Here is a 111,816-nt window from a genome sequence, read left to right on the forward strand (position 1 = left end):
CTGCCGTCGAAAACCCGGCCATGAAAAGCAGGTTATCGATCTCGGCATCGGTCATCTTGGCATCTGGCGCAACCAGGCCCTGACTGACCGCCTTTTCGAGGACGCGCTTGCGATTGAGCCCGGCACCGTCATCGGAGATCTCGATCAGCACATCGCCAGAACTATGCGCCGCCGAGAGCTTGATCGTACCCTGCGCCGGCTTTCCCGCAGCCATGCGTTTCTCGGGGCTCTCGATGCCATGGTCCACCGCGTTGCGGATCATGTGCGTCAACGGTTCGGCCAGACGTTCGACCAGGGTTTTGTCGACTTCGGTCGACTCGCCTTCGGAGACCAGCGCGACGTCCTTGCCCAGGCCATAGGCCGCCTCGCGCACGATACGCTGCATCCGCTGGAACAAGGGCTTCACCGGTTGGGCCCGGATCGCCATCACCCCTTCCTGAAGTTCGCGCGCAAGATACTGGTAGTCGTCGAGATCGCTCATGATATCCGAATTGGACGCCATCCCGGAGGCCAGGAGCTTCTGCGTGATCACGGCCTGGTTGATGATGAGCTCGCCCACGGTGTTGATCAGCCGGTCGACCCGTTCCGGGTCGACGCGAAGAGTCGTCTGGGGCACCGACGCCGCGGGCTTTGCCGCTTTGGATTTCTCGGCCGCAGCCGGCTCGGACGTCACAGACGCCGCGTTGGCCGGTTCTGCCGCAGCTTCTTCAGCTGCGACCTGCGGAAGGGAAGGGTTTTCAGGCGCGCCGACGCTCATTGGACTTTCCTCGGCTTGAGCCCCGGGAAGCTCGTCCCCCAAAGCGGCCGATCCGCCGGAAACCTGCTCGATGTCGCAAATATCGTCGAGGAAGACGAAGGCGTCGCGGATGCTGGCCTCGGTCATCGTTCCGGTAAGCGTCAGCTCCCAGCACAGATAGCAACGATCCGGATCGAACGCGTCGGCGTCAGGCAGGGCCGAGGCATCGCAGGAGACTTCGAGCTGACCCAGTGCGACCAGTTCGGAGAAGAGAAGTAAAGGATCATGGCCATTGCGGAAGAGCTCGGCAATCGCGGGGACGCGGATCTTGTAGACGTCCTCGGGCTCCTCCTCGGGGCCGTCGAAGGACATCGGCATGAAGGCGACAGGCGCGAACTCGAACGCCTCGTCGGGTTCGGGCCCCGAGGAACCGTCTTCCTCCGACCCCGAAAGCCCCACAAGGCTTTCGATAAGCTCGGCCATCTGCGGCGGTTCCTCGTCGCTTTCGGCCTGTGCCAGCTCGACCAGCTCGGCCAGCATGTCGCCCGAGCGCAGGATGACCTGCAAGGCGTCCGGATCGAGGACCAGCGCCCCGGAGCGCAAGCGGTCGAGAACCGTTTCGAGGCGGTGTGCGAACTTGACCAGCGTGTCGAGAGCGAAAGCCCCCGCCGCGCCCTTGATCGAATGGACCGCCCGGAAGATGGCGTGAACCGTCTCTTCGGAGGCGGTTCCGGCCTCCAGCTCGCCGGTGCCTTCCGAAAGCTGGTCCAGAAGATCTTCGCACTCGGCGAAGAATGTGGCCTTGAGATCGTCGCGGGACATGGCTCAGCGCGCTCCCGTGACCCGGCGGACCACGCTGATCAGACCCTCGTCCTGGAACGGCTTGACGATCCAGCCGGTCGCCCCGGCTGCACGGGCACGTTCCTTGAGGGCGGCGCCGCTTTCCGTGGTCAGCACGAGGATCGGCACACGCGCATTGCTGCCGCCGCCGCGAATGTGCTCGATCACACCGAAGCCATCCATCTTGGGCATGTTGATGTCGGTAATGACCGCGTCGTAGCGGTCCTTCGAGAACTGGTCGACACCGTCCTGGCCGTCATTCGCCGTCGTCACCGCAAAGCCGGCGGAACTGAGCGTCTCCCGGACCATCTCGCGTATCGTGAGCGAGTCGTCGATGGCGAGGATGTTGATCATTGCTGGGCCTCCGCAGTTCCTAGGATCATGTCATGCAGGCCGAGAAGGCTCAGTCCTTCGGAAAAGGCCGGCGAGGCGTCGGAGACGGAAAAGGTGCCGCCGCCGGATTCCACATATTGTCTGAGGAATAGAAGAAGCTGGGCCGAAAGCGCGCTTTGGGCCGGCGCTTCGGCCGCCTGTACAAGAAGCTGCTTCGGGGCCGCCTCCAGGACGGATTTCATGACACCACCCGCGTCCTCCGACCAGGCCGGATCGGTGATGTCGAGCTCATACTGGCATTCGGATTCCATTCCGATCCCTCGAGTTCCTGCAACGTGCGCTCTGTTCAGAAGTGAATACCCCCGCAGAGCCTAAGAAGTGGTGAATGGCGGAAGCCAGGATCGCGGCGCCTGCCCTTGCGATTGCCCCGCCGCGAATTCCGTCAGTCGGACAGGCGGAGACAGGCGGACAAGCGGAATCAGGCGGACAGGCGGATAGGCGGATCTTGCCGGAATTCTTCCGGAGCGCGTCGAGGGCGCGTATGACCTGACGAATCGTCGAAAATTGGCCGCGATCGCGGCGGGTCTGGGCCGGATCTCCGGCATAGCGGCTCAGAGCGGGATCACATCCACCTTGTGATCCGTGCGGTGCGAGCCCGAGGTCCGCGACGAGCCCTTGACCGGCGCCACATCCGCGTAATCGCGCCCGACCGCCACCGCGATATGATCGGGGCCGACCAGCATGTCATTGGTGGGGTCGATCTCGACCCAGCCGGTTTCGACGCCGCACCAGGCCCGGACCCAGGCATGCATGGCATCCGCTCCGTCCAGCCGCGCCTGTCCGGGCGGCGGAACGGTCCGCAGGAAGCCGCTGACATAGCCTGCCGGAATGCCGATCGCGCGCAATGACGCGATGGTGACCTGGCTGATGTCCTGACAGACCCCGCGCCGGTTCCGGAACGCCTCGATCGGCGGGGTCGAGACCTCGGTCGCGCCGGGGTCGAAATCGAATCGCTCGTGAATCGCATGCGACACCACCTTCAGCGCCGCCAGAACCGACATGTCGGGACCGGTCAGCTCTTCGGCGAAGGCGGCAATCTCGGGTTCGTGCCGGATCCGTTCGGACGCGCCCAGGAAGTGATGCGGCGACATCGGCAGAATGCTGTGGATCGACTGCAGCTCGGCGCCGAGCGCGCCCAGCCCGCAGGAGAGATCGAGCATGGTGCCGCGCGGGATCCGCCGCACCCGGCCATCGAAGCGGAACCGGAACTCGGTCTTGCCCGCGTCATGGGCGATCTCGGTGGTGCCATTGCCGAAGAAATCGACCCCGTCGCGTCGGAAATCGGGCTCGGGATCGGCAGAGACCCGGCCCGAAACCAAGGTCTGCTCGCCATTGGTCAGCGGCAGCATCCGCAAGAGCGTGCGGCTCGAGGCGGCCGGGCTGTCATAGACATAGCCGATTTCGAGACGGATGTCGTATTCGATCGGCACGCGCGTTCCCTCCCCGGGCTCTAGCTCAGATAACGCTGGGTCAGCAATGTCGAGATGTCGCGGACGTCCTGCTGGAACCCGAAAAGCCGATCGGGGCCGATATCCTCGGGCACCGCCGCCGACAGCTCAGTATGCAGCAGCAGGATCGCCCGGGCCAGGTCGGACATCGGCGCGCCGGGGGCGCTCTGGCTCAGCATCCGCTCCTGCTCGCGCAGAAGATCGAGCTGGAAGAGGACAGAGCGCGGATTGCCGATATCCAACCCCAGAAGATCGATCACGGTGTTGCGGTCGGTATGGACGGAATAGCGGCGACGATGGGTCATCACGCTGTCGCCCACCTCGATCGCCACGTCGAACCCGCCGGGCGGCTGGGCCGGATCGGCAAAGACCGCCAGCAGCGAGATCATCTGGTCGGCCCGCTCCAGCGCGCGCCCCATCGTCAGGAAGCGCCAGCCGGACGAGCGGAACATGTTCTCATGTACCAGCCCCGAGAACCCGGCAAGCCTGCGCAGCAGCTCGCCCATCGCCCGGACCGCCGGATCGCCCGGCGCCACACGGCCGAAATGGCCCCGCGCGGTGAAGGCAAGGTCGGTCAGCGCGTCCCAGCCATCGGTCGAGAACCGGTCGCGGACCTTGCCCGCACAGCCCTGGGCAGCCTCGAAAAGCTCCAGCACCGCGGCCGGGACCGGCTCGCCGATATCGACCCCGAAGCCCTCGATGAAGGCGCCGAGCCGCGCCACCAGCGGCAAGGACGGATCGCCGCTTTCCGACAATCGCAGATGATAGGCGCGCAGCTCCCGCACCCGCGCCTCGGCGCGTTCGATATAGCGGCCGAGCCAGAACAGGTTGTCGGCGGCGCGGCTGGGCAAGAGGCTCGGGGCACGCCGCAGGAAGGGGCCCTCGCCCGGCCCGCTCAGCGTCTCGGGCTCGACCGGCCGCGCGCTCGTGACCCAGACATCGGCGACCGAGCCGCCATTCTTCATCGCCAGCGCGGTCGGATCGCCTGCCCGCCCGATCCGGGCATAGCCCCCGGGCATCACCACCCAGCCCTTGGGCGTGCGGGTCGCGAAGACCCGGATCAGCGCCGGACGCGGCAGAAGCTGGCCGTCGATCATGGCGGGCGTGGTCGACAGCGTCACCGCCTCCTGCCCCACCAGATCGGGCCCGTCGCGTTCCAGCCATTCGCCGATCGGGCGTCGCGCGGTGCCGCGGAAATCGCCGCCCAGCGCGGTCAGGGCATCGACCTCGAAGGGCAGATCCGGGGACAGCGCCCGACCGATCATCATCCGGTGCAGGTTCTCGTAGACATAGCTGCGCTCCCAGTCCTGCCCGCACCACCAGGTGGCGATGTTGGGCAGTTTCAGCGGCGCCCCCATCAGCCTTTCGCAGATCCTCGGCAGGAAGGCCATCATCGCCCGGGCCTCCAGCACGCCCGAGCCGAGGCAGTTCAGCATGGTGACATCCTGCGCACGCAGCGCGGCCAGCATGCCGGGCGTGCCGAGCGCCGAAGTCTCGTCCAGTTCCAGCGGGTCGGCAAAGCGCGAGTCGAGCCGCCGCCACAGCACGCTGACCGGCTGCGGCCCATGGATGGTGCGCACCATCAGCCGCCCGCGCTCGAGCTTCAGATCCTCGCATTCCAGCAGCAGAAGCCCGAGATAGCGCGCGATATAGGCATGCTCGAAATAGGTGTCCGAATGATGCCCGGGCGTCAGGATCGCGACCTTGCCCTCGCTCCCCGCCTTCAGCGCCGTCATGGCGTTGCGATGGGCGCGGAAGAAGCCCGCCAGACGTTCGACATTGGCCCCCGGAAAGAGATCCTGGAACACCCGGGAGGTCGCCATCCGGTTCTCGAGCGCGAAGCCCGAGCCCGAGGGCGCCTGACTGCGGTCGCCCAGAACCAGCCAGGACCCGTCCGGCGAACGCCCGACCTCGAAGGCCAGGAAATGCAGGAAATGGCCCGAGCGCGGCCGGATCCCCACCACCGGGCGCAGCCATTCGGGATTGCGCGCGATCAGCTCGGCCGGCAACAGCCCGCTGGCGACCAGATCGCCCGTCCCGTAGAGATCGGCCATCACCTTTTCCAGCAGGTCGGCCCGCTGCACGATGCCCTCGACCAGCCCCTGCCATTCGGCCCCGTCGATCACCACCGGCACATGCGACAGCGGCCAGTCGCGCAAAGCCGAGCCGCTCTGGGTGTGCTGGCGGTAATAGACGCCGGCATCATGCAGATGCTGGTCGCCCCGGGCGAAACGCTCGGCCATCTGTTCGGGGCTCTGCCGCGCCAGAAGCCCGATCAAGGGCCGCCAGACCGGACGCAGGCTGCCATCGGGGCGCAAGAGCTCATCGGCCACGCCGGCAGGCGGGCTGTAGGCCTGCAACAATGCCGCAACCGGGTCCTCGGCACTGTCTTCGGGGGCGGTCATGTCACGACAATCCGGGCGGGCGGCGCAGATCGAGGGTCATCGGAAATTCGGGATGCACGGGGTCGGGACCGGGCCGGTACGGCCCGGCATGATGCCCCATCTTCTCGAACCGCGCGAGCCGCCTTGCCTCGGCCTCGTTGGCATTGACCGGGAAGGTGTCATAGCTGCGCCCGCCGGGATGGGCGACGTGATAGGTGCAGCCGCCCAGCGCCCGGCCCGACCAGCTGTCATAGATGTCGAAGACCAGCGGGGCATTGACCGGCAGCACCGGGTGCAGCGCCTCGGCGGGCTGCCAGGCCTTGAAGCGCACGCCCCCGACCCGCACGCCGCTGGTCCCGGTCTCGGTCAGCGGCACCGGGCGACGGTTGCAGGTGACGGAGTAGCGGCCCGGATTGGTGGTCGTCAGCCTGACCTGCAGCCGTTCGACCGAGCTGTCGGTATGGCGCACCGTGCCGCCGATGGCACCGCGCTCGCCCAGCACATGCCAGGGCTCCAGCGCCTGGCGCAGCTCCAGATGCACGCCCTCATATTCGACCTCGCCGCAGAACGGGAAGCGGAACGCGGCCTGCGCCTCGTACCAGTCGGGCCGGAAGGCAAAGCCGTGATCCTGCAGATCGCGCAGCACATCGAGGAAATCGGCCCAGACGAAATGCGGCAGCATGAACCGGTCATGCAGCGCCGTGCCCCAGCGCACCGGCGCGCCCCTGACCGGAGCGTCCCAGAGCCGCGACAGGATCGCCCGGATCAGCACCTGCTGCGCAAGGCTCATGCGCGCATCGGGCGGCATCTCGAAGCCGCGGAACTCGACCAGCCCCAGCCGCCCCGTGGGCCCGTCGGGGGAAAACAGCTTGTCGATGCAGATTTCCGTGCGGTGGGTATTGCCGGTCACGTCGATCAGGACGTTGCGCAGCAGCCTGTCCACCAGCCAGGGCGGCGGCGCCTGGCCCTCGCCCGGGTCGGGAAACTGGCTCAGCGCAATCTCCAGCTCGTACAGACTGTCATGGCGGGCCTCGTCGATCCGGGGCGCCTGACTGGTCGGGCCGATGAAGAGCCCCGAGAACAGGTAGGACAGGCTGGGATGGCGCTGCCAGTAGAGGATCAGCGAGCGCATCAGGTCGGGCCGCCTGAGGAAGGGCGAGTCCATCGGCGTGGCTCCGCCCACCACGACATGGTTGCCCCCACCCGTGCCGCAATGCCTGCCGTCGATCATGAACTTGTCGGCGCCCAGCCGGCACTGCCGTGCCTCTTCATAGACCCCGAAGGTGATCGCCTTGCACTCCTCCCAGCTTTGAGCGGGATGCACGTTGACCTCGAGCACGCCCGGATCCGGCGCGATCCGGATCACGTTCATGCGCGCATCCTGGGGAGGCGTGTAGCCCTCGACATGGATCGGCAGGCCCAGCGCCCGGGCGGTCTCCTCGGCGGCAGCCAGCAGCTCCAGGTAATCCTCCAGTGCCTCGACCGGCGGCATGAACAGGCAAAGCCGCCCGTCACGCGGCTCGACCGCGATGGCGGTGCGCACGGCACCGGCCTTCGGATCGACGCCCTGTTCCATCACGGTCTGGCGCGGCCCCGCAGCCTGCGGTTCCGACACCGGCTGTGTCCGGCCCGGCGTCGCGCCGGGCATGGCAGCGGTCTCTTCCTCGCAGGCGATCCTCTCGAATTCCGCCATCAGCGCGTGACGGCGGTCCGCGCGCCCCGCATGGAAATCGGGCAGCGGACCGGCGGGGGCCGAAGGGTCGGCCGGATAGACGTAAGGATAGGCCGAGGGCGGCACGAAGGGCAGCGACCCCAGCGGCAAGCGAAAGCCCACCGGGCTGTCGCCGGGAATGAGGAAAAGATGGCCGCGCCGGGTCTTCCAGTGTTCCGAGCGCCAGCGCCCGGCAGCCGCCTTCGACTGCCAGCGCTGGATCGGCAGGGCAAAGCCCGCGGGCCGGTCGAGGCCGCGATTGAAGACCCGGGCGATCCGGGCGCGGGTCTCGGGATCCTTCAGTTTCGAATCCTCGGGGGTCACGTTGACCGGCAGCCCGGCCTCCTTGAGGATCCAGTCCACCGGGTCCTCATAGGCGGCATGGACATAATCCGCGCCGACGCCGATGGCCTCGGCCAGCCCGGACAGGAAGCGGCGGGCCTCCTCGGCACTGGCGCCGCTGCGGTCTTCCTCGGCGATGAGGTCCGGGTCCCGCCAGACCGGCACCCCGTCGCGGCGCCAGTAAAGCGAGAAGGTCCAGCGCGGCAGCGTCTCGCCCGGATACCATTTGCCCTGCCCGTAATGCAGAAAGCCCCCGGGCGCGAAGCGGTCCCGCAGCCGCCGGATCAGCCGGTCCGCGAGCCCCCGCTTCATCGGCCCGACAGCGTCGGTATTCCATTCCCCGGCCTCGAAATCGTCGATCGAGACGAAGGTGGGCTCGCCGCCCATGGTCAGCCGCATGTCCTGCGCCGCGATCTGCGCATCGACCTTCTGGCCCAGCGCGTCCAGCGCCTCCCAGGCATCCTCGGGAAAGGGTCTGGTGATGCGGGGATGCTCGGCGGTGCGATGGACCTCCATGTGAAAGCGGAAATCGACCTCGGCCGGGCTCGCCATGCCCGAGATCGGCGCGGCATTGCGGTAATGCGGGGTCGCGGCCAGCGGGATATGGCTTTCGCCGGTCAGAAGGCCACTGGTCGGGTCGAGCCCGATCCAGCCCGCGCCGGGCAGGAAGACCTCGGCCCAGGCATGCAGGTCGGTGAAGTCGTGATCGGTCCCCGCCGGCCCGTCGAGCGCCACCAGATCGGGTTTCAGCTGGATCAGGTAGCCCGAGACGAAACGCGCGGCATAGCCCAGATGGCGCAGCAGCTGCACCAGCAGCCAGCTCGTGTCGCGACAGGAGCCGGAGCGCAACACCAGCGTCTCTTCAGGGCTCTGCACCCCGGGTTCCATCCGGATCAGGTAGTCGATCTCGCGTTCCAGCCGCGCATTCAGGGCGACGAGGAAATCGATGGTCCGGATCTTCTCGCGCGGGACCGAGGCCAGGAAGGCCTGCATCCGCGCGCCCGCGGGCTCGGGGCTGCGGTAGATCGACAGGTCCTCCGCCAGATCGGCCGGATAGTCGAAGGGCCAGTTCTCGGCCGTCTCGTCGACGAAGAAATCGAAGGGGTTGTAGACGGTCATGTCGGCGACCAGATCGACCTCGATCCTCAGCTCGCGCACCGGCTCGGGAAAGACGAAGCGCGACAGCCAGTTGCCATAGGGGTCCTGCTGGTGGTTGACGAAATGCCCGCCGGGCGAGACCTTCAGCGAATGCGAAATCACCCGGGTCCGGCTATGCGGCGCGGGCCGCAGCCGGATCACCTGAGGCCCCAGCGTCACGAGACGATCATAACGGTAATGGGTCAGGTGCCGGATGGTCGCGGTGATCGCCATGGAGGATCCAAACCTTAGCGCAGCTCTCCGGCAGCAAAGACGGTTTTGGTCCCGCTGTAAACTCGGCTACGGTCGCAACCGGGCGGAAGCGGGGTGCGAAACCACCCTTCCTGCCCGAAGCCCGCGGCCAAGCCGGGTTTTCAGACCGGTCCGGACCTATCTGCCGTCCTTTTCATCCCCGCCGGGAAGCGCGACCCCGCGTTCCTCCATATAAGGCTGGAAGTAGTCGCGGAAGGCCGAGAACCCTTCGGCCAGCATCATGAATTCCTCGCGGTTCATGACCAGCACCTTGCAATCCTCCTTGGCGCGCACCGTGGTCCGGCGCCGGGTCGCCCCGAGGATCAGCCGCTCGCCGAAATGCCCGCCCGGGCCGATGATCCGGGTCGTCATCGCGCCGCTCTCGGGGTCGGGCCGCTCCATCTCGACCGCGCCCGTAATCACCGTGTAGAACCCGTCCGAGCGGTCGCCCGCATTGTAGATCCGGTCGCCCGCGCGGTAATAGACATAGCGCAGCGGCGGTTTGCCGTAGAATTTCAGCTGCACCAGGCTGCGCGCCCCCAGCATGTCGAGCGACCAGTTGATCATCACCCGGATGCGGGTGCCGATACCGGGCAGCAGCGCCAGGTAATAGGACCGCCAGATGAACCAGGCGGGAAAGCCGGTGATGTTGCGGCCGAACACATTGGCGACGCCGCGCTTGGCGCCCAGAGAGGCCAGCGCCCCGCGCGAGGCATAGGCGAAGGGCTTCGGCACGCGCCCCTTGACCGTGGCCGCGATGTTCTGCGCCACCCGCTTGGCCTCGCGCACCGCGAATTGCGCGGTCGGCGGCGCGAAATCGGCCCGTTCCGAGGCCCCCTCCTTCAGCGGGATCAGCGCGCAATCGCCCAGCGCCCAGACGCCCTCGACGCCCGGCACCCGCAGCATCCGGTCGACCGGGATCCGCCCCTTGTCGAGCGGCAGCCCCATCCGCTGCACCACCGGCAGCGGCGCATTGCCGATGGTGGCCACGATGGTGCGGGTGTCGATCACCTCGCCCGTGGTGGTGACAAGCTGGCGGTGGGTCGCGCTTTTCACGCCGGTGCCAAGCTTGATGTCGATGCCGTGGCGCTCGAGATGGCCGACCGCGTAATCGGCCAGTTCCTTCGGCATCTCGCCCAGGATGCGCGGCGCGAACTCGATCAGCTGCACCCGCACCTCGGAGGGATCGATCTTGGGATAGAAGCGCAGCGAGCGGTCGATCATCTCCTTCATCTCGCCGACGGTCTCGACCCCCGAGAAGCCGCCGCCGACAACGGTGAAGGTCAGCGCACCGCGCTTGGTATCGGGCAGCTGGGTGACCTGGGCATGTTCGAGCTGCTCGATGACATGGCCGCGCAGACGGCGCGCATCCTCGAGCGTCTTCATCTTCAGCGCATGTTCCTCGAGCCCCGGCATCCGCGAGAAATCGGTGCCCTGCCCCAGCGCGATCACCAGATGGTCATAGGCGATCTCGGTCGGGCGCCGCTGGATGCCCTGGAAGACGGTGACCACCTTGCGGTCGAAATCGACGCTGTCGACCACGGCCTTGCGCACGAAGATGCCGCCGAGGATGAACCGCAGCGGCGAGACCGCATGCGCGGGCATGATCGAGCCGCCCGCCACCTCGGGCAGAAGCGGCTGGAAGACGAAATAGTTCTGGCCGTTGATCACCTCGATCTCGGCCTTGCGGCCGAACTGGCGGCGCAGCGCGCGGGCCGCATACATGCCCCCGAAACCGCCCCCCAGAACCACTATCCTGGTCGCCATCGCGCGCTCCTGTGCTTGCTCGGTTCTGCCGGGCGGTCCTGCCTGGCTCTTGCGGCGTCGCAGCATAAAGCATCGCCTGCCCGCCGCCATACGGTATATTGTCATAGGGGGAACTTCTTGCGGGACCGTGGCGCGGCGGCCCCGGGCGGGACCGCATCCTGTCCAGATCGCCAATTGCGGTTCGGTTCCGTCTGTGGCAATGGCCCGGACCAATGACACGCGCCACAGCCCTCACCGCCTATCTCAGGCTTTGTCACTGGCTCGACCGTGCCACGCTGGCCTTCTGCGTGGTGGCGGCCCTGTTCCTGACCGGCGCGACCCTGGCCATCGTGATCCTGCGCTACGGCTTCGGCACCGGGTCGATCCAGTTCCAGAACGCCGCCGATTATGCCTTCGCGAGCCTTCTGGTCTTCAGCATTCCGGTAACGCTGGCACGCGGCGGACATGTCCGGGTCGAGGTCTTCTCCGAACGGCTGTCGCCGCGCTATATCCGCATCGCCGACATCGTCGCGGTGCTGGTCTTCCTGATCCCGGTCTTCGGCCTGATGATCCGCGCCTTCTGGCCCGATCTTTCCTATTCCTGGTCGATCCGCGAAGGCGCGATCGAGACCGGCGGGCTCGGCGGGCTTTACATCGTCAAATCGGCGCTGCCGCTGGCCTCGGCGCTGATGATCCTGCAGGGGATCGCGATGATCCTGAAACCGTCCGGAAAACCCTCCGAGCGCGGCAAAGACATGCAGGAGACGCTATGACCGGGCAGGAAGGCGTGCTGCTCGCGCTGCTGCTCGGGCTGTTCGGCGGCATTCTCAGCGGCATCCCGGCGATGCTGGCCATCGCGGGCGTACCGCTCGTGACCGCGCTGATCGCCTCGGCCTTCGGGCTGTTCGACCTGAGTTTCCTCAATTTCTTCCCCGGCCGGGTCTGGGGCGTGATGTCGAACCGGCTGCTGATGGCGGTACCGCTCTTCGTGCTGATGGGGGTTCTGCTCGAACGCGCGCAGCTGGCAGAACGCATGCTGGGCGTGCTCGGCCGCCTGACCCGCGGCTCGCCGCGCGGCATGGGGCTGAGCGTGCTGGCCTTCTCGGCGCTGATCGCGGCCTCGACCGGCATCATCGGGGCGACGGTGGTCATGCTGGTGCTGATCTCTCTGCCCGCGATGCGCTCGGCCGGGATCGACAAGCGGCTGGCGGCGGGGCTGATCTGTGCCTCCGGCACGCTCGGTCAGGTGATCCCGCCCTCGATCATCCTGGTGCTGCTGGGCGACCAGATCGGCAATGTCTATCTCGAGGCGCAGCAGGCGGCGGGCAATTTCGCGCCCGACCCGGTCTCGGTCGGCGATCTCTTCGCGGGTGCGCTGCTGCCCGGGCTGATGCTGGTCGCGATCTATGCCGTCTATGTGGCGCTCCGGCTCGGCCCCGCGCCCGAGCCGCGCGCGCCCCGCGAAGCGGTGCCCGTCTCGGAAATCCTGTTCACCTTCCTGCCGCCGGTCCTGCTGATCCTCGCGGTGCTGGGCTCGATCCTCGCCGGCGTCGCCACCACGACCGAGGCAGCGGCACTCGGCGCGGTCGGGGCGTTGCTGATGGCCGCGCAGCGGGCCGGGGGCAGCGCGTTCGGGCGCGGACTGATCGCCTCTGCGGGGCTTGCGGCGCTGCTCCTCGTCGGGATGGGCATGGCCGGGCTCGGCCGCGCAGCCCTCGGCACCCTGCCGGGCCTGCTGGCGCTTGGCGCCGCGATCCTGATCGCGACGGGCACGCTGATGGCGGGCCTCCGGACCTGGCGCGCGGGCCTTTTGCAGGGCGCGCTGAGCGATACCATCCGGATCTCGGGCATGGTCTTCGGCATCGTGGTCGCGGCCTCGCTGCTGTCGCTTGTCTTCCGCGGCTTCGGCGGCGATCATCTCGTCGAGGAGCTCATGGCCGGCCTGCCCGGCGGCGGCATGACCGCGATCTTCCTGGTGATGGCGGTGATCTTCGTCCTGGGCTTCATCCTCGAGGCGGTCGAGATCATCTATATCGTGGTCCCGCTGCTGGGCCCGCCGATCCTGGGCTCGGACATCTCGCCGGTCTGGTTCGCGATCCTGATCGCGATGAACCTGCAGACCTCCTTCCTGACCCCGCCTTTCGGCTTCGCGCTGTTCTATTTCCGCTCGGTCGCGCCGCCCGACATCACCACGCTCGACACCTATCGCGGCGTATTGCCCTTCGTGGCATTGCAGCTCGTGGCCCTCGGCGTCCTGGTCGCCCTGCCCGAGCTTGCGACCTGGCTGCCGCAGACGATATTCCGGTAGGCGCAACGCAAGAGGACATGATGCACCGCAGAACCTTCCTGAAAACGGGCGCCGGCGTCGCCGCGGCCGGCACGCTGGCCAGCCCCGCACTCGCCTCGGGCAAGATCCACTGGAAACTGCCCACCGCCTTTCCCAAGATGGCCCCCGCCGTCGGCACCAATGTCACCAATTTCGCCGCGCGCGTGGCCGCGATGTCGGATGGCCGGCTGAGCTTCACCGTCTATGGCGCGGGCGAGCTGGTGCCGGCCTTCGGCGTCGAGGATGCGGTGCAGGCCGGCAACGCGCCCGTCGGGCATGGGCCGACCTATTACGCTGCGGGCAAGAACCCCGCCCTGCACTGGTTCACCGGTGTGCCCTTCGGCATGACCTCGGCCGAGCACATGGCCTGGCTGCGCTGGGGCGGCGGTCAGGAGGTCTGGGACGAGATCTATGCCCAGCGCAATCTCAAGCCGCTCTATTCCGGCAACTCGAACACGCAGTCTGCCGGCTGGTTCAGGAAGCCGATCGAAAGCGTCGAGGATCTCAAGGGCCTGAACATGCGCATCGCCGGGCTCGGCGGCGAGGTGTTCCGCAAGCTCGGCGTCAATGCGGTGCTGATGCCACCGGCCGAGATCTTCCAGGCGCTGCAATCGGGCGCCATCGACGCGGCCGAATGGGTCTCACCCCATCTCGACCAGGCCTTCGGGCTGCAGAAGATCACCGATATCTGCTACCTGCCCGCCTTCACCGAGCCGGGCGCCGGGCTGGCCGTCGTGTTCAACCAGGATGCCTGGGACGAACTGACGCCCGATCTGCAGGCGATCTGCGAGGCCGCGGCGCTGGCCGCCGCCTATGAGGTGCAGGGCCAGTTCGACCATTTCAACGCCAAGTCGCTGGCCGAGCTCAAGGCGCAGGGCGTGCGCTTCCTCAACTTCCCCGAGGAGGTCATCACCGCCCAGCGCGATGCCTGGAACGAGGTCCAGGATGCGCTGGCCGCCGAGCATGCCGATGTGGCCAAGGTCCGCGCCAGCTACGACCCGGCCCTTGCCGAGGCCCGCGACTATGCCCGGGCGATGACCCTGCCGCTTCTGGCCGGGCGCAGCTGAGCCTGTCGCCTCACCCCTCAAACCCGAAGGGCCGCCCTGCCGGGGCGTCCCTTCCATACTGTCGGGCACTGGTGGCCGGTTGCGGTCGCCGGTTAAGGACTTCACACGATCATGCCCGCATCTATGCAGTCGCAGGATCGATGCAGGAAGCTATTGGATCCGGGATGGCTTTCACCACCATGAACGGACAAGATTTTCTCTTTTGCCGCCGGGATCTGCCGCCATCTTATCTTAGACACTAATCCGCTGGAGCTCGGTGTAGCTATCAGTCGAGGGGATAAATGTCTGGTCTTGCCCCCGTTTCACCGGACATTCAGGCGGTTGCAGCTTAAGCCGCAATGAACTCTCCGAGCTTGCCCCTTCATCCCGGACTGGGCTGATATTCACTGCGGCCATCACGGGGCCCATGTCGATCCTTGCCTGATCCGGCGTCCGGTCGCCGGTGCCAAAGTGACGACGGTGTCGATTGCAGAGGATGACAATCTGCTCGGACAGAGCGGCCTTCGTCTCCTGGCTCATCCGGACCCTGATGCGGTCGACCAGCTCGTTCTTGAGCGATGCGCAGAAGCTCTCCATGGGAGCGTTATCCAGCCACTTGCCTTTCCCGCGCATCGACGCGTCGGCTTTGCGGGTCTCCAGGCGCCGCCTGCAGTCACTGGCCGCGCACTGGACCCCGCGATCCGAGTGACAGATCAACCCCGGTACCGGCCGCCGGTTCTGCAGCGCCATGCCCATCGCATCGAGGGCCAGCCTGATCTTCAGCTGCTCTGACATCGCCCCCCCTACGATCTTCATCGCCGCCATGTCCTCGACCCCGACCAGATAGAGCCAGCCCTCGTCAGCCGGCACCTCGCTGATGTCGGCCAGCCAGATCCTGTCCGGCTCCGCAGCCCTGATATTCCGCTTCGGCAAGTTCGGCGCGATGCCGAGCTTGTGCCGGTTGGCGGTTGTCCGCGGAACGCGGCCGACCGCGCCTTGCTGGCCGATGCCACTCGCCATCACCGCTCGGACCAATGGCGGACAAAGGCAACCGCGGGGTGCCCCGTAGCGCCCGCGGAGCGCCTCGAAGATCGCACATATCCCGGGAAGAAGACTGTCCCGCGCGGCATGGCGCAGCGCTCTTTTCGGGGCGGCGGCGCACCAAGGGGGGAACCAGCTCGTGCTGGTCGAGAGCACCTGCCAGATGAGGCCGACGCCGTGTTCGCCGAGATGGTCCGCGATGAAGGCGAGCTTGTCCTTCATGGCCTCGCCGCCCAAGGCGCGAAAAGCGGTCACAGGCTCACTCGAACGCATGCCGCTCGCCTGTTCACCTGTCCGCATCGCATCCCCCTCTTCCTTCAGGCGCCGGTTCTCGCCGCGCAGCTCGATCAGTTCCGCGGCCTCGACCTGCTGCCGCCGGATTGCCCCGGACGAACCAGCGGCCACGCGTTCAAGTCAAGCCGCCAGCTTTTCAGCCGCGGCGGCGTCACGCCCGGGGTCGCGCGCGATGCCGGTCTGGGCGGCGCCGAGCTCTGACCGACGCGAAACGGCCTGATCCTTGAACCCGCCGGTGAAACGGCGGAGGCTGTCTGCTCATAAGGAGGCCTTCGCTTTGTAAGCACTTCGACTCCCGGTCCGGGATCCGGAGGAACGCTCAGGCCGGTTCTGCATCACCCTCGGGGATGGCCGCATGGCAACGGCATATCCCCCGTCGGCGGTGACGGTATCGATTTCCTCTCCGCGCGGGATCTGAGAGAGCCGCCCCCGCAATGAGAACGATCGGGAGACGATCCGGCGGATCCTTTTTCCGGCGAATGGGCTGTCGTCCTGACCGCGCGAGGGGACCTCGGCTGCGCGGATGTCGCCGGTGGCGGTGTTCATCTGGAGATGAAGCTTGCGTCCTTCGCGCCGGCGCATCGCGCCTTGCTTGCGTGCGGTCCAGTCTCCATCGCTGCGGAAGCGGATGCCATCCGGCATTGCCTCGCACCAAGGGCGGGCAATAGCTCATTGTCGATCAACAGGTTCAAGGGTTGACAGAAGCAGCGGCATGGAGGCTGCACTGCGAGAAGTGCCTGGCGTTGGCACGGCGACGAACAGTCAGGACCTGGCCGGTCGAGCCCGGTCATCCGGATCAGGCGCGCGACCGGGCCGAACAGGCCCCTCAAGCTCAGACATGTCCGGATCGCAGTCGTCAGGGAAATGGCCCCCCGAGCCCGTTTCCTGCCCCTTCAGATTCGGGAAAGGTCTCTGGATACCCCTGTTTGCCCCGGCCACCTGCCCCGCCACTCCATCTCGGAACCGAACCAGATCGCCAAAGGCCCTGGTCGTTCCTGTCCGGGGAGCTGGTGTCATGTCGACACCGCTGGCGGTGTGATCCCGGGAGGTCCTCGAGCTGCAGGATTAAGATGGCGTCTCGAAGCGTCACCCCAGGCCATACCGAGAGCCCGATGACCAAGACCAGCATGGACCCACCCGAACTTCTGCCCGGGCTGCGGCCACAGGATCGGCCTCATCACCCGTCGCCTCGGCACGCCGGATCCATGGGCCGCTTTGCCAAGATTGTGTTGAAAAACTCTGCGAACCGCAAAAATGACTCGAAATCTTGGAATATTGTCCCTGCAGACTGCCCCTTGGCAAAACGCATTTGCTCAGGAGGGGCTTCGCGGGAGGTTGTTCTGCTGATCTGCCCGGTCTCGCCCGTTCAGAGACTTTTTCAACAGTATCCCAAGCCACCCGGTCCCCGACTGGCGCATGACGGGCGCCGACCCCGCGACCCCGACCGCCCCGGCCCTCGCCACCCGCCGGGCAGCCCTCCGTTCCAGATGATCCACCGCGAGGCCGCTGCACAAGCCACACAGCTCGCCCCAAGAGCCGACAGCGCGGGCGTCGAAACCCGGATCTGGCGTGACCGGGGGCATTTCCCGCCCCAAACCGGCGATGACAGGATCGCGCTTTGCCCTGACCGGAGGATCGCTGCTCCCCAGACCATCCCACCCCGCTTCCATACCCCGCCTCATCGCGCCAGGCCTCCCATTCCCGCACAGCCCCCCTCCCCTGCCTCGGGATGAATCGCTTGACCTCGCCCCTTCTTCCCCCTATTCAGCCCGGACAGAATTCCCGGCGCTGCCTTTGCGGCGTCTGTCGCTTTATCGAAACGAGGAAAACAACCATGTCGCGCGTCTGCGAACTGACCGGCAAAGGGCCGATGACCGGCAACAATGTCAGCCACGCCCATAACAAGACCAGGCGCCGGTTCCTGCCGAACCTCAACGAGGTGACCCTGATCTCCGACGTCCTGGGCCGGTCCTTCAAGTTCCGCGTATCGGCCGCGGGCCTGCGCACCGTCGACCACCGCGGCGGCTTGGACAACTTCCTGGCAAAGGCCAGCGAAGCAGAGCTTTCCGACAAGGCCCTCAAGGTCAAGAAAGACATCGAGAAGGCCCAGGCCACCGCCTGATCCGGCCCGGCCGACCCTTCTTGTGCAAAACAGTCCGACGGCCCCGCTTGCGCGGGGCCTTTTGCATGCGCCCCTTCTTCTTGGCACCAATACCCCCGCCGGAGGCGCCGCGCGCCTGCGCGCGGCCCGGCCCAACTCGGGCCAAGCGGGGCGCCAGCCCCGTGCAGGCCGGAGGCGGGAGCGCCCGCCCGCTGCCCGACGCGAAACCGGCTCGCCCCCGGTCTCGAACCGCTCTAGACTCGCGCCATGACCGGGCTCCGCTCTCTCCTCGGCCTCTGCCTCGCACTGCTGTTCGCGCTCACCTCGCTGAGCCTCGCGGCGGCACGCACGGCGCCGCGCCCGGTCGACCGGATCCTGCTCTGCGCCGGCTTCGGCCTGCAGACCATAGAGATCGACGCGACCGGGCAGCCGACCGGACCGCCGCATATCTGCCCCGACGGGCTCGCGGCGCTGGCAGCCCTTGCCCCCGCGCCCCCAGCCCTGCCGCTCCGCCTGCTCCGCGCCCGGCCGCTGCGCCGCCCGGCCCGGCGGCCCGCTCCCTGCGGATGCCGCCCAGCGCGGCCCCGCTCGCGCGCCCCTCCCGGCCGCATCGCCTGACCACCGAAGACCCTTCCAGACAGCCAAGGACCAGGAGGCCAGAAATGTCCCTGAAAACCACTCTCTATGCGGGCCTTATCGCGCTCGCCTCCGCCCTGCCCGCCATTGCCGGAGATATCGTCGTCGAGGGCGCCTATGCCCGCGTCTCCTCGCCGATGGCGCAATCGGGCGCCGCCTTCATGACCCTCGTCAACAACGGCGCCGAGGACGACCGGCTGATCGCCGCCTCTTCCGACGCCGCCGAGCGGGTCGAGCTGCACACCCATGTCTCGGATGCCAATGGCGTGATGCGGATGATCGAGGTCGAGGAGGGCTTCCCGCTGCCCGCCCATGGCCGGCACGAGCTGCGCCGCGGCGGCGATCATGTCATGCTGCTCGGCCTGACCCGTCCACTGAACCCGGGCGACATGGTCGATCTGACCCTGACCTTCGAGAGGGCCGGCAAGCTCAAGATCCAGGCCCCGGTCGAGAAGGTCCGTCCGTCGGTGGGCGGCCATGCCGGCAACGGCGCAGACATGCCGATGAAGGGCCACATGGCGCAATAGGCCGCTCGGGGCGCCGGGGGCCATCCGGCCTCCGGCCCATCCATCCTCAGCCCCGGGCGCCGAGATAGTCCTCGACCCAGCCCGGCACGATCTCCGAGGCGGGCCCGTGCCGGACCCGGTCGAAATAGCCGGCCGTCTCGGAGGGCTCGAGGTTCAGCTCGAGCGTTCCGGCCCCGGCCCTTGCCGCATCCTGCACGAAGGCCGCCGCCGGATAGACGCTGCCCGAGGTGCCGATCGCCACGAACAGATCGGCCACGCGCAGCGCCTCCCAGATCTCTTCCATGTGATAGGGCATCTCGCCGAACCAGACGATGTCGGGCCGGGTCGCGGGCGCGCCGCAGGACGGGCAGGCATCCGCCACCCGCATCTCGGCCGGCGCCTGCCAGCCCGCGCCGCAGGCCGTGCAGCGCGCCCGTGCCAGTTCGCCATGCATGTGCCAGACCGCGCGGCTTCCGGCGCGCTCATGAAGATCGTCGACATTCTGGGTCACGATCCGGACCGATCCGGGCGGCAGCGCCGCCTCGAGCCGGGCCAGAGCCAGATGCGCCGGGTTCGGCGCCGCCTCGGCCGCATTCCGGCGCCGCGCATTGTAGAACTCCATCACCAACCCTGGATCGCGGGCAAAGCCCTCGGGCGTCGCCACGTCGTTCAGGTCGTAGCGGGTCCAGAGCCCGTCCACGTCGCGGAACGTGCCAAGCCCGCTTTCGGCCGAGATCCCGGCCCCGGTGAGAATCACGATCTTGGTCATCAGGCCTACCTCCGCTATCCCTCAGAGCAAAAGGAGGCCGCCATGACCACCCGAATCCTCTTTGTCTGTCTCGGCAATATCTGCCGCTCGCCGACCGCGCATGCGGTGTTCCAGACCCTGGCCCAGGCCGAGGGCCTCGATGTCGAGGTCGAAAGCGCGGGAACGGGGGGCTGGCATGTGGGCGATCCGCCCGACCCGCGCGCGATCCGCGCCGCGGCCGGGCGTGGCTACGACCTGACACGGCTGCGCGCCTGCCAGGTCAGGGCCGCCGATTTCGCCACCTACGATCTGATCCTCGCGATGGACCGCTCGAACCTCACCGCGCTGGAGCGGATGCGTCCGATCGACAGCGAAACGCCGGTCAGTCTGTTCCTCGACTTTGCCGAAGCCGACCGCGACGAGCTGCCCGACCCCTATTACGACGGCAGCTTCGATCTGGTGCTCGATCTGGTCGAGGACGCCTCGCGCGGGCTCATCCGCCATCTGGCGGGCTGAGCCCCGACCGCTCAGCCGACCGGATCGGGCAGCGGCCGGCCGTCCAGATGGGCGCGGATATTCTCGACCGCCATCAGCCCCATGGCGGTTCTGACCTCCAGCGTCGCGGTGCCGAGATGGGGCAGAAGCGTCACGTTCTCGCGGCCCCGCAGCGCCTCGGGCACCTCGGGTTCGAATTCGTAGACATCAAGTCCCGCCCCCGCGATCTTGCCCGCCTCGAGCGCCGCGATCAGCGCCGCCTCGTCGACCACCTCGCCGCGCGAGATGTTCACGAGATGCGCCGTGGGCTTCATCGCCGCCAGCACGCCGGCCCCGATCAGATGCCGGGTCGCGGCCCCGCCCGGCACCGCCGAGACGAGGATATCGACCTCGGCCGCCAGCGCCTCGGGGCTGCCGAGCGCCCGGGCCGGAAAATCCAGCACCTTCGGGCTGCGGCTGTGATAGAGAACCTCCATACCGAAGCCGAAATGACAGCGCCGGGCAATGGCCTGCCCGATATTTCCCATGCCGAGAATGCCAACCGTCCGGCCGGTCACATGCAGCCCCAGCATCTGCGTCGGATGCCAGCCCTGCCAGCGGCCCGCGCGCACCAGCCGCTCGCCCTCGCCTGCGCGGCGGCAGCTCATCAGGATCAGCATCATGGCGATATCGGCGGTCGCATCGGTCACGGCGCCGGGAGTGTTGGTCACCGCCACTCCGACCGCCCGCGCCGCCGCCACGTCGATATGGTTGAAGCCGACGCCGAAATTGGCCAGCAGACGCGCCCGCGGCGCGGGCACATCGGCGAAGACCACGGCCGAGAAGGCATCGCCCAGCGTCGGCAGCACGATGTCATAGCCCGTGAGCGCCGCGCGCAGCTCGTCCGGCGACAGCGGCTGCGTCGACTGCCGGAACTCGGTCTCGCCCAGGATCCGGACCGCCTCGACGACCATCTCGGGCATCGGGCGGGTGACGAGGATCTTCGCCATCAGAACAGCCGCCCGCCCAGAGGCACGTCCTTGTCGGGCACGATCAGCACCACCTCGCCATTCTCGTCGGGCAGACCGAGCACCAGCACCTCGGAGCGGACCTTGCCGATCTGGCGCGGCGGGAAGTTGACCACCCCCAGCACGCGGCGGCCCGGCAGGTCCTCGGGCGCGTAATGCGCGGTGATCTGGGCCGAGCTTTTCTTCTCGCCGATCTCTGGGCCGAAATCGACCCAGAGCCGGATCGCGGGCTTGCGCGCCTCGGGATAGGGCTCTGCCCGGGTGATCTGCCCCACCCGGATATCGACCTTGAGAAAATCGTCGAAGGAAATCTCGCTCATGCGCCAAGTTCCCTGCCGCGTGCCGTCGCGGCCGCGACCGCCTTTTCCAGCAGCGACGGAAAGCCGGTCTCGGGGTCCATCAGCACCGCCAGCGCCGCCGCCGTCGTGCCGCCCGGCGAGGTGACGTTGATACGCAACTGTGCGGGGTCCTCGGCGGCATCCTCGGCCAGTTGCCCCGCCCCCGCGACCGTGGCCCGGGCCAGTTTCATCGCCATTTCCGGCGGCAGCCCGGCGGCCTCGCCCGCCTTGGCCAGGGTCTCGATCAGGTGGAACACATAGGCGGGCCCGGAGCCCGAAACGGCCGTGACCGCATCCATCTGGCTTTCATCGTCAAGCCGCACCGTCTGCCCCACGGCCGACAGAAGCGTCTCGGCCAGCGCCAGCCCCGCCTCGTCGACCTTGGCGTTGCCGATCAGAGCGGTGATGCCGCGCCCGACGGCGGCGGGGGTGTTCGGGATGGTCCGCACCACCGGTGCCCCGGCACCCAGCCGGTCCGTGAAATAGCCAAGCGTCTTGCCCGCCGCGATCGATACGAACAGCGTGCGCCCATCGGCAAAGCCCGCTACCTGCGGCAGCGCCTCGTCCATCAGCTGCGGCTTGACCGCAAGCAGCACCAGCGCGGGCGCCCCGGGCAGATCCTCGTTGAGATGAAGCCCCTCGGCGGCCCGTGCGCGCAGCCAGTCGGAGGGGTGCGGATCGAGCACCCAGACCGCACCTGCGGGCAGGCCGCGCTTCAGCCAGCCCTCGAGCAGCGCCGATCCCATCTTGCCGCAGCCCAGAAGCACCAGCCCCCGGGCGGAAAGGTCGTCGAATTCCATGATATGCCCCTTCTGCCTGTCGGGGCCGGAGGTTAGGCGCGCCCGTAGGCATCCGCAATGGCGACCTGCAGGGCATTGGCGGGCGTGCGGTCGGCCCAGACCACCAGCTGGAAGGCCGGGTAGAAGCGCTCGCAGGAGGACACCGCCGCCTGGATCAGCTGGTCGATCTGCTCCGGGCTTGCGGTCTGCCCGCCCGACAGCATCAGCCCGTGGCGCCAGACCATGAGCCGCTGATCGTGCCAGAAGGTGAAGGCTCCGGCCCAGCACATGTCATTGGTGGCATTGAGCGTCTCGTAAAGCACCGGCAGACGTTCGGGCGGGGGCTCCATCTCGAAGGTGCAGACCAGCCGCAGCGTCTCGTCGAAGGCCGACCAGGCCAGGGTGATCGAATAGGTCCGCCACTGGCCGACCACCGCCATCGCGATCTGGTCATCGGTGACACGGTCGAATTCCCAGTCATGATGCGAGGCGAGAGTCTCGACTAGGTCGATGGGATGGATCTCGTCGCTCAGCAGGTAATCTTCGGTATAGCTCATGCCCGGCCTCGCTTTCGGTCTAGCCCAGGCTGGACCGAGGCCCACTAGGCTTTGGCTCTTGCTCTAGGTCCGGGGGAGCGCCCCCGTTTCCTTACAAAATATGGTGAGGGCAAAGCCGGAGGCTGTAAAGTGGATTTTTGTTAAGTTTGAAAGACAGACCGCAATATCTTGTGGACAATTCAGGCGTGACGCGGAAATCCGGAACGCGCCGGGGATCTGTGGATAAAGAGATCCCTGCCGGACGGTCTCCGGCCAAAGCTCTCGGAAGGCCGGCCGGCCCGCGCACGGCCTCCGGGCCCATCAGACGGCGCGGGTTGCCTTGCACCATCGCGATGACACCCGAGCGGAACCGGACAGGGAAAGAGACCATCTTCCGATGCGGAGAGGCGGCCCGTTATCCGGCGCGCGACGATCCAGAGGGGCAAAGACGGACAGCGGGACCGCCCGGGAGGCGCAGCCCCATGTCAGGCCCGGGTCCGGACCGGCAAAGGCTGGCAGAGGCGGGATGCCAGACAGGATCCGCCGATGCCGTGAGACGGATAAAGCCCGGCTGCGGCAGCAGACCGGACAAGGCCCGCGGCGGGACGCGCCGCTTTGCCCTAGAACGAATTTTCGTCGAAAATTCGCCCCCTGGCGGCCGCCGCGCAGAGCGCCGCCTATTTCGCTTCCAGCGCCGCGATCCGGGCTTTGAGCGCCTCGTTCTCCTCGCGCGCCTTCTGCGCCATCGCCCGCACCGCGTCGAATTCCTCACGCGTCACGAAATTCCGGTCGGCGAGCCAACGGTCGAGCATACTCTTCATGGCGGTCTCGGCTTCGTCCTTGGCCCCCTGGGCCACACCCATGGCATTCGTCATCAGCTTCGACATGTCGTCGAGAAATTTGTTGCGGGTCTGCATGGCGGCCTCTGGCTTTTATACTGGCTTTCACAATCGCGCCCTATATGGCCCGCAGGCGCGCCAAGCTCAAGGTTGACTTCGCCGCGCCGCACAGAGAACAGAAGACCCAGGATGCAAGCGGTACTCTCTTTCCCCGACCTCAGCCCCGAGATCTTCTCGATCTCGGTCTTCGGCCTCGATTTTGCGCTGCGCTGGTACGCGCTGGCCTACATCGCGGGCATCGTGCTTGGCTGGCGCCTCGTCGTCGCGCTGATGCGCCGCGACTGGCTCTGGGCCGGCTCCCGCCCGCCGATGCGCCCCGATCAGGTCGAAGAGCTTCTGACCTGGATCGTGCTGGGCGTGATCCTCGGCGGAAGGCTGGGCTTCGTGCTGTTCTACAAGCCCCATGAATACCTCCAGGCCCCCTGGGAGATCCCGATGCTCTGGCATGGCGGGATGTCCTTCCATGGCGGCCTTCTGGGGGTGATGGCCGCGCTCGTGATCTTCACCCGCAAACAGGCCGTTCCGCTTCTGCCGGCTGCGGACGCGCTCGCGCTCGCAGTGCCCATCGGCCTCTTCTTCGGACGGATCGCGAATTTCATCAATGCCGAGCTCTGGGGCCGTCCCTCGGATCTGCCCTGGGCGGTCGTCTTTCCGGGCGCAGCCGCGCAATACTGCCCCGACTGGAACAGCCTGCCCTGCGCCCGCCACCCCTCGCAGCTCTACGAGGCCGGGCTGGAGGGCCTTCTGCTCGGCGGGCTCCTGCTCTGGCTCGCACTGGCCCGCGGCGCGCTCAAGGCGCCCGGACGGATCGCCGGAACCTTCTTCACAGGTTACGGGCTAGCGCGCTTCGCGGTCGAGTTCCTCCGCCAGCCCGATGCGCAATTCGCAGGCCCCGGCAACCCGCTCGGGCTTGCCCTGCACTGGCAGGGTTACGGGCTGACCATGGGCCAGTTTCTGTCTCTGCCGATGATCGCGTTCGGCCTCGGCCTCATCCTGCACGCGGCAAGGCCCCGGACATGACCGAAACCCCGCTCGCCCGCCTTCTCGCCCGGCGAATCGCCGCGACCGGCCCCATCAGCATCGCCGAGTTCATGACCGATTGCCTGATGCATCCCGAACATGGCTATTACAGCACCCGCGACCCGTTCGGGCTGTCGGGCGATTTCACCACCGCCCCCGAGATCAGCCAGATGTTCGGCGAGCTTCTGGGGCTCTGGCTCGCGCAGGTCTGGCTCGACCAGGGCGCGCCCGCCCCCTTCACCCTGGCCGAGCTGGGCCCCGGGCGCGGCACGCTGATGGCCGATCTCTGGCGCGCGACACGGGGCGTGCCGGGGTTTCACGCCGCCGCGCGGCTGCATCTTGTCGAGACCTCGCCCCATCTCAGGGCCCGCCAACGTGCAACCCTGCCCGAGCAGGACATCGCCTGGCTCGACAGCGTCGACGCGCTGCCCGAGGCGCCGCTTTTCCTGATTGCCAACGAATTCTTCGACGCCCTGCCGATCCGCCAGTTCCAGCGCGACGCCGCCGGCTGGTGCGAGCGTCTGGTCGGGCTACACGGCGGGCGGCTGAGCCTCGGGCTGTCTGCGCCCTTGCCGCTGGCCGCGCTCGATCACCGGCTTGCCGATACCACGCCCGGCGACATCGTCGAGACCTGCACCGCCGCCGAGGCCATCCTCGCGCACCTCGCCGCGCGGATTTCCGCCCATGGCGGCGCGACGCTGATCGTCGATTACGGCGGCTGGCACAGCCTTGGCGACACCCTGCAGGCGCTGCGCGCGCACCGGCCCGAGCCGGTCCTGGCCCATCCCGGCGAGGCCGACCTGACCGCGCATGTCGATTTCGAGGCGCTGGCCCGGGCCGCAACCGGCCTGCAGGTCAGCGGCCCCGTGCCGCAGGGCGCCTTTCTCGAACGACTGGGAATTGCGGCCCGGACCGAGATTCTGGCGCGAAACCTTGCCGGCGATGCCCTTGCAGGACATCTCGCCGCACATCGCCGCTTGACCCATCCCGAGGAAATGGGAACGCTCTTCAAGACGCTCGCCCTCACCCCCGCACACGCTCCCGATCCGCCAGGACTGCAGTCATGACTCTGGAAATACTCACCTCTGACGCGCTGGCTCCGCTCCGCCACGGGTTCTTCACCCGCCGCGGCGGCGCCTCTTCGGGGGTATTCGCGGGGCTGAATTGCGGCGGCGGCTCGTCGGACCTGTCCGAGGCGGTGGCGATCAACCGCAACCGGGTGGCAGGCGCGATGGGGGTGAAGAACGACCGGCTGGTCACCGTTCACCAGGTGCATTCCGCGGCTGTCGCGGTGATCGAGGCCCTGCCCGAAACCCCGCTGCGCGCCGATGCGATGGTAACGCGGCAGCCCGACCTGGCGCTGGGCGTGCTGACCGCCGACTGCCAGCCGGTTCTCTTCGCCGATCACGGCGCCGGCGTGGTCGGCGCGGCCCATGCCGGCTGGCGCGGGGCGCTTGGCGGCATTCTCGAGGCCACGCTCGAGGCGATGGAGGCGCTCGGCGCCCGGCGCGCGGAGACGACCGCGGTGATCGGCCCCACGATCAGCCAGCGTGCCTATGAGGTGGGTCCCGACTTCCTTGACGCCTTCCTGAGCGAAGACCCGGATTCGGCACGGTTCTTCGCCGCCGGCCATGGCGACCGGATGCAGTTCGACCTGCCGGGCTTCAGCCTCGCGCGGCTGCGGGGCGCCGGTATCGGCCAGGCGGCCTGGACCCGGCATTGCACCTATTCCGACCCCGAGCGGTTCTTTTCCTACCGGCGCAGCGTGCATGTCGGCGAGGCCGATTACGGGCGGCTGATCTCGACGATCCGGCTGTAAGCCCGGCATGGCGACCAGCGACCCGTTTCGCCCGGTCGATGCCACCGCCTTGGCGCTGGCCCGCAAGCTGATCGCCGGGGCCCGGTTCGCGGCGCTGGCAGTGCTGCGCGACGGCGCACCCTTCGTCACGCGAATCGCGCTGGCGCAGGGGCCGGACGGTCTGCCGGTGACGCTGGTCTCGGATCTGGCGCCGCATACGACGGCGCTCCGCGCCTGTCCCGACTGCTCGCTCCTGCTGGGCGAACCGGGCCCCAAAGGCGATCCGCTGACCCATCCGCGGCTGACGTTGCAGGCCCGCGCGGTCTTCGTCACCTGCCCCGCCGACCGGGCGGCACTGCGCGAAACCTATCTGAGGCAGCAGCCAAAGGCCCGGCTCTATGTCGATTTCACCGATTTCCATTTCGTCCGGCTGATTCCGCAATCCGGGCATCTGAATGGCGGATTCGGGCAGGCATTCCGGCTCGACGCCGCCGATCTGATCGGCTGATGCCCGTTTTCGCGGCAGCGTAAGAGCAGACCGCCCCGGCCCACCCAATCCCGGACCGCAATGCTTCCACCGCTGTCACAAAAGGCTCACAATCCGCGCCTAGGCATCGGAGACATTCCGGTTCCATACGAGTTCACGAAGACGACGCTTTCCGACATGACCTACCGCCTGAAACGCTCGGACAAGACCACCGAAGCCGCGCTGCGGCGGATCGCGGTAGAGGAAATCGACGCGGCACTGGCCGAGCTCGACGCGCCGCGCCTCGGGCTTCCCGAGAAGGTGCATGCGCTGCGCAAACGCAGCAAGAAGCTGCGCGCCCTGATCCGGATGGTCCGGCCCGACTTTCCCGCCTATGCCCGCGAGAACGCGGCCATCCGCGACGCGGCGCGGCGGCTGTCGGCCCTGCGCGACCGCGACAGCATGATCGAGGCCTTCGACCGTCTGGCCGCGGCCGGACGGCTGTCGGATCTTCCGGTCGGGGTCGCGCCGTTGCGGGCGCATCTGCTGGCGGGGCGCGCGCGCGCCATGGCGCGGACGGATATCGAGGTCGATCTGGCCGCCTTCCGCGAAACCATGGTGGCCCTGCGCGAACGGGCCCGGAGCTGGACGCTTTACGGCCATGGTTTCCGGCCGTTGCGGCGGGGGCTCGAACGCACCTTCGCCCGCGCCAAAAGCGGCCAGAGGGCCGCCGCGCGCAGCCCGAAGGACGCCCAGCTGCACGACTGGCGCAAGCGCGTCAGATATCACGGCTTCCATACCCGGCTCATGCGCCCCCTCGGGCCCGAGCGGCTGCGCCGGCGCTCGGAGCGGATCGACCGGCTCTCGGAGCTTCTCGGAGAGCATCACGATCTCGCGCTGCTCGGCGCCCATGTCGCGGCCAGCCCCGATCTGCCCGGCGGTCCTGAACTGCGCGCCGAGCTTGGCGCCCGGATCGCGGCCCGGCAGGCGGAGCTTGCGGCAAGGACACAGAAGCTGGGCAGGAAGCTCTTCAGCCAGCCCGGCGGGACATTCGGACGCCTCTGGAAACGGCGCTGGAAGGCTTGGCGCCGGGCCTGAACGCCCGACGCCCGCCATCTGATCGCGGGGCGGCTCAGCCGCGCGCCAGCGCATCCTCGATCAGCCGCACCGTCTCGTCGATGCCGTAAAGCGCGATGAAGCCGCCGAAGCGCGGCCCCTGGCTCGCGCCCAGCAGCACCTCGTAAAGCGCCTTGAACCAGTCGCGCAGCGGGTCGAACCCGTGATCCTTGCCGACCGCGAAGACGAGACTTTGCAACTCTTCGGCATCCTGCCCGCCATCCCAGAGCTTCAGCCGGGCGACGAGATCCTCCATCGCCGCGCGTTCCTTTGCATCGGGGGCGCGGAACTGGCGGTGCGGCGCCACGAAATCATGGAAATAGCGCACCGCGAAGGCCGCCGCCTGATCGAGGTCGGGATGGGTCTCGGGCGAGGCCTCGGGCGCATAGCGTTTGATGAAGCCCCACAGCCCGTCCTTGTCGGTCGCCCCCGCCACCGAGGCCAGGTTCAGAAGCATCGCGAAGGGCACCACCATCCGGCTTTCGGGCGGGGTGCCGCCATGGATATGCCAGACCGGGTTGTCGATCTGCGCCTTCGGCTCCTGCCCCGGATAGGCGCGCAACTGCTGATGATACTCGTCCACCGCCTTCGGGATCACGTCCCACCACAGCCGCTTGGCGGTCTTGGGCTTCTGGTACATGAAATAGCTCAGGCTCTCGGTCGAGGCATAGCTCAGCCATTCGTCGATGGTCAGCCCGTTGCCCTTCGATTTCGAGATCTTCTCGCCATTCTCGTCGAGGAAGAGCTCATAGGTGAAATGCTCGGGCTTCCTGCCGCCGAGGATCTCGCAGATCCGGTCATAGATCGGCGTGTTGGTGGAATGGTCCTTGCCATACATCTCGAAATCGACGCCGAGCGCGGCCCAGCGCGCGCCGAAATCGGGCTTCCACTGCAGCTTTACGTTGCCGCCCGTCACCGGCAGCGTCCATTCGCGGCCGGTCTCGTCATCGAAGGTGACGGTGTGGTTCGCGGCATCGACATGCTTCATCGGCACATAAAGCACCCGCCCCGTCTCGGGATGGACCGGCAGGAAGATCGAATAGGTCTGCTGACGCTCGTCGCGCAGCGATTTCAGCATGACCTTCATGATCTCGTCATAGCGTTCGGTCGCCAGCTTCAGCGTGTCGTCGAACCGGCCCGAGCGGTAGAACTCGGTCGCCGAATAGAACTCGTATTCGAAGCCGAAAGTGTCGAGGAAACGCCGCAGCATGGCGTTGTTGTGATCGCCGAAGCTCTCATATTCGCCGAACGGGTCGGGCACCGAGGTCAGCGGACGCTGCAGATTCTCGTGCAGAAGCTCCTGGTTGGGAACATTGCCGGGCACCTTGCGCATGCCGTCCATGTCGTCCGAAAAGCAGATCAGCCGGGTCGGAATGTCCGAGATCGCCTCGAAGGCGCGACGGATCATCGTCGTGCGCAGCACTTCGCCGAACGTTCCCATATGGGGCAGGCCCGAGGGACCGTAGCCGGTCTCGAACAGGATATGGCCCTTGTCCGCGGCCCCCTTCTCGGCGCGCTTGAGCAGCTTCCGGGCCTCTTCGAAGGGCCAGGCCTTGGAACTCATCGCGGCATCGCGGAGGTTGGACATGTTTCGCACTCTCTTCGCTGGCCGGACCCTGCGCCGGTCGCTTCGTGGCCGGACCCCATGCCCGGCAAGGCCCCGACTCCTATTGCCCCCCTTTCGCCTCGTCAATATTCTGCGCCGCAACAGGATCCAAGGAGGCACCATTGACCGATACCGAAACGCCCCTTTCCGCCCAGGACGCGCTGGTCGCGATCATGGTGGCGGTCTCTGCCTCCGACGAGACCATCCGCACCGCCGAGCTGGTGACCATCGAACGGATGGTGAATCACCTGCCGATCTTCGCCGACTACGACCAGGACCGGATCCGGATCGTGGCCCAGACCGTGTTCGACCTGTTCAGCGAATATGACGGGCTCGACGCGCTGTTCGGACTGGTCAGCGAGGCCTTGCCCGAGAAGCTGCACGAGACCGCCTATGTGCTGGCCTGCGACGTGGCCGCGGCCGACGGGCGGCTGGGCGAGACCGAATTGCGGCTGCTCGAGGAAATCCGCTACGAGCTGAATATCGACCGTCTGGCCGGCGCGGCCATCGAGCGCGCGGCGCGGGCCCGGCACATGGTGCTCTAGCCGGTGGTGCCGGTCGGTCTGCCCGTCGATCTGCCCGCGCGGTTCTGGCCCTTTGCCGACCGTTTCGTGGCCAGCGCCCGGATCGTGCTCGACCGCCCGAAGGGCTCGGCCCATCCGCGCTTTCCCCAGATCGTCTACCCGCTCGACTATGGTTATCTCGACGGCACCCGCGCCATCGACGGCGACGGGGTGGATCTGTGGCGCGGCAGCCTGCCCGAGCCCCGGGTCAGCGGCGTCATCGCCTCGATGGACCTGACCAAGCACGATGCCGAGCTCAAGCTGCTCCTGGGCTGCACCGGGGCCGAAATGGCCCGGATCGATGCCTTTCACAATCAGGCTGGCTTCGTCGCCGGGCTGCTGATCGCCCGGCCCGACGGGGTCTGAGCCGCCTCAGGCATAGGTCCCGGCCCAGCGCCGCAACAAGTCGTGCTGCAGCATCCGCGCCCGCGTCAGCCAGGCCCGGCCGCCCGGCGGACGCTCCATCTCCTCGGGCCTGATCCGCGCCCGCCGCTCCTCGTCGGCCGAGAAGATCGCAAAGGCCATCTGCCGTCCGCCGGGCCGGCCGATATATCCCGCCAGCGCCGAGACAAAATTGAGCGTGCCGGTCTTGGCCACGACCTCGACCGGATGCTCGGGTAGCGGCCGGCCCGAGCCGTCGCGCAGCGGGACCTCCTTCAGGAGCGGCCTGAGCTGCCCCTCGGGCGCGGCGATGGCCAGCGTGCGCACCAGGTCGAGCGGCGAGAGCCGTGAGGCCTCGCCCAGCCCGGAATGATCGACGAAGCGGGCCTTCGGCGCGCCCATCCGCGACGCCATCCACTCGGTCATCGCCTGTCCGGACTGGGCCAGGCTCTGCGGCTGCCCGCCGCGGGCGATGGTCGCGGCCAGCCCCACCACCTCGGCTGTGACATTGGTCGAGTATTTCAGCATGTCGTGCAGGATCTCGGACAGCGGGGCGCTGTCGATCCGGCCGATCTGGAAGGCCTCGGCCGATCCTTTCAGGACCTCGGGCGCGCCAAGCGCGATCCCCTGCGCCCGGGCGAGGGTCTGGAACACCTCGGCACAGTAAAGCGCGGGGCGGCGCACCGGCAGCCAGCGCGCGCCCTCGGCGCCCAGCGCGCCACGGGCCACCGTCCATTCGTCGATGCCGCCCTTCGAGGCATAGGTATAGACCGGGGTGGTACGGTCGACGACCAGCATCCGCGCCACGCCGACCGCGGGCGAATGGCGCCGGGCACGTGCATCCATCGTCACCGCATAGCCGTCGGAGGCGCGGCGCCATTCGAAATGGACCCGGTTGAAATTGAGGTTCAGCCCCGAAAGCGCCGGATTGTAGCCCACCTGGGGCGGCTGGTCGGGATCGATCGCCGGAACCATGGGCAATGCGCCTGCATGGTAGAGGAACCGGCCCGCGACCTCGACCACGCCATTGGCCCTGAGCTGTGCCGCGAGATCGCCAAGCTGGTCGGTATCGAGCGTCGGATCGCCCCCGCCCACCAGCACCAGATCGCCCTCGAGCCGCCCGCCCGCGATCGGGCCGGTGGCGATCAGCCGCGTCGTGAAGCGGTATTCGGGCCCCAGCGCGTCGAGCGCGTAAAGCGCGGTGACCGATTTCGCGACCGATGCCGGCGGCAGGCCCAGCTCCGGCCGGTGCGTCTCCAGAAGCGCCCCGGTCCCGAGATCGGCAATCGCGAAGGCGACCTTGCCCGACAGGCCGGCCCGTTCGAGAAGTTGCGCGGCATCGGCGATGTGGTCGCCCTGTTGCGGCCGAGGCCGCGGCACCAGCGAACGCTCGAGCGGCGCGCCAAGTGCAGCAGAGGCCGGACCGGCCAGAAGCCCGCCAAGAAACAGGCGCCGCGAGAAGAAATTTCCGGAATTTGTCATGCGCGCGAGTGAACCAAATCGGCCGGGTGGCGGCAAGCCGGGAAAGGGGACGCTGCCCCGATCCTGCCAGGCCCCGCCCCGACCCGGACCGGATGCTCCGGAACCACCGCGCTCAGCGGGTGCAACCGGCTCACCCCCGCCGCCGCCAGTCGCCGCGGGCACGGATTTCCGAGGAGGACAGATCGACCATCGGCATGTTGAGATAGCACCAGGCCGGGGGCTGGCTGTCGGCCAGCAGAGCCGCATCGCTCGGATCGAGCCGGTAGCGCGCATGCGTCCGCGCCGCCCGCGCCCGGCGCGCCGCCACCCCCTGCCCCGGCCGCGCCAGCACCCCCACCGGGACGGTGTCGAGGATCCAGCGCCAGCGGTCCCAGCGGTGGAAGCTGGCCAGATTGTCCGCCCCCATCAGCCAGACAAAGCGAACGCCGGGATAAAGCGCCATCAGCCGCTCCAGCGTCTGGGCGGTGTAGCGGGTGCCGATCCGGGCCTCGATATCGGTGATCTCGACGCGCGGATGCTGCATCACCGCCTCGGCCGCCGCAATCCGCCGCGCCATCGGCGCCGGACCCTCGGCCTTCAGCGGATTGCCCGGCGAGACCAGCCACCAGACCCGGTCGAGCCCGAACCGCTTCAGCGCGATGCGGGTGATATGGGCATGCCCCTCATGGGCCGGATCGAAGGAGCCGCCTAGAAGCCCGATCCGCATCCCTGCCCGCGCCTTCGGAAACCCCGCCCGCATTCACTTGCCCCAACCGCTCGATCGACAGGGCCGCACGTTAACCCGCCCGTCATTGCCCTTGTCCAGCGGAATCGCTATGTGCTGGCGTGACTGTTACACCTTTTGCACGAGGCGTTCGCGATGGCTTCCTACCAATATGTCTACCACATGGACGGGGTGTCCAAGACCTATCCGGGCGGCAAGAAATGCTTCGAGAACATCCGCCTCAACTTCCTGCCCGGGGTCAAGATCGGTGTCGTCGGCGTCAACGGCGCCGGGAAATCGACGCTTTTGCGGATCATGGCGGGCTGGGACAAGGACTTCTCGGGCGAGGCCTGGGCGGCCAAGGGTGCGCGCGTCGGCTATCTGCCGCAGGAGCCCGAACTCGACGCATCTCTGTCGGTCCGCGAGAACGTGATGCTGGGCGTGGCCGGGAAGAAGGCCAAGATCGACCGCTTCAACGAGGTCGCGATGAAGGTCGCCGAGGAGTACTCGGACGAGCTGATGGAAGAGATGACGACCCTTCAGGACCAGATCGACGCCGAGAACCTGTGGGATCTCGACAGCCAGATCGACGTCGCGATGGAGGCCCTGCGCTGCCCGCCCGACGATGCGCCGGTCGAGACCCTCTCGGGCGGCGAGCGGCGCCGGGTGGCACTGTGCAAGCTGCTTCTCGAAGCCCCCGACATGCTGCTTCTGGACGAACCGACCAACCACCTCGACGCCGAGACCGTCGCCTGGCTGCAGCAGCACCTGATCGAGTACAAGGGCACGATCCTGATCGTCACCCATGACCGTTACTTCCTCGACGACATCACCGGCTGGATCCTCGAACTCGACCGCGGCCGGGGCATTCCCTATGAGGGCAATTATTCCAGCTGGCTGGAACAGAAGGCCAAGCGCCTGGCCCAGGAGGCCCGCGAGGACAAGGCCAAGCAGAAACAGCTGGAACGCGAGCTTGACTGGATCCGCGCCGGCCAGAAGGCCCGGCAGGCCAAGTCCAAGGCCCGGATCCAGGCCTATGAGGAGATGGCCGGCCAGTCCGAGCGCGAAAAGCTCAGCCGCGCCCAGATCATCATCCCCAACGGCCCGCGGCTGGGCGGCAAGGTGATCGAGATCGAGGGCCTCAAGAAGGGCTTCGGCGACCGGCTTCTGATCGAGGATCTCAGCTTCGCGCTGCCTCCGGGCGGCATCGTCGGCGTGATCGGTCCGAACGGCGCCGGGAAATCGACCTTCTTCCGGATGCTGACGGGGCAGGAAACCCCTGACGAGGGCCGCATCGAGTTCGGCGACACGGTCAAGCTGTCCTATGTCGACCAGTCCCGCGACGCGCTCGATCCCGACAAGACGGTCTGGGAAGAGATCTCGGACGGGCTCGACATCGTGGTTCTGGGCGATGCCGAGGTGAACAGCCGCGCCTATTGTTCCTCCTTCAACTTCAAGGGGGGCGACCAGCAGAAGAAGGTGGGGCTTCTGTCGGGCGGCGAGCGCAACCGCGTTCACATGGCCAAGCTTCTGAAATCGGGCGGCAACGTGCTTCTGCTCGACGAACCGACCAACGATCTGGACGTCGAGACGCTGCAGGCACTGGAAACGGCGCTGGAGGATTTCGCGGGCTGCGCGGTCATCATCTCGCACGACCGTTTCTTCCTCGACCGGCTCTGCACTCATATCCTGGCTTTCGAGGGCGAGGCCCATGTCGAATGGTTCGAGGGCAACTTCGAGGCCTATGAGGAAGACAAGGTCCGCCGCCTCGGCCCCGATGCGGTCGAACCGAAGCGGGTGAAGTACAAGAAGTTCGCGCGGTAGGTCACACTTGCAACACTGCCCCGCATGCCACAAAAATTGCGAAAAGGAGCAATTTTTGTGGCACAGTTTTCTTTCTTTGCCGACGAAAGCGGGCACGTAACACAAGAGCCGGGCGTATCTGATGAGGTAGGCTCAGGACTCGTTCTCACTCAAAGCCAAAAGATGACGGTTGCGGCGAGAGTGAACGCTGAGAAGAAGGTCTTGGGGCATCTGTCATATCTGGTCGCGACACGGCGCCAGTCCTTGAGCCTGCCGAACATGATCTCGATACGGTTCCGGCGTTTGTCGTATTTTGCGATTGTTTTGCGTCGTTTCCGGCCCGGGATGCAGGCGCGTATCCCTTTGTCTTGAAACGCTTCTCGGAACCAATCGGCGTCGTAGCCCCGATCCCCGAGCAGCCAGTCGACATCGGGCAGGCTGCTGAGCAACGCTCGCGCCCCGATGTAATCTCTGACTTGGCCAGCGGAGACGAAGAAGCTGATCGGGCGCCCGTTGCTGTCGCAGATGGCATGCAGCTTGGAGTTCATGCCGCCCTTGGTGCGACCGATCAGGCGACCACGCTCCCCTTTTTTGCGCCCAGGCTGGACGCGGTGCGATGTGCCTTCAGGTAAGTCGCATCAATCATCACCGTCTTCTTCTCGCCGTGCTCGGCAGCCAGCGCGCCGTGGGCATGCGGCCCCGCATCCAGGATGTTCCGTCTGTCGCAGCTGCGCCGAACGAGAGATGGTCCACCGATCTCGCACGCATCTGGACCGGCAAGGACGGCTGGGCCTCGCTGGCCCTGGTGATCGACTGCCACACGCGCGGGCTGCTGGGCTAGCACCTGTCGAAGTCCGGCAAGGCCGCGACGGCCAGCGCCGCGCTTGAGCATGCCCTGATCGCGAGGTTCGGTACCCTGGGCCGGGTCGAGGAGGAGTTCCTGCTCCGCTCGGATAATGGGCTCGTCTTCACCAGCAACCACTTCACGACCATCGTCCGCGGGTACGGGCTGAAGCAGGAGTTCATCACCCCTCACTGCCCACAGCAGAACGGCATGGTCGAGCGCTTCATCCGGACGCTCAAGGAGCAATGCGTGCATCGGCACCGCTTCGAAAGCATCCAACACGCGATGCGCGTCATCGGTGACTGGCTTGCCTTCTACAATAACCGCCGCCCTCCTAAGGCGCTTGCCATGCGCACGCCTGCTGAGGCATTCACATTAGCGGCTTAACCTGAGCAGATTCCGCTGGGTCGATACACAACCGCCATCAAGGCATCCTCCCCTCCGGGACGCCAAGGCCATCTCGAGCGTTGTTCGGAACGGCGGCGCCGATCCTGCGGACCGCCACAAAAGCCGCGCCGCCGGTCCGGGGCCCGTCGCAACCGGGCAACGGTGGGCCGGGAAGGCGGGTCCGGCCGGGGACAGGGCTTGTGGCCGGCGCCATCCCGCCGCATTGAGAGCCCGAAACAAGACCCCAGAGCGGAGCGGCGTATATGGCCCAGGCAATCATCTCGCAGGACCTCACGATCGAAGGCGATCTCGTCGCTAAGGACAGCGCTGTGATCGTCAACGGACAGGTCAAGGGCAACATCACCGCCAAGACGATCGAGGTCAGCGCGACCGGACAGGTCACAGGGGCCCTTGCCGCCGAGGCGGTCACCATCAACGGCACGATCTCGGGCCGCGTCACCTGCACCGATCTCACGCTCTCGGCCTCGGCCCGGGTCCAGGCCGATCTGAGCGCAAAAAGCCTGACCTCGAGCAAGGGCGCCCGGGTCTCGGGCCGGGTCGAGATCACCGGACGCTGAGACGCGCGGCCCCGGCCCGTCCTACCCGGTCAGGCCGCGATCGGGGCCAGCGCGGGCAGGACCGGTTCGTCGAAACTCAGCAGCCCCAGCAACAGCCCGGCCTGAGCCTCCAGCCGGCCACGGAGCTGTTCGACCGCCTCATGCGAGCCGGGATGCTCGGACAGGAGCCGCAGATTGGCGGCCAGCGCGCGAGAAAGAGGCTCGCCCGCCCGGCGCCGCCCGGCAATATCGGCGCGCCAGTCCAGCGTCCTGAGCAGATGCACATCGGCACCGAGGATCAGCTCCAGCGCCCTGGGCGGGGCTGTCGCGCGATGCAGCTCGGAGGCATGCGGCGTGAGCGCGCCATAAGCCAGAAGACCGGGCGCCGACAGGATTTCCTCCAGCCGGAACAGGTCCTGCCGGGCCTCGGGATCGAGATGCCGGGCCGACAGGCAGACCGGTCGGCCCTCCTCGCCGATCACCACCAGCGCCTCGGCCGGATGCCCGGTCAGCGACCGTCGCCCGAAGGCGATGAAGCGTTTGACAAGACCAATGCACTCGCCCGCCCGGGCGTCGCGCGCCCGGGGAAACAGATCGGCCAGCAAGGCGCCCGCGCGCGCGCTGACCAGTCCGCGCGTCCATGCAAAAGGCACGGGCGCAAGTTCTGCGATCTGGGTCATTTTCACGTCCTGCTCGTTATTTTTATGATATTGCGTGAATCACGATAGAATTGACTTAAAATTTCAATCAAGAAAAAACTCAGGGATCGCGGCGCAGAAGAAAATATGTTGCCCGCGTGCCTGATCGCAAAGCGCCTGACCGCAGGTCTCAACCGGGCCGCTCTGCCCTTTTCTGCGCGCTGTTTCAGATCCGCCTTCCCCGATAAGGCAGAAGGTCATCGAAAAGCTGCAGGTTTTCGACAATGCCCCGTCATTCTGCTGCAAAGGAGCTTACCTCACAGACGGACATCTCGGCCCCGCCCGAAGCCCGTGCACGGGACCGGAGGCCTCTGCGCTCGGGTGACGGACAGGACGGACCGACGCGCCCCCCAGGCGATGCGGCGGGGCATCGCCTCACCGTGCCCGGGAGCGCGCGCCCGCCGCCGGGTGGCTCGTTTCAGCCGGGCCCGGACGTCGTCTCCTCTGCACCGCGTCCGGCGGAGTCCGAAGACGGCGCCTTGCCGTTCTTCAGCGTCCCGGTCTCGTCGCGGACATGATCGGCGACATGGGCCCCGCGGTCGCCCTCGGCGCGCTCGGGGCCTGTCGTGCTGTCGCGCCGGGTCAGCAGCTCGAGCTCGGCATTCAGCGCCGCGCCGATCAGCGTCACCGCTGCGCTGAGATACAGCCAGAACAGCAGCGCAACCACCGCACCCAGCGAGCCGTAAACCTCGTTGAGCCGGTCGAAACTGCGCATATAGGCGGCCAGCGCGACCGAGCCCAGCGCCCAGGCGCAGACCGAGAAGACCGCCCCCGGCGTCACCCATTGCAGCCGCGCGGCGCGGCGGTTCGGGCCGTAGCGGTAGACCAGCGCGATGGCCAGAAAGACCACGCCCAGCATCAGGACCCATTTCAGCAGGGTGATCGGCAGCTCGATGGCTGCGGGCAGCTTGACGAAGGCCAGCACGGCCGGGATCAGCACCACCGCCGAGAAGGCCAGAAGAGCCACGAAGATCAGAACCGCCGTCAGCGCCACCGCCAGGGCAATCCTCACGATCGGATTGCCCCGGTTCTTCTCGCCGTAAATGGCGTTGAGGCCGCGGATCAGCCCCGCAACCGCCGCCCGCGCGCTCCAGATCGCAAGCAGGATCGACACCAGACTGGTCCAGCCCAGCGTCGAGGAGCTGGTGCCGACCAGCGCCACGACCTGGCGCTGCATGACCTCGTAGGCGCCGGCGGGCAGCACCTCAGAGGCCATCGACAGCTGCTCCTGGATCATGGTCGGATCGGCGAGAAAGCCCCAGATCGCGATCAGCGCGGCAAGCGCGGGAAAAATCGACAGGAAGCTGTAGAAGGCCACGCCGGCCGCGATCAGGGCGACGTTGCGTTCATCCATGCCCTGCCAGACGCGAAAGATCGCAATGCGCCAGTCGCGGGCACTGTACTGGCCGGGGCGGATCGCAGCCTGGCCCGGCCGCGACGATGTCTGGCTGGCGGCGTTCATGCGCGGCTCTCCCGGCCGACCCCTTCGGTGGGGCGGGCAAAGACGGACAGAAGGCTCAAGGGCATTTCCTCCGGATTTCCTGTGGGCATTTCAGCACGTCCCGTCCAACGCGCGAGGGTGCGCCCGGGTTCCCGCAAAACGCGCAATAACACCCACCGGCCCGGCCGCGAACCAGGAAAGCGGCGGCGCCCCGCCGGGCCGGGCCGTTCCCGGGAACGCGGCGCGCGCCGGAACGTTCGGACAGTGCCCCAGACCGGACCCAGGACAGGACACCCGATGCCAGGATCTTCCGACTTCTGCCTCATCGTCAACGACCGCGCCGGAGACCATTCCGGCCCCGGATCGCGCAGCGACATACTGCGCGGGCTGTGCCTGCAAGCGGGGGTCGAGGCCGAGATCTGGCGCCCGCGCCGGGGCCAGAGCCTGACCGGGCTGGCGCATGAGGCGCTCGAGCGGGGCTGCGGCACGCTGGTCGCCGCGGGCGGCGACGGCACGATCTCGGCCGTGGCCGAGGCCTGCCATGCCCGCGACGCCCCGCTCGGGGTGATCCCGCAGGGCACCTTCAACTATTTCGCCCGCGGGCTCGGCATCCCGCTGGAGCCCGAGGCGGCAGTCGCGGCCCTGGCCGACGGCACCGCTGCCGAGGTGCATCTGGGCGAGGTGAATGGCCGGATCTTTCTCAACAATGCCAGCCTCGGGCTGTACCCCGCGATCCTCGAGCGGCGCGAGACCACCTACAGGCGCTGGGGCCGCAGCCGGGTCGCGGCCTACTGGTCGGTGGCCCAGACCCTGGTCGGCGCCCGCCGCGCAATGCGGCTCAGGCTCGATCTCGACGGCGTCGCGCAAGAGCTGCACACGCCGCTCGCCTTCGTCGCCAACAGCGCCTATCAGCTACGGCAGTTCAATCTCGAGGGCGCCGATGCGCTCGAGGAAGGCCGCTTTGCCCTTTTCACCGCCCCGGACGGCAGCCAGATCGAGATCATGCGCGCGACGCTCGGGCTTGCGCTCGGCGCCGCACAGGAGGGGCAGGATTTCGAGCTGCGCCGGGCGGCAAGGATCGTGATCGACCCGGGGCGGCCGCGAGTGCTGGTCGCGCGCGACGGCGAGCGCGAGACCATGCGCAGCCCGCTGACGATCCGTCGCCGCGACCGCCCGCTCCGGGTGCTGGTGCCCGGGGCCGCGGCGTGATCCGCATCGCGCATATCTCGGACCTGCATTTCGGCCGCACCGCGCCCGAGCTGCTCGACCCGCTGATCGGGGCGCTGAACGCGGCCGGGGCCGATCTGGTCGCGGTGACCGGCGATCTGACCCAGCGTGCGCGGGCAGGACAGTTCCGCGCCGCCCGCGCCTTTCTCGGCCGGCTCGATCCGCCCTGGCTTGCGGTGCCCGGCAATCACGATGTGCCGCTCGACAATCCATGGCTGCGGCTGCTTTGCCCCTATGCCCGCTATCGTCGCCATATCTCGGCCGATCTGGCGCCCCGGGCCCGGATCGGCGCGCTGACGGTGCAGGGCTTCAACACCGTCGATCCGCTGCGCTGGCAGCGCGGCAAGGTGCGGCGGCGCGATCTCGACGCGGCCTGCGCGGCCTTCGACGGCGCGCCGGGCCCCAGGCTTGCCATGGCGCATCACCCGTTCGAACAGGCACCCGGCACTCCGAAAAGCCTGATGAAGCACGCCCGGCCCTCGCTCGAGGCGCTGGCGCGCTGCGGCGCCGATATCGTGCTGTCAGGCCATCTGCACCGCTGGCGGGCCGAGCCCTTCCTGACCCGCGAGGCCGGGCGGCGGGTGCTGCAGGTGCATGTCGGCACCGGGCTCTCGACCCGGCTGCGCGGTCAGGAGAACGACTTCGCGCTGCTCGCCATCGAGGGCGATCAGATCGAACTCACCCGGATGGTGGCAAAGGATAGCGCATTCCGTCCGGCCAGCCTCGCCGTCTTCCGCAAGGGGCTGGCGGGCTGGACCGGAGTCTGAGCCGCCCTTGCCTCGGCCCCTCAATGCCCGCCGCCGCCCACCCGGCCGGGGGCGCGCATGAAGAAGGCGCTGGCCGCGAGCCCGCCGAACAGCAGCGCAAGCATCAGGAAGACATCGATGAAGGACATCACCGTCGCCTGCTGCCGCAGCCGGGCCGCCATCTGCACCAGCGCCCCGGTCTGGCCGTCAAGCCCGCGCGCCGAGAGGTTCGCCGCCATCATCGAGAGCTGGCGCATCGCGGCGTCATTGGTCCAGGTGATGGCCTCGCGCAGCCGCTCGTGATGCAGATCGCCCCGGTCCGAGAGCTGGGTATTGATCACCGCCAGCCCGACCGCGCCGCCAAGATTGCGCATCAGGTTGAACAGCCCCGAGCCGCCCTTCATCTTGTCGCGCGGCAGCGTGCCGAGCGCCAGGTTGTTGATCGGCACCATGCTCAGCATCAGCGACACGCCGCGCAGGATCTGCGGCACCAGAAGCTCGTTGAAATCCCATTCGGCAGTCATGCCGGTCAGCATCCAGGTCGAGACCGCGAAACCGACGAAGCCCGCGACCAGCATCAGGCGCAGATCGATCCGGGCCGAGAGGAAGCCCGCGACCGGGGCGGTGAAGAACATGGCCAGCCCCGAGACGAAGACCGTCTCGCCGATCATCAGGCTGTCATAGCCGCGGATCGAGGCCAGATAGAGCGGGTAAAGATAGGTCAGCCCGTACAGCCCGATCCCCATCACGAAGCTGAAGGCCGAGCCCAGCGCGAAATTGACATCGCCGAAGGCCGAGAGATCGACGATGGGCTCGTCGCGGGTGAAGGCGCGCCAGAAGCTGACGATGGCGCCCAGCACGGTCACGACGACGAAGGCCGCGACCGTCTCGTCGGCCAGCCAGTCATTGCCCGGCCCCTCTTCGAGCACGTATTCCAGCCCGCCGAGAAAGGCCGCCAGCGCCAGCAGCCCCCACCAGTCGAAGCGGTCGAAAAGCCGCCAGTCGGGCCGGTCGAAATCGATCAGCAGGAAGGCGCCCAGCGTCACCCCGATGCCCGGCAGGACATTGACCAGGAACAGCCAGTGCCAGGACATCGTGTAGCTGAGATAGCCGCCGATTGTCGGCCCCACGGTCGGCGCCAGCGTCGCGATCAGCCCGATCACCGGCGAGACCACGCTGCGTTTCGAGGCCGGAAAGATGGTGAAGGCCGCGGCGAAGACCGAGGGGATCATGCCGCCGCCCAGAAAGCCCTGCAGCGCGCGCCACAGGATCATCTCCTCGATGCTGCCCGAGGTGGCACAGAGAAAGCTGGCGACGGTGAAGCCCGCCGCCGACAGCGCGAACAGGTAGCGCGTCGACATCATCCGGGCGAGAAAGCCCGAAAGCGGGATCATCACCACCTCGGCGATCAGATAGCTGGTCTGGACCCAGCTGATCTCGTCGGAGCTGGCGGCAAGCCCGGCCTGGATCTCGGACAGCGAGGCCGAGACGATCTGGATGTCGAGGATCGCCATGAACATGCCGAAGACCATCACCACGAAGGCAATCACGCGGCGCGGCGTCAGTTGCGGCTCATCGGACGTCATCTCGGGGCTCCGGGGTGCGGGCGGGCTCAGCGCGCGGCGGCAAGGCGGGCGGCGGCCCCCTCGCCCGAACGCGTGTCGACCGCGACCACAGCCGACAGCCCCGCGCGCAGCTGCCCGGTCGCCGCCGCCTCGGGCGGCAGCGCGATGCGCACCGGCACCCGTTGCACGACCTTGGTGAAATTGCCGGTGGCATTGTCGGCCGGCAGCACCGAGAAGACCGAGCCGGTGGCCGGCGCGGCCGAGCTCACCCGGCCCTCGAAGCTGCGGCCCGGAAGCGCATCCAGCCTCACCTCGACCCGCGCGCCGGGGGCGATGCCCTGCATCTGGGTCTCCTTGAAATTCGCCTCGACATACAGCGCATCGTCAGGCACCAGCGCGGCCAGCTGCGTGCCAGCGCTGACCAGATCGCCGATCTCGATCCCCAGATTGGCGAGGATGCCATCGGTGGGCGCCCGCAGCACGGTGCGTTTCAGGTCGCGCTCGGCCTGATCGACGGCCAGTTCCAGCTCGTGCTTGTCGCCCTCGGCCTCGGCACGCTGGGCGACCAGAACCGCGACCTCGGCCCGCGCGCTCGCCACCGCCGCCACGGCCTTGGCCAGGCTGGCCTGCGCGGTGTCATGGCCTTCGGTCGCGCTGTCGAGCTGGGCCTCGGCGGCGAAATTGCGCGCGGCCAGCCCCGTGACCCGTTCGAGCGTGTTGGCCGCGGTCCGCAATTGCGCCTCGGCGGCATCGCGATCGGCCTCGGCCTGGCGGACGGCCGCGCGCGCCGCCTCGATCTGGGCATCGATCCGCGAAAGCCTGCGCCCGGCGGTCGCGACCCGGCTTTGCGCGGTGGCCAGCGCGGTGCGGTAATCGCCATCCTCGAGCCGCACCAGAACCTCGCCCGCGCGGACATGCGCGTTCTCCTCGACCGGCAGGCTGGCGACATAGCCCTGCACCCGGCTCGAGATCCGGGCGATATCGGCCTGCACATAGGCGTCGTCGGTATCCTCGAAGAAGCGTCCCTCGGTCCAGTAATTCCAGCCGCCATAGCCCGCCCCCGCCAGGGCCAGCACCGCGATCCCGAGCAGGAGCCTGCGCTTGCGCCCGCCGGGCCGGGCACCTCCGTCCCGCGACGGGGTATCGACCGCGGCATCGACCGGGGCGCGGTCCTGAACGCTCGAACGGTCCTGCGGGGACATGGGCGGCAACCTTCTGAACTGGGCCTGAAACCGGTTTGCGGCCAAAGGCGGATACGGGACGGCCCGGACCGATGGCAGGGCAAGGACCTGACTTGCACAGACTATCGAACCACGCGGTTCGATGCGACATCTAGGGCATCGCGCCGCAGCGTTCAAGACTTTATCGAACTGCCTGGTTCGATTAAACCCAGCAGACGACCGGGCCCCGCCCCTGTCGGGCAGAGGAAAGGAGACCCGTATCATGCACAGCGCGCCAGGCGATGCCACTGCCCCGCAAGCCGAGCCCGAGGCAGAGCCCCGGGCCGAGCCTCAGACCACCGCCCCCCGGGCGAAGAATGACACCGCGCAGGATTGCGACAGCCCGCGCCGCGCCTGCCGCCGCCACGCTGCGGGCGAGGACCCCGCCAAGCGCGACCAGATCATGGCCGGGGCGATGCGGGCCTTTCTCGACAAGGGCTTCGATGCGACCAGCGTCAATGACATCTGCCGCGCGGCCGGGGTCTCGAAGGGCACGCTCTACGTCTATTTCGCCGACAAGCAGGATCTCTTCGTCGCGCTCGTGGCCAAAGAGCGCGAGAAGATGTTCGGGGGGGTCGACGCGGTGCTGCAAAGCGATCTGCCGCTGGCCGAGAAGCTGACCAGCTTCGGTCGCAACCTGGCCAGGATCATCAGCTCGGACCATGTCGTGCAATGGCAGCGCACCATCGCGGGCATCGTCGACCGCATGCCCGAGCTGGGCGTGCGGTTCTACGATGCGGCCGCGCTGCGCACCCATGTCGACCTGGCCGACCTTCTGCGCCGCGAGATGGCGGCCGGACGGCTCGAGCTGCCCGATCCGGTGCTGGCCAGCGCCCAGTTCATCGAATTGTCCGGGGCCGGGATCTGGCGCGCGCGGATCTTCGGCAAACGCCCGACACCGCCCACATCCGACGAGATCGACCGCACCGTCGACAGTGCCGTGCGGCTTTTCCTCAGCGCCTATGGCCGGCCCGGCGTGCGCCAGGAAGACTGAGCCCCGCTCCGCCTAGGGCGCGGCCACATCGACCCGCGTGTTCCAGCCCCGGCAGCGCTCGACCAGCGGCGCGGGCAGCGGACGGTCGGTGAAGACCGCGTCGAGATCGCGCAGCGAGGCGATCCGGACCGGGGCGCTGCGCCCGAACTTGGCAGCATCGGCGACCAGGAAGGCACGCCGCGCCTGGGTCAGGATGGTCTGGCTGACGCTCACCTCCTGGATATCGAAATCCAGAAGGTCGCCCTCGGCATCGAGCGCCGAGCAACCGATCACCGCGTAATCGACCTTGAAGGCCTGGATCGCGCGCATCGTCAGCGCGCCCACCAGCCCGCCATCCGAGCGCCGCAGCGTCCCCCCCGCCACCACCACCTCGCAGTCGGGGTTCTCGACCAGAATATTCGCGACATTCATGTTGTTGGTGACGACCAGAAGATTGCGGTGGGTCAGCAGCGCCCGGGCCACCGCCTCGGTCGAGGTGCCGATATTCAGAAAGACCGACGCCTCCTCCGGAATGGACGCCGCACAGCGCGCCGCGATCGCTGCCTTGGCTTCGGCATTCAGCCCGCGCCGCGCCTCGTAGCCGATATTGCTCACCCCCGAGGGCAGGATCGCGCCGCCATGCACGCGCTCGAGCTTGCCCGCCCCGGCCAGCTCGGCCAGGTCGCGGCGGATCGTCTGCACGGTCACGCCGAAATGCTCGGCCAGCCCCTCGACGGTGACACGGCCCTCGCGCCGGGCAATGTCAAGGATGTCGGGCGCGCGGAAGGTCTGGGTCATCGGTTTTCCTTTCCCCGCGAGAATGTTCGGCTGCGACCCGTTCCGCAAGCCGACAGGCCATATATGCGGCTTTCAGGCGCCATTTCTGGGCTAAGGCCGCGCGACAACGGGCATAAAACGCTTCGATACGAACACAAAAGAATTACAAACGAAAATATTCATTGACCCTTCCTGCGGCGCCATGCTCCGCTTCCGACCGATGGAGGACCGAGTCATGCCGATGCGCAAAGCCGAAGCGACCGCGGATCAAACGCCGACCGAGCAGCCCTGCGACCTGCTGATCGTGGGCGGCGGCATCAATGGCTGCGGCATCGCCCGCGACGCGGCCGGGCGCGGGCTGTCGGTCACACTGGCCGAGATGGGCGACCTGGCCTCGGCCACCTCCTCGGCCTCGACCAAGCTGTTTCACGGCGGGCTGCGTTATCTCGAATATTTCGAATTCCGGCTGGTGCGCGAGGCACTGATCGAACGCGAGACACTGCTTTCGGCCATGCCCCATATCAGCTGGCCGATGCGCTTCGTGCTGCCGCTCGACCGCGACATGCGCTTCGATGCCAGCACACCCGCCTCGCGGCTTCTGAGCACCGCCATGCCCTGGATGACGGGACGCCGCCCGGCCTGGCTGATCCGGCTCGGGCTTTTCCTTTATGACCATCTCGGCGGGCGCAAGATCCTGCCGCCGACGCGCAGCCTCGATCTGACGACGGATCCGGCAGGACGCCCGCTCAAACCCCGGTTCCGGCGCGCCTTCGAATATTCCGACTGCTGGGTCGAGGATGCCCGGCTGGTGGCGCTGAATGCCCGCGATGCGGCAGAGCGCGGCGCCGAGATCCTGACCCGGACCCGGGTCGTCAGGGCCCGCCGCGAGGACGGGCTCTGGACGGTCACCCTGCGCGACGGCGATACCGGCGCCGAGCAGACCCGGCGGGCACGGATCCTCGTCAATGCCGCCGGCCCCTGGACCGCCGATCTGATCTCAGGCGCGCTGCAGCAGCCCTCCACCGACAAGGTGCGGCTGGTGCGCGGCAGCCATATCGTGACCCGTCGCCTGTTCGAGCATGACCGCTGTTATTTCTTCCAGGGACAGGACGGCCGGATCGTCTTCGCCATCCCCTACGAGACCGATTTCACCCTGATCGGTACCACCGATGCCGAGCATGCCGATCCCGACAGTCCGCCCTGCTGCACCGAGGAGGAACGCGACTACCTGATCGGCTTCGTCAACCGCTATCTGGCGCAGCCGATCTCGGCCGGGGATATCGTCTGGACCTATTCCGGGGTGCGGCCCCTGCATGACGAAGGCGAGGGCTCGGCCTCGGCCGCCTCGCGCGACTATGTCATCCGGCTCGATCGCGCCGACGCGCCGCTCGTGAATATCTTCGGGGGCAAGATCACCACCTATCGCCGCCTTGCCGAAGCCGTGCTGGACAAGATCGCCGGGATCCGGCCGGACCTGCCCGGGCCTTGGACCGCGGGCGTGCCCCTGCCCGGCGGCGATGTCGCGGTCGACGGCATCGACGGGCTGATCGCTGCGCTCCGCCAGGACTATCCCTTCCTGACAGGGCCCTGGGCGCGGCGTCTGGTGCGCGCCTATGGCACCGAAGCCCGCAGGATCCTGGGCGAGGCGCAGGCCGCCGCCGATCTCGGCCGCGATTTCGGCGCCACGCTGACCGGGGCGGAAGTCATCTGGCTGATGGAGCGGGAATTCGCCCGCCGGGCCGAGGATGTGGTCTGGCGCCGCAGCAAGCTCGGGCTCCGGATGGGCCCCGGGCAGATCGACCTGCTGGACGACTGGATGAAAGAGCGGCGCAGGCACGCCGTCGGCGAATGACAGCCCGGCGAAAGGACGTCCCCCGCGTTTCTGCGCGCCCTCTGGCCTGGCCCCCGCGGCCTTGCAGGCCCACCGTCCGCACGACCGGCGCCGCGGGCCGGGCGAACGGTCGCGCGCCGAGACGGCGCAGACAGCACAGGCTGCCAGGCGCGCAGGGCATCTCGAATCGCAGCTCTTCCCCGGATCACGCTCTCCTGACCTCTGTTCAGACTGTCTTTGGAACTGACCGGCATGGACGCCACGCCCTTCGCCACTACCATATGACACGCTCGGCCACGGTCTTGACCGGCAGGACCGACAGTCGCGGGCAGACCGGCCGCCACGGCCGGTGCGCCCGGGATGGAGTTCAGGCGTAACGACATCGCCGGGGGGTGCCCCGGGGAGGGTGTGATGACAGCAGATCAGGAAGCCATGATCCGGGACGCGCTTGCCGCGCTGCACTCCGGCGAATTCCACCTGCCCGACGCGGTGGGGCCGCGCTGGGACGATCTCTGGATCGGAGAGAAGGTCGGGCTCGGCAACGATTTCCTCAAGCATGTCCGGCAGGGCCGGTTCGAGGGGATCGAGGATACCGGCCGAAAGGAACATGGCCTGCATGTCTACCTGAAAACGGGCTGAGCGTCCGGAAGGGGCGCCGATGAGGCGCCGCCCGGCCGAGCGCCACATCCTTCGGGCCTGACGATCTCCCCGCGACGTCAAACGCACTGCGCTGGCGACTGCGTAAAGGCGCGCATCTATGTCAGATCGCAGGAGAGGCGCGGCGCGGGCCTTCGGCACGGGCGAGCTGAAAGACATCCGGTCGGGGGATCGTCACGCGGTCCGGGCAGATGTTCGTGTCGTCCGCCCCTGTCCTTCGCCCCGGAACGCCCCGGGTACTCCCGATGACGGCTTCGGGGCGCCCCAGTGGTCAAGCCTGAGCTTTGCCGGTCTTGCTCCGGCAGAGGGGAGCAGATATGTATTTATACAATGTATAAATACGGGGGTGAAATGATCACCGGACATGTTTTCATCGCAACCAGCCTCGACGGCTTCATCGCCCGGGACGACGGCGATATCGGATGGCTTCTGGAGCGTGACGCGCCCGACGAAGACCATGGCTACGACGCCTTCATCGCAGGCATCGACGCCATCCTCATGGGCCGTGGAACCTATGAGACAATCCGCGCGGTCAGGCCCTGGCCCTTTGCGCATCCTGTTGTCGTCCTGTCGCAAACCCTGACGCAGGACGACCTGCCCGAAGACCTGTCCAGGGAGCCGGGCAACAAGGTCCGGGTCCTCGGCCTATCGCCCGACGCGGCGATGCGCCTGCTGCACTCCGAGGGTCACCGAAAGGTCTATGTCGATGGCGGCCGCGTCATCCAGTCCTTCCTGCGGGCGGGCCTGATCGCCGACATGGTAGTCACGACCGTGCCCGTGCTTCTCGGCGCGGGACGGCGCCTGTTCGGACCCGTCGCCGGGGACATTCCGCTGCACCATCAAGAGACGAAGAGCTTTCCCTCCGGCCTCGTGCAGTCCCGCTACCGGATCCTTGCATGAAACGGCCCCGCGGAAGACCGCCCCGGGCCGGCGCGCCGGTCTCGCGCGACGAGATGCTGACGGCCGCGCTCGCACTTCTGGAGGACGAAGGCGCCGACGCCTTCACCATGCGGCGGCTGGCAGAGCGCCTCGGCATCAATCCGATGACGATCCACCATCATTTCGGCGGCCGCGACGGGCTGATCGGCGCGATGTCGGAACGCGCGCATGCCGACGTCGCCGCCCCCGAAGAAGGCACGCCGACAGAGCGGATCGGCGGGCTCCTGAGGGCCTATCACAGGCAGGTGCGGCGCCACCCCGGCCTGACGCTGCTCATCTTCAGCCGACCGACCGTCTTTCCCGAACAGGCAGAGCGGATAACCCGGGAGATCTCGGCCCTGCTTGCAGAAGCCGGCCTGCCGGATCGCCAGGGGCGGTTATGGCGCGACATCCTCGTGGACATCACCCATGGCGCGGCCCTGGCCACCGCGATGACGCAAGGAAATGCTGCCGGCGCCCCTGCCGGGGATCAGGGGGCCGAAGATCAGGGATATGACGCCGCGCTGGACGAACTCATGCGCGCGCTCGGAAGGTAAGCGGCCCTGCGGCCTGCAAGAGGCGCGTGGCGGAAGATCCACTTGCCTGCCGAGACACAGACCGGCGCCGCGACAGGGCCGGAGGGTCAGCTTCCACCGTCCTCGCCTTCCGCCCCCTGGGCGGGAAAGACGAAGCAGCGGTCGCGGCGCATTGTCAGCCACATCGGCGTGCCGGGCGCGGGCAGGAACACGGCGGGCACGGTGGCCTTCAGGACCGAGCCGTCATGGTCCATGCGGAACTCGACCAGGCTTTCCGCCCCCATGAAGCGCGCGCGCTGGACCCGGGCGCGGGCGGCGACCCCGTCCCCGGGCGTCGGATTGGGGCCGCGGCCATTGCGGTCGAAATCGATCCGCAGATGCTGGGGCCGGATGATGATATCGACCTCGCTGCCATCCTCCATGCCCGGCGCGAGGAACTTGCCGAAGGGGGTCTCCGTCAGCAGATTGCGCACCTTGCCCCGGATCACGTTGATATCGCTGAAGAAGGCCGCCGCCGAGCGATCGACAGGCGCGTTGTAGATGTTATAGGGCGCGCCCTGCTGCACGATCCGCCCGCCGCGCATCAGCGCGATCTCGTCGGCCATGCGCATCGCCTCGTCGGGCTCGTGGGTGACCAGAAGAACCGCCGCGCCCTCCTCCTTCAGCACCTGCAGCGTCTCGTCGCGGATCTCGTCGCGCAAGCGGTTGTCGAGCCCCGAGAAGGGCTCGTCCATCAGCATGATCTTGGGCCGAGGCGCCAGCGCGCGGGCCAGCGCCACCCGCTGCTGCTCGCCACCCGAGAGCTCATGCGGGAAGGCGTCGATGAAGCGGCCCAGCGCGACCCGGTCGAGCAGGGCCTCGACCCGTGCGCGCCGCGCCGCCTTCGGCCCGGAAAGCCCGAAAGCCACATTCTCGGCCACGCTGAGATGCGGGAACAGCGCGAAATCCTGGAACATCAGCCCGACCGAGCGGCGCTCGGGCGGCAGCCGGAAGACGGTATCGCAGACCAGCTGCCCGTCGATCCGGATCTCGCCCGCATCCTGGCGGTCGACCCCCGCGATGATCCTGAGCGTCGTCGACTTGCCGCAGCCCGAGGGCCCCAGCAGGCAGGTCACCTGCCCCGGCAAGACCTCGAGCGTCACCCCGTCGACAACCTTGCGACCACCGAAGATGCGGTCGATATGGCGGATTTCGAGCCTCGGGCTGCGGTCGGAAGTCTCAGGCGTCACACGGGGCCTCGCGCTATTTCCGATGGAAACTATCGGATTTGGTTCGCAAAAGGCAATGCCCCCTCGGGGCGCGGGACGCAAGTCCCGACCGGCAGGATCAGCCCCGGCAGTAGGACTGCGCCCGGGTCCAGGCCGCGATTTCCTCGCGCTTGGAGGCCACGGTCATCGGCCCCCAATCGGCGGCAACGCCCCGGCCGCGGGCGGCGACCACCCCGTCGCGGACGACCGCGCTCGAGGCGATTCGTACCGCACAGCTCAGATTGGCCTTGCCATCGGTCAGCGCCGAACCGCTGGTGGCCGCGCAGCCATGATAGCGCGCGGTGGCAGGCGAGATCTGCAACAGACCGAACCAGCGGCCGCCGCCGCCCACCGCGGCCTCGTTCCAGGTGCTTTCATGCTTGGCCAGCGCCGAGAACAGCCCCGCCCAGAAGGCGCGGCGCTGCGCCGGGCGGGCCTTTTCATAGGCCGGACACCAGGTCTGGATATCGGCCGGGACGGTTTCGGTGAGGCCGGTGCCGTAAAGGCTTAGCGCATCGAGGCTGGCCTTGGTCCAGTCCGTCGCTTCGGGCATGTGGTCCCAGCGCATCGCCGGAAGACCGCGTCCCCTGTCTGCAATATCGGTCTGGCTGCAGCCGAGGGTCAGAAGCGAAAGAGCGAGAACAAGGGCAAGACGACGCATCGGGGCTCCGGAAGGCAACATCGGGCACCATGTCCCGCGCGCCCTTATGACCGAAACCGGACCCCTGCGGCAAGAAACACGCCCGCCAATGGGCAAAGGACCGCCGACATCGCGACAAGGTCAGGCCATTCAAAAGGCCAGGTCATGCCACCTCGCGCCGGTGCCGCCCCTCCTCGATCTCCTCCGCGATCGTCGCAACGAACGCCCCGAGATCCTGCGCCGCGCGGCTGGTGACGATGCCGTTCGTGACGACGACGGCCGCGTCGACCCAGATCGCACCGGCATTCTCGAGATCGGTCCGGATCGAGCGGCACGAGGTCATCTCCCGCCCCTCGACCACCCCGGCCTCGACCAGCAGCCAGGGGCCATGACAGATCGCGGCGACGATCCGGCCTTCGGCAACGAAGCCCCTGACCAGCCGCACCGCCTCGGGCGCGACGCGCAGGCTGTCGGGGTTCATCTGCCCGCCCGGCAGCACGAGCGCATCATACTCCCCGACCCTTACATCGCTCAGCGCCTTGGTCGCCTCATGGGTCGCGCCCCAGTTCCGGTTCTTCCAGCCCGTGATCGGCGCGCCGCCGGGACTGGCGACATCGACCTGCGCCCCCCTGGCGCGAAGCTCCGTCAGCGGCTCCTCAAGCTCGGCTTGCTCGAAGCCATCGGTGGCCATGATCAAAATCCGCGACTCCGCGATGCGGGGCATGTCCTCCTCCTGTGTCCCATCGACCCAAAGGAGGATAACGGCCCGCTATCGGCGACGTTCCGCGCAACGCCATTACGATTCCGTGAGGTCGCCACCGCCCGAGGATCCCCTTGCCCGCGCCCGCCCCCTGCCCTAAACATGCGCCCTGCCGCAGATGAGGATGCCGCCATGCTTGACCTGACCTTCGAGCCCCCGAAACCCAAGGTAATCTCCGGCGCCAAGGCCGAATGGGAACTGGTGATCGGCCTCGAGGTCCATGCCCAGGTCGCCTCGAAATCCAAGCTGTTCTCGGGCGCCTCGACCGGCTTCGGCGCCGAGCCCAATTCGCATGTCGCCTTCGTCGATGCGGCGATGCCGGGCATGTTGCCGGTGATCAACGAATTCTGCGTGGCCCAGGCGGTGCGCACGGGGCTGGGCCTGAAGGCCGAGATCAACCTTGTCTCTGCCTTCGACCGCAAGAACTACTTCTATCCCGACCTGCCGCAGGGCTATCAGATCAGCCAGCTCTACCACCCCATCGTGGGCGAGGGCGAGGTGCTCGTCGACATGGGGCCGGGCGTCGCGCGCCGGGTCCGGATCGAGCGCATCCATATCGAGCAGGATGCCGGCAAGTCGATCCATGACATGGATCCGAACATGTCCTTCGTCGATCTCAACCGCACCGGGGTCGCGCTGATGGAGATCGTCTCGCGCCCCGATCTGCGCGGCCCCGAAGAGGCCGCCGCCTATGTCGGCAAGCTGCGCCAGATCCTGCGCTATCTCGGCACCTGCGACGGCAACATGCAGAACGGCAACCTCAGGGCCGATGTGAACGTCTCGATCTGCCAGCCCGGCGCCTATGAGAAATTCCGCGAGACCGGCGATCATTCGGTTCTGGGCACGCGCTGCGAAATCAAGAACATGAACTCGATGCGCTTCATCCAGCAGGCCATCGAATACGAGGCCCGGCGCCAGATCGCCATCGTCGAGGATGGCGGCACCGTCGATCAGGAAACCCGGCTTTACGATCCCGACAAGGGCGAGACGCGCTCGATGCGCTCGAAGGAAGAGGCGCATGACTACCGCTACTTCCCCTGTCCCGACCTGCTGCCGCTGGAAATCGAGCAGGCCTGGGTCGACGAGATCGCGGCCTCGCTGCCCGAGTTGCCGGACGAGAAGAAAGCCCGCTTCGTCACCGATTTCGGGCTGACCGAATACGATGCCTCGGTGCTGACGGCCGAAGTCGAATCCGCCGCCTATTTCGAGGCGGTGGCGCAGGGGCGCGACGGCAAGGCCGCCGCAAACTGGGTCATCAACGAGCTGTTCGGCCGGCTGAAGAAGGACGACCGCGACATCACCGACAGCCCGGTCAGCCCGGCCCAGCTGGGCGGCATCCTCGATCTGATCGCCGCGGGCGACATCTCGGGCAAGATCGCCAAGGACCTGTTCGAAATCGTCTATACCGAGGGCGGCGATCCGGCCGAGATCGTGGCCGCGCGCGGCATGAAGCAGGTCACCGATCTTGGCGCCATCGAGAAGGCCGTGGACGAGATCATCGCCGCCAACCCCGCCCAGGTCGAGAAGGCCAAGGCCAATCCGAAGCTTGCCGGCTGGTTCGTCGGTCAGGTACTGAAGGCCACCGGCGGCAAGGCCAATCCGCAGGCGGTCAACGAGATCGTGGCCCGGAAACTGGGGTGATCATGCCGGTTTGTTACGAGTACCGTGTCCTTCCCGCCCCCGAACGCGGACGCCGCAGCCGGGGGCTCAAGGGGCCTGCGGAACGCTTCGCTTATGCGCTTGAAGAGACGATGAACGAGATGGCCGCCGAGGGCTGGACCTATCTCCGCGCCGAAAGCCTGCCCTCGGAGGAACGTCAGGGCCTGTTCGGCGGCCGCCGCCGGACCCTGCGCAACGTGCTCGTGTTCCGCCGCGCCCGCGAGGCCCGGCCGGATCGCGACAGGGACCAGGACGCGGATCGGGCCCCGGCCTTTTCCCATGGCAGCCCCGAGGCCATCGCCGCATCGGCCATGGCCTCTGCCCATGCCCTGCCCGAGCGGACCTATCCGCCGCTCGGCGCGCCCTCGCGCGCCGCGGTGCCGCCACGTCCCGAACAGGCGCTGGGCGGTGCCCGCCCCCGCAGCGACGAGGGCTGAGCCCCGCCGCCCGAGGGCGCGCCTCAGCTCCCGATTTCGATCGCCAGCGCGTGGATCTGCCCGATCAGTTCGGGTCCCAGCGCCTTGTGCACGGCCCGTTCGCGCGCCACACGCGACATCGGCGCGAAGGCCGGTGCCGCGATCCGCACCCGGAAATGGCTCTCGCCGCCTTCCTGATAGCCGGCGTGACCGCGATGCTTCTCGCTTTCGTCCAGCACCTCGAGCGCCGTCGGCTCGAAGGCCTGTTCCAGCTTCCGGCGGATTTGCTCTACTCGTCCCATTTTTCCTCCTTCGCCCCCTTCATTCTTGTCTCCAATTGACTAAACTCTCGGGTCCGAGTCGAAAAGGTGGCTGCCATGACCAAAACCGACCCCTTCGGGTTCGACATTTCCGTATCGGCCGACAAGAAGCGCCGCACCCGGGGCCGGAGGGGCATGTCGGGCGCCTTCGAGACCTCGCGTCGCAAATGCGAACATCCCGGCTGCGACCTCGACGGCCAGTACCGCGCCCCGAAATCTCCGGACCAGCTGGACGAATATTTCTGGTTCTGCAAGGACCATGTGCGCGAGTACAACCTCAAGTGGAACTTCTTCAACGGCGTCACCGAAGAGGAATTCGAGGCCCAGATCGACAAGGACCGGGTCTGGGACCGCAAGACCCAGCCCTTCGGCAGCAAGGACGAACAGCGGGCCTGGGCGCGGCTCGGCGTTGACGACCCGCATCAGGTGCTGGGCGAGAATGCCACCCGCAACCCCGGCAAGACCGGCGGCGCGCTGCGGCGGCTGCCGCCGACCGAGCGCAAGGCGCTCGAGCTTCTCGAGGCCCAGGACACCTGGACCAAGGCCGAGATCCGCAAGCAGTACAAGTCCCTGGTCAAGGACCTGCATCCCGACATGAACGGCGGCAACCGCGCCGACGAGGAGCGCCTGCAGGAAGTCGTCTGGGCCTGGGACCAGATCAAGGACAGCCGCAGCTTCAAGTGAGACAAAGGCCCGCGGGTCGCTGCGGCCCGCGATTTCAGATGCTCCGGACTGCACTTCTCCCCTGAGCTCGATGAGATCCCGACAGGACAGGCCTGCGCCCTTGTCGGCGTCTTTCGGTTCGGGGCGTCTTTCCGCGATGGCCGGCACCGGCTGGTTCTGTCGAAAGACTCGCTTGCGGAGCAACCCCGCATCAGATCGTGGGATATGGCTCCGATTTTTCGTGCCCCCGCCACATAAGCAGTCCCCTTTTACCCCTGTGAGGAACGCCACTCCAAATTCAGGCGACCTCTCGGCCGCTGCCGGAGTTTTTCGACGCAATCGGCTCTCGACGGACGCGCCGCGGATGGGCCGAGCATGCGTTCATGCAGGTCCTCGCCCCGGCCGAGACAATCACCCGGCACATTGCGCAAACAGGCGCCCGGCCGTCATCGCCCTTGCCTCCATCGACGGGCTGTTCCGCGCTCGGGGCGGGGGGCGATAGACCCGGGGCCCTTTTCCCCGATCCAGTTCTTTCCCGCGCGCAGGCCGTCTTCCGGGCCACCTGCGGGAACGCGATGGCCATTCGGGTCCACGACGCCCGGGCCGTGATGCGCCCGTGTCCCGAACAGGGGCCTGCGCTCACGATATCGGGCAGGCCAGGCGCGGATCGAATTGTGGATGAGCCGATATGCCTCGTCTGAAGTGCGCAAGAGGGTTCGCGACGAGTCCCCCCCGGACGGATTTGCCGGCGCCTTCGGGACGCCTCGCCGGATTTGGCAGAGATCTTTACCAAGCCCTGCGACAGGGCCATCAACCATGGGGCCCATCCGAACCTGTCCGGTTCGTTCGCGGGCATGACCAGGAACCGGACGGCGGGCAACGGTATTCCGTCGTACAGCTTCACGCCGACGGATTGCCGTTCGAGGCTTCGCTCCGGACGAGCGCGCGAACCGGCATATGCGTCTTGAGCGGTATTGAACCGGCATCTCCCGAACGCATGCAGCCGTCCGCCACAAGCCTGCAGACATCGCCATCGCCAGACGCCCTTGACGACCGCGCCGATCCACTCCCTCGCCGAAACGCCCATTTGCCAGGGGCAGACTGCCACCCGAAAGACACCGCGCCTGCAGGAGGGGCTCGATCACACATTGCCCTGCGTCGAAATCCCGATGGAGTTTCCTTCGGCGGGCGGGTGCCTGCCGGGGCTTCCCCTTGCGCGCCCTGCGGATATGTTTCAAGACGGCCAGTGACAGGACAAGCGACGGGGTCATGATGAACGACGTAGTGAAACCCACCGAAGAGATCTCGGTTCGCGAGGTGTTCGGGATCGACAGCGACATGATCGTGAAGGGCTTCGAGGCGCCGACCGACCGCGTGCCCGATCGCGACCCGACCTACAAGTTCGATCCCGACACCACGCTGGCGATCCTTGCAGGCTTCACCCATAACCGCCGGGTGATGATCCAAGGCTATCACGGCACCGGCAAGTCGACCCATATCGAGCAGGTCGCCGCCCGGCTGAACTGGCCCTGCGTGCGGGTCAACCTCGACAGCCATATCAGCCGGATCGACCTGATCGGCAAGGATGCGATCAAGCTCAGGGACGGCAAGCAGGTCACCGAATTCCAGGAAGGCATCCTGCCCTGGGCGCTGCGCAATCCCTGCGCCATCGTCTTCGACGAATACGATGCGGGCCGGGCCGATGTGATGTTCGTAATCCAGCGGGTGCTGGAGGTCGATGGCAAGCTGACGCTGCTCGACCAGAACGAGGTGATCACCCCCCACCCGTCCTTCCGGCTGTTCGCGACCGCGAACACGGTCGGGCTTGGCGACACGACGGGGCTTTATCACGGCACCCAGCAGATCAACCAGGGCCAGATGGACCGCTGGTCGCTGGTGGCGACGCTGAACTATCTCAGCCATGATGCCGAGACCGCGATCGTGCTGGCCAAATGCCCGCATTACAATACCGAGAAGGGCCGCAAGACCATCTCGCATATGGTGACCGTGGCCGAGTTGACCCGGACCGCCTTCATGAATGGCGATCTCTCGACGGTGATGAGCCCGCGGACGGTGATCGCCTGGGCCCAGAATGCCGAGATCTTCCGCAATGTGGGCTTCGCCTTCCGGCTGACCTTCCTCAACAAATGCGACGAGCTCGAACGCCAGACCGTGGCCGAGTTCTACCAGCGCCTGTTCGACGAGGAACTGCCCGAAAGCGCGGCCAGCATGAGCCTGGGCTGACCCGATGCCGCGCGGTCCGGCGACCGGCAGCCAGATCCCCGACGGCGGGCCTGCGGCCCGTCGCAGGCCGCCTCCACCTGGCGGCCTCTGCCATGCGCTGGCCTGAAGCGAACCTGCCGCGCGCGGCCCTGCTGGCCCTTGCCGTTCCGCTTTGCTTCCCCGCCCTTGCGGAAAACGCCGATCCGGCCTTTCCCGCCACCGATTGCGCGGCGCTCTGGCAGGCGACGGCCAGCTTTCGTGCCAGCTATGCGATTGCCGAGGGCGCACCCTCCGAGGCCCGCGCCATGGCCCGGGCCTTCCGCGATGCGGGGCTTCCGCGCTCGGGCCAGACAGCTGCCGGATACGATGCCCGGATCGCCAGGTTGCGCCCGGTCTATCTGCTTCTGCTCGAAAACCATATCCTGAACGGAAGCCGCAGCTCGCGCGACCAGTATCTTCGCCTGTCCGGCCTCTGCGACGCCTTCGCCCGCAGCGAAGGCCTGCCCGGTCACCCACCGGATCGTCGGACGCCTCTGCGGACGAAGTGACAATCGCGACACGTTACTGCGATCCGCTTCGCCCCCCCTGCCGCCGGATCGCTCCCTCGCAGCATGCTCCCATGTCAGACGAGGCGCGCGCAAAGCGAGGCGGGAAGCGTTCTGGCGATCGGCCATCCCACCGGGGCCACGGCAACCACGCCGGGGATGCACGGCAAGCGCAACCACAGCCCGGGGCGGCAAGCCGCAGTCCCGGCACGCCAGCAGGTGCGCTACGCTCCGGACTGGAGCCGCAGCATGGGGCGGCGCGACATGTTCGAGCGGCGCCTGAAGCCAGCCTGCCCGAAGCAACGCATGTCGGCTGGCCGAAGCGAAGCGAGGCGCGGGCCCGTCTGGCCGACATCGCCTGTCGCGGGCGACGGCATCCGGACCTAGCATGCGGGGCCGGCGTCGCCCCGGCGATTGCCGGATGGCATCGGGCGTTTTCAGGGCGGCGGAGGCGCGACAGGACATCCCCGCCGCTTTCCGCCCGCGGGCCACTGGCAAATTCCCGTCAACCTTTCTAGATTGGCCCCGCAAGCCAAGCGGATCCTGCCCCATGACCAAACCGACCGACAACCCTGCCGATCCCTTCAAGAAGGCGCTGGCCGAGGCCACCAAGGTCCTGGCCGACGACGCCGATCTGGGCGTCAGCTATTCGGTCGACCCGCCCGGACTGACCGACGACGCGGTGCGGCTGCCCCAGGTCTCGCGCCGGATGACCCGCGACGAGGTGCTGCTGGCGCGCGGCACCGCCGATGCCTACGCGCTGCGCCACAAATATCACGACGGCGCCACCCATGCGCGCTATCGCCCCTCGGGCCAGATCGCCTGCGAGCTTTACGAGGCGATGGAGATGGCCCGCTGCGAGGCGGTCGGGGCCCGCCTCATGCCCGGCACCGCCGGAAATATCGACGCGATGATCGCCGCCGAGGCCGCGAAGAAGGGCTATGCCCAGGCCCGCGAGGCCTCGGAAGTGCCGCTGTCCGTCGCGGCGGGCTATATCGTGCGCCATCTCGCGACCGGCCGCCCGCTGCCCAGGGGCGCGTCCCAGGCGATGGAGCTGTGGCGCGGCTTCATCGAGGACCAGGCCGGGGCTGCGCTCGAGGGGCTCGACGCCAGCCTGGGCGATCAGGCCGCCTTCGCCCGTCTCAGCCGTCAGGTGATCGCCGATCTCGGCTATGCCGACCAGCTCGGCGAAGATCCCGATGCCGATCAGAACGATGACGAGGACAGTTCGGCCGAAACCGAGGACGAGGCGCCCGAGGAATACGGCGAGGAAGAGAACCAGGACAGCGACGAGGCCGATGCCAGCCCCGAGCAGTCGCAGGACGAGATGCAGGACGCGGCCCAGGCCCATGTCAATCCCGACGATATCGACGATATGGAGATGGGCGAGGAGACCGAGTTGCCCGAGGGCGAGGCCCCGCACGAGCCGCCACCGCCCGCCCCGCACTCGCAGGCAGACCCCGATTACAAGGTCTTCTCCGCCGGTTTCGACGAGGAGATCGGCGCCCAGGACCTGGCCGAACCGGCCGAGCTGGAACGGCTGCGCGCCTATCTCGACCAGCAGCTCGACCCGCTGAAGGGCGCGGTCGGACGGCTGGCCAACAAGCTTCAGCGGCGGCTGCAGGCGCAGCAGAACCGCAGCTGGGAATTCGACCGCGAGGAAGGCATTCTCGATGCCGGGCGTCTGGCGCGGGTGGTGGCGAACCCGACCACGCCGCTGAGCTTCAAGGTCGAGAAGGATACCGAGTTCCGCGACACCGTGGTGACGCTGCTTCTGGACAATTCGGGCTCGATGCGCGGGCGGCCGATCTCGATTGCCGCGATCTGTGCCGATGTGCTGGCGCGCACGCTCGAACGCTGCCATGTCAAGGTCGAGATCCTTGGCTTCACCACCCGCGCCTGGAAGGGCGGGCAATCGCGCGAGCAATGGCTGGCCGAGGGCCGTCCGCAAAGCCCGGGCCGGCTGAACGATCTGCGCCACATCGTCTACAAGAATGCCGATGCGCCCTGGCGGCGGGCCCGCGAGAACCTGGGCCTGATGATGAAAGAGGGCCTGCTGAAGGAAAACATCGACGGCGAGGCGCTAGAATGGGCGCACAGGCGGATGCTGATGCGGCCCGAGGCGCGCAAGATCCTGATGGTGATCTCGGACGGGGCGCCGGTCGACGATTCGACGCTGTCGGTCAATGCCGCGAACTACCTCGAAAAGCACCTGCGCGACGTAATCGCCATGGTCGAGCGCCGCAAGGCCGTCGAGCTGATCGCCATCGGCATCGGCCATGACGTCACCCGCTATTATGAGCGCGCCGTCACCATCACCGATGTCGAACAGCTGGCCGGGGCGATGACCGAACAGCTGGCGGCACTGTTCGACAAGGACCCCCGCGCCCGCGCCCGCATGTTCGGGATCAGGAAGGCAAGCTAGATGTTCCAGAGTTTCGACAGCACCACCCGTCCCGAGGACGGCCCCGTCCGGCTGGCGCGCCTGCGTGAGGAGATGGCCCGCGAGGGGCTGGCGGGCTTTCTGGTGCCCCGCGCCGATGCCCATCAGGGCGAATATGTGGCGCCCCATGACGACCGTCTGGCCTGGCTGACGGGCTTCACCGGCTCGGCCGGGATCGCCTGCATCCTGATGGATCGCGCGGGCGTCTTCATCGACGGGCGCTACCGGGTGCAGGTCAAGGCGCAGGTCGATCTCGCGCATTTCACGCCCGTCCCCTGGCCCGAGACGAAACCCGGCGACTGGCTGAAAGCGGCGCTGCCGCAGGGCGGCGCGGTCGGGATCGATCCCTGGCTGCACACGCCGAAGGAGCTCGACGCGCTGAGCGCGGCACTCGAGGGCACCCAGGTCGCGATCCGCGAGACGGCCAATCTGGTCGACCGGATCTGGGCCGACCAGCCCGCCCCGCCGCAAGGCCCGATCGCGCCTTATCCCGAGGACCTTGCAGGAGAGGCCCATGCCGACAAGCGCGCCCGGATCGGGCGGCTGCTGGCCGAGGTAGGGCAAAGCGCGGCAGTCCTGACCCTGCCCGATTCCATCGCATGGCTGCTGAACGTGCGCGGCGCGGACATTCCGCGCAACCCGGTGCCCCATGCCTTCGCGATCCTGCATGATGATGGCCGGGTGACGCTTTATGCCGATCCGGCCAAGTTGAGCGACGCGCTCAAGGCCCATCTCGGCCCCGAGATCACGCTGCGCCCGGCCGGCGCCTTCGGGCCGGGGCTCAGGAGCCTTCTCGGCAAGGTCAGGGTCGATCCGGCCTCGGCGCCCTTGTGGGTGTTGCGCCAGCTCGAGGATGCGGGCGTCGAGGTCGCGCTGGCCGACGATCCCTGCATACTGCCCAAGGCGCGCAAGACCGAGGCCGAGCTGGCGGGCGCGCGCGCGGCCCATGCCCGCGATGCGATCGCGATGATCGAGTTCCTGGCCTGGATCGATGCCGAGACGCCCGGGGGCGGGCTGACCGAGATCGACGTGGTGCGCGGGCTGGAAGAGTTCCGTGCCGCGACCGGCAAGCTTCGCGACATCAGCTTCGAGACCATCGCGGGCGCAGGACCGAACGGCGCCATCGTCCATTACCGGGTGACCGAGGCCACCAACCGCCGCGTCGCGCCGGGCGATCTGCTGCTGGTCGATTCGGGCGCGCAATATCTCGACGGCACCACCGACATCACCCGCACCATTGCCGTGGGTCCGGTGCCCGATGCGGCCAGGGCCCCCTTCACCCGGGTGCTGAAAGGCATGATCGCGATCTCGCGGGCACGCTTCCCCAAGGGGCTTGCGGGGCGCGATCTCGACGCGCTGGCGCGCAATGCGCTCTGGCAGGCCGGGCAGGATTACGACCATGGCACCGGCCATGGCGTCGGCGCCTATCTCTCGGTCCATGAGGGGCCGCAGCGCATCGCCCGGATCTCGACCGTGCCGCTGGAGCCCGGGATGATGTTGTCGAACGAGCCGGGCTATTATCGCGAGGGCGCCTTCGGCATCCGGATCGAGAACCTGATCGCGGTCGAGGAGGCCCCGGCGCTCGAGGACGGCGACGACCGGCGCATGCTGTCCTTCGAGACCCTTACCTGGGTGCCGATCGACCGCCGCCTGATCGCCCCCGAGCTGCTCGATGCGGGCGAACGGGCCTGGCTCGACGACTATCATGCCGAGGTGGCCCGGCGGGCCCGGGACGGGCTGTCGGAACGGGCACGGGCCTGGCTCGTGGAGGCGACACGGCCACTCTGAGCCGCCGCATTCCCGCGCCCGGAGCCTCCCGCCCAAAGTAATCCGCCCGGCCCCGCACTTTCGGGGGCCGGAGGCGGTATTGTCGTCCCTGCCCGTCCCGGGTACGGGCGGAACTGGACAAGACAAAGGCCAGCATGACAAAACAGCGGCGCAGAGATCTGCAGCCGACAGGACCAGGGAGAACACGCATGTCCGACCACATCACGATCCACAAGGCCGAGGGGGCCTGGGTGGTCCGGGCCGGAGGCGCGGTGATCGCCGAAAGCCGGAACGCGCTCGAACTGACCGAGCGCGACATGAAACCCGTCATCTATTTCCCGCGCGAGGATGTGGCGATGGCCTTCCTCGACCGCTCGGACAGCAGCACGACCTGCCCCCGCAAGGGGGTGGCAACCTATTTCACCCTGCGCGCCAAGAGCTATGACATCGCGGATGCGGCCTGGTCCTACGAAGACCCGCAACCGGGGCTCGAGCGGATCGCCGGGCATCTTTCCTTCTATGCCGACAAGGTGACGGTCGAGCAGCTCTAGGCTCAGCCGCCTTCGGCCCTGCCCGCCGTCAGACCTGTCCGTCGCTCAGGAGTGTTCCTCGGCGGCGGTCATCGCCAGTGCGCGGGAATAGGCGCGCAGCGCATCGACATGGAACAGCGCGCCCAGCACCTCGGGCTCGCCACCATCGGCGGGCCGCGCCACCACCGGCACGAAGCCGTGCCCCCATTTCTCGAAGACCGGCAGCGCCTCGACCAGGGTCGCGTCGGCTTCGAACATCACCCCCTGCCCGATCAGCTCGGCGCAGGCACCGGGCGAGGCCGCGCCGGAACTGTCGCGGGGCCGCATCAGCACGCCCGCGGTCAGGGCCGCCAGCAGATAGGATTGCGGCCCGGCCGCCAGCCGCTTGCCGCGCCGTTCGAGCTGGGTGAGGAAGAAGGACCGGTCGACGAGGCGGCTCGAGAGCGCCGTCGACAGCGACACCGCCACCATCACCGCAAGCCCGGTCTGCCAGTCGCCGGTCATCTCGAAGACGATCATCGTGGTCGAGATCGGCGCGCCCAGCACCGCCGCCGCGACCGCCCCCATCCCGGCCAGCGCATAAAGCGTCTCGGCCCCCGAGACATTGGGGAAGGCCGAGGTCGCTATGATGCCGAAGGCCAGCCCGGTCAGCGCCCCCACCATCAGCGAGGGCGAGAACACGCCGCCCCCCATCCGCCCGGCCATGGTCAGCGACACCGCCACCGATTTCAGCAGGCAGAACACCACCGCCTCATGCAGGACCAGCGTCCCGGTCAGGGCTGCCGAGGTGGTCTCGTAGCCGACGCCGATGATATGCGGAAACCAGATCGCCATCGCCCCGAGACCGAGCCCCGAGACAGCCGGCCGCAGCCAGCGCGGCATCCGGGTCCGGCGCTGCACCGCATCGCCGATCCCCTCGGCCCAGAAGATCGACCGCATCAGGATCACCGCGACCAGCCCGCAGACCAGCCCCAGCAGCAGGAAGGCCGGAAGCTCGCCATAGAAGGCCAGCCGGTCGGTCTGGGGCAGCGCGAATTCCGGCACGCCGCCGAATTCGAGCCGGTTGATGACGGTGCCCGCCACCGCCGCCACCGTGATCGGGGCGAAGGCATGGACCGCGAAATGCCTGAGCACGACCTCGAGCGCGAACAGCGTGCCCGCGATCGGCGCGTTGAACGAGGCCGAGACCGCGGCCGCGACGGCGCAGCCCAGCAGATCGCGCCCGGTGATGCCATCGGCATGGATCCGGTTCGACACCCAGGTCGCGACCACGCCCGCCATGTGCACCACCGGCCCCTCGCGGCCGGTCGAGCCGCCCGAGGACAGCGTGATCAGCGAGGCGCAGGCCGAGGCGAGGCCCGCCCTGACCTCGACCCGGCCCTCGTTGAGCGCCGCGCCCTCGATCACGTCGGCGACCGAACGCACCCGGGCATCGGGGGTGAAGCGGTGCAGCAGAAGCCCGACGACAAGCCCCCCACAGGCCGGGATCGCCAGGATCCAGCCCCAGTGCAGCGTCTCGGCATAGCTGTGCAGCCGGTGCGGGTCCTCGACCCCGTAAAGCGCGCGCTGCAGTGCGTCGATCGCCAGCCGGAACCCCAGGGCGGCGAATCCGGCCACCACCCCGATCGCGGCGGCGATGAACCAGAACTGCACCTGCGAGGGACCATGCACCCGCAAGACGCGCAAAACCCCATTCAACCAACGGAAAACGGCGCCAAACGCTGTCGAATTCCGCCGTTTCACCTTGTTCTGCCCGGCATTTTGCCTCTTTTGGTCGCGTTTGTTTGCCGAGGCTTTTCCCGGCCGCCACTCTCGCCTAGGGTGCCCGCCTCTGGCCCTGTAAGGAGTACCCCGATGTTGAAACCGGATGCCCTCACCGAACTCGGGGAAATGCTAGGCGATCGCCTCAGCCGCTCCAAGTCCGATCTGGAGCTGCACGGCCGGAATGAAACCTATTTTCCCGCCCTGCCCCCCGATGCCGTGGCCTATCCGGAAACCACTGAAGAGATCGCGCAGATCGTCCGGATCTGCGCCGCAAACGGGCTGCCGGTGACCGGCTGGGGCCGGGGCACCTCGCTCGAAGGCCATGCGCTGGCGCTCAAGGGCGGGGTCACGGTCGATTTCAGCCGGATGAACCGGGTGCTGAAGGTCAATGCCGAGGACATGGACGTGGTCGTCCAGCCCGGTCTCACCCGCGAGGATCTGAACCGCGAGCTGCGCGCCACCGGGCTGTTCTTCCCGGTCGATCCGGGCGCCAATGCCTCGCTCGGCGGCATGGCCTCGACCCGGGCCTCGGGCACGACGGCGGTGCGTTACGGCACGATGCGCGACAACGTGCTGGGGCTCGAGGTGGTGCTGGCCGACGGGCGGGTGATCCGCACCGGTACCCGGGCGCGGAAATCGGCCGCGGGTTACGATCTGACCGGGCTTTTCGTGGGCGCGGAGGGCACGCTGGGGCTGATCACCGAACTGACGCTGAAACTGCACGGCCAGCCCGAGGCCATCTCGGCCGCGGTCTGCGCCTTCGACGAGATCGGCGCCGCCGTCGATACCGTGATCCAGACCATCCAGCTGGGCATTCCGATGGCCCGGATCGAATTCGTCGATGCCGCGACCGCCGCCGCCTTCAACGCCTATGCGCATGCCGACATGCCCGAGAAGCCGCATCTGATGGTCGAGTTCCACGGCTCGGCCTCGGGCGTCGCGGAACAGGCCGAGAGCTTCGGCCAGGTCGTTGCCGACAATGGCGGCGAGGGGTTCAAGTGGTCCTCGCGTCCCGAAGACCGCACCGCGCTCTGGACCATGCGCCACAATGCCTATTACGCCTGCCTCGGGCTGCGCCCCGGCGCGACCGCTCTGGTCACCGACATGTGCGTGCCGATCTCGCGCCTGGCCGAGGCGGTGGAAGAGACCCGCGCCGACATCGCGAAGGCCTCGATCCCCGGGCCCATCCTCGGCCATGTCGGCGACGGCAATTTCCACGCGATCCTGCTGGTCGAGCCGGGCAACGCCGCCGAGCTGGACGAGGCCAAGGCGCTGGCGCACCGGATGGTCGAGCGCGCGCTGCGCATGGGCGGCACGGTCACCGGCGAGCATGGCATCGGCATGGGCAAGCTCGACTACATGGAAGAGGAGCATGGCGCGGCCTGGGAGGTGATGGGTCAGATCAAGCGCGCGCTCGACCCGATGACGTTGATGAACCCCGGCAAGATGGTCCGCGCCAACTGACGCAAGGACCCCACCGGGCCCTGTGCCAGCCCCCTGCCCGCCCCCGCGCCCGGCCCTCTGCCGGGCGGCCACCGCCCGGCCTTCAAAAACCGCCCTGCTTGCCAGCCTTCCGCGCCCCGCTTCCGCCCTGTCCGCAGGCCCGCAAGGTCCGGTCCCGGCACGGGCGGGCGCCCGCGCACAGAGGCGTCGGCAGTGGCCCCGGCAATCGCCTTGGCGGCACCCGCGATCGGGCTTTCGGCTCTGGTGCCGATGCGGTTTTGACGCTACACTGCGCCCCAGACCCGGTAAACGGGCATTGACAGAGGCTGATCGAGGCAGTGGCCGATGACGGAGATGGTCTACGGCACCGCGCCCATCCGGGCGGGTGAACCGGTTTTGCCGCGCTGGTGGCGGACCGTGGACAAATGGGCGATGTCCTTTGTTCTTATTCTGTTCGGCGTGGGCATGCTGCTGGGCCTCGCCGCCTCGGTGCCCCTGGCCGAGAAGAACGGCTTTGCCCCCTTCTACTATGTCGAAAGACAGGCCGTCTTCGGCGGGCTCGCGCTGTGCACGATGCTGGTCTTCTCGATGCTCTCGCCGACGATGGTGCGGCGGCTGGGCGTACTCGGCTGCGGCGCCGCGCTGCTGGGGCTCGTGCTGCTGCCGGTCTTCGGCACCGATTTCGGCAAGGGCGCGGTGCGCTGGTATTCGCTGGGCTTCGGCTCGGTCCAGCCCTCGGAATTCCTCAAGCCCGGCTTCATCATCCTGACCGCCTGGCTGATGGCCGCGGCGCAGGAGGTCGAGGGCCCGCCCGGCAAGACCATGTCGCTGGCGCTGGCCGTGGTCGTGGTGGCATTCTTGGCGCTGCAGCCCGATTTCGGGCAGGCCGCACTGATCCTCTTCGCCTGGGGGGTGATGTATTTCGTCGCCGGCGCGCCCTTCATGGTGCTGGTCGCCGTGGCCGGGGGCGTGGTCTTCGCGGGCACCGTCGCCTATGAGAATTCCGAGCATTTCGCGCGCCGGATCGACGGCTTCCTGAACCCCGAGATCGACCCCCGCACCCAGCTTGGCTATGCCACCAACGCGATCCGCGAGGGCGGCTTCTTCGGCGTCGGCGTCGGCGAGGGGCAGGTCAAGTGGTCGCTGCCCGACGCGCATACCGATTTCATCATCGCGGTCGCGGCCGAGGAATACGGCCTGGTGCTGGTCGCGTTCATCATCGCGCTTTACTGCGCCATCGTCATCCGCTCGCTGTTCCGGCTGCTGAAGGAACGCGATCCCTTCATCCGGATCGCGGGCACCGGGCTTGCCTGCACCTTCGGCGTGCAGGCGCTGATCAACATGGGCGTCGCGGTCAAGCTTCTGCCCGCCAAGGGGATGACCCTGCCCTTCGTCAGCTATGGCGGCTCGTCGCTCATCGCGGGCGGGATCATGGTCGGCATGCTGCTGGCGCTGACCCGGAACCGGCCTCAGGGCGAGATGACCGACCTTCTGCGCCGAAGGAGCCGCGAATGAGCGCCCCGCTTCTGGTCATCGCCGCCGGGGGCACCGGCGGGCACATGTTCCCGGCTCAGGCGCTGGCCGAGACCATGCTGGCGCGCGGCTGGCGGGTGAAGCTCTCGACCGACGCGCGCGGGGCGCGCTATGCGGGCGGCTTTCCGGCCGCAGTCGAGATCGAGACCATCGCCGCGGACAGCCCCGACCGGGGCGGGCCGCTGGCACGCGCGGTCTCGCCCTTCCGGCTGGCGGCGGGCGTAGCGGCGATGCTGTGGCGGATGCTGCGCGACAGGCCTGCCGTCGTGGCGGGCTTCGGCGGCTATCCGTCCTTCCCGGCGCTGAGCGCGGCAACGCTGCTCAGGCGGCCGCGGATGATCCATGAACAGAACGGCGTGCTGGGCAAGGTCAACCGGCTGTTCGCGCCCCGCGTCCATGCCCTGGCCTGCGGGGTCTGGCCGACCGATCTGCCCGAGGGCGTCGAGGCCTTCCATACCGGCAATCCGATCCGGGCCGCCGTGCGCGAGCGCGCGGGCGCACCCTATATCCCGCCCGGCGACTATCCGATGAGCCTTGTCGCCATCGGCGGCAGTCAGGGCGCGCGGGCGATCTCGGAAAGCGTGCCCGCCGCCATCGCCGCCCTGCCCGCCGAGATGCGCGGCTATCTCAGGGTCTCGCATCAGGCCCGCGCGGAGGATCTCGAGCGGGTGGTGGCGGCCTATGAGGCAGCCGGGGTCACGGCCGAGGTCCGGCCCTTCTTCGACGACATTCCCGCCCGACTGGCCGAGGCGCAGCTGGTGATTAGCCGCTCGGGCGCCTCTTCGGTGGCCGATATCGCGGCCATCGGACGGCCCGCGATCCTGATCCCCTACCCGCATGCCGCGGGCGATCACCAGACCGCCAATGCCCGCGGTCTGGTCGAGGCCGGCGCGGCGATCCTGATCCCGGAAAAGGCGCTTGACCCGGCAGCGCTTTCAGACCAGATCGCCACGGTTCTGGGCCAGCCCAAGGGGGCGATGCAGATGGCGGTGGCGGCGATGCGCTGCGGCAAACCCGATGCCGTCGACGGGCTGGCCGAGATCGTCGAAGCACTGGGCGGAGAAGGAAAATGATGAACGCGGCAACCAAGCTGCCGACCGATGTGGGGCCGATCCATTTCGTCGGGATCGGAGGCATCGGCATGTCCGGCATCGCCGAGGTGCTGTTGAACCTCGGCTACCGGGTGCAGGGCTCGGATCTGAAGGCCTCGAAGATCACAGACCGGCTGGCGGGCCTGGGCGCGACCGTCTTCGAGGGCCAGCGCGAGGAGAACCTCGAGAATGCCGAGGTCGTGGTGATCTCCTCGGCGATCAAGCCCGGCAATCCCGAGCTCGATGCCGCGCGGCGGCGCGGCCTGCCCATCGTGCGCCGGGCCGAGATGCTGGCCGAGCTGATGCGGCTGAAATCGAATGTCGCGGTGGCGGGCACCCATGGCAAGACCACCACAACGACGATGGTGGCGACGCTTCTCGATGCAGGCGGGCTCGACCCGACCGTGATCAATGGCGGCATCATCCATGCCTATGGCTCGAATGCCCGGATGGGCGCGGGCGAATGGATGGTGGTCGAGGCCGACGAATCCGACGGGACCTTCAACCGCCTGCCCGCGACCATCGCCATCGTGACCAATATCGATCCCGAGCACATGGAGCACTGGGGCAGCTTCGAGGCGCTCCGGCAGGGCTTCTACGATTTCGTCTCGAACATCCCCTTCTACGGGCTCGCGGTCTGCTGCACCGATCATGCCGAGGTGCAGGCGCTGGTCGGCCGGGTCACCGACCGCAAGGTGATCACCTTCGGCTTCAACGCCCAGGCCGATGTGCGCGCAATCAACCTGCGCTATGAGGCCGGCAAGGCCCATTTCGACATCGCGCTGCAGGCCGAGGAGATGGTGATCGAGGGCTGCACCCTGCCGATGCCGGGCGATCACAACGTCTCGAACGCGCTCGCCGCGGTGGCGGTGGCGCGGCATCTGGGGATGAAGGCCGACGAGATCCGCAGCGCGCTGGCCGATTTCGCAGGCGTCAACCGGCGCTTCACCCGGGTCGGCGAGGCCAATGGCATCGCCGTCATCGACGATTACGGCCACCACCCGGTCGAGATCGCGGCGGTGCTGAAAGCGGCGCGCCAGGCGACCGAGGGCCGGGTCATCGCCGTGCATCAGCCGCATCGCTATTCGCGGCTGCATTCGCTGTTCGACGATTTCTGCACCTGTTTCAACGAGGCCGACGTGGTCGGCATCGCCGAGGTCTATGCCGCGGGCGAAGAGCCGATCGCGGGCGCCACGCGCGACGATCTGGTCGCCGGGCTGATCCGCCACGGCCACCGCCATGCCCGGGCCATCCTCAGCGAGGACGATCTGGTAAGGCTGGTGCGCGAACAGGCCGGCCCCGGCGACATGGTGGTCTGCTTGGGCGCGGGCACGATCAGCGCCTGGGCCAACAACCTGCCCGCGCGGCTCGCAGAGTAAGGGAGCGGACAAGGCGGCATGGTCTTCCATCTGGTCATTGCGAACCGGGGCCCGGTCCTCAAGGCGGGCCGTCGGGAACTGCGCAGGCCGCACCGCGCCGCGCCCCCGGTCGCGGATGCGGTGCCGCCGGGCCGGGCGTTCCGCGCCGCCGCCTTCCCGGTCGGCCTGCCCGCCGGTTTCGGCGGCGCCTTCGGGATGCTGTCGCGTGACAGCGGCCCCCGGAGCCGGACCCGATGACCGCGCCGCGGGCGGCGAACCTGGCCGCAGCAGCCCTCCGACATCGCCTCTCCGCCCGACAGAGCTTTCCGGCGCCGGGAACCTTTCCCGGGGGCAAGGTTCCGGGGGCCGTCCTGCCTTGCCACGAGGCCCCGAGATGACGCTGTCTCTGGCGCTGGCCTGTCTGTGGGTCCTGGTGGCGGTCGTGATCGGGATCCTGCCCGAAAAGCTCCACTGGATCCTGGCCTTTTCGCTGATCGCCTCCGGCATTCCCCTGCTGGGTCTCGTGACCTATCAGAGCGGCCCGCTCTGGGGGCTGATCTCGCTGACGGGGGGGGCATCGGTCCTGCGCCTGGCACCGGCCTATCTCGGACGCGGGCTCCAGCGGCGGCGGCGGCGCAGCGGCAAATGACCGGACCGACGCTCCTTCTGGCCTATGGCAGCTGGGCGGCGGGGCCGGTGGTAGCCTATGCCGCGCTGAGCCACGGATTGATGCGCAATGCCATCGGCTTCACCATCCTGTTCGGGCTTTACACCAGCTCGGTCCTGGCGATCTGGGGCGGCCTCAAGCTGCAGACCGCCGGGGGCGGCGGCGCGACGGTGCTGGCGCCCTCGGCCGTGCTCGCCCCCTGGGGCGCGGTTGCGCTTGTCTCGGCGGTCCTTTATGCGCTCGGCGCATGGATCGGAGGCGGCGACGGATGACAGAAATGCCGGAACCGCGCGGCCGGCTGACCCCCGGCAAGGCGCTGAGCGAGCTGACCTGGCTTCGGGTCGGCGGCCCCGCCGATTGGCTGTTCCAGCCCGCCGATGCCGAGGATCTCGCCACCTTCCTGACCGCCCTGCCCGCCGACATGCCGGTCTTTCCGATGGGCGTTGGATCGAACCTGATCGTGCGCGATGGCGGCATCCGCGGCGTCGTGATCCGGCTCGGGCGCGGCTTCAACACGATTGCGGTCGAGGGTACGCGGGTCACCGCCGGGGCGGCAGCGCTCGATGCCCATGTCGCCCGCCGCGCGGCCGAGGCGGGGGTCGATCTGAGCTTCCTGCGCACCATTCCGGGCGCCATCGGCGGCGCGGTCCGGATGAATGCGGGCTGCTACGGGCACTATGTCGCCGATGTCCTGGTCTCGGCCCGGGCGGTGACGCGGACGGGCGAGAGGGTGACGCTCTCGCCCGGGGACCTGCGCTTCGGCTACCGCCAGAGCCACCTGCCCGAAGGCTGGGTCATCACCGAGGCGACCTTCGAGGGCCCGCCCGGCCAGCCCGAGGCGCTGGCCGCCCGGATGGAAGAGCAGATCGCCCGCCGCGATGCCAGCCAGCCCACCCGCGCGCGCAGCGCCGGCTCGACCTTCCGCAATCCGGCCGGGTTCAGCTCGACCGGGCGGGCCGATGACAGCCACGAGCTGAAGGCCTGGAGCCTGATCGACGCGGCCGGTCTGCGGGGCGCGCGGCGGGGCGGCGCGCAGATGTCCGAGAAGCATTCGAACTTCCTCATAAATGCCGATGGCGCCACCGCCGCCGATCTCGAGGGGCTGGGCGAGGAGGTTCGAAAAAGGGTGTTTCAATCCTCCGGAATAGAGCTAGAATGGGAAATACTGAGGGTCGGCGAACCGGCCCCGGACAACCCATAAGCACGCGGGACGGAACGTTCCCGCATCACGAGGCAGCAGAAGTGGCGGGCGAGTCGAGCAGGACAGCCCCCCGTATAGCGGTATTGATGGGCGGCCCCTCGTCGGAGCGCGAGGTCTCGCTGTCATCCGGGCGCGAATGCGCCGCCGCTCTGCGTGGGGAAGGCTTCGACGTGATCGAGATCGATGCCGGGCAGGATTTGCCCGGGCAGCTGGTCTCGGCTGCGCCCGATGTCGTGTTCAACGCGCTGCATGGCCGCTGGGGCGAGGATGGCTGCGTCCAGGGCCTGCTGGAATGGCTGAAGATCCCCTATACCCATTCGGGCGTGCTGGCCTCGGCGCTGGCGATGGACAAGCAGCGCGCCAAGGACGCCTATCGCGAGGCCGGGCTGCCGGTGGTGGACAGCGTGCTGGCCGGCAAGGCCGAGGTCTCGGCCCGCCATGTGATCGCACCGCCCTATGTGGTGAAGCCCAATAACGAGGGCTCGTCGGTCGGCATCCATATCGTCCATGAGGCAGCCAACAGGCCGCCGCAGCTCGGCCCCGAGATGCCAGATATCGTGCTGGTCGAAAGCTATGCGCCGGGCCGCGAGCTGACGACCGCGGTCATGGGCGACCGGGCGCTCTGCGTGACCGATATCCTCACCGAGGGCTGGTACGACTATCACGCCAAATACGTGCAGGGCGGCTCGCGCCATGTGGTGCCGGCCGATCTGCCGGACGCGGTTTCCGAGGCCTGTCTCGACTTCGCCCTCCGCGCCCATCGCGCACTGGGCTGCCGCGGCCTCAGCCGTACCGATTTCCGCTGGGACGAAAGCCGCGGCACCGACGGGCTGATCCTTCTGGAAACCAATACCCAGCCCGGCATGACGCCGACCTCGCTCGCGCCCGAACAGGCCGCGCATTGCGGGATTTCCTTCGGCCGGCTCTGCCGCTGGCTGGTGGAGGATGCGTCATGCGACCGGTGATGCCCCCCTATCGCGATCCGGCGCCCTCGCGCTGGGCCTATCGCGCCCAGCGACTTTGGCTGACGCCGCTGGTGCGCCGGGCGGTGCTGAAGGGCCTGCCGCTGGTCGCGCTGGCCGCGATCCCGGCGATCTGGCTGGCCGATGCCGACCGCCGCGCCGCGATCGGCGACGGGCTGGCCGAGATCCGCCGCGACATCGAGACCCGCCCCGAATTCATGGTCAAGCTTCTGGTGATCGAGGGCGCCTCGGACCCGATCGACCGCGAGATCCGCGCCATCGTGCCCCTGAACCTGCCGGCCTCGTCCTTCGATCTGGACCTCGAGGCGATGCGCCAGGCGGTGACCGCGCTCGACGCCGTCAAGTCGGCCGAGCTGCGGATCCGGCCCGGCGGCGTGCTGGAGATGAAGATCGCGCAACGCCAGGCGGCGCTGGTCTGGCGCAGCCGCGACGGGCTGAGCCTGATCGATGCCGGGGGGCGGCGGGTCGCTGCGCTCGACAGCCGCGAAACCCGCGCCGATCTGCCCCTGATCGCGGGCGACGGCGCCGCGAAGGCCGGGCCCGAGGCGATGGCGCTGTTCGCGGCGGCCGCGCCGATTTCCGAGCGGGTGCGCGGGCTCGTGCGCATGGGCGAGCGGCGCTGGGACGTGGTGCTGGACCGCGATCAGCGCATCCTTCTGCCCGAGACCGGCGCGGTCGCGGCCCTGGAACGGGTGATCGCGCTCGAGGACGTGTCGGGCATGCTGGCGCGCGACATCCAGGCGGTCGATCTGCGCAACCCCGAGCGGCCGACGCTGAGGCTGACCGAGGCCGCGATCGAAGATTTCCGGAAAATCCGGACAACACAGGCAGGAGCGGTGAACTGATGACGGACCTCTATCACTCGCAGCGGGCGATGCGGCGGATGCGCAAGCTGGCGATGGACCGGGGCGTGATCGCGATCCTCGATGTCGGCAGCTCGAAGGTGGCCTGCCTGGTGCTGCGCTTCGACGGCATCCCGCCCAGGGGCGGGGTCGAGCAGATGGGCGCGCTGGCCGGGCAGTCGCGGTTCCGGGTGATCGGCGCGGCCACCACCCGCTCGCGCGGGGTGCGCTTCGGCGAGATCCACGGCATGAACGAGGCCGAACGCGCGGTCCGCACCGCGCTGCAGGCGGCGCAGAAGATGGCGCAGGTCCGGGTCGATCAGGTCATCGCCTGCTTCTCGGGCGGCGAGCCGCGCTCCTACGGGCTGGACGGCCAGGTCACGGTGCTGGACGATGCCGTGGCCGAGCAGGACGTGGCCCGGGTTCTGGCCGCCTGCGAGACGCCCGAGATCGGTGCCAGCCGCGAGGTGCTGCATGCCCAGCCGGTGAATTTCGCGCTCGATCACCGTTCGGGCCTTGTCGATCCGCGCGGTCAGGTCGGCCACCGGCTGGCCTGCGACATGCACATGCTGACGGTCGATGGCGGCGCGGTGCACAACCTTCTGCATTGCATCAAGCGCTGCGATCTGGAACCCGCCGGGCTTGCCTCCTCGGCCTATGCCTCGGGCATCTCGGCGCTGGTCGAGGACGAACAGGAACTGGGCGCGGCCTGTGTCGACCTGGGCGGCGGCGCCACCGGCATCTCGATCTTCATCAAGAAGCACATGATCTATGCCGACAGCGTGCGGATGGGCGGCGAGCATGTCACCTCGGACATCTCGAAGGGGCTGCATGTGCCGCTCTCGACCGCCGAGCGGATCAAGACGCTTTATGGCGGCGTGGTCGCGACCGGGATGGACGACCGCGAGATGATCGGCCTGGGCGGCGACAGCGGCGATTACGAGACCGACAGCCGCTCGGTCAGCCGGGCCGAGCTGATCGGGATCATGCGCCCCCGGGTCGAGGAGATCCTCGAAGAGGTGCGCGCCCGGCTCGATGCCGCAGGCTTCGAGCATCTGCCGAGCCAGCGGATCGTTCTCACCGGGGGCGGCAGCCAGATCCCCGGGCTCGACGGGCTGGCGGCGCGGATCCTCGGCAACCAGGTCAGGCTCGGCCGGCCGCTGCGCGTGCACGGCCTGCCGCAATCGGCCACCGGCCCCGGATTCGCGGCCCTGGTGGGGCTGTGCCTTTTCGCCGCGCAGCCGCAGGACGAGTGGTGGGATTTCGAAATGCCGATGGATCGCTACCCGGCCAGATCGCTGAAAAGAGCCGTGAGATGGTTCAAGGAAAACTGGTAAGCGCTACATATCGACAGATCGGCAAAATCTCGCAGATTGTTGTCAAGAGACATATGGATTTTGTGGTGTTAAAGCGTTTTTTCCGTGACGATCCGGCACTAGTTGCGTAGGATAAGACTAGATTTGGCGGAAAACGGCCCCCGAGGCCCCATAGAAAACAGCAGGCGGACCAGACCTATGGCATTAAACCTCACCATGCCTGAGCAGGAAGAGCTCAAGCCGCGGATCACGGTGTTCGGCGTCGGTGGCGCCGGGGGCAACGCCGTCAACAACATGATCGAGAAGCGCCTTGAAGGCGTCGAGTTCGTTGTGGCGAACACCGATGCCCAGGCGCTTCAGCAATCGAATGCCCAGGCCCGCATCCAGATGGGCGTGAAGGTCACCGAAGGCCTCGGCGCGGGCGCCCGCCCGACGGTCGGCGCGGCGGCGGCCGAAGAGTCGATCGAGCAGATCGTCGACCATCTGGCCGGCGCGCATATGTGCTTCATCACCGCCGGCATGGGCGGCGGTACCGGCACGGGGGCTGCCCCGATCATCGCCCAGGCCGCGCGCGAGCTCGGTGTGCTGACCGTCGGCGTCGTCACCAAGCCCTTCCAGTTCGAAGGGTCCAAGCGGATGCGCCAGGCCGAGGAAGGCGTCGAGAACCTGCAACGGGTCGTCGACACCCTCATCATCATCCCGAACCAGAACCTGTTCCGCATCGCCAATGAGCGCACGACCTTCACCGAGGCCTTCTCGCTGGCCGATGACGTGCTTTACCAGGGTGTCAAGGGCGTGACCGACCTGATGGTCCGGCCCGGCCTGATCAACCTCGACTTCGCCGATGTCCGCTCGGTGATGGACGAGATGGGCAAGGCGATGATGGGCACCGGCGAGGCCGATGGCGAGGATCGCGCGATCCAGGCCGCCGAGGCGGCGATCGCCAACCCGCTGCTGGACGAGATCAGCCTGAACGGCGCCAAGGGCGTCCTGATCAACATCACCGGCGGTTACGACCTGACGCTGTTCGAACTGGACGAGGCCGCGAACCGCATCCGCGACGTGGTCGATCCCGATGCCAACATCATCGTCGGCTCGACCCTCGATCCGGACATGGACGGCCGGATGCGGGTCTCGGTCGTGGCGACCGGCATCGATGCCGCCGCCCGGATCGACGAGGTCCCGCTGCCGCGCCGCCCGATGCGCGAGCCGCTGCGCCGCCCCGAGGAGGTTCAGGAGGCCGCCCCGGCGCCTGCCGCCGCCCCGGCCGCCCAACAACCGATGCGCCCGGCCGTCGCCGCCACCGCCGCTGCCCGCGAAACGGTGCAGGAACCGGCACAGGAGCCGTCGCTCTTCTCGGGCTTCGACCCCGCCAGCGCCGGCTTTGCCGCCGATGAGCGTGCCGAGACCGCCCGCGACGGCGCCGATCTGCCGCCGCCCGCCTACCAGCCCGAGGAAAGCCCGGAAGCCGAGACCTTCGTCGCGCCGCAACCGCGCAGCGCCGGCGAACCCACGCCCGAGGCGCTTGCCCGCCTGCGCGCCGCCGTCGCCAAGACCCCGGCACGCCAGCCGGTGCACACGCCGATGGCCTCCGGCTCGCAAGAGGATCCGCGCGGTGACAAGGGGCGGTTCGGCATCGGCTCGCTCATCAACCGGATGTCGGGTCACGCGCCGGAACAGACCGAGCGCAACCCCCACACCTTCCGGCAGCAGCCGCCGCTCTACAGCCGCGGCACGGCTGCCCATCAGGAAGAAGAGGATCTGGATCCCGATCAGGAACGGATCGAGATCCCGGCCTTCCTGCGGCGTCAGGCGAACTGATCGCCACGCGATTTGGCGCGGACAGTTTCGGGGGGCCGGGAGACCGGCCCCCTTTTGCTTGCGCAAGGCTTGAGAGCTGCCGTTGCGTCACCCCGACCACCTCGACCGCCGGGATGTTTTCTCACTGTTAATCAGCCATTTGCCGAACAGGCGGGTTCCTGCCGCCCGCTGCGAGGCGTTGTTTCAGACCGTTGCAATGTTTGAATTGAGTAGCACCCGATCGGCCTCTACATCCATGATGCCGGGACGCGCGAAGCCCGGATCAACCGCGAGCAGATCCGACATGCAAACGACGCTGAAATCCCCGATCACCTTCACCGGAACCGGTCTTCATACCGGCCGCCCGGTCCGGATGACGATCCATCCCGCCTCGGCGGAATACGGGCTCTGGTTCCGGCGCACCGACATCGACAGCCCCGACGCGCTGATTCCCGCCCGCTGGGACGCGGTCGAGCCCTCGCGGCTCTGCACCAAGCTTGCCAATGGCTGCGCCTCGGTGATGACGGTCGAGCATCTGATGGCCGCGCTTGCCGGCTGTGGCGTGCATAACGCCCTGATCGAGATCGACGGCCCCGAAGTGCCGGTGATGGACGGCTCCTCCGCCCCCTTCGTTCATGGCATCCTGTCGCGCGGCCTGCGCCGGCTGGCCGTCCCGGTCCGGGTGCTGCGCATCCTCGAACATGTCGAGGTCTCCGAAGGCGCGGCCCGGGCCAGCCTCGGTCCGGCCGACATGCTGGAAATCGATTTCGAGATCACCTTTGCCGATGCCGCCATCGGCCATCAGGCCAAACGGCTGAACATGGCCAACGGCGCCTTCGTGCGCGAGCTTTGCGACAGCCGCACCTTCTGCCGCAACGCCGATGTCGAGGCGATGCGCGCGGCCGGTCTGGCTTTGGGCGGCACCTTCGACAATGCCGTCGTGATCGATGGCGACAAGGTCCTGAGCCCCGGCGGGCTGCGTCACCGCGACGAGCCCGTGCGCCACAAGATGCTGGACGCGCTTGGAGATCTGGCTTTGGCCGGGGCGCCGATCCTTGGCCGCTACCGCGGCGAGCGGGCGGGCCATGCGCTGACCAACCGGCTGCTGCGGGCGCTGTTCGCGCAACCCGGCGCGTTCCGGCTGGAAACCTGCTCGACCGCGCAGGGCGCGGCCCTGCCGGGCTTCGGCCTCAATCAGGCCGATCTGAAGGCCGTGGCCTGAGCTGCGCAGTTTCCGTGCCAAAGGCGTTTTGCACCGGATTTTTCTGTGCTAGGACAGCCCCAAGGCCCGGAAGGAGTGCGGATCAAGCACCGGTCCCGGGCAGCGTTTGAGGACGGGGTAACAGGCACATGGCGACAGGCAGCAGGCGCATCGGGGCGGTAGCGGCAATCATGGTGCTTTCGCTGACGGCGGCCTGCGACCCGATCGGGTCGCGCAAGCCGCCGCCGCTCGAATCCTACGACGCCCCCGCGATCTTCCAGATGGCCGAGACCAAGCTGGAGAAGGACCGCGACCTCGAGGAGGCGGCCCGGCTCTATGGCGAGGTCGAACGTCTCTATCCCTATTCGGAATGGGCCAAGCGGGCGCTGATCATGCAGGCCTATACCTATCACCAGGCCAAGAATTACGAGAATGCCCGCGCCTCGGCCCAGCGCTACATCGACTTCTACCCGGCGGATGAGGACGCGGCCTATGCCCAGTACCTTCTGGCGCTGAGCTATTACGACCAGATCGACCTCGTCGGCCGCGACCAGGGCCTGACATTCCAGGCGCTGCAGGCGCTCCGGACCGTGATCGAGCGCTATCCCGACAGCGAATATGCGCAATCCGCGATCCTCAAGTTCGACCTCGCCTTCAACCACCTGGCGGCGAAGGAGATGGAGGTCGGCCGGTACTACCTCAAGCGCAAGCACTATGCCGCCGCGGTCAACCGCTTCCGCGTGGTGGTCGAGGATTTCCAGACCACGACCCATACCGCCGAGGCACTGTACCGGCTGATCGAAAGCTATCTGGCGCTGGGGCTCGACAACGAGGCGCAGACCGCCGGCGCGATCCTCGGTCACAACTTCCAGGGCACCGACTGGTATGCCGACGGCTACAAGCTGTTGCAGGCCAGGGGCCTGGAACCCGAGGCCAAGGGCGAAGGCTGGCTGCGCTCGGTCTACCGTCAGATGATCAAGGGCGAGTGGCTCTGAGCCGAACACAGGGGTTTGGAGCATGCTGCGCAGTCTCGACATCCGGGACATGCTGATCATCGACCGGCTGGAGCTCGGGTTCCGGCCCGGCCTGAATGTGCTGACCGGCGAGACCGGGGCCGGCAAGTCGATCCTTCTCGATTCTCTCGGCTTCGTGCTGGGCTGGCGCGGCCGGGCCGATCTGGTCCGGGCGGGGGCCGCGCAGGGCGAGGTCGTGGCCGTGTTCGAGCTGCCCGCCGGGCATCCGGCCCGCACGGTTCTGGCCGAGGCCGGGCTCGAGGCCGGGGACGAGCTGATCCTGCGCCGGGTCAACAGTGCCGAGGGCCGCAAGACCGCCTGGGTCAACGACCGCCGGGTCTCGGGCGAGGTTCTGCGGCGGCTGTCGGACACGCTGGTCGAGCTGCACGGTCAGCAGGATGATCGCGGGCTTCTCAATCCGCGCGGTCACCGGCAGCTGCTCGACGCCTTTGCCGGATTGGAAAGCGATCTCGAGACTGTCCGTGCCGCCTGGCGCGCCCGCGCCCGGAATGCGCGCGCCCTTGCCGAGGCCGAGGCCCGGATGGCCGAGCTCCGGGCCGAGGAGGATTTCCTGCGGCACGCGGTGGATGAACTCGATGCGCGGGCCCCGGAACCGGGCGAAGAGGCCGAACTCGACGCCCGGCGCCGGACGATGCAGGCCGCCGAGCGGATTCGCGAGGATATCGCCCGCGCCCATGCCGCGCTCGGCCCCGGCGAGGGCGCCGAAGGCCGGATGGGAGACGCGCTGCGCTGGCTCGAAGGCGCAGCGGATCGCGCCGAGGGACGGCTCGATGCCCCGCTTGCGGCCCTGTCGCGGGCGCTGGTCGAACTGGGCGAGGCGGTGCAGGGCACCGAGGAGTGCCTGGCGGCGCTCGATTTCGATCCGAGTGCACTTGAGGCCACCGAGGAGCGGCTTTTCGCCATCCGGGCGCTGGCGCGCAAGCATGGCGTGCAGCCCGACGATCTGGGCGGTTTCGCGGCAGAGCTGCGCGCGCGGCTGACCGCGCTCGATGCCGGTGCGGGCGATCTGGCCACGCTCCGCCATGCAGCAGCCGAGGCACGGGCCGAATATGAGTCCGCGGCGGCAGCGCTCGGCACCGCGCGGCGCGCTGCAGCGCTTCGCCTCGACGCCGCGATGTCGGACGAGCTGGCGCCGCTGAAGATGGAGCGCGCCGTGTTCTCGACCGAGATCTCGGAGGCCGAGCCGGGCCCCGAGGGACAGGACGCTGTCGCCTTTACCGTCGCGACCAATCCCGGCGCACCCGCCGGCCCGCTGAACCGGATCGCCTCGGGGGGCGAGCTGTCGCGCTTCCTGCTGGCCCTGAAAGTCTGTCTGGTGCGGGGCACGAGCCCGCTCACCCTGATTTTCGACGAAATCGACCGCGGGGTCGGCGGCGCCACGGCCGATGCGGTCGGCCGCCGACTGGCGGCGCTGGCTCGCTCTGCCCAGGTTCTGGTGGTCACGCATTCGCCCCAGGTCGCGGCCCGGGGGGCGCATCACTGGCGCGTGGAGAAACGGGTCGAGAACGAGATGACCCGGTCGATCGTGACACCGCTCGACAGCGCGGCCCGGATCGACGAGATCGCCCGGATGATGTCGGGCGACACCGTGACAGATGCCGCCCGAGCCGCGGCGCGGTCGCTTCTGGAAGACTGATCCCACACCGGATCAGGGCGCGATTTTTCGGCGAGAAATCGGAGCCTGCGGCGGGCCGGGCAATCAGTTTCCGCCCTGCCCGGCCTCGATGGCGCGCCAGCGCGCGACGTTTCGGTTATGCTCCTCGAGGCTTCGCGCGAAAGCGTGCCCCCCCGTGCCATCGGCCACGAAATAGAGATAATCCGTGGTCTCGGGATTCAGCACGGCCTCGATCGAGGCGCGGCCGGGATTGGCGATGGGCGTCGGCGGCAGGCCGTCGATCTGATAGGTATTGTAAGGCGTCCGCCGTGCCAGTTCGCTTTGCCGGATCCCCCGGCCGAGCGGCGCCTTGCCACCGGTCACCCCGTAGATCACGGTCGGGTCGGTCTGCAGCCGAATCCCGCGCTTGAGCCTGTTGACGAAGACGCTCGCGACCCGGCGCCGTTCCTCGGGCACACCGGTCTCCTTCTCGACGATCGAGGCCAGGATCAGCGCCTCTTCCTTGCTGGCCAGCGGCAGGTCCTCGGCCCGCCTCTCCCAGAGCCGATCGAGCAGCGCGCTCTGCCGGCTAGCCATCTCGGCCAGCAGAACCGAACGCAGGGTCCCGGGCGTGAGCTCATAGCTGTCCGGCGCCAGGCTGCCCTCGGCCGGCACATCATCGATATCGCCCTCGAGGAAATCGGCCTGTTTCAGCTCTTCGACCACCTGCCAGCTGGTCACGCCCTCGGCCAGCGTCACCCGGTAGCGCAGGTCGGGTTCTGCCATCAGCCTGGCATAGTCCGCCGGCACCTCGCCCGCCCCGGGATCGAAGGCCAGAACCTCCTCATAGCGCCCGGTGGCCGCGTCGAAGCTCCGGACCTGCAACTCGGCGCTGGCGATGCCGATCCGAAAATTCACGTCGGTGCCACAGGTCGAGCGGCCCGCGCGGGTCACCAGATCGACGATCTGTTCCATCGAGGCACCGGCAGGCAGAAGGAAGCTGCCCGCCTTCAGCTCGTCGGCCTTTTCGGCATAGCGCGCGCCCAGCCGGAAGATCAGCGGATGGCGCACCGCCTCCTGGGTGCCCAGATCGCGCGAGACGCCGACCATGGTCGAGCCCGGCTCGACCCTCAGGCAGATCGCGGTCTCAAGCGGCCCGGGCTCGGCATATTTCTGCTTGGCCCAGATCACCAGCCCGCCGGCCAGCAGCAACAGCACGATGAACAGCGTCAGCGCGTTGGAGGCGATGGCCTTCCACATCAGCGGTCCCCGCGGCCCATGACGAGCGAGGCATTGGTCCCGCCGAAGCCGAAGGAATTCGACAGCGCAAGGCCGATCTCGCGCTTCACCGCGGCTTTCGGCGCCAGATCGATCCGGGTGCCTTCGGGCGGCGTATCGAGGTTCAGCGTTGGCGGCGCGATCTGATCGCGCAGCGCCAGGATGCAGAAGATCGCCTCGACCGCCCCCGCAGCCCCCAGAAGGTGACCGATCGAGGATTTGGTCGAGGACATGGTGGTGCGTTCCGCCGCCTCGCCCAGCAGCCGCTCGACCGCGCCCAGCTCGATGGTATCGGCCATGGTCGAGGTGCCATGGGCGTTGATGTAGTCGATATCGGACGGGGCCAGGCCCGCGCGCTTCAGCGCCGCCTGCATCGAGCGGAAGCCGCCATCGCCATCCTCTGCCGGCGCGGTGATGTGATAGGCATCGCCCGACAGCCCGTAGCCCAGCACCTCGGCATAGATCTTCGCGCCGCGGGCCTTGGCGTGCTCGAGCTCTTCGAGGATCACGACGCCCGCGCCCTCGCCCATCACGAAGCCGTCGCGCCCGGCATCCCAGGGCCGCGAGGCGGTCTCGGGCGCATCGGCGCGCTTGGTCGACAGCGCCTTGCAGGCGTTGAAGCCCGCGATCCCGATCTCGGAGATCGGGCTTTCGGTGCCGCCCGCCACCATCACGTCGGCATCGCCCCACTGGATCAGCCGCGCCGCATCACCGATGGCATGCGCCCCGGTCGAGCAGGCGGTCACCACCGCATGGTTCGGCCCCTTGAAGCCGAAGCGGATCGAGACCTGCCCCGAGGCGAGGTTGATCAGCGCCGAGGGAATGAAGAAGGGCGACACCCGGCGCGGCCCCTTCTGCTGGATCAGCACGGCGGTATCGGCGATGGCATTCAGCCCGCCGATGCCCGAGCCGATCATCACGCCGGTGCGCTCGCGCTCGGCCTCGGTCTCGGGCACCCAGCCGGAATCGGCCACCGCCTGGGTCGCCGCGGCCATCGCGTAGAGGATGAAATCGTCGACCTTCCGGCGCTCTTTCGGCTCCATCCAGTCATCCGGGTTGAAGGTCCCGTCGGAGCCGTCGCCGAACGGGATCTCGGCGGCATAGGTCGTGACGACGCGGCTTGCATCGAAGCGGGTGATCGGCCCGATGCCCGACTGTCCCTCCAGGAGACGTTTCCAGGTCTCTTCCACCCCGCAGGCCAGCGGGGACACCATCCCCAGCCCGGTGACAACCACACGACGCATATGCCTCTCCTCGCTCTCGGCCCCGGCCCAGGCCCGTTCGGGCGATCTGATACAGCGGTTTGGGCGCCATGAGCAAGGGAGCGGCTGCCCGGACGGCGTTTTCGGCGCAGAGCTGCGGCACCCGCAAATATTCGTCAATCATATGCCGCAATACTCGGGCCTTCTCGACGCGAAAGGATGACACGTGCCATGCGACACAGCCGCGCCATGTCCGCCATGTCTGCCATGCGCCTCCTCGCCCTGGTCGCAGTCCTGCTGGCGGGCAGTGGCCCCGCGCGCGCCGAAGATCCCTGCCCGATGCATAACTGGCTGGTCTGGATCTATGTCGAGGGCGAGACCCTGGCCCGCACCGGGCCAAGCATGTTCCGGCTCGAAGAGGCCCGCAGCCTTTCGAAAGCCATTGCCAGCGCCGATCCCGACCGGCTCGCACGGGTGATGACCATGGCCGGGCTCGAAGAGGGGCTGCCGGTGGTCTCCGGCTACATCGCCCTGGTGGCCGAGAGGCTGCGCGTCGTCCCGGAGCCGCCCGATGCCGGCGCCGTGGTCCGCCGGATGCAGAGCTATCTGCAGCAATTGCGCTGCCGCGCCGACCCGGACTGGCGCGCGGGCCTGAAGCTCTCCGCGACCGGCGGCCTCGCGGAAGCACGCCGGTCGGGCAACGGGGGCGGCGACGGGCGGGTCGGCGCGCCGCACCCCCTGAGGACGGACAATGCCGCTCCACCGCAACGAGCCATCGCCAACCCGGCCGGGCAGGACCTGCTGGCGCTCTCTCCGGACGCGCCGCCCGAGACCGCCGCCATCGGCGCCCCCGCCCCCGGGGACGACAGCCCCGCCAACACCGAGCAGCGGCTTGAGGCCCGGCCGGACTTTTCCAGGGAAGCGATCAACGAGGGACAGATCGGCACCCGGCTTCCGACGACGTCGAAACCCTTGCAACCCGCCCGGGCAACGCCCTGGATCGCCTATGCCGCGGCCGGGCTCGGCGGTCTGGCCCTGGCCGGAGCAAGCGTTTTCTACGTGCTTCGACACATGCGGCGCCGGACACCGCGGACGCTTTGCCACATGAACACCTATCTGCGGCTGTCCGACAGCCGAACCCCGGCCGTGGCGGTCGACATCAGCCCCAACGGCGCCAAGCTGCACCTGACGACCGTCCCCGAACCGGGAGAGCGCGGCACGCTCGAACTGAGCGATCTCGAGATTGGTTGCCGCGTCAGCTGGTCGACGAACTATTTCGTCGGCCTGGCCTTCCTCCGCACCCTCAGCAAGGCCGAATTTGAAAACCTGCTGAAATGGCATCGCTGGGAGCCCTCCTCCTCGGACATGCCCGATTACAACGGCGCATCGAACGCCGCCATGGACCAGACAGCAAGGGCCTAGCTGCATTCCCGGCCTGCGCAGGCATCGCGCCGGAGGCCGGGTCTCGACGACGGATTATCGCATCGGCGGAGAAGCCGGCCGCCCCGACCGCAGATGTGCCCGGACGAAATCCGGATCGCGGCACCGCCCCCCCTCGCACCGAAAGCCCGTGACGCCCCAAAGCACGGTCTTTCGCGCGGATCTGCGGTATCAGGGAACCCGGAGCCGCCATGCCGACGGCCCCGGCGCTTTTGATGGGTGCCGCACCGGCGCCCGGCTCGGATCAACCCAATCGGTAAGCCCTTTGCCAAATGCCGCAGGATCACGGCGTTCACCGACAGCTCTTTCGCGGGCACATCCGCGACCTGCCGGCCGCGGCCCGCTTGCGGCAGCGCCGAGACCTCGTCTCGGCAAGGTCTCGGCAGGGCAATGACGGGCGCGCGCGGCGCAGCAGGCGAGCGGGTCCAGGAGAGCCGCAACGCTCCGACGCCCCCCCCTCCGGCGGACAAGCGCGATGGTATCCGCCCATCGCAGGAAAGCCAGGAGAGCTGGGATATCTTTGAAAAACACCGGCAGCCGCCGAGTGGTCGCCAAAGTGTGGAATGTCGTTCTCCAAAGAGACGGAACAGATTCGTTTACGAGGCAGAGACGCAAAAGGCGGAAACATACCCCATAAGTTGGCACTCTGGGTGACGGTAAGCGAGGTTTCAACATAGTACTGGCCAATCTGCCCCGGCCCGAAACCTGGGCGGCCCTCGGCTGCGTCCTGCACGGCGAGCCCCGGCCGGGCGGCCATCCGACCGGCGGATTCCCTCGCGCCGATCCGCGCCCGGGCCTCCCCCGGGCCGGTTTCTCTGTCGATGATTGTCCGGCGGGGTCAATGCGGTCAGGGACCGTCCCGAGGGGCTCCCGCGAACGCCCCGCCCTCTGCCGCACAGGGAGTTCCTTCCCTTCTGTCACGGCAAAGGCGCCAGCGTCCCTGTGGCGCGGCCGGGACCGCTCGAAAACCGACGACAACCGTCAAGCAGGGCTTCGCCGTCATCATCCGTGACAGGGCCCGACAGCGCGCGGTTGCCGGGGCCGGAGCCGTGAGGAAGCACGGAAATCGCCTTCGGCCCGGTATCTCCGCGCGATCCGGACACGGCACGGGGCCGCGGGCGCACCGGCCGGCTGCCGGGCCGACCGTCTTCAGAGACCGAGCCCGCGGAAGACCGCCGGAAGGCTGTCGGGCAGATCCTCGGCAATGAGGCCGGGGCCGAAGACCCGGGCTGCCTCGACATGCAACCAGGCCCCGGCCATGGCGGCCTCGAAAGGCGGGCGGCCGCGGGCCAGCAGGCCCGTGACGATCCCGGCCAGAACGTCGCCCGCCCCGGCCGTCGCAAGCCAGGGCACGGCGCGGTCATACAGCGCGGCATGCAGCGCGGCCCGGCCATCGGGCGCGGCAATGGCGGTATCCGCGCCCTTAAGGAGCACCACCGCCCCGGCCCGGGCCGCCGCGGCGCGCACCGCGTCGATCCTGGAAAAGCCCGGGCCGCAGGTCGGCCGGCCGGAAAGCTTCTCGGCCAGATCGGGGAAGAGCCGGGCGAATTCGCCGCCATGCGGGGTCAGCACACAACCGCCGTGAAGCCTCGAAAAGAGGGCGTCCTGCTGCGCCAGAAGGCTCAGCGCATCGGCATCGAGCACGAGCGGGCGGCCGCTGTCGAGCGCCAGCCGCAGAAGCCCGGCCTCGCGCGATCCGGTGCCGAAGCCAGGCCCGAGGCCGAGCGCCGAAATCCGCGGATCCTCCAGCAGCGCAAGCAGATCCCCGGCCTCCTCGACCCGGCGCAGCATCGCCGCGGTCAGATGGGCCGCGCATTCGGCCAGCGCCTCCGCGGGCGCGCCCAGGGTCACCAGCCCCGCCCCCACCCGCAGCGCGCCGCGCGCGGCCAGCCGGGCCGCGCCGGTGCGCCCCGCGCTGCCCGCCAGCACCAGCGCATGGCCGTGGCTGTATTTGTGCCCGCCGACCGCGCCGGCCTTGCCGATCTCGTGCCCCGGCGCGCCGACCAGCGTCACCGACCCGGGACAAGGGCCGGGATCGAGCCCGATATCGGCCACCACGATCCGGCCGCAAGAGGCGCTTCCCTCGGCGGTGAACTGGCCGATCCGGGCGCGATGAAAGGTCACGGTCAGCGCGGCGGGCAGCACGCCCCCGAGATCGCGGCCGCTATCGGTGCAGAGCCCGCTTGGCATGTCGATCGCCAATGCCCGTCCGCCCGACGCGCGGAAACGGGCCATCGCCGCCGCCATATGCCCGGCGATGGGCGCGATCCCGCGGCTGCAGCCGCTGCCGAACAACGCGTCGATCACGAGATCGCAGCCGCCCGCATCGAGCCGACCGGCCAGCGCCGCATCGTCCCAGGGCCGCACGCAGCCAAGCGCGACCCAGCGATCGTGATTGAGCCGCGCATCGGGCGGCAACCGGTCAGGCGTGCCGAAGAGCGACAGCTCCACCTGCCAGCCGCGTTCGGCCAAAAGCCGCGCCACCACGAAGCCGTCGCCGCCATTATTGCCGGGACCGCAAAGTACCAGCGCCGAAAGCGGAACGGTGCCGAGATCGGGCCAGTGCGCCAGCGCCGCATCGACCACGCCCTCGCCCGCGCGCTCCATCAGCGTCCTGCCATCTGCATCGCCTCGCGCCAGAGCCTCGGCCTCGATGGCGCGCATTTGGGCAGCAGTCAGAAGCTCGGACATGGTTTTCCCCGAAAAGCGTTTCCAATTTGCTCATTAAGAAGGCATTGCGCTCAATTCATTGGCGGCGCCGCAAGATTCCATGAATGCCAAACTTTCGGACCATCCTAGCCAATTGTGCCCCTTCGGGGAAAGTGGTCTGTCGGGCTTCGAACCATACCAAGAGGGAGTCGCGCGCCGTGAAGAAGATCGAGGCGATCATCAAGCCCTTCAAGCTGGACGAGGTCAAAGAGGCGCTGCAAGAGGCGGGCGTCCAGGGTCTTTCCGTGATCGAGGTCAAGGGTTTCGGCCGCCAGAAGGGCCATACCGAACTCTATCGCGGCGCCGAATATGTCGTCGATTTCCTGCCCAAGGTGAAAATCGAGATCGTCCTGCCCGACGATCAGGTCGATGCCGCCATCGAGGCCATCGTCGCCGCCGCCAAGACCGAGAAGATCGGCGACGGCAAGATCTTCGTCTCGCCGGTCGAGCAGGCGATCCGCATCCGCACCGGCGAGACCGGCGAGGACGCACTCTAGTCACCCGAACCAAGCGCGCCGGGTGCGCCCGGCCAGGACGCGACCAAACCTAAAGACAGAGGGGAAGTAGGTCACATGAGCAAGAACAAGGTTCTCGAGACCATCAAGGACGAGGATGTCGAATATGTCGACATCCGCTTCACCGATCCGCGCGGCAGGCTGCAGCACGTGACGGTGATGGCCGATCAGGTCGATGAGGATTTCCTGGACGAAGGCTTCATGTTCGACGGCTCGTCGATTGCCGGCTGGAAGTCGATCGAAGCCTCCGACATGAAGCTGATGCCCGACCCGGACAGCGCCTATATCGACCCGTTCTATGCCGAGAAGACGCTTTGCGTGCATTGCTCGGTGGTCGAGCCCGATACCGGCGAAGCCTATGACCGCGATCCGCGCGGCACCGCCGAGAAGGCCGAAGCCTACCTGAAATCCTCGGGCATCGGCGATGTGGCCTATTTCGGCCCCGAGGCCGAGTTCTTCATCTTCGACGACGTGCGCTATGCCGTGTCGCCGAACAAGGTCGCCTTCTCCATCGATGTCGAGCATGCCGCCTGGAACACCGACACCGAATACGAGTCGGGCAACCTCGGCCACCGTCCGACCTACAAGGGCGGTTACTTCCCGGTGAACCCGTCCGACGAGGGCCAGGACATCCGCTCGGAAATGCTGTCGACCATGAAGCAGATCGGCATGAAGGTCGACAAGCACCACCATGAGGTGGCGACCTGCCAGCACGAGCTGGGCATGATCTTCGACAGCCTGAAGAAACAGGCCGACAACCTGCAGAAGTTCAAGTACATCATCCACAACGTGGCGCTGGCCTACGGCAAGACGGCGACCTTCATGCCGAAGCCGATCGCGGGCGACAACGGCTCGGGCATGCATTGCAACATGTCGATCTGGAAGGATGGCAAGCCTCTGTTCGCCGGCGACCAGTATGCCGATCTCAGCAATGAAGCGCTGTGGTTCATCGGCGGTCTGCTCAAGCATGCCAAGACGCTGAACGCCTTCACCAACCCCTCGACCAACTCCTACAAGCGGCTGATCCCCGGTTTCGAGGCCCCCGTGCTGCGCGCCTATTCGGCCCGCAACCGCTCGGGCTGCATCCGTATCCCGTGGACCGAGAGCCCGAAGGCCAAGCGCGTCGAAGCCCGCTTCCCCGATCCGTCGGCGAACCCCTATCTGTGCTTCTCGGCGCTGCTGATGGCCGGTCTCGACGGGATCCGGAACAAGATCGATCCGGGCGAGGCGATGGACAAGAACCTCTACGACCTGCCGCCCGAAGAGCTGGAAGGCATCCCGACGGTCTGCGCCTCGCTGCGTGAAGCGCTGGAGAGCCTCGAGAAGGACCACGACTTCCTGCTTGCGGGCGACGTCTTCACCAAGAGCCAGATCCAGGGCTACCTGGAGCTGAAGTGGGAAGAGGTCTATGCCTTCGAGCACACGCCGCACCCGATGGAATACAAGCTGTATTACAGCTGCTGACCCGGGTCCTTCGGACCTGCGAATTCCGGGAAAAGGGCGCCTTCGGGCGCCCTTTTCTGTCCGCGGTTTCGGCCAACGCGCAAGGCACGGCCGGAACGCATCCGGGCATCGGAAGATCCCGGCTCAAGGCGGATCGAAGGCCCGCCCCGACCGACGCCACATGCCGCGCGGCGGAAAGGCAATGGTGCAACAGGCGGGCCCCGCAAGAGCTGCGTCTTGAGGCCGGAACCTCACCCCGGGCGGCCTCTGTCGCGGCCCTGAAAACGGGCAAGGGTAAGGCGGCGCGGTCGAAGGCCACGCAGGATCGGCCGACCGCCCTTGTCAGATCGGACACCGCCCCTTGCACGGAAGCGGCGAGCGGCCCGGACGAGGCGCAGTCATCCCAACATGCAGAAGGGGCGCGCCCCGCAGGCCGCGCCCCTTCCAATTCCTAAGATATCGGGTCGATCAGTCGCGGCCGATCAGCCGCCAGACCGCCGGAACCGCCAGCGCGGCCAGCGCCAGTTTCAGCGCGTCGCCCAGCAGGAAGGGCGTCACGCCCCAGGCCAGCAGCGGCTGGTCCCAGCCGTAGAGCTGGCCGAGCCAGATCACGCCGGGGATGTAGAGCACGACATTGCCGACCAGCATGGCCAGGGCCATCCGGCCCATCGAGCGGTCCCAGCCGGCGCGGGCGAAGGTGCCGAGCGTGAGGGCAGCCAGCGCATAGCCGACCAGATAGCCGCCGGTCGAGCCCATCATGTAGGTCAGGCCCGAGGCCTCGGCCGAGGTTCCGGCGAAGACGTCGAAGCCCAGCGCGCCGATGCCGAGATAGCCCAGAATGGTGATCAGACCGCGCCGCGGCCCGTAGGCGGCGCCCAGCGTCAAAACCGCGAAGGTGGTCATCGTCATCGGCACCGGGAACATCGGCACCTTGATATGGGCCGCCAGCGCCAGGACCGCGATCCCGGCCACGACCAGAGCCGCTTCCCGAACCAGTCGCTGGGCGCCGTTCCGGGGCATGATATTGTCGACAAGGACCTTTTCGGTCAGGGCATACGCCATTACGGTCACTCCCGTTGCAATTCGTTGCGTCCGTATTGCCCGAGCGCCGCTTCCGGCGCAAGACCCGGCGGGCGGCTGCTGTGGGCGCAGGCTAAGATTCTGGCCGGTAGCTACTTTCCATCGCATAATTCTTTCGCGGGCCGCGCACGTCCCAGCGGCTCGACCAGCAGGGCCAGGCCGAGAAATCGTAGCGCACACGGTAAAGATCGGGCGCGCAATCGTGCCGCGCCCCGGGCCGGGCGCCGGGGCCCAGCGCATGAAAGAAGCGGCCATCCTCGAACAGGACCTCGATCTCCTCTGCGCCCCCTCTCTGTCGCGCGCGCCAGAGATAGCGCCTTGTCGCAACCGCCGGCGGCCGGCCAGGAATCTCGAGCTGCCCGGTCTCGTCATAGACAAGGCCCGCCGCCGGAGCTGAACCGTCGGGAGCGAAGACCGCCCGGCCCGTCAGCCGCAGCACCTGCCCCGTCAGCCGGTCGTCGATCCGGCGCGTCAGCCGCCAGGCTCCCTCGAAATCCTGAAGTTCCGGCACCCTGCCCCCGCTTCTTGCCGCGCCTGCCCCCAGGCGGTATCAGACCGCGAACCCACGTCCAAGCGAAGGCTGCGCCCATGATCCCCCGCTATGCCCGCCCCGAGATGACCGCCATCTGGGAGCCTGCCACCAAATTCCGCATCTGGTACGAGATCGAGGCCCATGCCTGCGATGCCCAGGCCGAACTTGGGGTGATCCCGAAGGAGAATGCCGAAGCGGTCTGGACCGCGAAGGACGTGGTCTTCGACGTCGCCCGGATCGACGAGATCGAGGCCGTCACCAAGCATGACGTGATCGCCTTCCTGACCCATCTGGCCGAACATGTCGGCGCCGATCAGGCGCGTTTCGTGCATCAGGGCATGACCTCGTCGGATGTGCTCGACACCTGCCTCAACGTGCAGCTGATGCGCGCGGCCGACATCCTGATCGCCGACATGGACAAGCTTCTGGCCGCGCTCAGGCGCCGCGCCTTCGAGCACAAGGATACCGTCCGCATCGGGCGCAGCCATGGCATCCATGCCGAGCCCACCACCATGGGCCTGACCTTCGCCCGCTTCTATGCCGAGATGGAACGCGGCAGGCGGCGCCTCGAGGCCGCGCGCGAGGAAATCGCGACCGGCGCCATTTCGGGCGCGGTCGGCACCTTCGCCAATATCGACCCGGCAGTCGAAGAGCATGTCTGCAGGCAGATGGGGCTGAAGCCCGAGACAATCTCGACCCAGGTCATCCCGCGCGACCGCCACGCGATGTTCTTTGCGACGCTGGGCGTGATTGCCTCGTCGATGGAGAACATCGCCATCGAGATCCGTCACATGCAGCGGACCGAGGTGCTCGAGGCCGAAGAGTTCTTCTCGAAGGGCCAGAAGGGCAGCTCGGCGATGCCGCACAAGCGCAACCCGGTCCTGACCGAGAACCTGACGGGGCTGGCGCGTCTGGTGCGCATGACCGTGGTTCCGGCGATGGAGAACGTGGCGCTCTGGCATGAACGCGACATCTCGCACAGCTCGGTCGAGCGCGGCATCGCGCCCGATGCGACGGTGACGCTCGATTTCGCGCTGAACCGGCTCGCGGGCGTGATCGACAAGCTGGTGATCTACCCCGAGAACATGCTGGCGAACATGAACAAGTTCAAAGGGCTGGTGATGTCCCAGCGGGTCTTGCTGGCGCTGACCCAGGCCGGTGTCAGCCGCGAGGATGCCTATCGGCTGGTGCAGCGGAACGCGATGAAGGTCTGGGAACAGGGCAAGGACTTCAAGGAGGAACTGCTGGCCGATCCCGAGGTCACGGCGGCGCTGAGCCCGGCCGAGATCGAGGAGAAATTCGACCTAGGCTATCACACCAAGCATGTCGACACGATCTTCGCCCGGGTGTTCGGCGAAGCCTGAACCGGCGATCTCCGGCCCGGGCGACGGTGCCGGGGCCTTGGCGGGCGCGCCTCGGGCAGAGGCGCGCCCGCTGAATTTTCCGTGACTGCGGCAGGCGCTGATTCGTGTTACGCTGGGGCACCTTCAGGACGGAGATGCGACCCATGACCACCAGGACGATCCTTGCAGCGGCGGCCCTTGCGCTTCTGCCCGCCCTCGCCTCGGCGGAATGCGGCTGGCAGAAGCGGATCAATGCCAGTCAGTGCGGCGAAGGCCAGATCTTCGACTCGGTCTCGGGCCAATGCGTGGACCAGACCACCAGCTGAGCCCTGGCCCGGCCGGCAGTTCAGATCCGAAGGCGGCGCGGCGAAGGTGCCGCCTTCTTTCATGTGACCTTCGGGCGGCGGGGTTCGAAACCGCCCCGCTCGCGACAAAATTCCTCACGAAATTCCGCAATGCGGGCGGTCTTCGATAACTCCGGCTTAACACCCGGGGATTATGCCTCTTGGTCAGGAAGACGGAGACCCACGTGCAGAGTTTCGGAGCCCCTATCGCCTCCAGCGGCCTGACCTCGCGCCAGAAGGCGGCCATTATCGTTCGTCTGGTTCTGAACGAGGGGATTGACCTGCCGCTTCATTCGCTCCCGGCCTCCGTGCAGACCGATCTCGCCGACGAAATCGCCAGCATGCGTTATATCGACGGCAATACGCTTCAGGGCGTGATCGAGGAATTCCTGTTGGAAATCGAGCAATTCGGCCTCTCCTTCCCGGGCGGGATGGAAGAGGCGATGCGGTTGCTCGGCGACCATCTGAGCCCCGAGGCCGCGGCCTCGATCCGCGCCCGCTTCGGGAGCGGACGCGGCGGCGACCCCTGGCAGACCCTGTCCGAGTTGCCCGCCGACCGCCTGACCGAACTTCTGTTGGCCGAAAGCCCCGAGATCGCGGCCGTGGCCCTGTCGAAACTGCCCAGCCCGATCGCGGCCAGCACGCTCGGCCGGATGCCCGGCCCCGAGGCGCGCCGCATCGCCTTCGCGATCTCACGCACCGCCGAGGTGCCTCCGGCCGCCGTGACCCGGATCGGCCGCGCCCTGGCAGAGCGGATCAATTCCGCGCCCGAACCCGCCTTCGAACTGGCGCCCGAGACCCGGATGGGCGCGATCCTCGACGTGGCCCCTGCGGCGACGCGCGAGGATGTGCTGGAAGGGCTGCGCGAAACCGATGCCGAGCTGGCCGAGAAGGTCCGCCAGGCGGTCTTCACCTTCGCCGACATTCCCGACCGGCTGGACGAACGCGACGTGCCGGCGCTGACCCGCGCGATCGAGCAGACCAAGCTGATCACCGCCATGGCCGGCGCCGACGGGCGGACCGGGCCGGCGGTCGAGTACATCCTTGCCAACATGTCGCAACGGATGGCCAACCAGATCCGCGACGAGATCAACGAACGCGACGCCCCCGGCGCCGAGGAAACCGAGGCCGCGATGTCCGATGTGATCGCCGCGATCCGCAGCATGGAGGCGGCCGGCGAAATCAAGCTGCGAAAGTCGAGCAAGACCGCCTGAGGCCCCGATCCGCCGCCCGGCGCCGCAAGCACGGGGCGGCGCTTGTCGCCCGGGCGCCGGGGGATTATGTCTGCCTGCGCGAGACATCGCGGCCCGACGACGGATGGCGGCGGGCGCGATGCGAGGCAAAGCGCAGATCCCGGCCAGGCGGACCGGACAACGAGAGGAAACCGGTCCGATGGGCAAGCGGGACAGGCGCTCCAGGCGTCTTGGCGACTGGCTGACAGATCGGGTTGCACGCCTGCTGATCGGCACCGCCCTCGCCCTGCCCTATGAGCGCCGGGTTCCTTTTGGCGGCTGGGTGACACGTCGGCTGATTGCGCCTGTCGCAGGCTATCGCGGCCGGGCCGAGGCCAATCTGGCGATGATCTGGCCCGACATGCCCGCCTCCCGGCGCCGCCACATCGCCGATCAGGTGGCCGACAATGCCGGCCGCACCCTGATCGAGAATTACTCGACCGAGACCTTCCTTGCCCGGATGGCCACGACGGAGCCGAAGGGCCCTGGGCTGGCCGCACTCGCCGCCGCGAAGCAGGCCGGACGCCCCGCCATCCTCGTGACCGGGCATTTCGGCAATTACGAGGCCGCCCGGGCCGCGCTGGTCGCCCGCGGCTACGAGATCGGCGGGCTGTACCGGCCGATGGCGAACCCGTTCTTCAACGCCCATTACGTGCGCACGATGGAGGCTTTCGGCGGCCCGGTCTTCCCGCAGGGACGGCGCGGCACCGCGGGCTTCGTGCGCCATCTGCGCAGCGGCGGCATGCTGGTCCTGCTGACCGACCAGCATGCCCGGCGCGGCGCCGAGCTGCGCTTCATGGGCCATCCCGCCCTGACCGCGCTGTCGGCCGCCGAGCTGGCCCTGCGCTACGATGCCGAGCTGATCCCCTTCTACGCGACCCGCCGCCCCGACGGGCTGAGCTTCGAGATCGAGATCGAGGCGCCGGTGGTACGCGCCACCCCGCGCGAGATGATGCAGGCCCTCAATGACAGCCTCGAGGCCCGGGTCCGCCATCATCCCGAACAATGGTTCTGGATCCATCGGCGCTGGAAGGCCCACTGAGCGCGACACGCAGCCGCGCGCCGGCAGAGACCGCCCGCATCGTTATGCCGTCGCGCGAGGCCCTTGACGCGAGGGCACAGCCTTATCGCAGACGCGCGGCTGCCAGGATCACCCCCGGCCCGGGACGCTGCAGGATCGCCACGATCGGCTCGTCCCCGGCGGCCTGCACGCTCACCGAAAGCGGCTCGGCCCCGTTCCAGCGCGCGACCGGGGTCCAGGCCTCGACGATATTGGCATAGCGCAGGGTCTTTCCGGCATTCTCACCGCGTTGGATATCGACCTGCTGTTCGGGCCGGTAGCGCACGATCTGGAGCACCACATCCTCGCCGAAGGGTTCGGCAGAGACCGCCGTCACCGTCACCATGTCGCCCTGCCGCGCGAGACCGAGCTCGACCGGACTGTCCGCGAGGGCATGAGTCTCGATCAGATGGGCGAGGTCCATCGGCCGATAGCCGACGACATGATCAGCGCCCTCGACCACCATCTGCGGGGTGTAGATCGAGCGTCGGCCCGCGGCATGGGCATAGGCCTTCTGCCGCAGGGTGAAGGCCGGATCGGCAAAGATGTCCTTCCAGCCGATATAATCCCAGTAATCGACATGCAGAGCCAGCGCGATCACATCGTCGCGCTTGGCCAGTTCGGCGATCAGCGCATCGGCCGGCGGACAGGCGGAACACCCCTGAGAGGTGAACAGCTCGACCACCACCGGGCTCGGATCCGACCGGGCGGGACCGGCAACAAAAATACATCCCGCCAACAGGACCGTTAGGACTGCGCGCATCAGACTCGCCTTGATTTCCCCTTCGCCCGATCTTCGTACCCAAGCGCCCGGACACCTGCCAATCAAGGATTCGGGAGGGGGCCGTGCGGATCGGCCGCGCGTCCTCTGGACATTTCAGTGCACAACGGTATACAAATTAATTCGCACCCCCCTTGATCGCCACGATGCGATCGGGCAAGAGCGTGCAGTAATTTTATGAACCGCGCGACACCCTGATGGAGAACGATCTTTCATGCCGATCACCGTTGGACAGGACACAGCCAAGACTCGCAAGACGCTGAGCGTCGGAAGCGCCAGCTATGCCTATTACTCGATCCCCGCGGCCGAAGCGGCGGGGCTCGGTGATTTCTCGCGCCTGCCGGCGGCGCTGAAAGTCGTGCTGGAAAACCTGCTGCGCTTCGAGGACGGCAAGACCGTCACCATCGATGACATCAAGGCCTTTTCCGACTGGGCCGCGAATGGCGGCAGGACCGCGCGCGAGATCGCCTATCGCCCGGCCCGCGTGCTGATGCAGGATTTCACCGGGGTTCCGGCGGTGGTCGACCTGGCCGCGATGCGCGACGGCATTCTGGGGCTGGGCGGCAATGCCCAGAAGATCAACCCGCTGAACCCGGTCGATCTGGTCATCGACCACTCGGTGATGATCGACGAGTTCGGGAATCCGCGCGCGTTCCAGATGAATGTCGACCGCGAATATGAACGCAACATCGAACGCTACACCTTCCTGAAATGGGGCCAGAAGGCGTTCAACAATTTCCGCGTGGTGCCGCCCGGCACCGGCATCTGCCACCAGGTGAATCTCGAATACCTTGCCCAGACCGTCTGGACCGATACCGATCAGTCCGGCGACCAGGTGGCGTATCCAGACACGCTGGTCGGCACCGACAGCCACACCACCATGGTCAACGGGCTGGGCGTCCTGGGCTGGGGCGTCGGCGGGATCGAGGCCGAGGCCGCGATGCTGGGCCAGCCGGTCTCGATGCTGATCCCCGAGGTCGTGGGCTTCAAGCTGACCGGCAGCATGGTCGAGGGCACCACCGCCACCGATCTGGTGCTGAAGGTCGTGCAGATGCTGCGCCAGAAGGGCGTCGTCGGCAAGTTCGTCGAATTCTACGGCGAGGGGCTCGACCATCTGCCGCTTGCCGACCGCGCGACCATCGCCAACATGGCCCCCGAATACGGCGCCACCTGCGGCTTCTTCCCGGTCGACGAGGAAACGCTGCGCTATCTGACCCAGACCGGCCGCGACAAGGACCGTGTCGCGCTGGTCGAGGCCTATGCAAAGGCCAATGGCATGTGGCGCGATACCGGCTACGATCCGGTCTATACCGACACGCTGCATCTCGACATGGGCACGGTCGTGCCCGCAATCTCGGGCCCGAAACGGCCGCAGGATCACACCCCGCTGACCAATGCCGCGCAGTCCTTCTTCAACGTGGTGTCGGATTATCGCGGCATCGACGAAAGCGAGGAAGCGCGCGACATGCTGGCCGAGGCCCCCGCGCCCGATCTCGATGCCGATCCGCGCAAGAGCGCAAAGGTCGAGGGGCAGGATTACGAGCTGCGCGACGGCTCGGTGGTGATCGCCTCGATCACCTCCTGCACCAACACCTCGAACCCCTATGTGATGATCGGCGCGGGGCTCGTGGCGCGCAAGGCGCGCGAACTGGGCCTGACCCGCAAGCCCTGGGTCAAGACCTCGCTCGCCCCCGGCTCGCAGGTCGTCAGCGAGTATCTCGAGGCGGCCGGGCTGCAGGAAGACCTGGACGCGATCGGCTTCAACCTCGTGGGCTATGGCTGCACCACCTGCATCGGCAATTCGGGGCCGCTGGCCGAGGAGATCTCGAAGGCGATCAACGACAATGACCTGATCGCGACCTCGGTCTTGTCGGGCAACCGCAACTTCGAGGGCCGGATCAGCCCCGATGTGCGCGCCAACTACCTGGCCTCGCCGCCGCTCGTGGTGGCCTATGCCATTGCGGGCGACATGAATATCGACCTGACCCGCGACCCCATCGCCCAGGACAAGGACGGCAAGGATGTCTTCCTCAAGGACATCTGGCCGAGCCAGGCCGAGATCGCCGAACTGGTCGAGAAGACCGTGACCCGCGACGCCTTCCAGTCGAAATATGCCGATGTCTTCAAGGGCGACGAGAAATGGCAGGCGGTCGAGACCACCGACAGCGAGACCTATGACTGGCCGGCAAGCTCGACCTATGTGCAGAACCCGCCCTACTTCCAGGGCATGGGCACGGAACCCGGCGAGATCACCGATATCGAGGGCGCCCGTCCGCTGGCGATCCTGGGCGACATGGTCACGACCGACCACATCAGCCCTGCCGGATCGTTCAAGGACACGACGCCCGCGGGCAAATACCTGATCGAGCGTCAGGTGCCAGTGCGCGAGTTCAACTCCTACGGCTCGCGCCGCGGCAACCACGAAGTCATGATGCGCGGCACCTTCGCCAACATCCGGATCCGCAACGAGATGCTCTCGGGCGTCGAGGGCGGCTATACCAAGGGTCCGGACGGGGCCGAGACCTCGATCTTCGAGGCGGCCATGGCCTGGCAGGAGAAGGGCGTTCCGCTGGTGGTGATCGGCGGCATCGAATATGGCGCCGGGTCCTCGCGCGACTGGGCGGCCAAGGGAACGGCGCTTCTGGGGGTCAAGGCAGTGATCGCCGAGAGCTTCGAACGCATCCACCGCTCGAATCTGGTGGGGATGGGGGTGATTCCCTTCGAATTCACCGGCGGAGACACCCGCAAGACGCTGGGCCTGACAGGCGAGGAAAGCTTTTCGATCAAGGGCCTCGCGGGCGATCTGAAACCCCAGTCCGAGGTGCCCTGCACCATCGCCTATGCCGACGGGAGCGAGAAGACCGTGACGCTCAAGTGCCGGATCGATACCGCCATCGAGAAGGAATATGTCGAACATGGCGGCGTGCTGCATTACGTGCTGCGCAACCTCGCCAAGGCCGGCTGAACCGCCAACCCTCTGAAAACAAAGTCGCCCCGGGGCTTACCTCGGGGCGATCTCGTTTGCTGAAACAAAAGTTTTGCGGACCGTCCCACGGGTTCTTCTTTGCGCCAGATCAAGTTTCGACTATGGTTTTGCCATATTCGAAGACTTTTGACGCTACGTTTTCAGAAGACCTTTCAGGGGACAATTGGGGGATCGTCACAACAGACGTCAACGGCCTTGATTTCGTGAGACAGGCTGGCGCTTGCGCCAACCGTGGCCAACGCGGTTATAGAGCCGCACCCATTCATCATCCGGGCCCCTTCCAGACGGGCCTCTGCGGACCGGGGCCGCCCCAAGCCGGAAGCTGTCGGCACGCGCCCTCCGGAGACGGACTCGGGCCAACCTCGGGGCAACGCCCTGACGCGATGCCAGATGCAAACCTGGCCCGGAGACAGCGAAAAGACGGAGGGCGCGGGAAGGCTTGGTCTCAGTTCGATTCGGGCCGGGAGTCCTTGAGCAACGGCCTGATCTCGGCCTCGACGATTGCCGGTGTGAGCGGCCCCGGATGGCGCAGCAGCACGGTGCCATCGCCATCGAGAACGAAGGTCTCGGGCACGCCATAGACGCCCCATTCGATGGCGGTGCGACCGGACCGGTCGGCCCCGAGCGCGGCGAAGGGATTGCCGAGTTCGTCGAGGAAGCGCATCGCCTTGGCCGGATCGTCCTTGTAGTTGATGCCGTAGATCGTGACCCCGGCCCCGGCCAGAGCCTCGAGCTCGGGATGCTCCTGCCGGCAGGGCGCGCACCAGCTGGCCCAGAAATTCACCAGCTTGACCTTGCCATCGGCCAGCGCCGCAGCGTCGAAGGGCCCCTGCCCGGCCAGATCGGACAGCACCAGAGCGGGCGCGGGCTTGCCGATCAGCATCGAGGGAAGCGCATCCGGATCGTCGCGCCCCATGCCGATGAAGAAAAGCGCCGCAAGCCCCGCGAACAGGACCGGCGGCAGCAGCAGCAGGGGTGAAATCCGTCTTTTCTCAGACATCCGTTTCCCTCCGGGCCTCGACCTCGGCCAGCTGGCGCCGGACCCGTGCGCCGCGCCAGAGCGAGACCGCGATCAGCACCGCGATCAGCGCCATCGTCAGCGCATAGGAGGACAGCACGGCAACCGCGTATTTTCCAAGATCGGGGATCATGCCATCCGCTCCCTTGCAAGCATCGCCCGGACCCGGCGGGCCCGGATCTCTGTCCGGGTGCGCAGCAGGACCAGCGCGACGAAAAGGCAGACGAAGCCCGCGATGCAGAACAGAAGCGGGATGTAGAACACGTCGGCCACGTTTTCCTTCTTGTCGAGGCTGAGCGAGGCGCCCTGATGCAGGCCCTGGCTCCAGAAATTCACGGCATAGCGGCTGAGCAGCGCGAAGACCGAGCCGACGATGCACAGGACCGAGGTCAGGTCGGCGGCCGCATCGGGGTTCTCGATCGCCTCCCAGAGCGCGATATAGCCGAGATAGAACAGGAACAGGATCATGAAGGAGGTCAGCCGCGGGTCCCAGACCCAGTAGGTGCCCCACATCGGCTCGCCCCAGATCGCGCCGGTGATCAGAGCGATCAGGGTCATGGTCATGCCGATGGGCGCGGCCGCCCGCGCCGCCAGCGCCGAGACATGGTGGCGCCGGACCAGCCAGATCAGCGAGGTCACCAGCATCATCACCCAGGCATTGATGGCCATCATCGCCGCAGGCACGTGGATATAGATGATCTTGACGGTCGAACCGAAATTCTCGGCCTCGGGCGTCAGGAAGAAGCCCCAGACCAGCCCAACCCCCAGGCAGATCGCCGCAACCACCGAGAAGACCGGCAGCAGGACCGACGAGGTCTGCATGAATTTCTGCGGATTGGCATATTCCCAAAGCGACGGCATGAGCGTGTTCCTAGTGGCGTTTCCGAAGGCCCTCAAGTGACGAGCGTGTGAGGCCCCTAGCGCAGATTGATACGGATTGCCGCAGCCGCGGCGAAGGGCAGCAGCGCCATGCTGGCAAGCGTGATCGCCGTCAGCATCAGAAGCGGCGTGCCGGTCTCGCGCCCGTCGATGCCGCGTGCCACCGCCTCGGCGCCGAAGATAAGCGTCGGCACGTAAAGCGGCAGCACCAGCAGGGACAGCAGCAGCCCGCCGCGCTTGAGCCCGACGGTCAGCGCCGCGCCGAAGCTACCGATCATGCTGAGCGCGGGGGTCCCGAGCGCAAGGCTCGCGGCCAGCCAGCCATAGCCTGCCGCGGGCAGGTTCAGCAAAAGCCCGAGCCCGGGGGCGGCGAGCGTCAGCGGCAGGCCGGTCGTCACCCAATGCGCGGCGGCCTTCATCGCGACGACGCCCTCGAGCGGGATCGGCGCTGTAGCCAGCAAATCGAGCGAGCCGTCCTCGTGATCGAGCGCGAAGATGCGGTCGAGCGAGAGCAGGCAGGCCAGAAGCGCGCCGACCCAGAGGATGCCGGGCGCGATGGCGGCCAGAAGCCCGCTGTCGGAGCCGACGCCGAAGGGCACCAGCACGACGACGATCAGGAAGAAAGCAAGCCCCAGCCCGAAGCCGCCACCGGCCCGGATCGCGAGCCGGAGGTCGCGTTGAAGAAGCGCGATCATGCAAAGGCCTCGTCGAAACTGTCGATCCGGCGCGGGCGGGCACGGAAGCCCGAGACGTCGAGCAGACCTGCCTCGAAACCCAAGTCGATATGGGTGGCGATGAGGGCTGCGCCGCCCCGCTCGAGATGGCCGCGCACGGCGCGCCCGAACTGCGCGACCGAGGCCGCGTCGAGCGAGACCGTGGGTTCGTCGAGCATCCAGATCGGCCGGCCGGTGACCAGAAGCCGGGCAAGGCCCAGGCGGCGCTTCTGTCCGGCCGAGAGGTTCTGCGCCGGGCGCCGGGCGAGATCCGCGAGATCGAAGGCCTTGAGCGCGGGGGCGATGTCGGTCTGGCCGAAGATACGGGCCCAGAAGCTCAGGTTCTCGGCGACGGTGAGCGTAGCCTTGAGCCCGTCGGCATGGGCGGCATAGGCGATTGACTCGGGCGGGGCGGAAACGGTGCCCTCAAGCGGCGGCTGCAGGCCCGCGAGGGTTCGCAGGAGCGTGGTCTTGCCGCAGCCATTCGGGCCGCGCAGCATCAGCGCCTGCCCGGCGGCGAGCGTGAAGCCTACCCCTTCGAGCACCGGCACGCCGCCGCGTGCGCAGGCCAGATCCGTCGCCACCAGTTCCATGCCCCCCGCATAGCCGAAAGGGCAACGGGCTGGAAGCAGGAAAGCCGGACGGCAGGCGCCCTGGCCCCGGGCCCCGGGCGCGCTGACGCGCGCCGCCTCCAGCGGGGGTATTTTCGCCAAGAAGAAGAGCACGACAGGAGGGGCCGACGGCGCGTCCCTTCGGACAGGTCCCATGGCAGCGACGACGCCCAAGTGGCGGCTGGTCAGGGGGAGAGGTCAGGGGACGGGCACCAGTGCGACGGCGACCCGGCGACCTTCGGCCAGGAGCACATTGTAGCTGCGGGCGGCGGAGGGGGTCGACATCAGTTCTACCCCGATGCCCTCGGCTTCGAGCCGGGCCTGGAGCCGGTTCGGCAGCGGGGTCAGGCATTCTCCGGTGCCGATCAGCAGGATGTCGGCGCGGCCCGCAAGCGCCATCAGCGGCGCCTCGTCGCCGGGCCCCTGCCAGGCCAGCAGCTTTCCATCGGCGACAAGCGCGGCACCCTCGTGGATCTCGCCCGCGATCCGGAAGAAGCCCGGGCCGTAGCCGTCGATGGGCAGGCCGTCGGGGATGGTCATCTCGGTCAGTTTCATCGGGGTCTCCTGTCGCCTGGCGCGCCCCGATCATAGAACGGGCGCCGGGCGGGGGAAACCGCCCGGCGCCCGGGTCTCTCGTGGCTTTCATCGTTTTCTCGCCGCAGGCCCCCTCGGGGGGCTCAGCGCTCGGCCTTGGCGAACTGCGTACCCGCGCCGTCCCCGCCTTCCTTCGACCAGTCGCGCTTGACGCCCAGCTTGAGAAGGATGTTCGAGGCCACGAAGATCGACGAATAGGTGCCGACGACGATGCCCCAGGTCATCGCGAAGACGAAGCCGCGGATAACGTCGCCGCCCAGCACGATCAGCGCGATCAGCGCCAGAAGCGTGGTGAAGGAGGTCATCGTGGTGCGTGACAGCGTCTCGTTGATCGAGAGGTTGAGCACATCCTTCAGTGCAATCTTCTTGAACTTGCGCAGGTTCTCGCGGACCCGGTCGAACACAACGACGGTGTCGTTGACCGAATAGCCGACGATGGTCAGAAGCGCCGCGATGATCGCGAGATCGAACTTGAGCTGAAGGCCTGCGAAGATGCCCATGGTCAGCGTGACGTCATGGATCAGCGCGACCACCGCGCCGACGCCGAACTGCCATTCGAAGCGCAGCCAGATATAGACCAGCATGGCCAGGATCGAGAGGCTGACCGCGATCGCCGCCGAGGTCACCAGCTCACCCGAGACCTTGGGCCCCACGCTTTCGACCGAGGGGAAGGTGATCGAGGGATCGACCGCTGTCAGCGCCGCTTCAAGTGCATCGATGGTTTCGGGCGTGACGCTTTCGGCATCGCCCTGGGCCTGGATCCGGATCTGGGCCACGTTCTTGCCCGGGCCGAAGCTCGGGTCGAACACCTCGGTGATCGAGACATCGCCGAGATCGAGCGCCGAGATCGCATCGCGATAGGCACCGACATCGACCGGCTGGCTGCTTTCCGAGCGGATCGTGGTGCCGCCCTTGAAGTCGATGCCGAAATTGAGCCCCATGGTGAAGACCAGAATGACCGAGACCACCATCGCCACCAGTGAGGCAAAAATCGAGACATTTCCGAATTTCAGGAAATCCCAGCTGGTATCGGAGGGAACGAGTTTCAGGCGCATGGATATTCCCTCACAGCACGATGGTCTTGGGGCGACGGCGGGACATCCACATCACGATCATCATCCGCGTGACGTAGATCGCGACGAAGACCGAGGTGACGATGCCGATGGCCAGCGTCACGGCAAAGCCGCGCACCGGACCCGAGCCCATGACGAACAGGATCACCGCCGTCAGGAAGGTGGTGATGTTGGCGTCGAGAATCGCCGAAAGCGCCCTCTCATAGCCAAGCTCGATGGCGCGGGCCGGGCCCTTGGCGGTCTTGAGCTCCTCGCGGATGCGCTCGAAGACCAGCACATTGGCATCGACCGCCATGCCGATGGTCAGCACGATCCCGGCAATGCCGGGCAGGGTAAGCGTCGCGCCGATCATCGACAGGAGCCCGAAGATCAGCCCTATATTCACGATCAGCGCGACATTGGCGAACAGCCCGAACAGCCCGTAGCTGGCCCACATGAAGATCAGGACCAGAAGGAAGGCCGCGGCCGAGGCGATCTTGCCCGCCTCGATCGAGTCGGCGCCGAGCTGCGGACCGATGGTGCGTTCCTCGAGGAAGGTCAGCTCGGCCGGAAGCGCCCCCGCGCGCAGAAGAACGGCAAGCTGGGTCGATTCCTCGACCGTGAAATTGCCGGTGATCTGGCCCGAACCCGACGGGATCGGCTCGCGGATGACGGGGGCCGAGATCACCTCGTCATCCAGCACGATGGCAAAGGGCGAACCGACATGTTCGGCTGTGTACTGGCCGAATTTGCGCGCGCCCGAGGGGTTGAAGCGGAAGGTGACCGAGGGCGCGCCGTTCTGATCGAAGGCTGGCTGGGAATCGGTCAGCTGTTCGCCCGAGACGACCGGGGTCTTCTCGATGATGTAATAGGTGCCGGGCTCGTCCATCGAGGGCAAAAGCTCGTTGCTGGCCCCCGGCGCCTGGTTCGGATTGCCGGTGCGCGAGACGACCGGGTTGAAGGTCAGCCGCGCGGTGGTGCCGATCAGCGCCTTCAGCTCGTCGGCCGAGCCGATGCCCGGCACCTCGATCAGGATGCGGTCCTCGCCCTGACGCTGGATCGTCGGTTCGCGCGTGCCGACCTCGTCGATCCGGCGGCGCACGATCTCCAGCGACTGGCGCAGGGTGCGGTCGATGGTGGCCTGCTTCTCGGGCTCGGACAGCTGCACGGTCAGAACCGCACCTTCGCCCGAAACGTCGATATCCGACGCCCCGACGCCGGTCAGGCTGACGATGGGCCGGGCCAGCGCCCGCACCGCCTTGATCGCAGCGGGCATGCCCGCAGGCTCGCCCAGCCTCACCTTCAGCATGCCGGGCGCACCGTCCATCCGGCGGATCGGGCCGACCTGGTCGCGGACATCGCGCAGCGCGTCGCGCACATCGGGCCAGAGCGCATCCATGCGATCGGCATAGACATCCTCGACCTGCACCTCGGCCAGAAGATGGGCGCCGCCGCGCAGGTCGAGACCGAGATTGACCAGGCCCGAGGGCAGCCATCCGGGCCAGCCGTCGCGCTTGGCGATCAGTTCAGGGGTCGCGCCCTGGGTTTCGATGGCCTTGAGGGCGTCGTTATGCCCCTCGACCCGGGAATAGAACATGTTGGGCGCCGCAAACAGCAACCCTATCAGAACGATGCCCCAGATCGTGGCCCGCTTCCAAAGCGCGAAATCCAGCATCGGCGATCAGGCCTTTTCCGCCGGTTCGGTCTTGTTGAGCACCTGGGCGATGGTGTGACGCACGACACGGATCTTGACGTTCTCGGCGACCTCGAGTTCGACCTCGGCATCGTCCTTGACCTTCGAGACCTTGCCGATCACGCCCCCCTGGGTCACGACCTGGTCGCCGCGGCGCAGCCCGTCCACCATCGCCTTGTGCTGCTTTGCCTTCTTCTGCTGAGGGCGGATCAGCAGGAAATACATGATCGCGAAGATCAGGATCAGCGGGAGAAAAGAGCCGAAGGCGCCCGCGGCGCCTCCGCCGGCCGCTTGCGCAAAGGCTGGCGTTGCAAACATGTGGAAGTCCCCGTGTTCGAAGGGCAGAAGGGTCGCCCCGTTTTCAGTCGCGGCGCACCCTATCCGTGGGTCTTCTGCTTGGCAAGGCGCTGCGCCGGGGCTTCAAATGGCGTCCCGATCCGGGCATATCAAGACCATGCGACCTTCGAGCCGCCCGCCTGCCGCGATGTTGCTCGCCCTGTTCGTCATGGCGGGGGCGGCCGCCCTGCCGGCCGCGCCCCGGGCCGGGGGCACGCCGCAGCAGGCCGAGCCGCTGGCCGAGGCCCAGCACCGCGCCTGGCGCGCCATCGGCCGGGTCAATGTCGCGGGATTCGACACGGGCGGTTTCTGCACCGGCACGCTGATCGCCCCCGACCGGGTCCTGACCGCAGCCCATTGCCTGTATGCGCTGCGCGGCCACCAGCTGGCGAAACCCGGCCAGGTACATTTCCTCGCGGGCTGGCTGAAGGGCGGTTACGCTGCCCACCGCACCGCCCGCCTCCTGCGACCCAATCCCGGTTTCGAGCCGAACAGGCGGCCGGACAGCCGAAGCTTGCGCAGCGATGTCGCGATCCTTCTTCTCGAGACGCCGATCCCCGATATCGCGCCGCTTCCGCTGGCCCTGCCAGAGCGCATCGGCCCCGAGGTCACCGTGATCGGCTATCGCCGCGACCGGCCGAATGCGCTCAGCCGGATCGGTGATTGCCGCGTGCTGGTCCAGAGCCCCGGCATGGCCGGGCTCGGCTGCGCGGTGACCGAAGGCAGCTCCGGCGCCCCGGTCCTGCAACGCGCGGGCCAGGGCTGGCAGGTAGTCGGCGTGATCTCGGCCTCCCTGCGCGGCGCGGGCGAGGTCCGCTCGATCGCCGCCCGCCCCGATGCGGCCTTTCTGGCGGGTCAATAAGCCCCGGCGGAAACCCGTTCCCGGAGACGATGGTTCGGGGCATTGTGGCCCTGCAGGAAACGGAGTGTCCCATGCCCGGCAAGCGCCCGGATCTGATCGACTGGCTGGGCTATCGCAGGCCACCCGATTTCACCGCGGCTCGCCGCTTCGGCCGAATGCTGGGCTTCGCGCTTCCGGCACTGGTTCTGGCTCTCATTGCCGGAACTCTCGGCGCCTTCATCCTGGCCCTTGCCGGACGAGGCGATTTTGCCGGCCTCGATCACCAATCCGAGGCGATCCGCAATGCCGGTCTGGTCCTGGCAGCCTTTGTCGGCATTCCCTTTCTGGTCTGGCGCTCGATCGTCGCGCAAAAGCAGGTGGATGTGGCCGAACAGGGCCTCATCACCGACCGCCTCAATAAGGCGGTCGAGGGGCTGGGGGCGGAAAAGACCGTCAAGCGGCGGCTGACGCATCCGGACGGCTCGACCGGGATCGAAGAAACCACCGAGCCCAATATCGAGGTCCGCATCGGCGCGATCTACGCGCTGGAACGGATCAGCCGGGACAGCGACCGCGACCATGTGAACGTCATGGAGATCCTCTGCGCCTATATCCGCGAGAACTCACATAGGCCGCCGTCATCGCAGCCACTGTCCCGCTCGGAGGAAACGGACGCGGCGAAGGCTTCTCTTTCCGAACTGACAGACCTGACCGATGTCCAGACTGCATTGACCGTGCTGGGGCGGCGGGCAGAATCCCAACGGCAGCTGGAAACTTCTGCCCGCTACCGTCTTTCGCTGAGCAGATGCAACCTTGCCAAATGCGATCTCAGTGGCGCGGATTTTTCCCGTGCCGATTTCGCCGGATCCAATCTGAACGATGCATTTCTCTACCGGTCCCGATTTCGCGACTGCAATTTCACGTCTGCCAGCATGAAGAGAGTTCAGGGCTATGACAGCATCTTCGAGGGCGCTGTGCTCGAATACGCCAATCTGTCACAGGCCATCTTCAATCGAAGCCGCTTCCTCTTTTCTCCGGAGGCGCAAATCGGGGCGGACTTTTCACAAGCTCAAATGGACGGCAGCATCATCACCTTCTCGGGAGTGAGAGGCCCCTATAGGTGGGCTCTCGGGGCTAACTTTGCAAAAGTCACATGGCAAAATGCGACCGTAATTGGATTTAGAAACCAACGCGATACCGACTTTGGCTTCAGCACAGCCCGAACCGGCACCGACACCCAGCCACGTCCGCTGACGATCCATCAGGGGCTCGCCTTTCACGATTGCATCCTCGACGCACACCACTTCGGGAATCTCGATCTCGAACGCTGCTTCGGTGATGGAACAGTCGCGCTCATGGAGCCGATCATACGGCCGAGTCACTGGCCGTCCGAGCCTCTGAGCCCAACAATATTCGAACGTGAATGCGCCCTCTGGCGCGCCGATCCGGCCTCTTACGTCCCCCCTCAGGATCGGGCATAACCGGCCCGAGACAAAGACCCAGACCACCCGAGGACAAGACATGCACGACATCCGCGCCATCCGCGAGACCCCCGACGCTTTCGACGCCGCCCTGGCGCGCCGCGGGCTGGCGCCGGTCTCGCCCGAAATCCTTGCGCTGGACGAATCCCGCCGCACGAAGATCACCGCCGCCGAAGAGGCCCAGGCCGCGCGCAACGCTGCCTCCAAGGAGGTCGGCGCCGCCAGGGCCCGGGGCGACGAGGCCGAATTCGAACGCCTGCGCGCGCTGGTGGCCGAGAAGAAGGACGAGATCGCCCGGCTCGACGAGGAGGCCAAGGCCGAGGACAGGCGCCTTCAGGAGATGCTGATGGGCCTGCCGAACCTGCCGCTGGCCGATGTGCCCGACGGCGCCGACGAGGCCGACAATGTCGAGCGGCACCGCTGGGGCACCCCGCCCGAGCTGAGCTTTGCAGCGAAAGAGCATTACCAGCTTCCGGGCGTCGCCGCGGGCATGGATTTCGAGACCGCGGCCAAGCTGTCGGGGGCCCGCTTCGTGGTGCTGAAGGGGGCCGTGGCGCGCCTCCACCGGGCGCTGGCGCAGTTCATGCTCGACACCCATATCACCGAGAACGGGCTGACCGAGGTCAATGCGCCGGTGCTGGTGCGCGAAGAGATGATGTACGGCACCGGGCAGTTGCCGAAATTCGGCGAGGACAGCTATCAGACCCGCGAGGGCTGGTGGCTGATCCCGACCTCGGAAGTGACGCTGACCAATACCGTCAACGACACGATGCTGGACGAGGCCGACCTGCCGCGCCGCCTGACCGCGCATTCGCTCTGCTTCCGCTCCGAGGCGGGCTCGGCGGGCCGCGACACCGCGGGCATGCTGCGCCAGCACCAGTTCGAGAAGGTCGAGATGGTGTCGATCGTGCATCCCGGGCAGGGACTTGCCGAACTCGAGCGGATGACCGGCTGTGCCCAGGGCATTCTCGAGCGGCTTGGCCTGCCCTACCGGACGGTCACGCTCTGCACCGGCGACATGGGCTTCGGCGCGCGGCGCACCCATGACCTTGAAGTCTGGCTGCCGGGTCAGGCGACCTATCGCGAGATTTCCTCGGTCTCCTATTGCGGCGATTTCCAGGCGCGGCGGATGAATGCGCGGTTCCGGCCCGCCGGTGGCGGCAAACCGGAATATGTCCACACCCTGAACGGCTCGGGCCTCGCGGTCGGGCGCTGCCTGATCGCGGTGCTGGAAAACGGCCAGCGCGAGGACGGATCGGTCGCCCTGCCCGAGGCGCTCGCCCCCTGGCTCGGCGGCAAGACGCTGCTGACAGTTGAAGGAGAACTGGCATGATCGACCCGGTGAAGGCGATACTTGTCTTTGTCGCCACGGTATTCTTCGTCGCATCGGCGCTGATGCCGGGCGGTTTCTCGGGCTTTTCGCCCGACCAGTTTCCGGTGCCGCAGGACAATCCACCGGTACAGCCCGCGGGCTATACCTTCGCGATCTGGAGCGTGATCTATGTCTGGCTGCTGGTCTCGGCCGGGTTCGGGCTGTTCCGCCGCGCCCGCGACGGCGCCTGGGAAGCCTGCCGGGTGCCGCTGTTCCTGTCGCTCGCGCCGGGCGCGGCCTGGATCGGCGTGGCCCAGCTCTCGCCGGTCTGGGCCTCGCTCCTGTTGTGGTGGATGGCAGCCATGGCGATCTGGGCGCTGGTCGAAACGCCGCTGGTCGATCGCTGGTGGCTGCAGGCGCCGGTCGGGCTTTACGCGGGCTGGCTGACCGCGGCCAGCTGGGTCTCGGTCGGTCTTCTGGGCGCGGGGCACGGCATCGTCTTCGGCGAAACCGGATGGGCCTTCATCGCACTGCTTGGCGCGCTTGTCACCGGTGCCGCAGTGCTCTTCCCGCTCGACCGTGCCCCCGCCTATGGGGCGGCGCTGATCTGGGGGCTCATCGGCATCGCCGTGGCCAATATCCTCACCGCGCCGCTGGTTGCCATTGTCGCCCTCGCGGGTGCCGTCGTGGCCGGGTTCCTGACGGTCCGGGCCGCGACCTGAGCGCTCCACTCCGGCCGCCTTGCGCCGTCGCAGCCGGTGCCGGGGTATTTTCGCCAGGAAGAAGCAACGCTCCGGGTTTCTTCCTGGCTCAAATACCCATGACGGGACAGAAGGCGCCCGCCCCTGCACCTGAGGCGGCGCAAGGACTGCTCAGCCCTCGGCTTTCTTCCCGAGATGCTTTCTCAGCCGCGAGGGCGTCTTCTTCTTCCTGGCCTTGAACGGGTTACGATCACCCTGGCCGCGGAAGGTCAGCCGGATCGGCGATCCCGGCATGTCGAAATCCTCGCGCAGCCCGTTGACCAGATAGCGACGATAGCTTTCCGGCAGTTTCTCGGGCAGGGAGGCCATCACCACAAAGGCCGGGGGTCGGGTCTTGACCTGGGTCATGTAGCGCAGCTTGATCCGGCGCCCGCCCGGGGCCGGCGGCGGGTGCATCTCGATCATGCCCGCGAGCCAGCGGTTGAGCCGCGCGGTCGGCACGCGGCGGTTCCAGACCGTATAGGCCGAAATCACCGCATCATGCAGCCGGTCGAGCCCGCGCCCGGTCAGCGCCGAGACCGTCACCAGCGGCGCGCCGCGCAGCTGCGGCAGAAGCCGGGCGAATTCCTCTTTCAGCGCGATCAGCTTGTCCTGCCGGTCGGTTTCGAGATCCCATTTGTTGACGGCCACGACCACCGCGCGCCCCTCGCGCTCGGCCAGATCCGCGATCCTGAGATCCTGCGCCTCGAACGGAATCTGCGCATCGAGCAGCACGACCACCACCTCGGCGAATTTCACCGCCCGGAGCCCGTCCGAGACCGACAGTTTCTCCAGCTTGTCCTGAACCTTGGCGCGCTTGCGCATGCCGGCAGTGTCGAACAGCCGGACCGGCGTGCCCTGCCAGTCCATCGACAGCGAGATCGAATCGCGGGTGATGCCCGCCTCGGGGCCGGTCAGCAGCCGGTCTTCGCCGAGAATGCGGTTGATCAGCGTCGACTTGCCGGCATTGGGCCGGCCGACCACCGCAACCTGAAGGGGCCGCGCCGCGGTCGGCATCCGGACCGGCGCCTCCATGTTCTCGTCATCGTCTTCCTCATAGAGGTCGACGTCGATCTCGGGGGCGGCCTCGGCATCGAGCTTCGCCTCGGCGGCCTCGATCAGCGGCGCCAGCACGGAATGCAGCTCGGCCATGCCCTCGCCATGCTCGGCCGACAGGCGCAGCGGTTCGCCCAGACCAAGCCCATAGGCCTCGAAAAAGCCTGCATCCGAGGCGCGGCCTTCGGATTTGTTCGCGGCGAGAATCACATGGGCGGATTTCTTGCGCAGAATGTCGGCGAAGACCTCGTCGGCCGCCAGCACGCCCGCGCGCGCGTCGACCAGGAAGAGGCAGGCATCGGCCATGCCGACCGCGCGCTCGGTGAGCTTGCGCATCCGGCCCTGGAGGCTTTCGTCGGTCGCCTCTTCCAGACCGGCCGTATCGATCACGGTGAAACGCAGATCGCCCAGCCGGGCCTCGCCCTCGCGCAGGTCGCGGGTAACACCGGGCTGGTCGTCGACCAGCGCGAGGCGCTTGCCGACCAGACGGTTGAACAGCGTCGACTTGCCGACATTGGGCCGTCCGACGATGGCCAGGGTAAAGCTCATGGGTCTCTCCGAACCGGATCAGAGCGCCCGCCTACACCATCCCGGGCCTAGCGGAAAGCCTCGAGTTCCCCGCGCTCGGAGAGCACGTAAAGCGTTCCGCCCGCCACAACCGGCCGCGAGGCGGCGCCGCCGGGCAGGTCGATCTCTGCCAGAAGCGCGCCCGAGGCCGGGTCGAAGCCCCTCAGCCAGCCATCATCCGAGGCCAGCCAGATCCGCCCGCCGGCCAGGACCGGCCCGTAATGGGCATAGACGGCCTTGAGCTTCTTGGGCTTCTTCTTGGTGAAATAGGGCAGATCCACCGACCAGATCCGGCTGCCATCGGAGGCATCGAGCCGAACCAGCTTGTCCTGATCGGTCATGAAGAACACCGAGCCGCCGACCGGAAGCATCGCGCCGTAAGCCCCGTCCTCGGCGGTCCAGATCCGTTCGCCCGAGTTGACGTCGAGCGCGACCGAACGGCCCGACTGGTTGCCCGCGTAAAGCACATTGCCCGCCACGACCGGATCGCCGGTGATGTCGGTCACCGAGGCATAGACCGCACCGCGGCGCTGACCGGCCAGCGCCGTGCCCCAGACCCGCACGCCGCTTTGCCGGAGCGCCGCAACCAGATCGGCCGAGCTGAACGGGAAGATCGCAAGCCGCTCGGTCACCGCAGGCGCGGCACCGCCCAGCATTCCGGCGGGCGCGGGCGTGCCCGGGATCTGCCATTGCACACGGCCATCGGCGGCCGAGATCGCCCAGGCGCGGTTGTCGCGGCTGACGAAATAGACCATGCCGTCGCGATAGGTGGGCGGGGCCGAGATCGCGGCATCGGCCTTCTGGGTCCAGAGCTCGTCGCCGGTCGCGGGATCCAGCGCGATGAGCGTGCCATAGCCCGTGGTGGCGAAGAGCCGTCCGTCG

104 protein-coding genes and 1 pseudogene (2 of these 105 running past the window's edge) are annotated in these 111,816 nt (G+C 67.7%); 59 read left to right on the forward strand and 46 right to left on the reverse strand.

What is annotated here, in order from left to right; genetic code table 11:
• From ACK8CO_RS03565 to ACK8CO_RS03595, 7 genes are all read right to left on the reverse strand, one after another.
• A protein-coding gene (locus tag ACK8CO_RS03565; protein ID WP_414898188.1) for a chemotaxis protein CheA crosses the window boundary here: on the reverse strand, nt 1–1,558 show its 5' portion. Its footprint begins 617 nt before the window's first position; 1,558 of the gene's 2,175 nt are visible here — the first part of the coding sequence; it begins with the start codon at nt 1,556–1,558; the stop codon falls past the left edge of the window.
• A 3-nt stretch (nt 1,559–1,561) separates the two neighbouring features.
• Complete coding sequence (locus ACK8CO_RS03570; RefSeq protein ID WP_080615758.1) at nt 1,562–1,930, reverse strand: response regulator; 369 nt, start codon at nt 1,928–1,930, stop codon at nt 1,562–1,564.
• Nucleotides 1,927–2,220, reverse strand: coding sequence for a hypothetical protein (locus tag ACK8CO_RS03575; RefSeq protein WP_080615757.1), 294 nt, complete (start codon nt 2,218–2,220; stop codon nt 1,927–1,929). Before ACK8CO_RS03575 ends, ACK8CO_RS03570 begins: the two co-directional genes overlap by 4 nt.
• Nucleotides 2,221–2,520: 300 nt before the next feature.
• Entirely contained in the window at nt 2,521–3,399 is an 879-nt protein-coding gene (locus tag ACK8CO_RS03580; protein WP_080615756.1) for a transglutaminase family protein, read from the reverse strand.
• A gap of 20 nt (nt 3,400–3,419) precedes the next feature.
• Nucleotides 3,420–5,822: a circularly permuted type 2 ATP-grasp protein gene (locus ACK8CO_RS03585; RefSeq protein ID WP_414898189.1), complete on the reverse strand. Its 2,403-nt coding sequence runs from the start codon at nt 5,820–5,822 to the stop codon at nt 3,420–3,422.
• A gap of 1 nt (nt 5,823) precedes the next feature.
• Nucleotides 5,824–9,225, reverse strand: a complete 3,402-nt coding sequence (locus tag ACK8CO_RS03590) for a DUF2126 domain-containing protein (RefSeq protein ID WP_414898190.1) — start codon at nt 9,223–9,225, stop codon at nt 5,824–5,826.
• Nucleotides 9,226–9,381: 156 nt separating this feature from the next.
• Nucleotides 9,382–11,010: an FAD-dependent oxidoreductase gene (locus ACK8CO_RS03595; protein ID WP_414898191.1), complete on the reverse strand. Its 1,629-nt coding sequence runs from the start codon at nt 11,008–11,010 to the stop codon at nt 9,382–9,384.
• A 212-nt stretch (nt 11,011–11,222) separates the two neighbouring features.
• Between ACK8CO_RS03595 and ACK8CO_RS03600 the strand changes: the two genes are divergently transcribed.
• The 3 genes from ACK8CO_RS03600 to ACK8CO_RS03610 are packed head-to-tail and all read left to right on the forward strand — an operon-like array spanning nt 11,223 to nt 14,382.
• Nucleotides 11,223–11,762 (forward strand): TRAP transporter small permease subunit, encoded by a 540-nt coding sequence (locus ACK8CO_RS03600; RefSeq protein WP_060834292.1) that lies wholly within the window; start codon nt 11,223–11,225, stop codon nt 11,760–11,762.
• Nucleotides 11,759–13,297 carry a TRAP transporter large permease gene (locus tag ACK8CO_RS03605; protein ID WP_080615751.1) on the forward strand — a complete coding sequence of 513 codons (1,539 nt, stop codon included), beginning with the start codon at nt 11,759–11,761 and terminating at the stop codon, nt 13,295–13,297. The genes ACK8CO_RS03600 and ACK8CO_RS03605 overlap by 4 nt, the downstream gene beginning before the upstream one ends.
• Before the next feature lie 20 nt (nt 13,298–13,317).
• On the forward strand, nt 13,318–14,382 hold the full coding sequence (locus ACK8CO_RS03610) for a TRAP transporter substrate-binding protein (protein ID WP_414898192.1): 1,065 nt from the start codon (nt 13,318–13,320) through the stop codon (nt 14,380–14,382).
• 231 nt (nt 14,383–14,613) lie between these two features.
• Here the strand turns inward: ACK8CO_RS03610 and ACK8CO_RS03615 are convergent, their stop codons facing one another.
• Both ACK8CO_RS03615 and ACK8CO_RS03620 read right to left on the reverse strand, forming a co-directional pair.
• The gene (locus tag ACK8CO_RS03615) at nt 14,614–15,807 is read right to left on the reverse strand and encodes an IS3 family transposase (protein ID WP_414898193.1); all 1,194 of its coding nucleotides are present in this window, start codon (nt 15,805–15,807) and stop codon (nt 14,614–14,616) included.
• A gap of 147 nt (nt 15,808–15,954) precedes the next feature.
• Entirely contained in the window at nt 15,955–16,338 is a 384-nt protein-coding gene (locus ACK8CO_RS03620; RefSeq protein ID WP_414898194.1) for a transposase, read from the reverse strand.
• Nucleotides 16,339–17,530: 1,192 nt separating this feature from the next.
• Here ACK8CO_RS03620 and rpmB point away from each other — a divergent pair.
• From rpmB to ACK8CO_RS03635, 3 genes are all read left to right on the forward strand, one after another.
• Entirely contained in the window at nt 17,531–17,818 is a 288-nt protein-coding gene (rpmB, locus tag ACK8CO_RS03625; protein ID WP_075781720.1) for a 50S ribosomal protein L28, read from the forward strand.
• A 246-nt stretch (nt 17,819–18,064) separates the two neighbouring features.
• A complete protein-coding gene (locus ACK8CO_RS03630) occupies nt 18,065–18,415 on the forward strand; it encodes a hypothetical protein (RefSeq protein WP_414898195.1) in 351 nt (116 codons plus the stop codon).
• A 44-nt stretch (nt 18,416–18,459) separates the two neighbouring features.
• Nucleotides 18,460–18,960, forward strand: a complete 501-nt coding sequence (locus ACK8CO_RS03635) for a copper chaperone PCu(A)C (protein ID WP_414898196.1) — start codon at nt 18,460–18,462, stop codon at nt 18,958–18,960.
• A gap of 46 nt (nt 18,961–19,006) precedes the next feature.
• On the opposite strand, the gene ACK8CO_RS03640 is transcribed toward ACK8CO_RS03635, so the two are convergent.
• Nucleotides 19,007–19,708, reverse strand: coding sequence for an NAD-dependent deacylase (locus ACK8CO_RS03640; RefSeq protein ID WP_414898197.1), 702 nt, complete (start codon nt 19,706–19,708; stop codon nt 19,007–19,009).
• Between the two features lie 42 nt (nt 19,709–19,750).
• On the opposite strand from ACK8CO_RS03640, the gene ACK8CO_RS03645 reads away from it, so the two are divergent.
• Nucleotides 19,751–20,203, forward strand: a complete 453-nt coding sequence (locus ACK8CO_RS03645) for a low molecular weight protein-tyrosine-phosphatase (protein ID WP_414898198.1) — start codon at nt 19,751–19,753, stop codon at nt 20,201–20,203.
• A gap of 11 nt (nt 20,204–20,214) precedes the next feature.
• On the opposite strand, the gene ACK8CO_RS03650 is transcribed toward ACK8CO_RS03645, so the two are convergent.
• The 5 genes from ACK8CO_RS03650 to ACK8CO_RS03670 form a co-directional block, all read right to left on the reverse strand.
• Nucleotides 20,215–21,171 (reverse strand): 2-hydroxyacid dehydrogenase, encoded by a 957-nt coding sequence (locus ACK8CO_RS03650; RefSeq protein WP_414898199.1) that lies wholly within the window; start codon nt 21,169–21,171, stop codon nt 20,215–20,217.
• Nucleotides 21,171–21,509 (reverse strand): tRNA-binding protein, encoded by a 339-nt coding sequence (locus ACK8CO_RS03655; protein WP_414898200.1) that lies wholly within the window; start codon nt 21,507–21,509, stop codon nt 21,171–21,173. The genes ACK8CO_RS03650 and ACK8CO_RS03655 overlap by 1 nt, the downstream gene beginning before the upstream one ends.
• Nucleotides 21,506–22,327 (reverse strand): pyrroline-5-carboxylate reductase, encoded by an 822-nt coding sequence (gene proC, locus ACK8CO_RS03660; protein ID WP_414898201.1) that lies wholly within the window; start codon nt 22,325–22,327, stop codon nt 21,506–21,508. Before proC ends, ACK8CO_RS03655 begins: the two co-directional genes overlap by 4 nt.
• Before the next feature lie 32 nt (nt 22,328–22,359).
• Nucleotides 22,360–22,863, reverse strand: a complete 504-nt coding sequence (locus tag ACK8CO_RS03665) for a YbjN domain-containing protein (RefSeq protein WP_080615738.1) — start codon at nt 22,861–22,863, stop codon at nt 22,360–22,362.
• Between the two features lie 656 nt (nt 22,864–23,519).
• Nucleotides 23,520–23,759, reverse strand: coding sequence for an accessory factor UbiK family protein (locus tag ACK8CO_RS03670; protein WP_075785043.1), 240 nt, complete (start codon nt 23,757–23,759; stop codon nt 23,520–23,522).
• 111 nt (nt 23,760–23,870) lie between these two features.
• On the opposite strand from ACK8CO_RS03670, the gene lgt reads away from it, so the two are divergent.
• The 5 genes from lgt (at nt 23,871) to ACK8CO_RS03695 (ending at nt 28,123) form a co-directional block, all read left to right on the forward strand.
• Nucleotides 23,871–24,761, forward strand: a complete 891-nt coding sequence (gene lgt, locus ACK8CO_RS03675) for a prolipoprotein diacylglyceryl transferase (protein ID WP_414898202.1) — start codon at nt 23,871–23,873, stop codon at nt 24,759–24,761.
• A complete protein-coding gene (locus ACK8CO_RS03680) occupies nt 24,758–25,828 on the forward strand; it encodes a class I SAM-dependent methyltransferase (protein ID WP_414898203.1) in 1,071 nt (356 codons plus the stop codon). The genes lgt and ACK8CO_RS03680 overlap by 4 nt, the downstream gene beginning before the upstream one ends.
• Nucleotides 25,825–26,580 carry a peptidoglycan editing factor PgeF gene (gene pgeF / locus ACK8CO_RS03685; RefSeq protein ID WP_080615735.1) on the forward strand — a complete coding sequence of 252 codons (756 nt, stop codon included), beginning with the start codon at nt 25,825–25,827 and terminating at the stop codon, nt 26,578–26,580. Before ACK8CO_RS03680 ends, pgeF begins: the two co-directional genes overlap by 4 nt.
• Nucleotides 26,581–26,587: 7 nt before the next feature.
• Entirely contained in the window at nt 26,588–27,067 is a 480-nt protein-coding gene (locus ACK8CO_RS03690; protein ID WP_414898204.1) for a HugZ family protein, read from the forward strand.
• A gap of 156 nt (nt 27,068–27,223) precedes the next feature.
• Nucleotides 27,224–28,123 carry a CHAD domain-containing protein gene (locus ACK8CO_RS03695; protein ID WP_414898205.1) on the forward strand — a complete coding sequence of 300 codons (900 nt, stop codon included), beginning with the start codon at nt 27,224–27,226 and terminating at the stop codon, nt 28,121–28,123.
• Between the two features lie 34 nt (nt 28,124–28,157).
• Here ACK8CO_RS03695 and ACK8CO_RS03700 read toward each other — a convergent pair whose 3' ends face one another.
• Complete coding sequence (locus ACK8CO_RS03700) at nt 28,158–29,729, reverse strand: lysine--tRNA ligase (protein WP_414898206.1); 1,572 nt, start codon at nt 29,727–29,729, stop codon at nt 28,158–28,160.
• Nucleotides 29,730–29,920: 191 nt separating this feature from the next.
• On the opposite strand from ACK8CO_RS03700, the gene ACK8CO_RS03705 reads away from it, so the two are divergent.
• The gene (locus ACK8CO_RS03705; RefSeq protein ID WP_369822837.1) at nt 29,921–30,292 is read left to right on the forward strand and encodes a tellurite resistance TerB family protein; all 372 of its coding nucleotides are present in this window, start codon (nt 29,921–29,923) and stop codon (nt 30,290–30,292) included.
• A 3-nt stretch (nt 30,293–30,295) separates the two neighbouring features.
• Nucleotides 30,296–30,676: a hypothetical protein gene (locus ACK8CO_RS03710; protein WP_196774359.1), complete on the forward strand. Its 381-nt coding sequence runs from the start codon at nt 30,296–30,298 to the stop codon at nt 30,674–30,676.
• Nucleotides 30,677–30,682: 6 nt separating this feature from the next.
• On the opposite strand, the gene dacB is transcribed toward ACK8CO_RS03710, so the two are convergent.
• On the reverse strand, nt 30,683–32,173 hold the full coding sequence (dacB, locus tag ACK8CO_RS03715; protein ID WP_414898207.1) for a D-alanyl-D-alanine carboxypeptidase/D-alanyl-D-alanine-endopeptidase: 1,491 nt from the start codon (nt 32,171–32,173) through the stop codon (nt 30,683–30,685).
• Nucleotides 32,174–32,303: 130 nt separating this feature from the next.
• The gene (locus ACK8CO_RS03720; protein WP_414898208.1) at nt 32,304–32,912 is read right to left on the reverse strand and encodes a nicotinate-nucleotide adenylyltransferase; all 609 of its coding nucleotides are present in this window, start codon (nt 32,910–32,912) and stop codon (nt 32,304–32,306) included.
• Between the two features lie 120 nt (nt 32,913–33,032).
• On the opposite strand from ACK8CO_RS03720, the gene ettA reads away from it, so the two are divergent.
• The gene (gene ettA, locus ACK8CO_RS03725; protein ID WP_414898209.1) at nt 33,033–34,700 is read left to right on the forward strand and encodes an energy-dependent translational throttle protein EttA; all 1,668 of its coding nucleotides are present in this window, start codon (nt 33,033–33,035) and stop codon (nt 34,698–34,700) included.
• 149 nt (nt 34,701–34,849) lie between these two features.
• Here ettA and ACK8CO_RS03730 read toward each other — a convergent pair.
• Nucleotides 34,850–35,358, reverse strand: a pseudogene (locus tag ACK8CO_RS03730) (IS5 family transposase); the annotation flags it as partial.
• A 375-nt stretch (nt 35,359–35,733) separates the two neighbouring features.
• Here ACK8CO_RS03730 and ACK8CO_RS03735 point away from each other — a divergent pair.
• Nucleotides 35,734–35,910 carry an integrase core domain-containing protein gene (locus tag ACK8CO_RS03735; RefSeq protein ID WP_414898210.1) on the forward strand — a complete coding sequence of 59 codons (177 nt, stop codon included), beginning with the start codon at nt 35,734–35,736 and terminating at the stop codon, nt 35,908–35,910.
• Between the two features lie 263 nt (nt 35,911–36,173).
• Nucleotides 36,174–36,488 carry a bactofilin family protein gene (locus tag ACK8CO_RS03740; protein WP_080615727.1) on the forward strand — a complete coding sequence of 105 codons (315 nt, stop codon included), beginning with the start codon at nt 36,174–36,176 and terminating at the stop codon, nt 36,486–36,488.
• A gap of 29 nt (nt 36,489–36,517) precedes the next feature.
• Here the strand turns inward: ACK8CO_RS03740 and ACK8CO_RS03745 are convergent, their stop codons facing one another.
• Complete coding sequence (locus ACK8CO_RS03745) at nt 36,518–37,147, reverse strand: hypothetical protein (protein WP_414898211.1); 630 nt, start codon at nt 37,145–37,147, stop codon at nt 36,518–36,520.
• A gap of 436 nt (nt 37,148–37,583) precedes the next feature.
• Nucleotides 37,584–38,627, reverse strand: a complete 1,044-nt coding sequence (locus ACK8CO_RS03750; protein ID WP_414898212.1) for a YihY/virulence factor BrkB family protein — start codon at nt 38,625–38,627, stop codon at nt 37,584–37,586.
• Nucleotides 38,628–38,903: 276 nt separating this feature from the next.
• Between ACK8CO_RS03750 and ACK8CO_RS03755 the strand changes: the two genes are divergently transcribed.
• Nucleotides 38,904–39,815 (forward strand): diacylglycerol/lipid kinase family protein, encoded by a 912-nt coding sequence (locus ACK8CO_RS03755; RefSeq protein WP_414898213.1) that lies wholly within the window; start codon nt 38,904–38,906, stop codon nt 39,813–39,815.
• Nucleotides 39,812–40,600 carry a metallophosphoesterase family protein gene (locus tag ACK8CO_RS03760; RefSeq protein WP_414898214.1) on the forward strand — a complete coding sequence of 263 codons (789 nt, stop codon included), beginning with the start codon at nt 39,812–39,814 and terminating at the stop codon, nt 40,598–40,600. The genes ACK8CO_RS03755 and ACK8CO_RS03760 overlap by 4 nt, the downstream gene beginning before the upstream one ends.
• Before the next feature lie 20 nt (nt 40,601–40,620).
• Here ACK8CO_RS03760 and ACK8CO_RS03765 read toward each other — a convergent pair whose 3' ends face one another.
• On the reverse strand, nt 40,621–42,165 hold the full coding sequence (locus ACK8CO_RS03765) for a DHA2 family efflux MFS transporter permease subunit (RefSeq protein WP_414898215.1): 1,545 nt from the start codon (nt 42,163–42,165) through the stop codon (nt 40,621–40,623).
• Nucleotides 42,166–42,191: 26 nt separating this feature from the next.
• A complete protein-coding gene (locus tag ACK8CO_RS03770; RefSeq protein WP_414898216.1) occupies nt 42,192–43,346 on the reverse strand; it encodes an HlyD family secretion protein in 1,155 nt (384 codons plus the stop codon).
• Between the two features lie 241 nt (nt 43,347–43,587).
• Between ACK8CO_RS03770 and ACK8CO_RS03775 the strand changes: the two genes are divergently transcribed.
• Nucleotides 43,588–44,358, forward strand: coding sequence for a TetR/AcrR family transcriptional regulator (locus ACK8CO_RS03775; protein WP_414898217.1), 771 nt, complete (start codon nt 43,588–43,590; stop codon nt 44,356–44,358).
• Nucleotides 44,359–44,370: 12 nt separating this feature from the next.
• Here the strand turns inward: ACK8CO_RS03775 and ACK8CO_RS03780 are convergent, their stop codons facing one another.
• The gene (locus ACK8CO_RS03780; RefSeq protein WP_080615720.1) at nt 44,371–45,135 is read right to left on the reverse strand and encodes a DeoR/GlpR family DNA-binding transcription regulator; all 765 of its coding nucleotides are present in this window, start codon (nt 45,133–45,135) and stop codon (nt 44,371–44,373) included.
• Between the two features lie 214 nt (nt 45,136–45,349).
• On the opposite strand from ACK8CO_RS03780, the gene glpD reads away from it, so the two are divergent.
• From glpD to ACK8CO_RS03800, 4 genes are all read left to right on the forward strand, one after another.
• Nucleotides 45,350–46,966 carry a glycerol-3-phosphate dehydrogenase gene (gene glpD / locus ACK8CO_RS03785; RefSeq protein ID WP_414898218.1) on the forward strand — a complete coding sequence of 539 codons (1,617 nt, stop codon included), beginning with the start codon at nt 45,350–45,352 and terminating at the stop codon, nt 46,964–46,966.
• Nucleotides 46,967–47,356: 390 nt separating this feature from the next.
• Complete coding sequence (locus tag ACK8CO_RS03790) at nt 47,357–47,584, forward strand: DUF1413 domain-containing protein (protein ID WP_414898219.1); 228 nt, start codon at nt 47,357–47,359, stop codon at nt 47,582–47,584.
• Between the two features lie 285 nt (nt 47,585–47,869).
• Complete coding sequence (locus ACK8CO_RS03795) at nt 47,870–48,502, forward strand: dihydrofolate reductase family protein (RefSeq protein ID WP_414898220.1); 633 nt, start codon at nt 47,870–47,872, stop codon at nt 48,500–48,502.
• On the forward strand, nt 48,499–49,077 hold the full coding sequence (locus tag ACK8CO_RS03800) for a TetR/AcrR family transcriptional regulator (protein WP_414898221.1): 579 nt from the start codon (nt 48,499–48,501) through the stop codon (nt 49,075–49,077). The genes ACK8CO_RS03795 and ACK8CO_RS03800 overlap by 4 nt, the downstream gene beginning before the upstream one ends.
• An 86-nt stretch (nt 49,078–49,163) precedes the next feature.
• Here ACK8CO_RS03800 and ACK8CO_RS03805 read toward each other — a convergent pair whose 3' ends face one another.
• From ACK8CO_RS03805 to ACK8CO_RS03815, 3 genes are all read right to left on the reverse strand, one after another.
• Nucleotides 49,164–50,309 carry an ABC transporter ATP-binding protein gene (locus ACK8CO_RS03805; protein WP_414898985.1) on the reverse strand — a complete coding sequence of 382 codons (1,146 nt, stop codon included), beginning with the start codon at nt 50,307–50,309 and terminating at the stop codon, nt 49,164–49,166.
• Nucleotides 50,310–50,382: 73 nt separating this feature from the next.
• Nucleotides 50,383–50,964, reverse strand: coding sequence for a transglycosylase SLT domain-containing protein (locus tag ACK8CO_RS03810; protein ID WP_155773961.1), 582 nt, complete (start codon nt 50,962–50,964; stop codon nt 50,383–50,385).
• A gap of 142 nt (nt 50,965–51,106) precedes the next feature.
• Nucleotides 51,107–51,667: a type 1 glutamine amidotransferase domain-containing protein gene (locus ACK8CO_RS03815; protein ID WP_414898222.1), complete on the reverse strand. Its 561-nt coding sequence runs from the start codon at nt 51,665–51,667 to the stop codon at nt 51,107–51,109.
• A gap of 168 nt (nt 51,668–51,835) precedes the next feature.
• On the opposite strand from ACK8CO_RS03815, the gene gatB reads away from it, so the two are divergent.
• Complete coding sequence (gatB, locus tag ACK8CO_RS03820; protein WP_414898223.1) at nt 51,836–53,344, forward strand: Asp-tRNA(Asn)/Glu-tRNA(Gln) amidotransferase subunit GatB; 1,509 nt, start codon at nt 51,836–51,838, stop codon at nt 53,342–53,344.
• A gap of 2 nt (nt 53,345–53,346) precedes the next feature.
• A complete protein-coding gene (locus ACK8CO_RS03825; protein ID WP_414898224.1) occupies nt 53,347–53,799 on the forward strand; it encodes a hypothetical protein in 453 nt (150 codons plus the stop codon).
• A gap of 23 nt (nt 53,800–53,822) precedes the next feature.
• Here ACK8CO_RS03825 and ACK8CO_RS03830 read toward each other — a convergent pair whose 3' ends face one another.
• On the reverse strand, nt 53,823–54,080 hold the full coding sequence (locus ACK8CO_RS03830) for a BolA family protein (protein ID WP_080615713.1): 258 nt from the start codon (nt 54,078–54,080) through the stop codon (nt 53,823–53,825).
• Between the two features lie 75 nt (nt 54,081–54,155).
• Here ACK8CO_RS03830 and ACK8CO_RS03835 point away from each other — a divergent pair, with 75 nt between their 5' ends.
• The 6 genes from ACK8CO_RS03835 (at nt 54,156) to ACK8CO_RS03860 (ending at nt 62,290) form a co-directional block, all read left to right on the forward strand.
• Entirely contained in the window at nt 54,156–54,782 is a 627-nt protein-coding gene (locus tag ACK8CO_RS03835; protein WP_080615712.1) for a J domain-containing protein, read from the forward strand.
• A 1,251-nt stretch (nt 54,783–56,033) separates the two neighbouring features.
• Nucleotides 56,034–57,005: a cobaltochelatase subunit CobS gene (cobS, locus tag ACK8CO_RS03840; protein WP_369822836.1), complete on the forward strand. Its 972-nt coding sequence runs from the start codon at nt 56,034–56,036 to the stop codon at nt 57,003–57,005.
• A 92-nt stretch (nt 57,006–57,097) separates the two neighbouring features.
• Nucleotides 57,098–57,532, forward strand: a complete 435-nt coding sequence (locus tag ACK8CO_RS03845; protein ID WP_414898225.1) for a hypothetical protein — start codon at nt 57,098–57,100, stop codon at nt 57,530–57,532.
• 547 nt (nt 57,533–58,079) lie between these two features.
• Entirely contained in the window at nt 58,080–59,954 is a 1,875-nt protein-coding gene (gene cobT / locus ACK8CO_RS03850) for a cobaltochelatase subunit CobT (protein WP_414898226.1), read from the forward strand.
• Complete coding sequence (locus ACK8CO_RS03855; RefSeq protein ID WP_414898227.1) at nt 59,955–61,760, forward strand: aminopeptidase P family protein; 1,806 nt, start codon at nt 59,955–59,957, stop codon at nt 61,758–61,760. It begins immediately after the preceding gene.
• A gap of 188 nt (nt 61,761–61,948) precedes the next feature.
• On the forward strand, nt 61,949–62,290 hold the full coding sequence (locus tag ACK8CO_RS03860) for a DUF427 domain-containing protein (protein WP_080615707.1): 342 nt from the start codon (nt 61,949–61,951) through the stop codon (nt 62,288–62,290).
• Nucleotides 62,291–62,335: 45 nt separating this feature from the next.
• Here the strand turns inward: ACK8CO_RS03860 and ACK8CO_RS03865 are convergent, their stop codons facing one another.
• Complete coding sequence (locus tag ACK8CO_RS03865) at nt 62,336–63,955, reverse strand: chloride channel protein (protein WP_414898228.1); 1,620 nt, start codon at nt 63,953–63,955, stop codon at nt 62,336–62,338.
• A 168-nt stretch (nt 63,956–64,123) separates the two neighbouring features.
• On the opposite strand from ACK8CO_RS03865, the gene ACK8CO_RS03870 reads away from it, so the two are divergent.
• From ACK8CO_RS03870 to recN, 15 genes are all read left to right on the forward strand, one after another.
• Nucleotides 64,124–65,497 (forward strand): FAD-binding oxidoreductase, encoded by a 1,374-nt coding sequence (locus ACK8CO_RS03870; protein ID WP_414898229.1) that lies wholly within the window; start codon nt 64,124–64,126, stop codon nt 65,495–65,497.
• 324 nt (nt 65,498–65,821) lie between these two features.
• Entirely contained in the window at nt 65,822–66,991 is a 1,170-nt protein-coding gene (locus ACK8CO_RS03875; RefSeq protein WP_080615704.1) for a putative peptidoglycan glycosyltransferase FtsW, read from the forward strand.
• Complete coding sequence (locus ACK8CO_RS03880) at nt 66,988–68,082, forward strand: UDP-N-acetylglucosamine--N-acetylmuramyl-(pentapeptide) pyrophosphoryl-undecaprenol N-acetylglucosamine transferase (RefSeq protein ID WP_080615703.1); 1,095 nt, start codon at nt 66,988–66,990, stop codon at nt 68,080–68,082. The genes ACK8CO_RS03875 and ACK8CO_RS03880 overlap by 4 nt, the downstream gene beginning before the upstream one ends.
• A complete protein-coding gene (gene murC, locus ACK8CO_RS03885; protein ID WP_414898230.1) occupies nt 68,082–69,479 on the forward strand; it encodes a UDP-N-acetylmuramate--L-alanine ligase in 1,398 nt (465 codons plus the stop codon). The genes ACK8CO_RS03880 and murC overlap by 1 nt, the downstream gene beginning before the upstream one ends.
• A gap of 18 nt (nt 69,480–69,497) precedes the next feature.
• Nucleotides 69,498–69,716, forward strand: a complete 219-nt coding sequence (locus ACK8CO_RS03890; protein ID WP_414898231.1) for a hypothetical protein — start codon at nt 69,498–69,500, stop codon at nt 69,714–69,716.
• A 136-nt stretch (nt 69,717–69,852) separates the two neighbouring features.
• Nucleotides 69,853–70,107, forward strand: a complete 255-nt coding sequence (locus tag ACK8CO_RS03895; RefSeq protein WP_080615700.1) for a DUF2484 family protein — start codon at nt 69,853–69,855, stop codon at nt 70,105–70,107.
• Nucleotides 70,104–70,397 carry a hypothetical protein gene (locus ACK8CO_RS03900; protein WP_414898232.1) on the forward strand — a complete coding sequence of 98 codons (294 nt, stop codon included), beginning with the start codon at nt 70,104–70,106 and terminating at the stop codon, nt 70,395–70,397. The genes ACK8CO_RS03895 and ACK8CO_RS03900 overlap by 4 nt, the downstream gene beginning before the upstream one ends.
• Nucleotides 70,394–71,326 (forward strand): UDP-N-acetylmuramate dehydrogenase, encoded by a 933-nt coding sequence (gene murB / locus ACK8CO_RS03905; RefSeq protein ID WP_414898233.1) that lies wholly within the window; start codon nt 70,394–70,396, stop codon nt 71,324–71,326. The genes ACK8CO_RS03900 and murB overlap by 4 nt, the downstream gene beginning before the upstream one ends.
• 86 nt (nt 71,327–71,412) lie before the next feature.
• Nucleotides 71,413–72,291, forward strand: coding sequence for a D-alanine--D-alanine ligase (locus tag ACK8CO_RS03910; protein WP_231119246.1), 879 nt, complete (start codon nt 71,413–71,415; stop codon nt 72,289–72,291).
• On the forward strand, nt 72,279–73,154 hold the full coding sequence (locus ACK8CO_RS03915) for a cell division protein FtsQ/DivIB (protein ID WP_080615696.1): 876 nt from the start codon (nt 72,279–72,281) through the stop codon (nt 73,152–73,154). Before ACK8CO_RS03910 ends, ACK8CO_RS03915 begins: the two co-directional genes overlap by 13 nt.
• Nucleotides 73,154–74,488, forward strand: coding sequence for a cell division protein FtsA (gene ftsA / locus ACK8CO_RS03920; RefSeq protein ID WP_080615695.1), 1,335 nt, complete (start codon nt 73,154–73,156; stop codon nt 74,486–74,488). The genes ACK8CO_RS03915 and ftsA overlap by 1 nt, the downstream gene beginning before the upstream one ends.
• 177 nt (nt 74,489–74,665) lie before the next feature.
• Nucleotides 74,666–76,288, forward strand: coding sequence for a cell division protein FtsZ (ftsZ, locus tag ACK8CO_RS03925; protein WP_080615694.1), 1,623 nt, complete (start codon nt 74,666–74,668; stop codon nt 76,286–76,288).
• Between the two features lie 283 nt (nt 76,289–76,571).
• Entirely contained in the window at nt 76,572–77,489 is a 918-nt protein-coding gene (gene lpxC, locus ACK8CO_RS03930; protein WP_080615693.1) for a UDP-3-O-acyl-N-acetylglucosamine deacetylase, read from the forward strand.
• Nucleotides 77,490–77,617: 128 nt separating this feature from the next.
• A complete protein-coding gene (locus tag ACK8CO_RS03935; RefSeq protein WP_080615692.1) occupies nt 77,618–78,463 on the forward strand; it encodes an outer membrane protein assembly factor BamD in 846 nt (281 codons plus the stop codon).
• Between the two features lie 22 nt (nt 78,464–78,485).
• A complete protein-coding gene (gene recN, locus ACK8CO_RS03940) occupies nt 78,486–80,138 on the forward strand; it encodes a DNA repair protein RecN (protein ID WP_414898234.1) in 1,653 nt (550 codons plus the stop codon).
• Between the two features lie 63 nt (nt 80,139–80,201).
• On the opposite strand, the gene mltG is transcribed toward recN, so the two are convergent.
• Both mltG and fabF read right to left on the reverse strand, forming a co-directional pair.
• Nucleotides 80,202–81,356, reverse strand: a complete 1,155-nt coding sequence (gene mltG / locus ACK8CO_RS03945; protein WP_414898235.1) for an endolytic transglycosylase MltG — start codon at nt 81,354–81,356, stop codon at nt 80,202–80,204.
• Nucleotides 81,356–82,618 (reverse strand): beta-ketoacyl-ACP synthase II, encoded by a 1,263-nt coding sequence (gene fabF, locus ACK8CO_RS03950; protein WP_080615689.1) that lies wholly within the window; start codon nt 82,616–82,618, stop codon nt 81,356–81,358. The genes mltG and fabF overlap by 1 nt, the downstream gene beginning before the upstream one ends.
• Before the next feature lie 189 nt (nt 82,619–82,807).
• Between fabF and ACK8CO_RS03955 the strand changes: the two genes are divergently transcribed.
• Entirely contained in the window at nt 82,808–83,998 is a 1,191-nt protein-coding gene (locus ACK8CO_RS03955) for a PilZ domain-containing protein (RefSeq protein ID WP_414898236.1), read from the forward strand.
• Between the two features lie 1,167 nt (nt 83,999–85,165).
• Here the strand turns inward: ACK8CO_RS03955 and ACK8CO_RS03960 are convergent.
• On the reverse strand, nt 85,166–86,707 hold the full coding sequence (locus ACK8CO_RS03960; RefSeq protein WP_414898237.1) for an NAD(P)H-hydrate dehydratase: 1,542 nt from the start codon (nt 86,705–86,707) through the stop codon (nt 85,166–85,168).
• 176 nt (nt 86,708–86,883) lie between these two features.
• On the opposite strand from ACK8CO_RS03960, the gene ACK8CO_RS03965 reads away from it, so the two are divergent.
• A complete protein-coding gene (locus tag ACK8CO_RS03965; protein ID WP_414898238.1) occupies nt 86,884–87,222 on the forward strand; it encodes a P-II family nitrogen regulator in 339 nt (112 codons plus the stop codon).
• A gap of 75 nt (nt 87,223–87,297) precedes the next feature.
• Nucleotides 87,298–88,704 carry a type I glutamate--ammonia ligase gene (gene glnA, locus ACK8CO_RS03970; protein ID WP_080615685.1) on the forward strand — a complete coding sequence of 469 codons (1,407 nt, stop codon included), beginning with the start codon at nt 87,298–87,300 and terminating at the stop codon, nt 88,702–88,704.
• Nucleotides 88,705–89,151: 447 nt separating this feature from the next.
• On the opposite strand, the gene ACK8CO_RS03975 is transcribed toward glnA, so the two are convergent.
• Both ACK8CO_RS03975 and ACK8CO_RS03980 read right to left on the reverse strand, forming a co-directional pair.
• Nucleotides 89,152–89,745 carry a biotin transporter BioY gene (locus tag ACK8CO_RS03975; protein WP_080615684.1) on the reverse strand — a complete coding sequence of 198 codons (594 nt, stop codon included), beginning with the start codon at nt 89,743–89,745 and terminating at the stop codon, nt 89,152–89,154.
• 91 nt (nt 89,746–89,836) lie between these two features.
• Entirely contained in the window at nt 89,837–90,274 is a 438-nt protein-coding gene (locus tag ACK8CO_RS03980; protein WP_080615683.1) for a DUF6314 family protein, read from the reverse strand.
• Nucleotides 90,275–90,351: 77 nt separating this feature from the next.
• Between ACK8CO_RS03980 and purB the strand changes: the two genes are divergently transcribed.
• The 4 genes from purB to ACK8CO_RS04000 all read left to right on the forward strand — a co-directional run bounded on the left by purB (nt 90,352) and on the right by ACK8CO_RS04000 (nt 94,256).
• Nucleotides 90,352–91,659, forward strand: a complete 1,308-nt coding sequence (gene purB, locus ACK8CO_RS03985; RefSeq protein WP_080615682.1) for an adenylosuccinate lyase — start codon at nt 90,352–90,354, stop codon at nt 91,657–91,659.
• A gap of 143 nt (nt 91,660–91,802) precedes the next feature.
• Nucleotides 91,803–91,964: a hypothetical protein gene (locus ACK8CO_RS03990; protein WP_414898239.1), complete on the forward strand. Its 162-nt coding sequence runs from the start codon at nt 91,803–91,805 to the stop codon at nt 91,962–91,964.
• Nucleotides 91,965–92,167: 203 nt separating this feature from the next.
• Nucleotides 92,168–93,196 carry a flagellar motor switch protein FliG gene (locus ACK8CO_RS03995; protein ID WP_080615681.1) on the forward strand — a complete coding sequence of 343 codons (1,029 nt, stop codon included), beginning with the start codon at nt 92,168–92,170 and terminating at the stop codon, nt 93,194–93,196.
• 178 nt (nt 93,197–93,374) lie between these two features.
• Nucleotides 93,375–94,256 carry a lysophospholipid acyltransferase family protein gene (locus tag ACK8CO_RS04000; protein WP_414898240.1) on the forward strand — a complete coding sequence of 294 codons (882 nt, stop codon included), beginning with the start codon at nt 93,375–93,377 and terminating at the stop codon, nt 94,254–94,256.
• Between the two features lie 82 nt (nt 94,257–94,338).
• On the opposite strand, the gene ACK8CO_RS04005 is transcribed toward ACK8CO_RS04000, so the two are convergent.
• The gene (locus ACK8CO_RS04005) at nt 94,339–95,037 is read right to left on the reverse strand and encodes a DUF1223 domain-containing protein (protein ID WP_414898241.1); all 699 of its coding nucleotides are present in this window, start codon (nt 95,035–95,037) and stop codon (nt 94,339–94,341) included.
• Between the two features lie 232 nt (nt 95,038–95,269).
• Here ACK8CO_RS04005 and acnA point away from each other — a divergent pair, with 232 nt between their 5' ends.
• Nucleotides 95,270–98,020: an aconitate hydratase AcnA gene (gene acnA / locus ACK8CO_RS04010; protein ID WP_414898242.1), complete on the forward strand. Its 2,751-nt coding sequence runs from the start codon at nt 95,270–95,272 to the stop codon at nt 98,018–98,020.
• A gap of 466 nt (nt 98,021–98,486) precedes the next feature.
• Here acnA and ACK8CO_RS04015 read toward each other — a convergent pair whose 3' ends face one another.
• The 9 genes from ACK8CO_RS04015 to yajC all read right to left on the reverse strand — a co-directional run bounded on the left by ACK8CO_RS04015 (nt 98,487) and on the right by yajC (nt 104,919).
• Complete coding sequence (locus ACK8CO_RS04015) at nt 98,487–99,041, reverse strand: DsbE family thiol:disulfide interchange protein (protein WP_414898243.1); 555 nt, start codon at nt 99,039–99,041, stop codon at nt 98,487–98,489.
• Nucleotides 99,034–99,192 (reverse strand): heme exporter protein CcmD, encoded by a 159-nt coding sequence (gene ccmD / locus ACK8CO_RS04020; protein ID WP_080615677.1) that lies wholly within the window; start codon nt 99,190–99,192, stop codon nt 99,034–99,036. The genes ACK8CO_RS04015 and ccmD overlap by 8 nt, the downstream gene beginning before the upstream one ends.
• Entirely contained in the window at nt 99,189–99,920 is a 732-nt protein-coding gene (locus tag ACK8CO_RS04025; protein WP_080615676.1) for a heme ABC transporter permease, read from the reverse strand. The genes ccmD and ACK8CO_RS04025 overlap by 4 nt, the downstream gene beginning before the upstream one ends.
• A gap of 56 nt (nt 99,921–99,976) precedes the next feature.
• A complete protein-coding gene (gene ccmB, locus ACK8CO_RS04030) occupies nt 99,977–100,633 on the reverse strand; it encodes a heme exporter protein CcmB (protein ID WP_080615675.1) in 657 nt (218 codons plus the stop codon).
• Nucleotides 100,630–101,244 (reverse strand): heme ABC exporter ATP-binding protein CcmA, encoded by a 615-nt coding sequence (gene ccmA, locus ACK8CO_RS04035; protein WP_414898244.1) that lies wholly within the window; start codon nt 101,242–101,244, stop codon nt 100,630–100,632. The genes ccmB and ccmA overlap by 4 nt, the downstream gene beginning before the upstream one ends.
• Before the next feature lie 216 nt (nt 101,245–101,460).
• Nucleotides 101,461–101,817 (reverse strand): Mth938-like domain-containing protein, encoded by a 357-nt coding sequence (locus ACK8CO_RS04040; RefSeq protein WP_080615673.1) that lies wholly within the window; start codon nt 101,815–101,817, stop codon nt 101,461–101,463.
• A 122-nt stretch (nt 101,818–101,939) separates the two neighbouring features.
• Nucleotides 101,940–102,911 (reverse strand): protein translocase subunit SecF, encoded by a 972-nt coding sequence (gene secF / locus ACK8CO_RS04045; protein WP_414898245.1) that lies wholly within the window; start codon nt 102,909–102,911, stop codon nt 101,940–101,942.
• A 10-nt stretch (nt 102,912–102,921) separates the two neighbouring features.
• Nucleotides 102,922–104,583 carry a protein translocase subunit SecD gene (gene secD / locus ACK8CO_RS04050; RefSeq protein ID WP_414898246.1) on the reverse strand — a complete coding sequence of 554 codons (1,662 nt, stop codon included), beginning with the start codon at nt 104,581–104,583 and terminating at the stop codon, nt 102,922–102,924.
• Between the two features lie 6 nt (nt 104,584–104,589).
• Nucleotides 104,590–104,919: a preprotein translocase subunit YajC gene (gene yajC / locus ACK8CO_RS04055; RefSeq protein WP_080615670.1), complete on the reverse strand. Its 330-nt coding sequence runs from the start codon at nt 104,917–104,919 to the stop codon at nt 104,590–104,592.
• Between the two features lie 106 nt (nt 104,920–105,025).
• Here yajC and ACK8CO_RS04060 point away from each other — a divergent pair, with 106 nt between their 5' ends.
• From ACK8CO_RS04060 to ACK8CO_RS04075, 4 genes are all read left to right on the forward strand, one after another.
• Nucleotides 105,026–105,799, forward strand: a complete 774-nt coding sequence (locus ACK8CO_RS04060) for a trypsin-like serine peptidase (protein ID WP_414898247.1) — start codon at nt 105,026–105,028, stop codon at nt 105,797–105,799.
• A 71-nt stretch (nt 105,800–105,870) separates the two neighbouring features.
• Nucleotides 105,871–107,259: a pentapeptide repeat-containing protein gene (locus ACK8CO_RS04065; protein ID WP_414898248.1), complete on the forward strand. Its 1,389-nt coding sequence runs from the start codon at nt 105,871–105,873 to the stop codon at nt 107,257–107,259.
• 40 nt (nt 107,260–107,299) lie between these two features.
• The gene (serS, locus tag ACK8CO_RS04070; RefSeq protein ID WP_414898249.1) at nt 107,300–108,592 is read left to right on the forward strand and encodes a serine--tRNA ligase; all 1,293 of its coding nucleotides are present in this window, start codon (nt 107,300–107,302) and stop codon (nt 108,590–108,592) included.
• Nucleotides 108,589–109,293 (forward strand): hypothetical protein, encoded by a 705-nt coding sequence (locus ACK8CO_RS04075; RefSeq protein WP_414898250.1) that lies wholly within the window; start codon nt 108,589–108,591, stop codon nt 109,291–109,293. The genes serS and ACK8CO_RS04075 overlap by 4 nt, the downstream gene beginning before the upstream one ends.
• Before the next feature lie 150 nt (nt 109,294–109,443).
• Here the strand turns inward: ACK8CO_RS04075 and der are convergent, their stop codons facing one another.
• On the reverse strand, nt 109,444–110,916 hold the full coding sequence (der, locus tag ACK8CO_RS04080; protein WP_080615665.1) for a ribosome biogenesis GTPase Der: 1,473 nt from the start codon (nt 110,914–110,916) through the stop codon (nt 109,444–109,446).
• A gap of 47 nt (nt 110,917–110,963) precedes the next feature.
• On the reverse strand, nt 110,964–111,816 hold the 3' portion of the coding sequence (locus ACK8CO_RS04085) for a PQQ-binding-like beta-propeller repeat protein (RefSeq protein ID WP_414898251.1). The gene runs 464 nt beyond the window's last position; 853 of the gene's 1,317 nt are visible here — the last part of the coding sequence; its start codon lies beyond the right edge, outside the window; it ends in the stop codon at nt 110,964–110,966.

The sequence above is a fragment of the Rhodovulum sp. HP10 genome (assembly GCF_047553435.1).
In the GTDB taxonomy this organism is placed as follows: Bacteria; Pseudomonadota; Alphaproteobacteria; order Rhodobacterales; family Rhodobacteraceae; genus Rhodovulum.

What these genes read in the sequence shown, in the direction of transcription:
- ACK8CO_RS03570 (WP_080615758.1), bottom strand. Translation starts at nt 1,930, where the DNA reads ATGATCAACATCCTCGCCATCGACGACTCGCTCACGATACGCGAGATG.
- ACK8CO_RS03575 (WP_080615757.1), bottom strand. Translation starts at nt 2,220, where the DNA reads ATGGAATCCGAATGCCAGTATGAGCTCGACATCACCGATCCGGCCTGG.
- ACK8CO_RS03585 (WP_414898189.1), bottom strand. Translation starts at nt 5,822, where the DNA reads ATGACCGCCCCCGAAGACAGTGCCGAGGACCCGGTTGCGGCATTGTTG.
- ACK8CO_RS03590 (WP_414898190.1), bottom strand. Translation starts at nt 9,225, where the DNA reads ATGGCGATCACCGCGACCATCCGGCACCTGACCCATTACCGTTATGAT.
- ACK8CO_RS03595 (WP_414898191.1), bottom strand. Translation starts at nt 11,010, where the DNA reads ATGGCGACCAGGATAGTGGTTCTGGGGGGCGGTTTCGGGGGCATGTAT.
- ACK8CO_RS03600 (WP_060834292.1), top strand. Translation starts at nt 11,223, where the DNA reads ATGACACGCGCCACAGCCCTCACCGCCTATCTCAGGCTTTGTCACTGG.
- ACK8CO_RS03605 (WP_080615751.1), top strand. Translation starts at nt 11,759, where the DNA reads ATGACCGGGCAGGAAGGCGTGCTGCTCGCGCTGCTGCTCGGGCTGTTC.
- ACK8CO_RS03610 (WP_414898192.1), top strand. Translation starts at nt 13,318, where the DNA reads ATGCACCGCAGAACCTTCCTGAAAACGGGCGCCGGCGTCGCCGCGGCC.
- ACK8CO_RS03620 (WP_414898194.1), bottom strand. Translation starts at nt 16,338, where the DNA reads ATGCCGGATGGCATCCGCTTCCGCAGCGATGGAGACTGGACCGCACGC.
- rpmB (WP_075781720.1), top strand. Translation starts at nt 17,531, where the DNA reads ATGTCGCGCGTCTGCGAACTGACCGGCAAAGGGCCGATGACCGGCAAC.
- ACK8CO_RS03630 (WP_414898195.1), top strand. Translation starts at nt 18,065, where the DNA reads ATGACCGGGCTCCGCTCTCTCCTCGGCCTCTGCCTCGCACTGCTGTTC.
- ACK8CO_RS03635 (WP_414898196.1), top strand. Translation starts at nt 18,460, where the DNA reads ATGTCCCTGAAAACCACTCTCTATGCGGGCCTTATCGCGCTCGCCTCC.
- ACK8CO_RS03640 (WP_414898197.1), bottom strand. Translation starts at nt 19,708, where the DNA reads ATGACCAAGATCGTGATTCTCACCGGGGCCGGGATCTCGGCCGAAAGC.
- ACK8CO_RS03645 (WP_414898198.1), top strand. Translation starts at nt 19,751, where the DNA reads ATGACCACCCGAATCCTCTTTGTCTGTCTCGGCAATATCTGCCGCTCG.
- ACK8CO_RS03650 (WP_414898199.1), bottom strand. Translation starts at nt 21,171, where the DNA reads ATGGCGAAGATCCTCGTCACCCGCCCGATGCCCGAGATGGTCGTCGAG.
- ACK8CO_RS03655 (WP_414898200.1), bottom strand. Translation starts at nt 21,509, where the DNA reads ATGAGCGAGATTTCCTTCGACGATTTTCTCAAGGTCGATATCCGGGTG.
- proC (WP_414898201.1), bottom strand. Translation starts at nt 22,327, where the DNA reads ATGGAATTCGACGACCTTTCCGCCCGGGGGCTGGTGCTTCTGGGCTGC.
- ACK8CO_RS03665 (WP_080615738.1), bottom strand. Translation starts at nt 22,863, where the DNA reads ATGAGCTATACCGAAGATTACCTGCTGAGCGACGAGATCCATCCCATC.
- ACK8CO_RS03670 (WP_075785043.1), bottom strand. Translation starts at nt 23,759, where the DNA reads ATGCAGACCCGCAACAAATTTCTCGACGACATGTCGAAGCTGATGACG.
- lgt (WP_414898202.1), top strand. Translation starts at nt 23,871, where the DNA reads ATGCAAGCGGTACTCTCTTTCCCCGACCTCAGCCCCGAGATCTTCTCG.
- ACK8CO_RS03680 (WP_414898203.1), top strand. Translation starts at nt 24,758, where the DNA reads ATGACCGAAACCCCGCTCGCCCGCCTTCTCGCCCGGCGAATCGCCGCG.
- pgeF (WP_080615735.1), top strand. Translation starts at nt 25,825, where the DNA reads ATGACTCTGGAAATACTCACCTCTGACGCGCTGGCTCCGCTCCGCCAC.
- ACK8CO_RS03690 (WP_414898204.1), top strand. Translation starts at nt 26,588, where the DNA reads ATGGCGACCAGCGACCCGTTTCGCCCGGTCGATGCCACCGCCTTGGCG.
- ACK8CO_RS03695 (WP_414898205.1), top strand. Translation starts at nt 27,224, where the DNA reads ATGACCTACCGCCTGAAACGCTCGGACAAGACCACCGAAGCCGCGCTG.
- ACK8CO_RS03700 (WP_414898206.1), bottom strand. Translation starts at nt 29,729, where the DNA reads ATGTCCAACCTCCGCGATGCCGCGATGAGTTCCAAGGCCTGGCCCTTC.
- ACK8CO_RS03705 (WP_369822837.1), top strand. Translation starts at nt 29,921, where the DNA reads ATGGTGGCGGTCTCTGCCTCCGACGAGACCATCCGCACCGCCGAGCTG.
- dacB (WP_414898207.1), bottom strand. Translation starts at nt 32,173, where the DNA reads ATGACAAATTCCGGAAATTTCTTCTCGCGGCGCCTGTTTCTTGGCGGG.
- ACK8CO_RS03720 (WP_414898208.1), bottom strand. Translation starts at nt 32,912, where the DNA reads ATGCGGGCGGGGTTTCCGAAGGCGCGGGCAGGGATGCGGATCGGGCTT.
- ettA (WP_414898209.1), top strand. Translation starts at nt 33,033, where the DNA reads ATGGCTTCCTACCAATATGTCTACCACATGGACGGGGTGTCCAAGACC.
- ACK8CO_RS03735 (WP_414898210.1), top strand. Translation starts at nt 35,734, where the DNA reads ATGGTCGAGCGCTTCATCCGGACGCTCAAGGAGCAATGCGTGCATCGG.
- ACK8CO_RS03740 (WP_080615727.1), top strand. Translation starts at nt 36,174, where the DNA reads ATGGCCCAGGCAATCATCTCGCAGGACCTCACGATCGAAGGCGATCTC.
- ACK8CO_RS03745 (WP_414898211.1), bottom strand. Translation starts at nt 37,147, where the DNA reads ATGACCCAGATCGCAGAACTTGCGCCCGTGCCTTTTGCATGGACGCGC.
- ACK8CO_RS03750 (WP_414898212.1), bottom strand. Translation starts at nt 38,627, where the DNA reads ATGAACGCCGCCAGCCAGACATCGTCGCGGCCGGGCCAGGCTGCGATC.
- ACK8CO_RS03755 (WP_414898213.1), top strand. Translation starts at nt 38,904, where the DNA reads ATGCCAGGATCTTCCGACTTCTGCCTCATCGTCAACGACCGCGCCGGA.
- ACK8CO_RS03765 (WP_414898215.1), bottom strand. Translation starts at nt 42,165, where the DNA reads ATGACGTCCGATGAGCCGCAACTGACGCCGCGCCGCGTGATTGCCTTC.
- ACK8CO_RS03770 (WP_414898216.1), bottom strand. Translation starts at nt 43,346, where the DNA reads ATGTCCCCGCAGGACCGTTCGAGCGTTCAGGACCGCGCCCCGGTCGAT.
- ACK8CO_RS03775 (WP_414898217.1), top strand. Translation starts at nt 43,588, where the DNA reads ATGCACAGCGCGCCAGGCGATGCCACTGCCCCGCAAGCCGAGCCCGAG.
- ACK8CO_RS03780 (WP_080615720.1), bottom strand. Translation starts at nt 45,135, where the DNA reads ATGACCCAGACCTTCCGCGCGCCCGACATCCTTGACATTGCCCGGCGC.
- glpD (WP_414898218.1), top strand. Translation starts at nt 45,350, where the DNA reads ATGCCGATGCGCAAAGCCGAAGCGACCGCGGATCAAACGCCGACCGAG.
- ACK8CO_RS03790 (WP_414898219.1), top strand. Translation starts at nt 47,357, where the DNA reads ATGACAGCAGATCAGGAAGCCATGATCCGGGACGCGCTTGCCGCGCTG.
- ACK8CO_RS03800 (WP_414898221.1), top strand. Translation starts at nt 48,499, where the DNA reads ATGAAACGGCCCCGCGGAAGACCGCCCCGGGCCGGCGCGCCGGTCTCG.
- ACK8CO_RS03810 (WP_155773961.1), bottom strand. Translation starts at nt 50,964, where the DNA reads ATGCGTCGTCTTGCCCTTGTTCTCGCTCTTTCGCTTCTGACCCTCGGC.
- ACK8CO_RS03815 (WP_414898222.1), bottom strand. Translation starts at nt 51,667, where the DNA reads ATGCCCCGCATCGCGGAGTCGCGGATTTTGATCATGGCCACCGATGGC.
- gatB (WP_414898223.1), top strand. Translation starts at nt 51,836, where the DNA reads ATGCTTGACCTGACCTTCGAGCCCCCGAAACCCAAGGTAATCTCCGGC.
- ACK8CO_RS03825 (WP_414898224.1), top strand. Translation starts at nt 53,347, where the DNA reads ATGCCGGTTTGTTACGAGTACCGTGTCCTTCCCGCCCCCGAACGCGGA.
- ACK8CO_RS03830 (WP_080615713.1), bottom strand. Translation starts at nt 54,080, where the DNA reads ATGGGACGAGTAGAGCAAATCCGCCGGAAGCTGGAACAGGCCTTCGAG.
- ACK8CO_RS03835 (WP_080615712.1), top strand. Translation starts at nt 54,156, where the DNA reads ATGACCAAAACCGACCCCTTCGGGTTCGACATTTCCGTATCGGCCGAC.
- cobS (WP_369822836.1), top strand. Translation starts at nt 56,034, where the DNA reads ATGAACGACGTAGTGAAACCCACCGAAGAGATCTCGGTTCGCGAGGTG.
- ACK8CO_RS03845 (WP_414898225.1), top strand. Translation starts at nt 57,098, where the DNA reads ATGCGCTGGCCTGAAGCGAACCTGCCGCGCGCGGCCCTGCTGGCCCTT.
- cobT (WP_414898226.1), top strand. Translation starts at nt 58,080, where the DNA reads ATGACCAAACCGACCGACAACCCTGCCGATCCCTTCAAGAAGGCGCTG.
- ACK8CO_RS03855 (WP_414898227.1), top strand. Translation starts at nt 59,955, where the DNA reads ATGTTCCAGAGTTTCGACAGCACCACCCGTCCCGAGGACGGCCCCGTC.
- ACK8CO_RS03860 (WP_080615707.1), top strand. Translation starts at nt 61,949, where the DNA reads ATGTCCGACCACATCACGATCCACAAGGCCGAGGGGGCCTGGGTGGTC.
- ACK8CO_RS03870 (WP_414898229.1), top strand. Translation starts at nt 64,124, where the DNA reads ATGTTGAAACCGGATGCCCTCACCGAACTCGGGGAAATGCTAGGCGAT.
- ACK8CO_RS03875 (WP_080615704.1), top strand. Translation starts at nt 65,822, where the DNA reads ATGACGGAGATGGTCTACGGCACCGCGCCCATCCGGGCGGGTGAACCG.
- ACK8CO_RS03880 (WP_080615703.1), top strand. Translation starts at nt 66,988, where the DNA reads ATGAGCGCCCCGCTTCTGGTCATCGCCGCCGGGGGCACCGGCGGGCAC.
- murC (WP_414898230.1), top strand. Translation starts at nt 68,082, where the DNA reads ATGAACGCGGCAACCAAGCTGCCGACCGATGTGGGGCCGATCCATTTC.
- ACK8CO_RS03890 (WP_414898231.1), top strand. Translation starts at nt 69,498, where the DNA reads ATGGTCTTCCATCTGGTCATTGCGAACCGGGGCCCGGTCCTCAAGGCG.
- ACK8CO_RS03895 (WP_080615700.1), top strand. Translation starts at nt 69,853, where the DNA reads ATGACGCTGTCTCTGGCGCTGGCCTGTCTGTGGGTCCTGGTGGCGGTC.
- ACK8CO_RS03900 (WP_414898232.1), top strand. Translation starts at nt 70,104, where the DNA reads ATGACCGGACCGACGCTCCTTCTGGCCTATGGCAGCTGGGCGGCGGGG.
- murB (WP_414898233.1), top strand. Translation starts at nt 70,394, where the DNA reads ATGACAGAAATGCCGGAACCGCGCGGCCGGCTGACCCCCGGCAAGGCG.
- ACK8CO_RS03910 (WP_231119246.1), top strand. Translation starts at nt 71,413, where the DNA reads ATGGGCGGCCCCTCGTCGGAGCGCGAGGTCTCGCTGTCATCCGGGCGC.
- ACK8CO_RS03915 (WP_080615696.1), top strand. Translation starts at nt 72,279, where the DNA reads ATGCGACCGGTGATGCCCCCCTATCGCGATCCGGCGCCCTCGCGCTGG.
- ftsA (WP_080615695.1), top strand. Translation starts at nt 73,154, where the DNA reads ATGACGGACCTCTATCACTCGCAGCGGGCGATGCGGCGGATGCGCAAG.
- ftsZ (WP_080615694.1), top strand. Translation starts at nt 74,666, where the DNA reads ATGGCATTAAACCTCACCATGCCTGAGCAGGAAGAGCTCAAGCCGCGG.
- lpxC (WP_080615693.1), top strand. Translation starts at nt 76,572, where the DNA reads ATGCAAACGACGCTGAAATCCCCGATCACCTTCACCGGAACCGGTCTT.
- ACK8CO_RS03935 (WP_080615692.1), top strand. Translation starts at nt 77,618, where the DNA reads ATGGCGACAGGCAGCAGGCGCATCGGGGCGGTAGCGGCAATCATGGTG.
- recN (WP_414898234.1), top strand. Translation starts at nt 78,486, where the DNA reads ATGCTGCGCAGTCTCGACATCCGGGACATGCTGATCATCGACCGGCTG.
- mltG (WP_414898235.1), bottom strand. Translation starts at nt 81,356, where the DNA reads ATGTGGAAGGCCATCGCCTCCAACGCGCTGACGCTGTTCATCGTGCTG.
- fabF (WP_080615689.1), bottom strand. Translation starts at nt 82,618, where the DNA reads ATGCGTCGTGTGGTTGTCACCGGGCTGGGGATGGTGTCCCCGCTGGCC.
- ACK8CO_RS03955 (WP_414898236.1), top strand. Translation starts at nt 82,808, where the DNA reads ATGCGACACAGCCGCGCCATGTCCGCCATGTCTGCCATGCGCCTCCTC.
- ACK8CO_RS03960 (WP_414898237.1), bottom strand. Translation starts at nt 86,707, where the DNA reads ATGTCCGAGCTTCTGACTGCTGCCCAAATGCGCGCCATCGAGGCCGAG.
- glnA (WP_080615685.1), top strand. Translation starts at nt 87,298, where the DNA reads ATGAGCAAGAACAAGGTTCTCGAGACCATCAAGGACGAGGATGTCGAA.
- ACK8CO_RS03975 (WP_080615684.1), bottom strand. Translation starts at nt 89,745, where the DNA reads ATGGCGTATGCCCTGACCGAAAAGGTCCTTGTCGACAATATCATGCCC.
- purB (WP_080615682.1), top strand. Translation starts at nt 90,352, where the DNA reads ATGATCCCCCGCTATGCCCGCCCCGAGATGACCGCCATCTGGGAGCCT.
- ACK8CO_RS03990 (WP_414898239.1), top strand. Translation starts at nt 91,803, where the DNA reads ATGACCACCAGGACGATCCTTGCAGCGGCGGCCCTTGCGCTTCTGCCC.
- ACK8CO_RS04000 (WP_414898240.1), top strand. Translation starts at nt 93,375, where the DNA reads ATGGGCAAGCGGGACAGGCGCTCCAGGCGTCTTGGCGACTGGCTGACA.
- ACK8CO_RS04005 (WP_414898241.1), bottom strand. Translation starts at nt 95,037, where the DNA reads ATGCGCGCAGTCCTAACGGTCCTGTTGGCGGGATGTATTTTTGTTGCC.
- acnA (WP_414898242.1), top strand. Translation starts at nt 95,270, where the DNA reads ATGCCGATCACCGTTGGACAGGACACAGCCAAGACTCGCAAGACGCTG.
- ACK8CO_RS04015 (WP_414898243.1), bottom strand. Translation starts at nt 99,041, where the DNA reads ATGTCTGAGAAAAGACGGATTTCACCCCTGCTGCTGCTGCCGCCGGTC.
- ccmD (WP_080615677.1), bottom strand. Translation starts at nt 99,192, where the DNA reads ATGATCCCCGATCTTGGAAAATACGCGGTTGCCGTGCTGTCCTCCTAT.
- ACK8CO_RS04025 (WP_080615676.1), bottom strand. Translation starts at nt 99,920, where the DNA reads ATGCCGTCGCTTTGGGAATATGCCAATCCGCAGAAATTCATGCAGACC.
- ccmB (WP_080615675.1), bottom strand. Translation starts at nt 100,633, where the DNA reads ATGATCGCGCTTCTTCAACGCGACCTCCGGCTCGCGATCCGGGCCGGT.
- ccmA (WP_414898244.1), bottom strand. Translation starts at nt 101,244, where the DNA reads ATGGAACTGGTGGCGACGGATCTGGCCTGCGCACGCGGCGGCGTGCCG.
- ACK8CO_RS04040 (WP_080615673.1), bottom strand. Translation starts at nt 101,817, where the DNA reads ATGAAACTGACCGAGATGACCATCCCCGACGGCCTGCCCATCGACGGC.
- secF (WP_414898245.1), bottom strand. Translation starts at nt 102,911, where the DNA reads ATGCGCCTGAAACTCGTTCCCTCCGATACCAGCTGGGATTTCCTGAAA.
- secD (WP_414898246.1), bottom strand. Translation starts at nt 104,583, where the DNA reads ATGCTGGATTTCGCGCTTTGGAAGCGGGCCACGATCTGGGGCATCGTT.
- yajC (WP_080615670.1), bottom strand. Translation starts at nt 104,919, where the DNA reads ATGTTTGCAACGCCAGCCTTTGCGCAAGCGGCCGGCGGAGGCGCCGCG.
- ACK8CO_RS04060 (WP_414898247.1), top strand. Translation starts at nt 105,026, where the DNA reads ATGGCGTCCCGATCCGGGCATATCAAGACCATGCGACCTTCGAGCCGC.
- ACK8CO_RS04065 (WP_414898248.1), top strand. Translation starts at nt 105,871, where the DNA reads ATGCCCGGCAAGCGCCCGGATCTGATCGACTGGCTGGGCTATCGCAGG.
- serS (WP_414898249.1), top strand. Translation starts at nt 107,300, where the DNA reads ATGCACGACATCCGCGCCATCCGCGAGACCCCCGACGCTTTCGACGCC.
- ACK8CO_RS04075 (WP_414898250.1), top strand. Translation starts at nt 108,589, where the DNA reads ATGATCGACCCGGTGAAGGCGATACTTGTCTTTGTCGCCACGGTATTC.
- der (WP_080615665.1), bottom strand. Translation starts at nt 110,916, where the DNA reads ATGAGCTTTACCCTGGCCATCGTCGGACGGCCCAATGTCGGCAAGTCG.